Source organism: Micromonospora sp. NPDC006431, from assembly GCF_042870725.1.
In the GTDB taxonomy this organism is placed as follows: Bacteria; Actinomycetota; Actinomycetes; order Mycobacteriales; family Micromonosporaceae; genus Micromonospora.
This window is the reverse complement of sequence record NZ_JBIAHQ010000012.1, coordinates 101,702-210,093: the sequence shown is the minus strand read 5'-3', so window position 1 is coordinate 210,093 and position 108,392 is coordinate 101,702. Positions and strand designations below refer to the sequence as shown.

The following is a 108,392-nucleotide window of genomic DNA, read 5'->3' as shown; positions in this document are numbered from 1 at the left end:
CGCCAGCATGCTCGCGCCGATACGCGGCGACCCAATTTCCGAGCGTGCCTTCCCCGATGCCGAGCTCACGGGCGACAGCGGCGATCGGACGCGACAACGGTGTTGGAAGAAAGACTGGGTGATCGATCTTGACATTCGGAAGTTCTTCGACAGCGTCCGGTGGGACCTCATCGGTCCCTGACCCGGGTCGGCTTCCCTGGGCGTCCCGCGCCGCGGGACCATCCGGTCGGTATCGATCGGATACGATATGTCGACCGGTCGGTCATAAGGGGGAGTGACGTATGGGTCATCGACGGAGGATCACCTGGCGGTATCTCGCCGCCGCGCTGCTGGCGCTGACCATGGGAGCGGTCGTCCTGCCAGCGCCCGCGCAGGCGGTGGACTACCCCGGCGGGCGGCGCATCTACAGCGTCGCGCTCGGGGCCATCCCCGCCGCCGGCGCGCCCGCCACCGGTCCGGTCTGGGTCCGGCTGGCGACCTACTACTTCTTCGGCGACGGCACGGTGACCGAGAGCTTCTGGTACTGGAACCGGGCCACCGTCGTCGGGGCCGCCGGCACGGGCGTCCGGACGACCGGCTGCACCGGCCACGACTGCGAGGTGCGGACGGCCGCCGAATTCCAGCCCGGTGGCGTCGTGAAGTCCTTGAGCGGCACGTACACCAACTCCGGTGACAGCATCACCATCACCTGGAGCGGGGGCGTCCAGGAAACCTGGGCGGTCAGCCAGCCCGCCAGCGACCTGGCCCGGCTCGACTTCGTCAGCTCCAACTACGGGGTCACCGTCGGCTGGGGCTTCGGCAGTTCCGCCTCGAACGACGCGTACACGCCGGTCAGCAACATCCCGCTGGCCCAGTACACCGGCCGGCACGCCGGCTACAGCGGAAGCACCGGTGCCGCCGGCCCTAGCGGGATGGACCTCCGGTCGTTCGCCCGATGCAACGGGAACTGCCTGAGCTGGCTCAGCCCCCCGACCGCCACCTGTTCGTCCTGCCCGAACGGCGCGACCTCCGCCCCGATCCGCTACTATCTCGCGGGAGCGGGCCGGCGGAACTTCTACGAGCACTGGTGCACCTGCCTGACGTCGAGCACCTGCTACACCGGTGGTTCACACCGCAAGCCGCAGCTCCAGGTGATCGGCGACACTGGGACGTTCCACGGGTGGGTCGGCGTGGAGGCGTCCAACTCCACGGCGAACACCGGCTACTTCTCGGTGCACTTCCACGTGAACGTCTGACCGGCCGGGGGCACCGCCCGGCTCAGGTCAGGGTGGGGTCTACCAGGCGGTCACCGTACGCCCGCCGGTGGACCACGTCGCCCCGGCAAAACACCAGCCCCACCCCGCCGGCCACCGCCACGGTGCGCCGCAGGGTGAGGTCGTACAGCCGCAGGTGCGTGGCCACGCCGGCGATGTCCTCCAGATCGGTGTGCAGGTAGCCGTTCAGGCGTTGTCGCGCGCGAGCGACGAGGACAGGTCGCGGTGCGCGCCGGCCTGGTCGAGCAGGGTCTTCGCCTTCTGCTCCAGGGCAGCGAACGCGTCAGCGCCGGCCACCCAGCACACCGGCGGCTCAGCGGAGCCGACGAGCTGGACCAGCGCCGCCCCGAGCTTGGCGGGGTCGCCGCCCTGCACGCCGTTCCTTTACCTCAGGCGACGTGTACCCGGTCGGCGGCGAGGGCAAGACCAGGTGGACCTTCCGCGCCGACGGCTCGTCCGGGCAGGCCACCCCGGTGCGGCTGCTCAACGTGGCCGCCACCGCGGATCTCGACCGGCACAACCAGGCCCGCGCCGACCGGCCGTTGAACCTCAACGTCAGCGTCAGCGGCGCCTCGAGCAGCCTCCGTAACCTGCAGGCCTGGGTGACCGCCGACGGCGGCGCCACCTGGACCGAGGTCACGGTTCTGCCCGCCGGTCCCGGGAAGTACGGCTTCACCGCGCCGCGCACGCCACTGGTTGCCGACAGTTTCCTCGGGTTCCGGATCACCGCCGAGGACGCCGCCGGCACAGCGCCCCGCGGTCTATACGAGAGTTGCCGCAGACAAGACGCCCCGGCGCCTCGATGAGAGGATACGGTCGTGAAATCGGCCTTGCGGAAGATCCAGTCGATGCTGGACTCGGCCTTCAGCACCTTCGATGCTTGGCGCGACCGCGCTGAGGTCCAGCTCGACGCCGCGGCCGACGAGTCACTGCGTACCTGGTTGCGCCTGTTCGCCTTGGTGATGGTGGCCACCGTCGGCGTCGTCGCGTTGCTGCGGCTGGTGCTGACGGCGGCGGTCGGCGGCGGTCCGGTGGCGCGCTGGGTCGCGGCATCCGTCGCGGCGCTGCTGGCATCGGTACTGCTGATAGTCGTCGTCCGCAACGTCATCATCTCGCTGGTCGAGCCGGCTCACCGGCGCTCGTTGCTGCTGGCGTTCCTCACCGCCGCGGCGGCCGTCATGGTGAGCGTCGAGGCGTTTGCCGCCATCACGGCAGCGATGGCCGGCGGGGATGCCGACCTGTGGGCCATCGAGCGGCTGTACCTGTGGCACCTTGTCGATTCCGTTCCGCTGCTTGACATTGCGGGCCGGCTGGAGTGGACCGAGCCACCCGTACTCCCAGGCATCGACGGGCGGCTGCTCGTCCTCGGCTTCAAGCTGGTCGTGATTCCGCCCTTGGTGCGCGTCGCGGTCGCTGTGTACGCGCTCGTCGAAAGCCGAAGCAACGAACGGCGGTATTCGGCCGCGGTGGCGAGCAAGATCGGTGGCCGCCGCATCTTCCGCTTCGTCGAGATCCCGGTCTGGCTGCTTCTGCTGGCTACGGGCGCGGGCACAGTGTGGAGCGTGATAGAGCCGGGAGCGGATGTGGCGATGCGTTGGTTCTCGTGGACCAGCCTCGCGCTCGTCGGGACCGTCATTGCCATGATGGTCGCTGCCGCCTTTGGCATCTGGGCCTTTCAGCGGGTCCGCGCACTGCCGGCGGTGCTCACGCTGACGGCGGCCGTCGCCCTGGTGTGGTTCAACAGCCCAGTGCTTCCTGGGATCGGCGGGCGGGGACCGTGGAGCAAGATCGGCATCACGCTGCTCGTGTGGCTCGTGGCGACGGTGCTGTTGCTGGTGTTCCTTTGGGACGAGGAGGAGCTGCCGAACGACTTGGTGGCCGTGGCGTTCCTGCTCGGGTTCGTAGGAAGCGATGCACCGGCCCCGCGATGGCTCACCGAACACGTGACGTGGATGCCTTGGGATTTCCCCGTCGGTCGGGCGATCATCACCTCTTGCTGGGGGTTGTCTGCGGCCTTTTTTCTTTATCTGATGTGGAGGGTACTGCGGCGCCCCGCGGTTTTGGGCACCAGCGACTGGGCGTCACCATCGAGCGGGCTGCGGGAGGACCTACGCGGCTATGCGCTGATCGGTGTGCACATCGTCATCGCTGCGGCGGCGGTGCTGACCCTGCTGCGTGCCGTTGGCGCCGTTGATGTCCGGGCCGGCGCGACCGATGCCGGCTGGACGAGCGCGTCCGAGTCGCTCGCCGCGGTCACCTGGCACTTGGTCGGCTCGTTCCCCGGTCCGAACATCCCGCAGATCCTGGACTGGCAACTGGCGACCGACTTCGGCGGGCCGTGGGCGGGGCTCGTCATCGTCATCGCGCTGACATCCACCATCGTCTTTGTAGCCTTTCCAATGATCCGTACCATCGTGCTGTGGGCGCGGCTGACCGCGACCCGCCCGAGCACCGCCCAGCCACTGGTCGAGGTACCGGCGTCGATCCTTGGCAACCTCCGGGCGGTCCTGGCCTTCCTGGAGGCGTGGGAAAGGGACCGGGACGGGATGCCCGGCCCGTCCCACCTGCTCCTTTTCAGATGGTCCCCGCCGCCAACCATCCCCGGCCAGAGGAGGCCTACCGAGGGCGTGCACGACGCGGAGCGCCGGCTGGTTGAGTCCGAACTAGACCGTCCTCGGCTGCTGGACCTCCTCGGCGAGCGGTCACCCATCTACATCGCCGCCGACCACGCCATCCTCCGCACCGCAGACGCCTACCGGGCGGCGCTGCACACCCGGACCACCACGGAGCAAGCCCGCGAAGCCGTCGACGAGTTCGCCAGCCTAGTAGAGCGCTGGCAAGAAACCTTCAAGGCGTGACACCCGCGCCTGCCCCCCCCAGACCGGACAGTGGACGTTGATCTCGACGGCGCCCAGGTGCGCGTGGCCGGCCCCGACGTGGTCGGCCTCGACGTGGTCGGCGAGTCGGCCCTGCACTTGCCGAAAACCCCGTCCGCGCAGATCATGCGGCATGCTCGTACTCGTGGAGGATGCCGCCGAGCAGGACCCACCCCATCCGCCAGGCGGCAACGGCTTGACGCCCCCGGAAGCCCAGCCCGCGTCGCCGCCGGTCGGCCGTATCCCGGACGGCGCGCGGCGAGCCGGGCGGCCGAACTCCACGCTAAGGGTCCGGTTCCAGACAGCGGCATCCGCGTGGCGATGTTAGCGTCGCCGCCACCCCCGGATCCCCGCCAACCGTCACACCTCCTGTACGGCGGGGGCCGCTGCCTCGTCGGGAGCCGCAATGACCTCGATCAACGCCAGCGCCGACGTGGCTCGGGCCACCGAGCGGCTGCGCCCCGTGTTCGGTGACCGGCTACTGCTGCCCACACACGATGGGTTCGCGTCGGCTAGCCGGATCTGGAACTGTGCGGTCACGCACCGGACCGTCGCGATCGTCCGGTGCCTCGACAACGACGACGTACGCGCCGCCGTGCTGACCGCCCGCGAGTACGACGTGCCGCTCTCCGTACGCAGCGGGGGCCACGACTGGGCGGGGCGGGCGCTGCGCGACGGCGGGTTGGTGCTTGACCTTTCCGGCATGCGGCAGGTGGCGGTGGATACCGAGGTGGGTACGGCCACGGTCGGGGGCGGGGCGCACATCGGCGATGTTTCCGGCGCTGGGCAGCAGCACGGCTTGGCCACGCCGACGGGGACCGTACGGACGGTCGGGATGGCCGGATTGACCCTCGCCGGCGGTTACGGTCCACTCTGCGGCCGGTACGGGCTGGCGGTGGACAACCTGCTGCGCGCCGATGTCGTACTGGCCGACGGCCGCCTCGTGACCGCCAGCCCAGACGGCGACGCCGAACTGTTCTGGGCCTTGCGCGGCGGCGGCGGCAACTTCGGTGTGGTCACCAGCCTGATGTACCGGCTGCACGAACTGCCGACCGTGCTGGCCGGGATGATGCTGTTCCCGTTCACCCAGGCGGCCACCGTGCTGACGGGGTACCGCGAGATCGTGGCGACCACCCCCGACGAGGCGACGATCATGGCGGGCTTCCTGCCCAACCCAGAAGGGCCGCCCATGGTGTTCCTCTGTCCCATGTGGAGCGGAGCCGACCTCGCCGAGGGCGAGCGGCTCATCGCGGGGCTGGATCGGCTGGGCAACCCGCTCATGAGCCAGATCGCCGCAACGCCGTACCACGACGCGCTGAGCATGTTCGACGGCGCCATGCGGGAGGGCAACCACTACCGGCTGCGTACCCGCTGGCTGTCCCACCTGTCCGAGGCCGCCGCCGAGGAGCTGACTGACGCCGCCGCGCAGATCGCCTCACCGTACTCGGCCATCTCCATGCACCACTTCCACGGCGCCGCCGCCCGAGTGGGCCAGGCCGAGACCGCCTTCGGGCTGCGCACGGACCACCTGCTTGTCGAGATCGTCGGGGCGTGGGCGCCGGAGGACGCCGAAGCGGGGTACGGCGACTGGGCCGACCAAACGTCGCAACGGTTGGCGCCGCTGGCGTTGCCCGGCGGTTACCCGAACCTGCTCGGCGCGGATGAGCCCGAGCGGGTCCCGCCGAGTTACGGCCCCAACTACGAGCGGCTGGTCAGCGCCAAACGCCGCTACGACCCGGACAACGTCTTCGCCTCCGCCGTACCGTCCCTCGCGGTCTAGCCCTGTCGATCAGGCCGCCCCGCTGACTTTGCCGATGCGCTCTTGAGGCTGGGCGGCCGATGGCGGGGTAGGCGTGCCGATCACCAGGCGCAGGGCGCGTAGTCCTTCAGGAAGCAGCCGTACAGGTCTTCGCCCTGTTCGCCGCGGACGATCGGGTCGTAGACCCGGGCCGCGCCGTCGATCAAGTCCAGTGGGGCGTGGAAGCCGGCGTCCGCGAGCCGCATCTTCGTCGGGTGGGGCCGCTCATCGGTGATCCAGCCGGTGTCGACGCTGGTCATGAGGATGCCATCGGTCAGCATCTCCTGGGCGCTGGTGCGGGTCAGCATGTTCAGCGCAGCCTTGGCCATGTTGGTGTGCGGGTGCCCCGGCCCCTTGTAGCCGCGGGCGAACTGGCCCTCCATCGCCGACACGTTCACCACGTACTTGCGGCGGGCGGTCGCTGCGGCCATCGCCGATCGCAGCCGACTGACCAGCACGAACGGCGCGGTCACGTTGCACAGCTGCACTTCAAGCAGCTCGATCGGGTCCACGTCGTGCACCCGCTGCACCCAGCTGTTGACCGGGTCGAGGTCCGGGACCAGGCCGCCGGCGTCGATGGCGGTGGCTGCCGCGATCCGTTCCGGCGAGGCGGAGCCGCTGGTCAGCGCCAGCGCGGTGAGCGCGTGCGGGGGGATCGCAGCCGCCGGCGGCGAGGCGATCAGGCTGCCCGCCAAGTCGCCCCGGCCGGCTGGTTTGGCGAACGTGATCATCTCCGGCAGCGGGCCGTCCGGCAGGGCCGCCGCCTCCGCAGCGACGAGCTGCGCGTACGCCCCGGGTGTGCGGCGGACGGTCTGCGCCGCGTTGTTGATCAGGATGTCGAGTGATCCCTGGCCGCTGACCGAGTCAGCGAGGGCGGTCACCTGGGCGGGGTCGCGCAGGTCGATCCCGACGATCCGCAGGCGGTGCAACCAGTCCCCGCTGTCGGGCATCGCGGCGAATCGGCGGACCGCGTCGTGCGGAAACCGTGTGGTGACCGTGGTGTGCGCGCCGTCGCGCAGCAGCCGCAGCGCGATGTACATGCCGATCTTCGCTCGGCCGCCGGTAAGCAGCGCGCGCCGGCCGGTCAGGTCGGTGCGGGCGTTGCGGCGCTCCCGGTTGAGCGCGGCGCAGGGCGGGCAGAGCTGATGGTAGAAGGCGTCCACCTCGCGGTAGCGCTGCTTACAGACGTAGCAGCCGCGCGGATTGTGCAGGAAGCCGGCCGTGGCACCCACTGTGGGGGAGGCGAGCGGGATGCCCTGGGTCTCGTCGTCGATCCGGCCCGGGGCGCCGGTGGCGGTGGCCGCCGTCACCGCGCGGTCGGCCGCCGTGATGGCATCCCGCCGTTCCTCGCGTCGCCGCTGCTTGATCATCTTGTAGAGCCTCGCGGTGGCCCGTTGCACCCGCACGACGTCGGGGTGATCGGGAGGGAGATCCTCCAACGCCTCAAAGACGCTGAGACAGGTCTCCAGCCGGGTCGGGTCAATGCCGTATTGACCGGTTTCGGTAATGTTGTCCGCCGTCATGCCGTCGCTGTCTCGTCCCGTTCCCTGCGCCGGATCTACCCGGCCCGCCCCAAGTCCGACCCGGAACTGTACGCGCACCGGGGGTCGAAGCTGCTTCGAGGTGCAGCCCGGGTGCTGGTGATCCACGACGAGCAGAGAGCCCTCACGGCCGGCCGGCTGCGCCCCTCCAGCAGCTACTGGCCGACAGCGCCGGACTGTCGCCGGCCGGAAGGTCGCCGCTGGCCGGGCTGGTGATGGTCGACGCCCGGACGTACGTCCCGGCCGGCACCGGACGTGGCCGATCATCTACCCCCGCCGCGACATCGTGGACGCGATCCGCTATCTCGACCGCACCGGCTGGGCTCGGCTCCGGGTGGCGTCAGTTGATGCCGGGTGCCCGCCAGATGCGGCTCTGCAGATCCGTGCCACGGATGATCTGGACGCGCCACGGGGTCAATCGCAGTACGTGCAGCGTGGGGTCAGCGGGGCTGCGCCAGAAGTTGCCGAGGGGGTACCCGACCCCTGGCGGGCTGGTCTGCTCGTACAGCTGCCACACGTACTGCTTGGTCTCGAGGTCGCTCATCCATTCGGTGATCGTGTCGATCGCCACCGCGTTCTGTCGGTGACTCCAGTACGAGAACGTCGCGTGCGGGTTGTTGGCCAGGTGAGCCGCCTTGACCGGCGTCTTGTAGGTCGCCAGCCAGCCCAGCGGCCGTCCGTCGATCTGTTCCCACACCGCGATCAGCACCCGGGCCCTTGGGCGGCCCTTGGCGTCGACCGTGGTCATGGTGGCGTAGCCGATGTCCCGCAGGTAGGCGTTGAACTGGCCCTCGATCATCGAGAACGTGGGAACTCTGGTCGCCATCGCTGCTCCCTTTGGTCAGGCCGCCGTGTGGGCGGCTGTCGGCGTCGGCACCTGAGGCGTCGTGGCCTTGCGGCGTAGACCGAACGCCGTGATGAGGGCGGCGAGGACGGCTCCGGCTACCGGCGGCACCAGGCCAGCGCGGACCGCCTCCAGACTGATGCCCTCCCCGGCCTCAGCGGTGACGGTGGCCACGCTCACGGCGGTCACCACGGAGATGCCGAGGGCCATGCCGAACTGCATCGACGTGTAGAGCAGGCCGCCGGCCACGCCGTGCTCCTGTTCGTTGATCCCCTCGGTGGCCGCCATGGTCAGCGGACCGTAGGACAGCGAGAAGGCCAGGCCCAGCAGCAGCATGCTCGGCAGCATCGCGGCGTAGGTCCAGTCCGGCGCGACGGGCAGGAACAGCACGTAGGCCAGAGCGGCGCAGACGATGCCGCAGAAAAGCACTCGCACGTTGCCGAACCGGTTGACCAGCCGCGGCGTCAGGGCCGGGGAGAGGATGGTGTCGATACCGACCACCAGCATGGCCAGACCGGTCTGCAGCGGGCTCCAGCCCCGCAGTTCCTGCAGGTAGAGCGTCACCATGAACTGGAACCCGGCGAACGAGATCATGAACAGCAGCGCAGCCAGGTTGGTCCGCGCCAGCGCGGCGGACCGCAGGATTCCGAGCCGGACCAGCGGGCTTGCGGCACGCCGCTCGATCAGGACGAAGATCCCCAGGAGAACCACGCCCGCAGCGAAGACGGCCAGGGTCGTCCCAAGCCCCTCTCCGCCGTGCTCCAGCCGCACCACGCCATAAACGAGCAGCAGCATGGCGGCGGTGACGCTCACCGCGCCGGCGAGGTCGAAACCCCGCACCTGCGGGATCTCCTGCACGTCGTCCTTCAGCAGCGGTACCGCGGCCAGCAGGATCAGCGCGGCGAGGATGACCGGGGCGAAGAACACCCACCGCCAGCCGGCCGAGACCAGCAGGCCACCGGCGACCAGGCCGAGGGAGAAACCACCCGCGGCGGTGCCGGCGTACACGCCCAAGGCCTGGTTGCGCTGCGGGCCCTCCGGGAAGTTGCTGGTGATCAGGGCCAGCCCCGCAGGAGCCATGAACGCGGCTGCCACCCCGGTGACGAAACGCGCCACCAGCAGCATCCAGCCCTCGGTGGCGAAACCACCCAGCCCGGAGAAGATCAGGAAGACCATCAGCCACAGCAGGAACATCCGCCGCCGGCCGAGCAGGTCGGCAGCCCGCCCGCCCAACAGCATGAACCCGCCGTACCCGAGCACGTAGGCGCTCACCACCCCGCTGAGCGCCCCGGTCGACAATCCAAGATCCTCCCTGATGGCGGGTAGCGCCACGTTCAGCATCGCGATGTCGATCCCCTCCAGGAAGATCGCCCCGCACAACACGAACAACACGCCCCACGCCCGCCCATCCAGGCGGGTGCTCGACGTCGACATCTCGGCTCCTTTCGGAGGGCAGATCGTCCCCCGGTTCTCCCGGCGCATGCCGGTTCCTTCTTGTAACCGAGAGCATCGTTAGGCACCATCGGGAAGCATGGAAGACGGAACTTCGCGGTCCCTCGGTTACTGCCGGGATACCGACGCCGACTACGACGTGCTGCAGTGGGACACCCGCGAGGACTGCGAGGTCCGCCAGATCCTCGATCGGGTCGCCGACAAGTGGTCACTGCTCGTCATCGCGCTGCTGGACCGACGCAGCCTGCGCTTCACCGAGCTGCGGCGCATGATCGACGGCATCAGCCAACGAATGCTCGCCCGCACCCTCCGGCACCTCGAACGCGACGGGCTGGTGAGTCGGACGGTGCACCCCACCGTCCCGCCCCGCGTCGACTACGAACTCACCGCCCTCGGCGCCACCCTCCACGAGACGATCCGGACCCTGGTGACCTGGACGGAGACGCACCAGAACGAGATCGCCGCCGCGCGCGCGGCGTACGACAAGCGCGCCGCCGCGGAACAAGCCCAGGCCGAACGCGAGGCAGCCCAACGAGACGCCATCGCCCGGGAGGTTCTCGCCGGCCGCCGATAGGGACCCCGGTCACGCGGCCACGGCCCTCGCCCTGGCGTGTCACGCGTTGCAGCAGACCGACCCCTGGCACGCCTGTGGTGGCGCTCGTGTACGTGTGTGCTGGCGGTGCAGGGGTTCACCCTCTACGCGGGCAGTGGATGCTCACTGACCCGCAGCATCTGCTGCCCGTGCTCGGCTTGCCGGTCGAGCCCGGCGGGGTGATCGACCTGTTCGTCGTCATGGTCATGCTCTGGGCGACGCTGCGGGTTGCTGCCCTCATGCGCTGGTACGTAGCGATCGGCAACAGCGGCCGCGGGGTGAACGCGCTGGGCGCGGCGGTGCGGGCCGCGTCGTGCAGCAGGTCACCCCGATCGGGCCTGGCCTCGGTCGTGGGCTGAGGCGGTGGGTCGATGACTGATCAGGTCGATGGGAGCGCGGTGGGGCGGGCGCGGATGTGACGCCGACGCCCCCGACAAGGTGCTCTACCCGGGCGACCGGCAGCAAGCCCCGTTTTCCGGTCCAGGAGGATCGGCGGGTTGCTGGCGACGCGGCCTATCCCCGCTGGCGTACCCGCCGGCCGAGGGCGACGGTCAGGTCGTACGCGTGCTGGGTGGGTCCGAGGTGGGCGATCCTCTTGCCGACGATCTCGAATGCGGTGCCGTGTGATGGGGTCGCGATCGGTACCGGCAGGCCGCCCTGGACGGTGACGCCTCGGTCGAAGCCCATCAGCTTCATCGCGATCTGGCCCTGGTCGTGGTACATGGTGACCACGCCGTCGAAGCGGCCGTCCCGAGCCTTGATGAAGACCGTGTCGCAGGGGTACGGCCCGCTGGCGTCGATCCCTTCCGCCCGGGCGGCCTCGATGCCGGGCCCGATGTGGTCGATCTCCTCGCGGCCGAACTGGCCGTTCTCGCCGGCGTGCGGGTTGAGTGCGCAGACGGCAAGACGGGGTGCCTCGATCCCTGATCCTTTGATCACGTCGTCGAGCAGGCGGATGGCCGCGAGCACGGAGCCGGCGTTGATCCGTGCCGCCACGTCCTTCAGCGGGATGTGCGACGTCACGCGGGAGGTGACCAGCCCGGGTACGAAGTTCAGCTCTGAGGTGGTGCCGGTGTAGTCGAGGTTCTTGGCGAACCAGCGAAGTTCGTCCTCCTCGTGCATTCCGGCAAGGTGCAGGGAGGCCTTGTTCAAAGGGGTGAACATGATCGCGTCCACCGTGCCCGCCTGGTAGAGGCTCAGCGCCTTGCGCAGATCGCTCATCACCCGTTCACCGGCCTCCCGGCTGACCGTACGCCGCGCCACCGGCTGCCCGGACAGGTTGCTGCCGACGAGCACGGCGTGACCCGGAGTAGCCACGTCGGCCACCCGGACGTCCGCGCCGAACTCGCCGGCGACCGCCTTGAACTCGGCGGCGTCGCTGAGCACGTGCACCTCGGCCCGGTCGAGGTTGCCGGGCGTGGCCAGCAGTCGGACGGCAAGCTCCGGTCCGATCCCGGCCGGGTCGCCCAGCGTGAGGGCGATCCGGGGCCGGAGCTCCTCGGCGGTGGTCTGCGGCATGTGGTTCCTCTCCTGCATCCCGGTGCTCGTCGCGAGCACTACACACGGGCCTATCCATGTTTCCTATAGGATCGAGGTTGCTGTCCCGACGCGTCAAGCCCGGGTTCCGCGAGCGGTCAGCTCTCCGCCAACGAGCGGGCCCGTACCCCCAGCAGGTGGGCCCGCATGGCGTCCTCGGCCCGCTGGTCGTCGCCGGTGGCGATCGCCTCGAGGATCACTCCGTGCTCGGCCACCGCCTGGTCCACGTCGGTGAGCCCGTGGCCGAGCGACTGGCGCATCCGGTGCACCTGGGGGGAGAGGCCCTCGGCCAGCTGCAACAGGTACTGGTTGCCGCAGTGGTGCAGGATCACCCGGTGGAACGCCCAGTCGGCGGTGTAGTACCGGCGGATGACCGGCCAGCTCGTCTCGTCGCTGGTGGCCCGTACGCGCTTGACGTATTCGGCCGCCATCACGTGGTCGGAGTGTGCGGCCTTCAGCTCCAGCAGGGCGGCATCACTCATCGGAACGGCGCCGCGGACGGCGGCGACCTCCAGGATGGTGCGGGCGTCGACCAGCTCGGACATGCGGTCGGCCGACAAGGGTGACGCCACCCGGTAACCCTTCAGCGCGGCTCGGGTGACCAGGCCGGTGTGCTCGAGCTGCACCATCGCCTCGCGGACCGGCGTGGGCGATACGCCGAGCTGCCGGGCGAGGGCGTCAATGCTCAACGACGCGCCCGGCTTGACCCGCCCCTCCAGCAGCAGTTCCAGGATCGCGTCGTAGACGCCATCGCGCAGGGCGCGCCGCTCGACCGTGCGGCCCAGGTCGGGCTCCGGCCGGGCGGGATTCGGGGTCGTCGGGGTTGTCATGGTGGCTGAGATCCTACCGGTCCCACCTCTAGACACGGGGCGCATGGTCATGGATCCTACAGGATCTAGGCGCAACGAGGCGGCAATGCCATGGCAACGGGACGGCAATCACCCGGCGACTTCGATCGGAGACAGGAATGGTTTGGACGGCAGAGCAGTGGCCCATCGGCGCTGCCCTGATCCAGTTCCCCGGACAGACCCGAGCGGGGACGAGTGTCCAGGACGCCGGCCCCGCCGAATGGGCCCGGGTCTTCACCGAGGTCAGCGCCTGCGGGTTCGACCACGTCGACATCACCGACAGCTGGCTGCGTCCGGGGGACCTCGATGATCGCCAGCGGGCAGAGCTGGCCGGCACGCTCAAGGAGTGCAACCTCGGGGTCACCGCCATCTCCGTCGTCCGGCGCAGCATCCTCGACGCCCGCGACGGTGAGGCCAACCTCCGGTACGCGTTGCGCACGATCGAAGCGGCCGCAGCCATCGGCACCAGCGTGGTCTGCCTGGGTCTGCACCGTCCGCTGACCGACCGGCAGCAGGCGGCCCAGTGGTTCTGGACCGAGCCCGGCCCGCCCGACACGCAGCAGGACAAGGCGAGCTTCGCGCTCGCGGTCGACCGGTTCACGCAGATCGGCCAGCACGCCGCCACCTTCGGTGTCGCGCTCTCCCTCGAGATGTACGAGGACACCCTGCTCGGCACGGCGGAAGGCGCAGCTGCGCTGGTGGAGGCGATCAACCTGCCGAACGTCGGGCTGAACCCGGACATCGGCAATCTCGTCCGTCTGCACCGGCCCGTAGCGGACTGGGAGCAGCTGCACCTCAAGACGCTCCCGTACGCCAACTACTGGCACATCAAGAACTACTACCGCGACCACGATCCAGCCACCGGGGCGTACTTCACGGTCCCAGCTCCGGCCGAGTCGGGCCTGATCAGCTACCGGCGCGCTATCGAGATCGCCCTCGACGCCGGCTTCCAGGGCCCGATATGTGTCGAGCACTACGGCGGTGACGGATTGGGCGTGTCAGCCCGCAACCGCGACTACCTGCGCGGCCTTCTCCGCACGAAGCTGGGAGCCGTACGATGACGCGCCTGGTCAACGCCGCCGCAGAGTTCGCCAGGGAAGCGCTTGAAGGATTCGTTGCCGCCCATCAGGACTACGTCCTGGCGGTTCACGGCGGCGTCGTGCGCGCCGCGGCCACCCCGCCCGGTCAGGTCGCGGTCGTGCTAGGCGGCGGCTCCGGACACTACCCAGCCTTCGCCGGCTGGGTCGGCCCGGGGTTCGCGCACGGCGCCGCGTGCGGCAACACCTTCGCCTCGCCAGCGGCGAACCAGATCCACTCGGTCGCCCGCGCCGCCGAAGCCGGCGGCGGCGTCATCCTCGGCTTCGGCAACTACGCGGGAGACATCCTGCACTTCGGCCAGGCCGCCGAGCGGCTGCGCGCCGACGGCATCGACGTTCGCACCATCGCAGTGGTCGACGACATCGCCTCGGCCCCATCCGAACAGCGGCACCGCCGCCGCGGTGTCGCCGGTGACCTCATCGTCTTCAAGATTGTCTGCGCGGCGGCCGAGGCAGGCCTCGACCTTGCCGCCGTCACGGCGATCGGCCAGCGCGCCAACACCGCCACCCGGTCCTTCGGCATCGCCTTCGACGGCTGCACCCTGCCCGGCGCCGACCACCCCCTGTTCACCGTCGACGGCGGACAGATGGCCATCGGGCTCGGCATCCACGGGGAACCGGGGATCGGCGCGAAGCCGCTGCCCAGTGCCGACGAGGTGGCGGATCTGCTGGTCGACGAGATCCTCGACGAGGCCGGCGCCGATGGATCGGGCAGCCGGGTGGCGGTGCTGGTCAACGGGCTCGGGTCGATCAAGTACGAAGAGCTGTTCGTCATCTACCGCCGGGTCGCCCACCGGTTGCAGCGGGCCGGTCTGACCATCGTCCGCCCAGTGGTCGGCGAGCACGTCACCAGCCTGAACATGGCCGGGCTGTCGCTGAGCCTCACCTTCCTCGACGACGATCTGGAGGCGTACTGGATCGCTCCTGCCGACGCACCCGCCTTCCAGCGCCGTCCGGCGCCGCAACACCCGCCCCGCCCCGCGCTGCCGGCTGCCCCGATCCGGCCGCAGCCGCGGCCGGCACCGCCCGCAGCGCAGATGGGCGCCACCCGGGTCGCGCAGGCCCTGGCCGCGGTCCGAGACGTCGTGCTCGCTCACGAGACCCGGCTCGGCGAGATCGACGCGGTGGCCGGCGACGGAGACCACGGCATCGGCATGGCGCGGGGCAGCATGGCCGCCGCCGAGGCGGCCGCGGCGGCGGTAACCGAGCAGGCCGGGGTCCGGGGACTGATGGTCGCCGCCGCCGACGCTTGGGCCGAGCGGGCGGGCGGCACGTCAGGTGCGCTCTGGGGCGCTGCCCTCACCGCCGCCGGCGCCGCACTGGACGACGATCAGCTACCGGCACCCGGTGACGTCGTCCGCGCGGTCACGGCGGCCGTCGAGACGATCGTCCGGCTCGGCGGTGCGCAACCGGGCGACAAGACGATGGTCGATGCCGCCGTGCCGTTCCAACAGGTGCTCACAGCAGAGACGGCGGCGGGAGCATCGCTGGCCGCCGCCTGGTCGGTCGCCGCCGCCTCGGCGACCGCTGCCGCCGAGGCGACCGCTCGGATACCCGCCCGGTTGGGCCGGGCCCGCACCCACGGCGACCGCAGCATCGGTGCCCCCGACGCCGGGGCGATTTCCTTCGCCCTGATCGTCACCGCCCTCACCGACCACGTCGCCACCGATCAGCCTGGGGAGCAAGGATGACCCTACGAATCGTCGTCGGCGCGGACAGCGCCGGTTTCAGCTACAAGGAGACGCTCAAGGCCGACCTGGCCGCCAACCCCGCGGTGCGGGAGGTCATCGACGTCGGCGTCGCCTCCGGCGAGGACACCGACTACCCGCACATCGCCGTCGCCGCCGCCCGCCTCATCGTCGAGGGCTCCGCTGACCGTGCCCTGCTGGTGTGCGGGACCGGGTTGGGCGTCGCCATCGCCGCGAACAAGGTACCCGGCATCCGGGCGGTCACCGCCCACGACTCGTTCTCGGTCGAACGCGCGATCCTGTCGAACAACGCCCAGGTGCTGACCTTTGGCCAGCGCGTCATCGGGCTGGAGTTGGCCCGCCGGCTGGCCAGGGAGTGGCTGACCTACTCCTTCGACCCCACCTCCGCCTCCGCGGCCAAGGTCGCCGCGATCTGCTCGTACGAGGGGGACTGACGCCATGGTCCGGTGGATCGGCACCAGCTGGAAGATGACCAAGACCCGGGCCGACGCGGCAGCATACGCCGAGGCGCTGCGCGCGGCCATCCCGCCGGGCGGCTGGCCCGGTGTCCAGCCGTTCGTGATTCCCCCCGCCACCGCGATCTCCGTGGTCCGGGACGTGTTAGGACCGTCGTCGCCGATCATCGTCGGCGCACAGAACGCGCACTGGGCCGACGCCGGCGCCTGGACCGGGGAACTATCAGTGCCCCAGGTAGCCGACGCCGGGGCGACGCTGGTCGAGATCGGACACTCGGAGCGGCGCCAGCATTTCGGCGAGACCGACGATACGGTCAACCAGAAGGTCCAGGCCACGCTACGACACGGCCTCACGCCGCTGGTCTGCGTAGGGGAGCCGGTCCAGGTGCGGGCCACCGGCAGGGCCGCCGAGTACGTGCTCCGGCAGACCGCCACCGCCCTGAATCAGGCGACAGCGCCGTCGGCGGTGCTGCTGGCGTACGAGCCCGTCTGGGCGATCGGCGAGCAGGGCCGAGAGCCCACCGTCGCCGAGGTAGCCGAGGTCACCGAGGCACTCGCCGCCGAGTACGGCGACAGAATCTCCGGCGTGCTGTACGGCGGCTCAGTCAACCCCGCGAACGCCCGGCAACTGCTGCAGGCGCCCGGCGTACGCGGGCTGTTCATCGGGCGCAGTGCGTGGACCGCCGACGGCTACCTCCGGCTGCTGCGCATCGCGACCGACGTGGCACAGCAGCTCCACCCAGTACCAGCGCAGCGCTAGCCGCCTGCACCGACCGGGCCGGATTGCTCGAGCGGCGGCCCACAACCTTCATCAACGCAGCATCCGACCTAGCCTACCCACCACCACACCACGAAGGGTTCACCATGAAGCGCAGTACTTCGCTGTTGACCGCGGTCGTGGCCGCCTCGGTCCTCGCCACCACCGGTTGCAGCAGCGCCAACGGCCAGGGATCGGACGGCGGATCGTTCAAGCCGAGGGGCAACGTCACGATGGTTGTCCCCTTCGGTGCGGGCGGCGGCAGTGACGTGTCCGGTCGGTCGATCGCCGCGGGCCTGGAGGCGGTGGTTCCAGGCCTGCACGTCAACACGGAGAACCGGGACGGCGGCTCGGGCGCGGTCGGCTACTCCTACTTCCTCAGCAAGAAGGGCGACCCCAACTATTTGCTGCCCAGCGAGACCGCCCTGCTGGCCCTGCCACTGAACACCAAGGTGAACTTCGACTACACCTCCTTCACCGCGATCATGAAGATCGGCGACGACTTCACCCTGGCCGTCGTTCCCGCCAACTCCCCGTGGCAGACCTGCGCGGACGTGGTGAACGCCAGCAAGACCGGTCGGGTGCTCGCCGGTGTCTCCGGAGCGACCAGCCTCGACAACGTGGTCTTCACGCTGACCGAGCAGGCCACCGGCGCCAAGTTCGACCGGGTTCCGTTCGAATCCGGCGACGAACTGCTCGCGGCGCTGCTGGGCAACCAGATCCAGGTCGCCTCCCTCAACCCCGGCGAGGTCGTCGAGCAGCTCAAGGCCGGCAAGCTCAAGGCGCTGTGCGCCTTCTCAGAGAAGCGGTACGACTACCCCGAGCTCAAGGACATCCCGACCGCCAAGGAGCAGGGGGTCGACGTCGCGTACGCCCAGTTCCGGGGCATGATCGCACCCGGTGGGATCAGCCCGGAGGCACAGCAGTTCTGGGTCGACGCGAGCCGGAAGTTCGTCGAGTCCGACAAGGCCAAGCAGTACATCGCCGGCAACTACCTACAGCCGAACGCTTTGTTCGGTGCCGACTTCACCCAGTATCTGAAGGACAACAACGGCCTGCTCAAGAAGGCGCTGGGTAAGTAGGTGAGCGCGCTGACTCGGCTTCGCGGCAGCGGCGAGGCAAGGGCGTACGCCGTCCTCGCCCTGCTCGGCCTCGCCGCCGCGGCGGGAGGCCTCTCCTACGGCGTGTTCGTTGACGACGGCCGGGTCGGTCCCGGCTTCCTCCCGGTCGTCGCCGGCGGGCTGACCGCTCTGCTGTGCGGCTGGATCGCGGTCCGGCCAGGCGTCGAGCGTGCCGGGGTGACCGACGCGGCAGAGCCTGCTGAGGCACCGGACGCCGACGACGACATCGACATCACGGGGCGCAGCCGGCGGGAGCGAGTCCGCAACCTCTGGGCGGTGTTCGCGCTGACCTTCGGCGCGATCCTCCTGGTACAGGTCGTCGGATTCCTGGCGGCGTTCGCCGGACTGGTCTTCGTGATCTCCACCTGGATCGAACGACAGTCGCTGGTGCGATCCGCCCTCATCGCTGCGCTCACCGCCGCCGTGATCTACGGCGTCTTCGGACTGTTCCTCAGGGTGCCCCTGCCCGGCGGGCTATTCGGACTCGGTACGGAGGGCTGATCGGTGATCGACAACGTTCTGCTCGGCTTCCAGACCGCGCTCACCCCCGAGAACCTGCTCTGGTGCTTCGTCGGCGTCCTCGCCGGCACCGTGATCGGGCTGCTCCCCGGCCTCGGATCAACCACCGGCGTGGCCGTGCTCCTACCACTGACCCTCGACTTCGAGCCCGTCACCGCGCTCATCATGCTCGCCGGGATCTACTACGGCGCGCAGTACGGCGGAACCATCACCTCAGTACTGATCTCCACCCCGGGCGAGGCGTCGAGCGTCGTGACCACCCTCGACGGCTACCAGATGGCGCGTAACGGCCGGGCCGGCGCAGCGCTCGCCATCGCCGCGATCGGCTCCTTCGTGGCGGCGATCTTCTCACTCGTCCTGCTGATGGTGCTCGCACCGCCCTTCGCGGGCTTCGCGCTGAAGTTCGGCCCGGTGGAGAACCTCGCCATCATGATCCTCGGCCTGGCCACCATCGTCAGCTTCTCCGGCGACTCACGGATCCGCGGCTTCGCGATGGCCGCCGCCGGCCTGCTGCTGGCGACCGTCGGCCTAGACGCCGGCACCGGCACCTCCCGCTTCACCTTCGACAGCATCAACCTCCTCGGCGGGGTACCGTTCGTGGAGGTCATGATCGGACTGTTCGCCGTCGGCGAGGTCATGTACCAGATCCGCGTCGGTGCCGCCGCGCCGATCCGCACCCGCTTCCGGGACCTGCTGATCACCAGAACCGAACTGCGGCGCAGCATCGGCCCGATCGGACGCGGCAGCATCCTGGGCTTCCTCCTCGGCTGCCTCCCTGGATCCGGCTCAACGCTGGCCTCCTTCATCGCATACGGCGTGGAAAAGCGGGTCGGCAAGAACAAGGATCAACTGGGGCGCGGAGCGATCGAAGGGGTCGCCTCCCCGGAGAGCGCCAACAACGCAGCCGCAAACGCCAACTTCGTACCAACCCTCACCCTCGGCATCCCCGGCGGCGGCACGACCGCAGTCCTCCTCGGCGCCTTCACCATCTACGGACTGCAGCCCGGACCGCTGCTGTTCGAAAGCCAGCCGAAACTCGTCTGGGGCCTGCTGGTGTCGTTCTTCATCGGCAACGTGATGCTGCTGGTGCTCAACCTGCCGATGGCACCGATGTTCGCCCAGATGCTACGAATCCCGTACGCCTACCTGTATCCGATCATCCTGTTCACCAGCTTCGTCGGCGCGTACTCCATCGACAACAACATGTTCAGCGTCTGGGTCGTCTTCGCCGCCGGCATCGCCGGGTACTTCATGCGGCGCTACAACCTCCCAATGGCACCGCTGGTCCTCGGCCTGGTGATCGGCCCGCTCTTCGAGAAGGCGCTCACCCAGACGTCGGCCCTCGGCAACGGCAACCTGCTGATCGTTTTCACGCACCCGATCGCACTGGTGGTGCTGGCCATGGCCGTCCTGCTGGTGGCCGGCCCCTGGCTGATACGACTGCTCCCGCACGGCAGCAACGCCCCGCCCAAGGACCGCGAACCAGTGGGTGTCTGACAGACCGGCGGACGTTCGGTGGGCGGTCGGCAAGGCCAAGGTGTTCGTGTCCAGGAATGGCGCCTGTCCCGGTGACCCACGGGCCAGGCGCCATTCCTGTCCGAACTCAGCTTTTGCCTTGGCGCCGGTGGCTGGTTCGGTCGACGAGTTCCCGTACGGCCTCCTGGTACTGCGGTTGTGTGTGATAAGGCCAATGGCGCTCGACTGGTGGTGGGACGGTGTCCGCTGGGTCGATGGTCAGGGCGCGGGGATCGCGGAGGCGGACATCGACCTGGCTTGCTGCGGGGTTGCCGCACGTGGGCTCGGCGGCTCGGTGGTCGAAGATGGGTCCGCCGATGGGGTCGGTGTCTCGCCAGAGGTTGCGCCATCGCCAGTCGAGCCGTTCGCCGAGGTCGCACAGCACGTGCTGGCCGAGATAGGCGGGGTAGAGGCGGGCGTAGATGCGCCCGAGTGGGCTGCCGTGGGTCAGCAGCGCCACGTTGGGCAGGGCGGCCGGAGGCAGTCGGAGGACGGTGGCTGCGGCGAGGACGGAGCCGTGGCTGTGTCCGGAGATGGCCACGGGGCCTCGGGCGGCGAGGGCGGCGACCCGTTTGGTCAGTTCGGGCACTGCCCGGGCGGCGTAGCAGGGGGGTGCGAACGGGTGGACGGTGCGCGGCCAGAAGGTGCCCAGGTCCCACAAAACCGCGACGAGGCGTCGGGTCTCGGCCGATCGGTATGAGCGGTATCCGAGGATCATCAGGCCGATGACGAGCAGGCTGATGGCCCAGATTCCGACGTCGGTGAGGTAGGCGGCGAGCACCGCGGTTCCGTCGCGTTGCCCGCTGAGTTGGGTCGCGAGCTGGGTGGGGCCGACTCCGATGAGGTCGAGTGCGATGGTGGCCAGGCCGAGGGAGGAGATCAGGAAGAACGCGACGAGCATCGGACCCAGTTCCTCGGCCACGTGCGACTTGGCGACGATCTCGCGCACCAGGTGGAGCCGGCGCGCCGCGTGTGTGGGGGGACTTGGGAATAGTCGTGTGCGACGACCTTCTCGGCCAGGGCGCGTCGCCGCCGGCGGGTGAGCAGGAGAGTGGCGGTTGCTGCTGCGGCGACGATCAGCAGGGCGGAACCGCAGATACCTGCGCTCACGCGGGATCAAGGCCTGCATCCCCAGCAAGAAGGACCAGGAGGGAGACTCCCCAGCGCGGACGACCTTTGGTCCATGGAGCCCGTCAGCCATGCCCGCAGTATGCCGGCAACCGGCCGCTCGGTTGGTACCCCGACCTGCTGCCGACCGTAGACCCGGCGGCTTCTACGCCTTCCTTGACCGCTACCCGGCGATGACCAGGGCGGCGGTCGGTTTCAGCCGTCGGAGCCTTCGGCGGCGCCATCTGGCGTGAAAGCACCCTCTGCATCGCCGGCGTCTAGGTAGACGTGTTGGTGGCCCCGGCCGGCGTCGATATTGATCTGGTCAAGCTGGGCCGCGGCAATCGACCAGGTGACCGACGCGAGGTCCGCTTGCCGCGCCGCCAGCGCCAACTGGTTCTTGCGTACGGGGGCGGGGCTGGTGACGGCGAGGGAGACAGAGTCGACCGCGATGGTGCCCTGATCCACCGCGCTTCTGAGGCCACCACGGGCTACGTTGGTTGCGGTCGTGCCCGACGGTGGGTCGTCGAACTGTTCGGTTAGCTGGCGCATGGTCTGCTGCCATTGGTGGACCTGAGTCGCCTCGGGCGTCCGTCCGGCGTCCGAGTCCTGCTTGATGGCGAGAATGATCGGCGAGAGCTGGTCGGCTGTTTTGCGGGCCATCTCGGTGAGTTCGATGATCTGCTGGACGTCGCGTTTGGCGTTGGCTTCGCGCATCTGTGCGATGCCTGCTTCGGTCGGGCTTGGCTGGCCTACGGCGAACCCGATCAGTCCGCCGACCAGGCCCAGAGCCAACGCCGCCGCGGCAGCGCCCGCGCCCATCCTTGTCGTGGATCGCTGTTGCCGGGCAGGTGAGGCCAGGAGGTAGGACGGTCTTCCGGTTCGACGGGACATGGCATCCCCCGCATCGATGGTCGTTTGGCTCGGAGCGTAAGGCCTTTGACCACGCCCAGTCGATAGTTCGGCTCAGAGAACACGAAGTTTCATCCGTCGATACGAAAGATGTCCGGCAAGGATGCGGGCAGGAGGCACATCAGTTGGGCGATCAGGCGCGTTGGCCTGCTCTTCGGCCTGCCGCCACAGTGGCCGGTGACCGGGTGGGCGGGGCTCGTATGCCGACAGTTGATGCTCGGGCTCAGCCCCGACGGTCCGGCCGGCCCAGGGGCTCAACGGCCCACAGCGCTCATGGGTGTGCCGGTTCGGATGGAAAACCGGATCTGGAAGCGCTCGTGGGCTGGGCCGATGTCTGATGCCGATCACGTCCGGTTGGGCGGATCCGCCGGCGAGTTCGCCACGGCGGGCCCGGATGACGGCTGGGAAAGCGGCCGCTGAACCTGGCGAGTCTGCTCAAGTTGGCAACCGATTTCCTTTGGCGGATGCCGTGGGGTTGCGGCAGCGGCCGCGTGCTGCATCAGACCCAGAGTGGCCTGGTGCCTTGTCACAGACTGATCACGACCGGCGGAGACGTAGTGACAGTCGATTTCAATAGCCGGATGATGCTCCTCGTTCGCCCGCCGCTGGGTGGTTGTCGTCGGAGGAGTCCGTGCGTGAGTCAGTCATCCCCGCAGGCATGCGGACCCTCGCGGCGCAGGCCGACGCAAGGGGTGGTGGCCTTCGCCGCTACGGGCCCTGCCTCACGTTCTCACTCCAGCATGCCCTGCATTGGACATTGGAGAAGGTGATCGCCCTGAGCACGACCGATTCCGCGCCCCCTGCCGCGCCGCCCGGCGAGCAGCACCCGCACCCGTCATCGGGGACGGATTCGAAGCCCACGCCGCCGAAACGCGGTCGGGCGATCGGTTCTGTCGAAGTGCTGTGCGTGGTCCTCATCCTCGTCGGCGTCCTGTACCGGCAGATTGGCGGGTTGTTCGCTGATCCGCGGTTGCAGACGTGGTTGACGGTGTTCGTGTCGGTGATGGTGCAGGCGGTGCCGTTCCTTGTGTTCGGGGTGGTGCTGTCGGCAGTCATCGCGGTGTTCGTGCCGCGTTCGTTCTGGGCCCGGGCCCTGCCCCGGCATCCGGCGCTCGCCGTGCCGGTCGCCGGCGCGGCCGGGGTCGTGCTGCCCGGCTGTGAGTGCGGGTCGGTGCCGATCGCGGGGTCGTTGATCCGCCGCGGGGTCACTCCCGCCGCCGCGTTGGCGTTCCTGCTGGCCGCGCCGGCGATCAACCCGATTGTGCTGACCGCGACCGCCGTGGCGTTCCCGCGTAACCCGGAGATGGTCGCCGCCCGCGGCGGGGCGAGCCTTGTGGTGGCGGTGCTGATCGGATGGTTGTGGCTGCGGCTGGGCCGCACCGAGTGGATCCGCCTGCCGCATCGGGCGCACCTCGACGGCCTGCCGCGGATGGCGGCGTTCTGGGCGGCCTGCCGGCACGACATCATCCACGCCGGCGGGTTCCTCGTCTTCGGCGCGATGGCGGCGGCCACGATCAACGTGGCCGTCCCGCAGCAGTTCCTGCACGACCTGGCCGCCCGTCCGGTGCTGTCGGTGCTGGCGCTGGCGGCCCTGGCGGTGCTGTTGTCGATCTGCTCGGAGGCGGACGCGTTCGTCGCCGCGTCGTTGTCGCAGTTCTCCTTGACCGCGCGGCTGGCGTTCCTCGTGGTCGGTCCGATGGTTGACCTGAAGCTCGTGTCCATGCAGGCCGGGATGTTCGGGCGGCGGTTCGCCGTCCGGTTCGCGCCGGCGACCTTCGTCTTGGCCGTGCTGGTCGCGGCAGCAGTGGGGATGGTGATCTGGTGAACCGGGGCGCTCAGGCCGTGGTGATGGTGTTCTTCGGTGGTGCGATCCTGCGCGCCAGCGTCACCGACGTGTATCTACGCTACGTCAAACAGGGCCTACAGCCGTTCCTCATCGCCGCCGCGATCCTGCTGATCATCGCCGCCGTGGTGGCCTTAGTGCAGGAGTTCCGTGGCCCGCGTGAGGCGGATGCCCACTCCGCCGACGACGACGGGCACGGGCACGACCACTCCGGGCCGGCGGCGGGTTGGCTGCTACTGCTGCCGACTCTTGCGTTGCTCTTCGTCGCGCCGTCGGCTCTTGGCGCCGACACCGCCGCTCGCGCCGGCTCCGCCCTGACCAGCAGCCGGCAGGAGACCGAGGGAACGTCGGGCGAGTACAGCCCCTTCCCGCCCCTGCCGTCGGGCGACCCGGTCAAGCTCACCCTCCTCGACTACGGCTCCCGCGCCCTCTACGGCGAGGGCAAGACGCTGCGCGACCGGCAGGTCCAGCTGACCGGCTTCATCGCACCCGGCGCGGACGGCCAACCCATGCTCGCCCGCATCATCCTCAGCTGCTGTGCCGCCGACGGCATACCCGTCAAGATCGGCCTCAGCGGCGATGTGCCCCGTCTGCCCACCGATAGCTGGGTGCAGGCCACCGGCCGGTGGGTTCCGCAAACCGCCAAGGACCCGATCAACGGATCCGACATCCCGTACCTGGAGGTGGACACCTGGCAGAAGATCACGCCACCCAAGAACCCGTATGAGTAGGGCGCGCCGGAGGCCGGCGGGCGTTCGAGCCATAAATGTGCCCGTGGACGCCCCGCCGGGCCGAGTACTGCGACGCGACCCTTCATCCTCGTTGGGGAGCTATCGGCGTGGCAGCCGGCCAAGGGGCTGTCAGCCAAGTGGGACGGGTAGGCCGGCGCGGAACAGGCCCTGTTCGAGCCAGACGGCGGCGCGTACGCCGTCGGCGGCGGCCTGGCTGACGAGGGTGAGCCCGTCGGGTAGGGCGGGCAGGCGGGCGAGGTCGCCGGCGGCGGACACGCCGGGCACAGTGGTCTGGGCGAACTCGTCGACGCGCACGTAGCCGTCGGGCAGTAGTTCGGCGCCGAGCTGGGCGGCCAGGGGTGCGTGCTGGCGGGTGGGCGCCCGGTGGAAGACGACCTGCCGGTCCAGGGTGGTGCCGTCGGCGAGGTGCAGCTGCAGCGCGTCGAGGTCGCCGGTGAGCGTGGTGAGCGGCTGCTCGATGAGGGGAATGTTCAGCGCCTTGAGGTTGTCCAGGATCGGCTCGGGTAGCTGGTGCGGGCCGTGGGTGGCGACGACGACGTCGTCGGTGTACCGGTCGGCGAGGTAGGCGGCGAGCATGACCTGGGCGGGTTCGCGGCCGAGCACGGCGATGCTCTTGCCGCGGGCTTCCCAGCCATGGCAGAAGGGGCAATGGAAGACGCTGCGGCCGAAGCGTTCGGCGACGCCGTCGATGGGCCAGGGTTCGTCGACTTGGCCGGTGGCCAGTAGCAGGCGGCGGGCGTGGTGGATGGTGCCGTCGGTGAGGGTGACGGTGAAGTCGTCGATGCTGCCGTGGGCGGCCTCGACGCGGGTCTGACGGATCTCGACGCTGGGGTAGGCGGCCAGTTCGCGGTGGCCGGTGTCGAGTAGGCGCAGGGGTGGGAACCCGTCGCGGCTGAGGTACATGTGGATGCCGTCGGCGGGGTGGTTGCGCGGTGGGCCGCCGTCGATGAGCAGGGTGCGGCGCTGCTGGCGGCCGAGGACCTGGGCGGCGCTGAGCCCGGCGGAGCCAGCGCCGATGATGATGACGTCGTACACCTCGTTGGTGCTCCCTCTACTGGGTCGGGGTGGGGCGACCGGCGGCGGCGAGGCCGGCAACGGTGGGCGCGGCGAGGAAGTCCCGCACGGTGGCGCCCGCGAGGCCGTCGCGGGCGAGCCGGGCGAGGGCGCGCACGGCGAGCAGGGAGTCGCCGCCGAGGGTGAAGAAGTTGGTGGTGCGGTCGGTGACCGCGACGCCGAGCAGTTCGGCGAAGACGGCGGCGATCTGTTCCTCGACGCGATCGCGGGGCGGGCCGGGGTCGTCGTCGCCGGCCTGCGGTGCCTCGTCGAGCAGGCCGAGGCGTAGGCCACCGGCGAGGGGGTCGGGGTCCGGTGCGGCAGGCAGCGGCACCGACTCATGCCAGGCGTCGGCGTCGGCGAGGGCGGCAGCCTGGTCGACGAACTCGGCGAACGCCCCGTCGACCTGTTCGGCGGGCAGGATCTCGGCGACGGTGCTGAACACCAGTACGAGTTCGTGGTCAAGTTCGAACAGGCGCGCTTCGAGGGCCACCTGCGGGGTACGCAGCTGGTGGTGGTGGTCGGCGGCGTTCACGTCGCCGAGCGGGCCCGCGTGCCGGGGCGCCCGTTCGCCCATCGCCGCGTCCATGCCGATGGTGCTGAGGAACACCACCGGGGCGACCGGTCGATGGGTGCCCCGCAGGCGGGCGAGATCGCGGGCGATCTCGACACCCGAGACAAGGTTGTGGGCCGTGTGCTCGGCGAACCGGCGCTGGGTCTGCCCGGCCAGCTCGGCGAAGCTGGCACCCGGTGGCAGGTCGACCGGCAGCAGCATGGTGGAGGCGAACGCTCCGACGAGGCGGTGCACGTCGGGGTGCAGCGGAAGCCGGTTGAGCTGCAACGTGTTCAGTAGCAGCCGGTGGTGCCCGGCCCAGCGGGCCAGCACCGTGGCGTAGACGGTGAGCAGGGCTACGGACGGTGTGACGCCCTGCTCGGCGCACCGCTGCCGCAGCGCCGTCCAGACGGCTGCCGGCAGCCGGGCCTCCCGGTTCGCCATCACCTGAGGCGTCGCCTCGGCGGGGTCGCGGGCCAGCGGTAGCGCCGGCGCCGGAGGCCAGCTCGGCAGTTGCGCCCGCCACCAATCTCGGTCGGCTCGCCAGCCGGTGGTGGCGGGAAGTTGCTCGAGGGCGTTGACGTAGTCGCCGAAGTCGACGTCGAGGGCGGGCAGGGTGGCGTTGACGTCGGCGGCGAGGGTGAGCAGCTCGCGGGTGAGCACGTTGGACGACCAGCCGTCGACCAGCAGCAGACTCAGCGACAGGTGCAGTCGACCCCGGCCGGCGGGCAGCAGGCTCAGCCGCACGTCGACGCCGGGCCCGCGGGTGGGATCGGGGCCGCGGGTGCTCATCTCGCGGCGCAGCACCTCCAGCCGAGCGTCGGGGTCCGGATCGTCGCGCAGGTCGAGCACGTGCAGCGGCGGAACCGCGCCGGGATGCTCGAGGGGCAGCACGTGCTGGTGGCCTTCCGGCGTGACCCGGGCCCGTAGGGTGGGCTGGTGGGCAGCCAGGCGCTGCAGCGCGTCGCGCAGCGCCTCCGGTGCCTCGTCAGGGTCGACGTCGGTCAGGGCGAGGTCCAGGTAGTAGTGCGCGGAGTCGTAGGACAGCTCCCAGCCGTCCTGCTGGCCGACGAAGTAGCCCTGCTGCAGCGGCAGCAGCGGGAACGGCGCTGCCGGGTCGGCGCGGCGGCGCAGGTCTACGGGCAGAGGCCGGTCGCCGGTCGTGGTGCCGTTGGCGCGGCTGGCGACCAGGGCGGCCAGTTCGGTGAGCGTGGTGTCGACGCGTACGTCGGACAGGGCGAGCTGCACGCCGAGTCGCCGGCGCACCAGCGCGGACATCCGTACGGCCAGCACGGAGTCGCCGCCCAGGCGCAGGAAGCTGACGTCACGGGGCAGCGCGTCGGGGTCGATGCCGAGCAGTTCGGCCCAGATGCCGGCCAGCACGGTGGTCTGGTCGTGCTCGGTGGAGGCGGCGGTCGAGGTGAGGGTCATGGGCGTCGCAGCCTCCAGCGGTGATGGCCGGGATGTCACCATGGCAGCCTAGTCGAAAATGAGAACGGTTTCCACTAGCCTGGCGGCATGGAAGACGGATACGAAGCGTCGGGGGAGTTCATCGAGGTCCTGAGTGGACCGCCATGGCAGGTGCTCCGCGATCCGGTGCGGGCGGCGCTGCGCGGGGTCGATCCCGAGCACGGGCCGGTGCTCGACGTCGGCGCCGGCACCGGCCTCGGTACGCAAATACTTGCTGATGCCTGCCCCACCGCGGCGGTGCTGGCCGTGGAGCCGTCGCCGGTCCTGCGCGCGGTGCTGCTGTCCCGCGTCGTCGCCGACGCGGACCTGCGCGAGCGGGTTACCGTGCTGGCCGGCGACGCACTCGGCGCGCCACTACCCGAGCGGCTCGGCGCGGTGCTCGCGGCCAACATGATCGGACACCTGCCCCCGCAGGACCGGCGCGAATTCTGGCACCGGGTCGCCGCGCGCCTGGCGCCCGGCGCGCCCCTGGTGGTCAACCTGCAGCCGCCGGCCGAGCCGGCGGTAGTCGGGTTCACCGCCTTCGGCGCGGTGCGCATCGGCCGGCACACCTATGAGGGCGGCGGCAGCGCCGAGCCGGCCGGGCCCGACACGGTGACCTGGCGGATGCGCTACCGAGTGCTCGAAGGCGACGTTGTGCTGCGGGAACACACCGTCGATTACCCCTGGCACGTACTGTCGGAGCACGACCTGAGGGCCGAGTTGGCCGAGGCGGGGCTGCGCGCCGAGGTCGGCCCCAAGGATGTGGTGCGTGCCGTACGCGCCGGGTGAGGCAGCGGGACGGCGACGGCCGCTGGCCGCAGCGGCAGAGCCCCGGCGGCTCACCGGGCTGCCAGGAAGACGTGCTGGCCGAGGGCGCTCAGCGGATCGTCGGGATGCGGCAGGTCCAGCACGCCGGTGAACCCGGCGGCGGACAGTTGCGTCAGCCACTGGGTGCGGGTGAGGAAGATCCGATCAGTGCCAGCGCGTAGGTCGCCGCTGCCGGCCGCCGGGGTGCCCGGGCGGGCGGACATGAGGAACTGCATCGACGTGGCGATCTGGTAGTGCTCGCGGCAGGATTCGATGAGCAGCAGGTGGCCGCCGGGTGCCAGCAGCGTGCGCAGCCCCGCCAGCAGCCGGGTTATGTCGACCGCGTTGTGCGCGACGTTGGCGGCGACGATGGCATCCTGCGAGCCGGCGGGTAGCTGTTCCGTGGGGTGGCGGTTGATGTCGAACAGCCCGTAGGTGAGGAAGTCGTAGGCGGCGAATCGGTGCCGTGCGGTGTCGAGGAAGAACCGGGACACGTCGGTGAAGTGGTAGGTCACCGGCTGCCCGGCCAACGCGGGCAGCACGTCGGTGGTGGTGCCGCCGACGCCGGCGCCGAGTTCCAGGATTCGCAGCGGCCCCGGCCTACGGTGCCGGCCGGCCAACGCGGCGAGGGCGGCGGCGGTGACCGAGTTGAGGTAGCCGTTGATCACGTTGTCCTTGTAGGCGGCCTCGGCGGTGGCCAGGTCGTCGTCGGCGAACAGCAGCGCCTGCAGGGGCACCTCGTCGCGGAGCAGTTGCGGCAGGTGCACCGCAGTGGTGGTGAAGAACTGGGTCATCGCGGCCGGGTAGCCCAGGCCGGCGCGGGCGGCGTCGAGGTCGCGGGCGGTGGCGGCCAGGTCATCGTGGGTGGCCGGGCGTAGCCCGTGGTAGCGGCCGGGGCCGGCGTCGTGACGCAGCCAGCCCTCGGCGGTGAGTACGGCCAGCCAGCGGCGCAGGATCCACCGGTGCCGAGGGGCGACGCGCAGCAGGTCACCGACCTCGTCCGCGGTGCCCGCCACACCTGCCCGGAAAGCGCCGCCAGCGTGCAGCGTGGCCGCCATTGCCACCAGCGCCGCCTCGTCGAGCCGGCGCATGAATCCCGGCAACGCCGCCCGGTTCACCTCGGTCATGGCCTGCTCGCCGGCCTGCGCCGCCCGCTGCCGGATCAACTCGATGCTCATCCTGCGGCCCGGCCCAGGTCGACGCGGACCGGGATGCCGGCGGCTGCGGGCAGGCGGCGGCGCAGGGTGCGACGGGCCTCCTCGGTCAGGCGTCGGCGCACGAACGCGGGCAGCGGCTCGTGGGCCTGCCGGTCGCCGCCGGCGAAGGCAGCGGCGGGAACCGGAACGGCGCTGGCTGGTGCGACCAGCTCCAGCAGCTTGGGGTCGTGCGGGTCCAGCAGCACGGCACCGCGGTCGCCCGCCACGCCGTGCAGCGCGTGCGCGGTGACCGCGTCCGGGGCGCCCGGGTGTAGCAGTGCGTTGGGGATGCCTTGCACGTGGACGGGTCCGTCGACCAGCAGCTCCCGGACCGCGTCGAGGCGGTCGGGTGCTGGCAGGTCAGCCCACCGCACGGCGGGCGGACGCGACGCCGGGGCCGCGGTATCGACGTGCAGCACGGTGTCGAAGCGGTAGCGGGTCAGTTCGGTGTCGGCCCGCATCGTCTTGGCGTACACGCCGACCTGGACAGCCCGGCCGCTGCCGCCGGTGGCGACGGCGATGGTGGCCGGGTCGACGAGCAGCTCCTCCTCCCGGGCCGCGCGGGCCGTCGCCCGCGCGGCCACGGTGGCGCCGCCGGCGTCCGGGTCGGCGGCGCGTTCGGCCCACCGGCAGAAGTCCTCGTGCAGGCCGGCGTGGCGCACGTCGCCGACGACCACGGCGCCGCCCGGGGCGACGAGGTCGATGGCGGTGGCCACGACGTGGGTCAGGTAGGCGACGGTGGGGAAGCATTGCGTGACCGAGTTGAGCACGACGCAGTCCGGCCGCCCGCCCGGGAAGCCCAGCTCGTGCAGGGCCCGTCGTACGGGCGCGCCGGCCAGCTCGTGGGCGGCGGCGCGCAGCACCCGCACGGTGGGCGGCGCGGCCGCGGCCAGGGTGGCTACGGCGTGTTCGGCGACGTCGGTGCCGACGTAGCCGGTCAGGTGCGGGTGCAGGCGGTGCATCAGCAGCCCGGTGCCGCAGCCGAGTTCGAGCACGTGCCGGGCTCCGGTGCCACGGATGAGCGCGACGGTCCGATCGACCCATTCGGTCATGTGGTCGGTGGGCAGCGGCTGGCCGGTGTCGGTGGCCCGCCAGCCGGACAGGTCCAGGTCGTCGGCGTGGCGGCCGTGCGCGCCGGCGTACGTCGCCTCGTACAGCTCGCTCCAGTGGTCGAGGAACTCGACGACCAGCGCGCCGGGGTGGTCGCCGACAGCCAGCGCGGCGGGTTCGGGCGCGATCCGCAGGCCCGCCTCGTCGGGGTACGCGGCGGCGATCCACGGGTGCGCGGCCAGCACGGCGGCGGCCTGGCTGGTTGGGGTGGGCGAGTCAACGGGCATGGGCAGGGTCCTCCGAGGCGAGGTGGTTGTCGTGCAGGAGCAGGACGCGGTCGGTGCGGGCGGCGACCGCCGGGTCGTGGCTGGCGGTGAGCACCGCCAGGCCGTCGCCGCGTAGCTGGTCGAGCAGGTCCAGGACACCGGCCGCGGTGGCGGCGTCGAGCGCGGCGGTGACCTCGTCGGCCAGCAGCAGCCGCGGTCCGGCCGCCAGGGCGCGGGCGAGCGCGACGCGTTGCCGCTGCCCGCCGGACAGCTCGTGGGGGCGGCGTGCGGCGATGTCCGGGTCGAGACCGACCTGGGTCAGCAGCCGCGCGATGTGAGTGTCGGGGGCGTCGACGCCGGCCAGGGTGCGTAGCGGGCGGGCCAGTGTGGCGCCGACGCGGTGGGCGGGGTTGAGCGCGTCGGCCGGGTGCTGGCCGACCAGTTGGACGGCCCGCAGCAGCGGCCGGGTTCGGTGGCGGACCGGCCACGGCAGGTCCGTGTCGCTCAGCCGGGCGTGCCCGGCGTCAACCGGATGCAGCCCCGCCAGGGCCCGCAGCAGGGTGCTCTTTCCGCAGCCGGACGGTCCGCGCACCGCGACGAACTCGCCCGCCGCCACCTGGAAGTCGACCTCGCGCAGCAGGGCGGCCCCGCCGGGCGGCTGCGACACCGTCAGGCCGCGAACGTTCAGCAGCGGTGTGGCCCCAGGCGCCGGCCGCGACACCGATCCGGTCGCCGCGGCCGTCGCCGGTGCGCCGATCTGTACGACGCGGTCGGCGAGGGCGGCCACGACGGCGGCGTCGTGCGACACGAGCAGGGTGACGCAGCGGGGATCGCCACGCCGGACGCGGACCGCGGCGGCCATGAGCTGCATGGCCGCCTCGTCCAGAGCGCTGGTCGGCTCGTCGAGGACCAGCAGACCGGGTTGGGCGGCTACCGCCCGGGCGACGGCGACGCGCTGGGCCTGTCCGCCGGAGAGTTGGTGGGCGCGACGGTCGGCGTACCTGGCCGGGTCGAGGCCGACCGCGGCGAGCGCTGCCCGGCTGGATACGACATCGGCGCCGCTTTCGGCGACCAGCGCGGCGGCGCGCCGCAACGGGTGCAGCGCCTGGGCGGGATCCTGGCCGACCACCCCGACGCGGCGACGCCGCCACCGGCGGGCCGCCGCGCCGGGCGCGACGACTGTGCCCTGCCAGCGCACCTGACCTGCCGCGCGTCGCAGCGGCGGTGTCAGCGCGTCGAGCACGGCCGACAGCAGGACCGTCTTGCCCGCGCCGGACGGGCCGACCAGCGCCACGACCTCGCCCGGGCCGGCGTGCAGGTCGACCGGGCCGATCACGGTGCGTCCGGCGGTGTCCACGACGTGCAGGCCGGTGACGGACAGCCCGCCGGCCACCGCCGCGTCTGATGTAGCGCCGTTGCCGGTCATGCCGGCCGTCCGCGGGTGCGGCCGGCGAGCTGACCGGCGACCGTGACGAGCAGGGACACCACGGCCAGCGCGGCCGCGGGTGCGGCCAGCGCAGCGGGGTTGAGAGCCGCGCCGGTGAGGTTCTCCCGGATCATGGCGGCCCAGTCGGGCGCGGGTGGCGCCGGCCCCAGACCCAGCAGACTCAGCGCGGCAGCCAGTTGCAGGGCGACGACGAACCGGGCGGCCAGGTCCGCGCGGACCAGCCCGGCCAGCGCGGGCAGCACCTCCCGCGCCAGGATCACCGGGTCGGACTCGCCGCGGCCGAGGGCGGCCTCGACGTACCCGGTGTGCCGCACCGCGGTGACGGTGTCGGCGACCACCCGCAGGGTCAACGGGGTGCCCCCGCACACCGTGCCCGCGACCACCGCCGCCGGGCCCGGCAGCGCGACGGCGAGGACCATCGCGATCAGCAGCAGCGGCACCGCCAGCAGCAGGTCCATGCCGGCGGTCAGCAGCCGGGCAACCCGGCCGCGGTGCCAGCCGACGACCAGCCCGCCGGCCACCCCGACCGCGCTGGCGGTGACCGCCGCCGCAGCGGCGGTCACCGCCAGATACCGGCCGCCGGCGAGCACCCTCGACAGCACGTCGCGGCCGAGGGCGTCAGTGCCCCATACGGCGTCGGGGCCCGGCGGCGTCCAGGGGGCACCAACCGGGGCGGTGGGATCGTGGGGAGCCAGGATGCCGCCCGCCACCGCCAGCAGGCCGACGACCGTCACGGCCGCCGCCCCGGTCCAGGCGCCGTGCCGGACGCGGGAGAGCCAGGCAGCGGGGCTGGTCATGCGGGTGCGCTCCGCGCGTCGGTGGCGGCGGCGAGCAGGTCGGCGAGGAACAGACCGGCGAGCACGACCGCGGCGGCGAGCATCGCCACCGCCTGCACCACCGGCGTGTCCCGGTTGGCCACGGCCCCGGTGAGCAGCTCACCGAGCCCGGCGTAGCCGAACAGGGTCTCCACCACCGCGGTCGACGCGACCAGCCCACCGGCGACCACCGCGACGACCCGCGCGGCCGGGGCCAGCAGCATCGGGCCGACGTAGAGAACGGCGACGCGCCACCGGGGCAGCCCGCGCAGGTGCGCGTCCCGCACGTACGGCCGGGCGGCGGCGTCAGCGACGACGCCGCGCAGCAGGGCCGCCCCGTACGTCGCCGACGGCAGCGCCAGGCTGAGCACAGGCAGCGTCAGCGCCCGCGGGTCGGCGGGGGTGCCGCCGGGCGGCAGCAGCGACACCGGCGGCAGCCAGGCGAGCATCCCGGCGAACACGGCGGTCAGGCCGGCGGCGACCACCACTTGCGGCACCGCCGCCGCGGCGGTGACAGCGGCTGCGGCGATCCGGCCGGTCCGCGACGGCGCACCGGCGACCCAGGCCAGCGCCAGCATCGCCGGCACGGCCGCCGCCAGGGCGGCGGCAGCCAGGGCGGCGGTGGCCGGCAGCCGCTGGCCGATCAGGTCGGCCACCGGCCGGTCGGACAGCAGCGACACACCGGCATCGCCGCGCAGCAGGCCGCCGGCCCAGTCCAGGTACCGCTGCCAGGCCGGGGCGTCCAGGCCGGTGCGGGTACGGAGTTCGGCCAGCTGCGCGGCGGTGGCTCGCCCGGCGGTGCGGGCGTCCGCGGCGTCGCCGGGCAGGGCCTCGGTGGCGGCGTACACCAGCACCGAGACCCCGACCAGCAGCAGCGGCGCCCGCACCAGCCGGCGGATCATGCTTCGATCCGAACCTGGTCGATGAACAGCCGGGCGAACCCCGGACCGGTGGGCAGGCCCTGCACACCCTTGCGGGTCAGGTCCAGGCCGTCGCCGGTGCCCCACACGACGTAGCCGCCCTCGTCGCGGACCTGCCGCTGCAGCTCACCCAGGGCCCGGTTGCGGGCGGCCTCGTCGGGGTTGGCCAGGGCGGCGTTCAGGGCGGTGTCGAACGCCGGCCGCTTCCAGGCCGTCTCGTTGGTGGGGGAGGTGGACAGCAGCGCCACCCGGGCCACGTCGAAGAACGGGATGCCGCCGAAGTAGCCGGTGTAGAAGTCCTGCTTGGCCCACACGTTGGTGAAGTAGGTGTCCGGCGGGTTCAACTTCACCTGCGCCGTGATACCGGCCTCGGCCAGTTGACGGGCGAACAGGGTGGCGGCGGTGTCCATGCCCGGGTACGAAGTGGTGGTGTGCAGCGTGACCGTCAGGCCGTTGCCGTAGCCGGCGTCGGCCAGCAGCTGCTTGGCCCGGGCGACGTCGCGCTGGCGCGGGGCCATCCCGGTCGGGGCGGACGGGTCAGCCGGGGCGAGCACGTCGTCGCCGACCTGCCCGTAGCCGAGGAACGCCGCCTGCACCAGCGCCGGCCGGTCGGCGGCCAGCTTGACCGCCTCACGTACCCGCGCGTCGGTGAAGGGCTTGCGATCGGTGCGCATCACGAACGGGTACATGGTCACCGCCGGGCGGCGCACCAGCGTCAGGTCACCGCGACCTTCGGCCTGCTTCGCCGCCGTCGGGGCGATGCTGGCAGCCACGTCGGCCTGCCCGGACAGCACGGCCTGCGCGCGGGCCTGTGGGTCGGCCACGGCGCGAACCTCGACCCGCCGCAGCGGCGGGGTGGGACCCCACCACCGGTCGTGGCGTTCCAGCACCGCGGTCTGGGCGTCGCTGCTGATCAGCCGGAACGGCCCGGACCCGGGCACCGGGTTGGTGAAGTCGTCGCTGCCCTCGGGCACCACGAACGTCACCGACTCCAGGGCGCGGGGTACGTCGGCGAACGGCTGCCGGCTGACGACCTCGACGGTGTGCTCGTCGACGACCTGCGAGGCGGCCAGGTCGAACGCGGCAAGCCGGCCGTAGTTCTCGGCGGCCTTGCGTTCGATGCGCCGCAGCGAGTACAGCACGTCCGCAGCGCGCACCGGCCGGCCGTCGCTGAACACCGCGGTGCGGCGCAGGGTGAACCGCCATCTGGTCAGGGTCTTGTCGGGCTGCCAGGACTCGGCCAGCCGCGGCTGGGTGCGGCCGTCGGGCCCCTGGGCGGTGAGCACGTCGTAGGTCAGGGCGAAACGCAGCGCGTCGGACTCGTTGGCCAGCCCGCCGTGCGGGTCGTTGCTGGCCGTGGCGGACGAGCCGATCGACACGTAGCGCAGCGTGTCGCCGGAGCTGGTCGTGGCCGGCGCGGCGGTGCCGCCGCAGCCGGCCATGGTGGCCAGCAGCGCGAGGACGGTCAGGACGCCGGCACGCCGGCGCCGTAGGGGAGTTGCCATGATCACCTTCAGGATCGGATGTCGTTGTTCGTGGACAGGTGCGGGTGCAGTGCTTCGTTGATCGCGTGGGCGACGGCGGCGACCGCGGGTCGGCGCAGCACCGAGTAGTGGTGGGCGTCGACGCCGACGGTGCGCAGCGGACCGGTCAGATGCCGGGTCCAGCCCAGGTCGGCTTCGCCGTGTGGGGTGTCGTCGACGCCCATGCCGATGCCGGAGTTGCGCGGTGCCGGCTGCTCCGCGCGTACCAGCAGGGTGGCGGTGTCGGCGGCGTCGAGCCGGGCAGGCTCGTGGGCGGCCAGAGCCCGCAGGTGACGGTCGAGGACAGCCAGCCGGTCGCGGACCTGCTCGCCGCGGCCGAGCAGCCGGTAGGCACGCAGCTGCCGTTCGGCGTGGCCGAGGCGGTCGTCCTCGGCGGCGGCGGCCAGCCGCTCCCGCAGGCCAGGCCGGGTGCTGTCCAGGTCGATGCCGAGGTAGGCCTCCAGCGCGCCGAGGTGGCGGACGACCAAATCGGCCTGCACCTGCGGCGGCGTGCCGGAAATCGGGCAGATGTAGGTCGGGTCGTTGGAATCCACCATGACCAGCAGCGGCACCCGGATGCCGTCGGCATGGGCCTGGCGGGCCATCTCCTGGGCGACGCTGCCGCCCATCGACCAGCCGCCGATCAGGTACGGCCCGGCCGGCTGTACCCGCCGGACCACCGCCAGGTACAGCGCGGCGAGGTCGGCGATGGTGTCGGGCGCGGCCGCGCCGACCAGCGCCGGGTCGGTCAGCGCCACCACGTTCACCCGGTTGTGGAGCAGCCGGGCCAGCTCGGTGTAGCACAGGATGTCCCCGCCGGACGGGTGCATCAGGAACAGCGTGTGCGCGCCGGTGCCGGCGCGGATCGGCAGCGCGACGTCCGGCAGCTCGGCCGGTGCCGGCCGGTACGTGGCTGGCTGAGGTGGCGGCGTGCGTGAGCCGGCGGCCGGCTGGTCGGTCCAGGCGTCCGCGTCGTCGGCCAGGCGGGTCAGCGCGGTGGTGTAGGAGTCGAACGCCGCCTGGACCTGGTCGGGGTCGAGGACCGGTTCGAGGGCGTCCCACTGCAGCCACAGCTCGCCGCCCTGTTCGAGGACCTGATGGTCGAGCAGGGTCTGCGGGGTCTGGCTGACCCCGTACACCTGCCGGCCGGCCCACTGCAGGTCGTGGTCCTCGCCGATCATGTCGGCCACACCGAGGGCGCCGGTGAACACCACCGGCACCGACGCGAGCTGTCCTCCGGCGGCGGAGCGTTCGGCCAGGGCGTCCAGCGCGGAGAACTCGCGGTGGTCCAGGTCGGCGAACAGCCGCTGCTGCGCTGCGGCGGCCCGCTCCACGAACGGCGCCGGTTCGCGCCGGTCCACCTCGTGCACGATCAGGGAGGTGAAGTCACCGACGACCGCACCCGCGCCGGGCAGGTCGTCCGGCCGGTCGAACAGGGTGAGCATGAGGCTGAACCGGTCACTGCCGGACCACTCCTGCAGGGCATCGGCGTAGGCGGCCAGCAGCACCGCGTTCGGAGTGAGCCGGTGCCGCGCGGCGTGCCGTTGCAGCGCCCGCCACCGGGTCGGGGACAGCCGGGCGGTCCGGCGCACGAACCCGGCGGCGGTGTGCTCGGCCACGGGTAGGGACGGCGCCGGCGGCAGGTCGGGCAGCCGTTCGCGCCAGTACGCGGCAGCCTTCGCCGCGGCCGGGCCGGCGCGGCGGGCATCGAGCGCCGCCACACAGGCGGCGGGGTGCACCACCGGCGCCGGCAGCGGCGCGTGCGGGTCGGTGTAGAAGGCGCGCAGCTCCCGGTCGATCAGCCACCAGCTCGACGCGTCGCAGATCAGCACGTCGACGCCGATGAACAGCCGGACCGCCCCGTCGGGAAGACGGGCGGCCTGCACGCTGAACAGCGGCCACGCCTCCGGCGGGCCAGGCCGGGTGGAGATCCGCTCGCGCAGCGTGGCCAGCCGTCGCTGCCGGTGCTCATCGTCGGGGCCGGTCAGGTCGTGGACCCGGATGCGGTAGGCGGGCAGGTTGTCGAGGACCCGTATGCGGCCCTGGGTGGTGACGACGGCCCGCAGCATCGGGTGCCGGTCGATCACCTGCCGCCACGCCTGCTGGTAGCGGTCGAGGTCAAGGTTCGGGCAGTCGTACTCCAGGTAGAAGTGGCAGGGCCGGTCGCCCCACCGGTAGCCGCCGGCGCGGCCGACCCAGTAGGCGTGCTGCACTCGCGTGAGCGGGAACGTGCCGTCCGCATCGACGCCCGATGGACCAGCCGGGGACGGGGCCGGCGACGGGGCCGGCGACGGGGCCGGCGACGGCGGCGCCACCGCTGCGGGTTCGGCTGCCGCGTTCAGCAGCGTGGCCAGGCCAGCGACGGTCGGGTGGTCGAGCAGGTCACGCAGGCGCAGGTCGACACCGAACCGGTCGCGCAGCTCGGCGAGCATCCGCGTCGCCAGCAGCGAGTGGCCGCCGAGGGCGAAGAAGTCAGCCGTCGGGCTGTCGACCGGGCCGCCCGTCAACCGCGCCCACACATCGGCGACCGCGCGTTCGACCGCCGTCAGCGCAGATTCCGCGTCCAACGCGGCCGGTGCGGCCTGCGCTCCGGCCCGGGCCGCGTCGGCCATCGCCGTGACCAGGTCGCGGTGGGACACCGCCACCACCGGTGGTGCGGTGACCGCGCCGCGAAGCCGGTCGAGGGCGGCGAGGCCGCCAGCGGCGTCCAGAGTGTTCGTCAGCGTGACGGCGACGTCTTCGCCGTGGGTGCTGGTGCGCCAGCCGTCCCACGCCACCGCCAGCCACCGGGTCCGTCCGGTGGCGGCGGTGTGGGCGAACGCCTCCATGGCGGCGTTGGCCGCCGCGTACGGGCCGGTGCCGACGCCGCCGAGCATGGTGGCCGCAGAGGACATCAGCAGCACCAGACCGGGGCGCCGCTCGTCCGGCAGCACGGCTACGGCGTCGCGCAGGACGCCTGCGCCGGCCAGCTTGGGCGCGAGGTGCCGGGTGACGTCGGCGGGTGCGGTGTCGCGCAGCATCCCCCACCGGTCGTCGCCGACTGCTGCTGCGGCGTGCACCAGCAGCGCGAGCGGCTCTCGGTCGGACAGCTCTGCCAGCAGGGCGGCGGTGGCGGCAGCGTCGGTGACGTCGAGCCGGCGCACGGTGACGTCGGCGCCGTCGCGCAGCGCGGTCAGCGCCCGACCGCGGTCGCCGTCCGGCGGCGGTTCGCCGTGCCGGGAGGTGAGCACCACGCGGTGGCCGGCGCCGGCGAGGTGACCGGCGATGGTCAGGCCGACCTCGCCGAGCCCGCCGACGATCACCGCGGTCCCGGCGGCGGATTCGGAGAAATCCCCGGCTGCTGGGCGCCACGACACAACCGTGCGCCGCCAGCGTTGCTCGCCGCGGACAGCCACCTCGACGCCCGACCCGGTACCGGCGGCGAGATCCGCAACCTCGGCGACCACGTGGGCCGCGACAGTCTCGGAGCCGTCGTCGCCGCTGATGTCGATGGTGCGCCACCGCAGCCCGCGCCGCTCCTGGGCGATGACGCGGGGCAGCACGCGGGCCGCAGCGCCGGCGGGATCCGGCCGCTCTACCGGCAGGACCGCGACGGCGTTGCGGGTGACCTGGACGAGCAGCGGAACCGGGGCTGCGGCGAGCTGGCCGGCCAGCGTGGCGGCCCGGTCCACCTCAGCCGCCACGGAACCGATGACGGCGCCCGTACCGGCATCGGCATCGGCATCCACGACGTCCTCGGCGACCGGCGCGCCGGGTAGCACGATCAGTCCGGCCCACGCCGGCTCGTCCTGGCCCGCGAGGTCACTGTCGGCGTCGCAGATGCGGGCCGCGCCACCGGCGGCGCGGACAGCATCGACGACCGCCCGGGAGAGCCGCTGGTCGACGCCGGGCACGACGAGCCAGTTGCCGGGCAGCCGCGGCGCGGCTGGTGCCGGGGGCTGTTGGTGCCAGACCGGCACGAGCAGCGGCTCGTCGGTGTCGGTCTGGCCGGCGCCGGCGATGCTGCTGGTGTCCGCCGGGTCGATCCACAGGCGCCGGCGTTGGAAGGCGTACCCGGGCGCGGTGACCTTGCGACGGCCCGGCAGGTGCAGGGCGGCGAAGTCGACCGGCATGCCGTGGCACCACAGGCCGCCGACAGCCTCCCGCAGAGTGACCGCGTCGGCGCCCGGCTCGTCGGCGGGCAGCGCCGCGAGCGCGTCGCGAAGGGCGGCCAACCCATGCCGTCGGGCGAGGGCCACCAACGCGGCACCCGGCCCGGCCTGCACCAGCACGGCCGGTGCGTCTCCGACGGCGGCACGGAGCGCCTCGGAGAACCTCACCGGCTGGCGCAGCTGCCGCACCCAATAGCCGGAGTCGGTCAGCTCGGCGTCGGCGAGGGCACCGGTGACGGTCGACGCGTACTCGACGCGTGGCCGCCGCGGGCGGACCGTGTCGGCCGCCGCACGCAGCGCCGGCAGGGCCGGCTCGACCAGCCGGGAGTGCAACCCGGCGGACACCCGCAGCCGAGTCACCGCGACACCGTCGGCCTGCAGCGCCTCCTCCAGCGCCTGCAGTGGCGCCGCCGGGCCGGCAACGACGCACGCGTCCGGCGCGTTGACCACCGCCAGGTCGAGCGCCGGATGCCCGGCGAGCAGCCCGGTCACCTCCCGGGCGGGCAGCGGCACCGCCAGCATCGCCCCGCCACCAGCCGACCGGGCCACGTGCGTGCACCGCACAGCGACCAGGCGGGCGGCCTCAGGCAGGCTCAACACCCCCGCGGCGACGGCGGCCGCGTACTCGCCGACGCTGTGGCCCAGCACCACGTCCGGTCGCACACCCCAGCTATCGAGCAGTCGGGCGGTGGCCACCGAGACGGCGAACAGCGCCGGCAACCCGAACGCGGCGTCGGCCAGCCGCGCCGGATCGGTCTCCGGGCGCAGCGCCTCGCGTACGTCGGCGCCGAGCTCGCCGGCGAGCAGGTCGGCACACGTGTCAACGGCGGCGGCGAAGACGGGTTCCTGCTCGTAGAGCTGCCCACCCATGCCGGCGAACGCGCTGCCGGCGCCGGGGAAGGCGAACACCAGCCGGGGTGGCCGCGTCGCCGCGGCCACCGGCGCCGACATCCGTCGCCGTTGCCCCACGGCCGCTACGCCGGCCACCCGGTGCGGGCCGTGCGCGCGGCCCACCTGCAGCGTGTCCGCGACATCGGCCAGCCGCTCGTCGGCCGGCACCGCGGCCAGCGCGGCCCCTGCGGCGGCGGCCGCCTGCGGGGTGTGGCCGGATGCGACGAGCAGCTGCGGCCGCGCGTCCGGGGTAGACGGTGGCTGCTGCGGTGCCGGGCCGAGCACCAGATGGCAGTTGGTGCCGCCGATGCCGAACGAGCTGACTCCGGCGTACGGCGCGGCCGGCCAGGGCCGGGTCTCGGTGACGACGTCGAACGGGGAGCCGTCCAGGCCGAGCAGGTCGTTGACCGGCTTGGCGTGCAGCGACTCCGGCACGATCCCGTGGCGGCGGGCCAGCACCGTCTTGATGAACGACGCGATGCCGGCGGCGGAGTTGGCGTGGCCGATGTTGCCCTTCACCGAGCCGAGCCCGCACCAGGCCGGCCCGTCGGCGCCGAAAACCCGCCGTAGCGCCTCCACCTCGACGGGGTCGCCGAGCCGGGTGGCGGTGCCGTGCGCCTCCACGTAACCGACATGGCGCGGCTCGACACCGGCGACCGCGAGGGCCTCGGCCACGACGCGGGCCTGCCCGCGCACCGATGGGGCCGTGAAGCCGGCCTTGTCCGCGCCGTCGTTGTTGACCGCGCTGCCGTGCAGCACCGCGAGCACCGGGTCGCCGTCAGCGAGAGCGTCGGTCAGCCGCCGCAGCACCACCACACCGACCCCCTGGCTGTAGACGATGCCGGAGCCGCGGGCGGAGAACGGGCGGACCCGCCCGTCGGCGGAGAAGATCCCGTCCGGGACGTGCCGGTAGCCGCGGCCCTGCGGCACGATCAGCGACACCCCGCCGGCGAGCGCGGTGTCGCACTCCTCGGCCAGCAGCGACTGCGCGGCCAGGTGCACCGCGACCAGGGAGGTGGAGCAGGTGGTGTTGACCGCGATCGCCGGCCCGGTCAGGTTGAGCCGGTACGCGACCTGCAGCGGCAGGTAGTCGGTGTGGGTGCTGATCGCGGTCTGCAGGCTGCCCCCCGGGTCGGCGCCGCCGCCCGTGGGGTCCCATCGGCCGGCGAGGTTGCTGGTCAGGTACGCGCTGTGCGCCGCGCCGGCGAACACGGCGACCGCACCGGCGTCGCGGCCCCCGCCGTGCCCGGCCTGCTCCAGGGCCTGCCAGCAGCACTCCAGGAACAGCCGCTGCTGCGGGTCGAGCAGCGCGGCCTCGGCGTCGGTGAGCCCGAACGGCGCCGGGTCGAACAGCTCTTGCCCCTCGATCAGCCCACCGACCGGCACGTAACCCGGGTCACGGCGCAGGCGTCGCGGCACCCCGCGCTCGGCCAGCTCCTTGTCGGTGAACCGGGTCAGCCCCTCGCGGCCGTCGACGAGCAGCCGCCAGAAGGCGTCGACGTCGGCCGCGCCGGGAAACCGGCAGGACGCGGCGGTGACGGCGATCGGCCCGCCGGTCATCGGGCGGCCTCCGCCGCGACGGCCCGAGCCTGCCGCCGGCCTGCCGGCCGCGGCGCAACGACGGGCGGCTGCGGCGGTTCTCCGGCGGGGGAGTGGGTGCTGGCCTCCAGGGGGCCGGTGGCGGCGACCAACGCGGGAAGGTCCTGGCTCCCGGCGGCGGTGGGTGCGCCGCCGGACCGTCGGGCGGTGAGGTGACGTGCCAGGTCGCGCACCGTGGGATGGGTGAACAGGTCGACCACTGCCAGCTCGCCGTCGACCTCGGCGGCCAGCCTGCGGTGGGCGCGGACCAGGGTCAGCGAGGTGGCGCCGAGCCGGAAGAACGGGGTGGTGACGTCGACCGGCGTGCCCAACAGGTCGCTGAGAACGGCGGCGATGCCTCGCTCCAGCTCCGGGTCAGGCAGATCGGCAATCCCTGGGGCGACCGCGGACGCGGACGCCGCGAGCGACGGCTCCATCGCCGTGTTGTCGACGGCCGGCGGCTCCGAGCGGGCGGTGAGGGTGAGCTCGAGCAGCGCGTCGTCGGTCAGGCGGGGCGTCATCTCGCACCCGTCGGCGAGGGGCAGCGGGCCGGCGGCCGCCAGGGCGGCCGCCGCCGCCAGGGCTGCGGCGGGGTCGAGGCGTCCCGGGTGCACGGTGACGCGCAGCTGTAGACCCAGGCGCACGGCATGCTGCAGCAACGCCGGCAACCGGTCGGCGGCAGGCTGCGGCGCAAGTGGAGTCTCAGCGGCCCCGGCCGGGACGGTCGCGACGGCGGCAGCCGGGGACGAAGAAGTCTCGTACGGGTTCGGCAGGGCGGCATGGTCGACCTTGCCGTTCTCGGTCACCGGCAGCGCGGCCAGGCGGACGAACCGGCTCGGCACCATGTAGTCCGGCAGGCTGGCCCGCAGCCGGGCCACCAGATCCTCATCGCCGGGCGCGGCGGCCGGTTCGGCGGCCGCGACGTAGACGACCAGGCGGGGACGGCCATCCGGGCCGGGCACGGAGCGGGCCACGCACTGCCGCACGCCGGGTGCCCGGTCGAGCACGGATTCGATCTCGCCCAGCTCGATGCGGTGACCGCGGACCTTGACCTGCCGGTCGACCCGGCCGAGGAACTCGATGGTGCCGTCGGGCCGCCACCGGCCGAGGTCACCGGTGCGGTAGACGCGGCGGCACAGCACCGGGTGGATGGAGAAGCGGTGTGCGGTCTGTTCCGGGTCGCCGATGTAGCCGCGGGCCACCCCGTCACCGCCGATGTACAGCTCCCCGGCCTGCCCGACGGGGCATGGCCGGCCGCTGTCGTCGAGGATGTGGAACGACTGGCCGCGCAGCGCACGCCCGTACGGGATGCTCGGCCAGGACGGGTCGACCTGCCCGATCGGGTAGCAGAGCGACCAGATCGAGCCTTCGGTGGCGCCGCCCAGGCTGACCACCTGTGCCCCGGGGGCCAGGGCCCGCAGCCGGTCGGGCAGGGTGACCGGGATCCAGTCACCGGACAGCAGCACCAGCCGCAGCGTCGACAGCGCGGCCCTGGCCGCGTCCGGGTCGATCTCGGCGTACTCGACGAGCATCTCCAGCAGCGCCGGGGCGGTGTTCCACACGGTGACCCGGTGACGCTGCATCAGGTCCAGCCAGTGGCCCGGGTCGCGCTGCCGGGCCGGATCCGGCAACACCATCGCCGCGCCGGCACCGAGGATGGCGAACACGTCGTACACCGACAGGTCGAAGCTCATCGCCGACAGCGCCAGAACCCGATCGTCGGCGGTCAGCGGGAACCGGTCGGCCAGGTCGTCGAGGGTGGTGCGGGCCTGCCGGTGCTCCACCGCGACGCCCTTGGGTCGCCCGGTCGAGCCGGAGGTGAAGATGCTGTACGCCAGATCGTCCGGTGCCGCCCGGCGACGGTCGGACCCGTCGACCTGCGGTGCCGGCAGGGTGCCGTCTGGTTGCAGCTGGTGCACCCGCACCTCCTGCGGCCACGTCGGTGCCGGGTCGCCGACCACGAGGGCGTGCCGGATGCCGGCCTGGCTACATACCGAGGCGATGCGGGGCGCCGGCCAGGTCGGCTCCACGGGGACGTAGCCGGCGCCGCTGGCCGTGACACCGAGGATGGCGGCGATCTGGGCGGCCCCCTTGGGCGCCGCCACCGCCACCAGGTCGCCGGGCCCGATACCCAGGCTGGTCAGCGCTGCGGCGGTGCCCCTGGCGCGCGCCGCGAGATCGCCATGCGTAACCGGGCCACCGTCGCCGATCAGCGCGACCGCGCCCGGCGCCAGCGCGGCGGCTGCCCGCAGCGGATCGTCGATCAGCGGTCCCGCGTCGCCGAACGGTGCACAGTCCAGCGGCTCGTCCGGCAGGAACGACGGATCCCACCCGAGCGCCGGATCGGACCAGGCAGCCTCATCGTCGGCGAGACGCCCCAGTAGGCGCAGGTGCGCATCGCGCATCGCGGCGGCGAAGCCGTCGGGCAGGCAGCCGTCGACGGTGTCCCAGGCGATCCGCAGGCGGCCGCCCTCGTCCCACACGATGTGGTCGATGAGCACCTGCGGGGTCTGCGACACCCCGAACACCTCCCGCCCGAGCCAGGCGGTCGGTGCCTCGCCGTCGCCGCCCAGGCTGACACCGCTGGTGAACACCACCGGGTAGGCCGGGGTGAGGTCGCCGTCGCGGTGTTCGCGCAGCACCTCGACGGTGGAGACGGAGCGGTGGTCCAGGTCCGTCCAGAACCGGCGGTTCACCACGGCGGCGTACGAGCCGAACCCGTCCCATGCGGTGAGGTCGAGGGCCGGGGACTCGCTCAGCACCGTGGTGGTGAAGTCGCCCACGACGGCGTCGAGGTCGGCATCGTCGGGCCGGTCGAACAGCGTGGTGTTCAGGCAGAACGGCGCGGTGGCACCCCAGCGGTGCAGCACCAGCGCGCACGCGGCCAGCAGCACCGCCGTCGCGGACAGGCCACGGGCCGCAGCACGGCGCCGCAGGCCCGCCCACTGCTGGTCGGTCAGCTCTGCGGCGTACCGGGTGAAACGCGGCACGCCGAGGTCGGCGGCGGGCTTCGCCCATGGCAGGGCCGGCCCGGGCGGCAGGGCCGGCACTCGCTGCGACCAGTACTGGTGATCGGCGGCCCGCCGTGCCGCCTCAACGGGATCGCGGTCGCGGCGGGCCAGCACCGCCGCGAACGTGGTGGACGCCTCAGGCAGGTCGGCGTCGGGGTCAGCGGTGAGCTGCCCCCACTCGCCCATCAGCCGCATCCAGCTCGCCATGTCCAGCGCGATGATGTCCATCCCGACGAACAGACGCGTCCGCCCGCCCGGCAGCAGCGCCGCCCGCACATCGAACAGCGGCCACACCTCAACCGGCCGTAGCTGGTGGGAACACTGGTGCCGCAGCCGGGCGAGCTCACCGGCGACCTCATCGTCGCCGCTGGCGCGCAGGTCGACCACCGCGATGCGGTAGGGCGGCGCCACGGGCACGATGCGTTGCCGCGCGTCGGCGTCGACCACCATCCGCAGCATGGGATGACGGACGACCAGCCGGTTCCAGCCCGCCTCCAGCCGCAGCACGTCCAGTTCCGGATCGTCGACGGGCTGCCGGTCGTACTCGAAGTAGAAGAAGGTCGCCACCCCGCCCAATGGAAAGGACGGATCTCGGCCCACCAGATAGGCAGCCTGGACCGCTGTGAGGGAAAACGCCTCGCACTCGGGGGCGGCGGACGCGGTTTCCTGCGCCGGGACGCTTCGGATCGAGTCGGTGGCCTGCTGGCGCGCCGACTCCACTGCGGCCGCGACCGTGCGCGGTGTCGCCCCGTCCAGGAACACGGTTAGCGGCAGGTCGGCGTCGAGATCCTCGCGCAGCCGGCGCCGCAGCCGCACGGCCGTGAACGACTCCAAGCCCAGCTCGGTGAGCAGCACATCGGGCTGCACCTGTAGCGGGTCGAGATCGAGCACCTCCGCCAGGCAGGCGCTCACGGCCTCCAGGCACTCGGCTGGCCGGTACGGCTGGGTCATACGTCTCCCTCTCCGGGCGGCTTCGAGCAAGCATTAGAACACGAAAACGAAAACTATTTCCAGTAGGGATGCGAGCGAGACCACGAGGGACGGCGGGAGTGCCGGCGCGCATGCTCGTGAGCGGGCCTGAGGGCCTGGTAGCCCGATGGTGACCGAGCGGTGCCGAATGTTCGGTTAACGGTCGCGACCGGGGGTGGGGGGATCACGACGGCCGGGTCATGGTTGGTCGCTGCTGTCGCCCTTGGTGTGGTCGGTGGTCGTTGAAGTGGTTCAGGTACTCGCCGAATACGGCCAGTCCGTGCCGCTCGTTGTAGATGAGCAGGTGGTCGGTGCACTCCTCGCGTAGGCCGCGGCCCCAGCGTTCGATGAAGCAGTTCGCCCGCGGGGTACGGGGTGGCGTCTTGATCACCGTGATGCCTTCGGCGGCGAAGACGTGATCGAAGGCAGTGGTGTATTTGCGGTCGCGGTCGCGGATGAGGAACTGGAACCTGCTGGCACGCTGGCCCACTTCCATGAGAAGGTTGCGGGCCTGCTGGATCACCCATTGCCCGGTGGGGTGGGCGGTGACGTCGAGCAGGTGGACCCGCCGGGTGGCCACCTCCATGACCGCCAGCACGTACAGGCGCCGCAGCAGGATCGTGTCGAGGTGGAAGAAGTCGATGGCCAACAGGCCGGTGGCCTGGTTGCGCAGGAACATCTGTCAGTTGGTGTCCTGCTGGCGGGGCGGCGGGCCAACACGCCGGCGGGCCAAGATTCGTCGGATCGTGCCTGCCCCGATCCGGTGACCCTCGTTTCAGCCTTCTGCGCTGGACATCGGAGGGTGAACGATGCCGGGCAGGTGGATGCGTTCGCCGCTGCGGTTGAAGATCGACAGGACCTCCACCGGTTCCCCGCCGAGCGCGGCGACGCCGTGCGGGATGCGGGTGTCGAACTCCGCCGCCTGGCCCGCCTCGACGATCACCTCCCGGTCGCCGAGGACGACGCGCGCGCGGCCGCGGAGGACGTAGAACCATTCGTAGCCGTCGTGGCTGCGGGTCTGGATCGGCTCGGTGCTCGGGGCGAAGGTCATCTTGAACGTCTGCACCGGCGCGGACTCTGGCGAGAGGTACTCCACGGTCAGGTTCCCGAAGCGCCGCGTCCGGGAATGCACCCGCGGGTCCGGGGCCCTCCACATCAGCAGATCGTCGAGGCTGATCCGCAGCGCGCGCGTGACCGGGAGCAGCAGTTCGAGGTTGGGGGCGCGCTTGCCGGCCTCGAGCCGGGACAGGGTGGAGGCGGAGATCCCGGTCGCCTCCGACAGCGCCTCGAGGGTGAGGTCGCGTTTCATGCGGGCGGAGCGCAGCCGCGGCCCGACCTCACGCAGGACCGCCCGCGTGAGGTCGGGCATGCGTTGCTGTTCCGGCATGCTTCCTTGCTACCACGATCCTCCGGTGGTCCGGGTGTGGATCACGCCCCGGTCTTGCGCTGGTAGTGCAGCAGGTGGTCCTCACGGATGCCAGGTTCGCCGGTGGGCGAGGCGACCTCGATGGTGACGGTCTCTGCGCGTATCGTGTCCCATTCCCCGTCGACGAGGTGCAGTGCGGCGATGTTCTTCTCCGGGGTGGGCACGGTGAGGGTGAGCGGGTGCTCGGTGAGCCCCTCCGGCATGGCCGGGTGCCAGGCGGGCACGCTCTGGTGCGAGACCACGAGCAAGTGCCCGCCGGGCGCGACCGCCTCGGCCGCCCGCCGCAGGATCCGCCCCCGCTCACCGGGGCCGGCGATCGGCGAATGCAGGAACTGCGCCGAGACGAGGTCGAACCGGCCGGCCGGGAAGCTGACCGCGAGGTCATGCTGCTCGAACGTGATCCGGTCGGCAAGCTCAGCCTCGGCCGCGTTCTCACGTGCCCGCTCCAGAGCGACCTCGGACACGTCCACGGCGGTCACCTCCCAGCCGCGCCGGGCGAGCCAGAGCGCATCGGCGCCCTGCGCGCACCCGAGGTCCAGCGCTATCCCCGGCATGAGGTCCTCGGCTTCGCTGACCAGATACCGATTCGGGTTCCCCTCCCCGCCGACGACGAAACCGGCGTACAGCTTGTCCCAGAAGTCGCGGGTGACCTCCGTCTCATCCTTCATGGGCTGTTCTCCGTTCACTTGGTGGCGGTCTTCACGTCGGCGGCGATGGTCTCGAGCGATTCGATGATGCCGACGCCGCCGCCCTGCGGGCCGCTCTCGTTGGCGCCGTAGACGTGCCCGGCCTTCATCGCCTGAAGGTGCGGCAGAGCCTGCGCCAGCTCGTCGATAGCGGCCTGCTCGTCGCCGACGTAGTTGACGAACACGACGTCTGGCTTCATCGACAGGGCCTGCTCGGTGCTGAGCTCCGCGAACGGCGTGGGAAGGTCGGCGAACTGGTTCTTCAAGCCCAGGGCGCCGAGGATGGCCGACACCGGGTATCCGCCGATCGCGTACACCTTCCCGCCTGCGACCTTCAAGAACGCGACGGTGGCGCTGCTGCCGTCCAACGACTTCTTGGCTGCGGCGACCCGGTCCTTCAGCTTCTCGTTCAGCTGCAGCGCCTTCTGTGGTACGCCGAAGATCCTCCCGAGATTGGTGACGTCGGTGTAGACGGTGTCGATGCTGCGGTTGTCCGGGTTCTTGGCGCAGTAGGCGCCCATGACGTAGGCGTTCGCGCCGATCCCGCTCAGGTCGTCGTAGCTCACACTGCCCTGGGTGGTGAGCTGAGCCTCGTTGTACGACAGGAACAGATCCGGCTTCGCGGCGATGACCGGCTCCCGGGCCGGGATCGTGGTCGAGGACACCTCCACGAGGTTCTTCGGCAGGCCGGCGGGGGTCTTGCTGGCGTCGTCGGGTCCGAGCACGTACCCGTAGACCGCGTCGGAGACGCCGAGCGCGTCGATGGTCTTCAGGCTGTTCTCGTTGCCGATCACGACGCGGGTGGGTGCCTTGTCGTAGGTGTGGTCGCGGCCGCAGGAGCTGATCGTGACCGGGTAGCCGGCGCCAGCGCTCTCGGCCGGGGTCGAGGTGGACGGGGAGGCGGTGCCGGAGCAGCCGGCCAGGGCGAGACCGGCCGCCAGGACGGCGGCGGATGCCGCCAGGCGGGCGCGGAGGCGGTTGCGGGTTCGGGGTGCGGTCATGGTGTGCTTTCTAGGTCGGGCGCGAGCCGATGTGGACCGCGCGGGTTCCGGTGAGAGGGTTCGTGGTGATTGCGGCGGCCACGCCGAACACGCGGCCGATCAGCTCCGGGGTGAGCACCTGCTCGGGGGGCCCGGAGGCGACGAGGCGGCCGCGGTCGAGCAGGTGGAGCCGGTCGCAGTAGGCGGCGGCGAGGTTCAGGTCGTGCAGCGCGGCGATCACGGTGCCGCCGCGGCGACGGAACAGCTCCAGCAGCTCCAGCTGCGCGGCAAGGTCCAAATGGTTCGTCGGCTCGTCCAGCAGCACCACCGGGGTGTCCTGGGCGAGGGTGCGGGCGGCGAGGACCCGTTGCCGTTGCCCGCCGGAGAGCGTGTCGATCCGCCGGCCCGCGAACTCGACGACGCCGGCCTCCGCAAGGGCGGCGCCGACCGGATCGCCCGGGCTGTCGTCGGCGCCCAGCAGGGAGCGGTGCGGGAGCCGTCCGGTCTCCACGACCTCGCGGACGGTGTAGCGGGGATCGGTGCCGTCGTCCTGCATGAGCACCCCGATCCGGCGCGCCAGCTCCCGGGTCGACAGCCCCGCGACGTCGTCCCCGTCGACGAGCACCGCACCGGCGGAGGGCGCGAGCGCGTGCCAGAGGGTGCGCAGCAGGGTGCTCTTGCCGGAGCCGTTCGGCCCCAGCAGCCCGACCATCGCCCCCTCCGGCACCTCGAAGTTCAGATCGTGGAGGATCATCTGCCCGGCCAGACGCACCGAGACGTCCTGTGCCGTCACGCTCATGCTGGGGCCTTCCGGTCGGTGCGGGCGAGCTGGGCGATGAACAGCGGGGCGCCGACAGCGGCGGTGATGATCCCGATCGGCAGCTCCGTCGGCGCCAGCACGGTGCGGGCGAGGATGTCCGCGGCGGGCAGAAACGCCGCGCCGAGCAGCAGGCTCGCCGCGAGCACCCGCCGGTGCGCGGCACCCACCAGGAACCGGGCCGCGTGCGGAATGACCAGACCGACGAAGCCGACTCCCCCGACGACGGCGACCACGCACGCGGTCATCAACGCCGCGATCCCCATCAGCTCCGCCTGGAACCGGCCCACCGGCACGCCCTGCGAGCGAGCCAGCTCCGGTCCCGAGGCAAGGGCGTCCAGCCACCGGCCCCGCAGCAGCAGCCACGCCGACCCCGCCACGGTCACGACCGTCAGCAGGGGCAGGGCGGACCAGCCGACACCGGCCACCGAGCCGAGCGTCCAGTACAGCGCCCGCTGCAACTGCGCGGGGGTGGCCATCACCTGCAGGAAGTAGGTCGCCGCGGAGAGCAGGTAGCCGATCGCCACCCCGGAGAGGATCACGCGTCCCGGCGCCCACCCGCGTCCCCGTCGGGCCAGCGCGACGATCGCGGCGAACGCGACCAGCGCCCCCACGAACGCCGCGGCGGCGACACCGAACCAGCTCAGCCCCGCGCCGAGGACGATGGCCGCGACCGCGCCCAGGCTCGCACCCGGGGTGACGCCGATCACGTAGGGGTCCCCCAGCGGATTGCGCACCACGGCCTGGATCACCACTCCGGTGACCGCGAGCGCGGCGCCGACGAGCACACCGGCCAGCACGCGGGGCACGCGGACGTCCCAGACGATCTGGTTCTGCACGGCGTCCGCTGTCGTCGAGGATCCGAGCAGGTGCGAGCTCAGCACCTGCCAGATGCCGTCTAGGGGGATCACGACCGAACCGATCAGGATGCCGAGGACGGCGATCACGAGCACGGCAGCCGCGGCTGCCACCCACACCCAGCCCCGGCGAGGAGAGGTGGTCCGCTCCGTGCGCGTGCCGGACCGCGCGATCGTGTCGCTGTGTGCCACCCAACACCCCTAATCGAGAACCGTTATCGATAAGCCCGGGACGACGGTAGAGGGCGAGGCGCGCGACTGGAAAATTCTCATGCCGAAACAGCAAGGCGCCACCAGGGACAGCTCGGGTGGCTGCCTTGCCGATGCGGGGAAACTGCCGGGGTCCAGCCACCCTGCGGTAGAAGCGGCGGGGACCGCATCGACTGCGCGTGACTCGGAGTCATGGCGGCAGGCGAGTGCGACGGGGATCGAAGACGAGGTGGGCGTCGGTACAGCGCCGGGTGCAGGCCGGAGGAGATTGCCGCCGCGACCAGGTAGAGGCGCGCCGGAGCCAGCACCCGATGGCGTCGCTGAACCGGCTGGACAGGATCGCCGCCGATGGCGCCAGCGCGTCCGTTGTCCCGCAGCCCCCGACCGCGTTGTGGTGGATGGTCGGGGGCTGTGGGTGTGGTTACGGTGTCAGCCGACCTGGATGGTGTAGCTGACGGTGGGGCTGGCGACTCCGGAGCCGCTTTGCGTGGTGGCCTTGAACGTCAGGGTATAGGTGCCCAGTGCGGAGAACGCCCAGTTGCCGTGGGCGTGCGTGCCGGCGCTGATGCCCCCGGGCCAGGTGGAGATCGGGCAGCCGGTGGCGGTGTTGGAGTTGAGCCGGTAGGTGGGGGTGCCGAAGGCGTTGGTGGTGTAGAGGGTGAATCGGCCGCCGGCCGGGACGGATGAGACGCTGACCAGTTCCATCTTGATCGGGCCCTGGTCGGCGGGCACGTCCTCGGTGTTCCAGCCGGCCCACAGCAGGTTGGTGTTCTCGGCTTGCGGCGCGACGTAGACGGTGGAGCCGGCCGTGCCGAGGCAGTTCCAGGCGGATCCGCTGGGCACCGTGATGGCGGAGCTCGACGGCAGCCGCAGGGTCGTGCCTACCGGGGACAGGTCGTCGTTGGCGGGGCTGTTCGTCCTGATGTCGAGGGTAAGCGCGCCGTTGGCGTAGTCGACGTCGAGGACGTCGAGGTGGCCGGTCTCGATGGTGGCGGCGGATGCCGGTGCGGCGGCCAGGCCGAGGACGGTGGCGGTGACGGCAGCGGTGACCGCCAGCAGCCGCTTGGTGAGCTTCATGATCTATTTCTCCGTTCTACCGGCCGGAAGCTGGGCTGGGGTTGCGGGTCAGCACTGGACCTGGAAGGTGAGCCACGCCGGTTCTGAGGTCACGCGTTTGCCGGTGGCGGCGAGGATGCCGGTTGCTTCGACCTTGATGCGGTAGGTGCCGGCCTTCTCGAATGCCCAGTTGGCGTGCAGGTGGCTGCCGACCGGTCTGGTGATCGTGTCGGGCAGGCCGTCTTCGCTGTCGACGAGCACGTTCGGCGCGCCGACCGGGTCGGTGGTGAACAGGCTGAACCCGTCCGGACCGATGACTCTGGTGACCCTGATCTGGATGCTGTCGCTGGCGAATTCGCCCGCCTGCAGTTCTTCGGTGGCGAGGCCGGGCCACAGCAGGTTCTCGTCCTGGACCTCGGGCAGGATGTGGACGGTGGCGCCGGGAGTGCCGAGGAACGTGTACCTCGGGTCGTCCGGCACGGTCGCGGCCGCCTCAGGCTTGACGACGAACACCACGTCGGCCGGGTTGCGTTCCACGTCCGGGTCGACGGTCTCGTCGTGGACCGAGATCTTGAGTGCGCCGTCTTCGAAGGCGACGTCAACCGCGTCGACGTGCCCCTGGGACAGCACCACGAGACTGGCCTGGGCGGGTGCGGCCCAGGCCAGTACGCCGGCGGTCAGCGCCGCCGTGACGGCGGTCAGTGCCGACATCCTGACTCGCATGCAACTCCTCCTTACGCCCGCGACACCGCGTCGCGGACAATCGCAAACGATAACCGTTTCCATCTAGCTGTCAATAGCGTGGTCCGGGCCGCGGTGCGGGCGGGCGACGGGCTGGCCCGCGCAGGCCGATGTGGAATGCCCCCCCGGGTGCATCTCACCGGTCCGGCTATCTCGACATGGCGGTGGGGCCGTGCTAGCTTCCCCGCGAACCTGACATCGGTTTTCATTTTAGATTCTTGGAGGGAGGGGAATGAGGGCGAGAAGACTGAGGCGCCGTGCCACTGCCGCTGGCACGCTCATCGCACTCGTGGGCGGCCTGGTGGCATCCGTCTCCGGCCCCGCATCGGCGCAGGAGAGCGTGGTGCTGTCCGCAGGCCACGTCGATGCGGTCGATGTGCACTATGAGAACGGCCGCCTGGTGTTGAAGGTGCACGACGACACCGTGCAGCCATCGGTCAGCCGGGACCCCCGAGACGTGGCGTTCCAGGTCCTGCCGCAGGCTGCGGTCGAGGTGCCGGACCTGCCGGAGTACGCGTTTCTCGGGCCCGCGGGCTCGACGGTGTGGCTGCTGCCGATGACACAGGATCCGAACCTGTTGTGGCCGGGGTGGAACACCACCAGGCTGCCGTCCGGAGTGATCCGGGGGGAGAAGGTCAGCCTGAGCCTGGTGGACGTCTCCGGACCGGGCCGCGTTTCGGTGTTCATGACCGACCCGGTCGGGCAGCCGCTGATCAAGTTCCGCAGCGACGACGGGCTGCCGGATGCGATCGACGTGCCCGTCGGCACGCACGCCCACGCCAACTGGGTGTTCGGGGCGCTGGGAAGCTACACGTTGACGTTCCGCGCCGACGCCACGCTCACCGACGGGCGGCAGATCTCCACCGGTCCGGTGACGTACCGGTTCATGGTGGGTGACCTGCCGGATCCCGAACCGCAGGTGCAGCTGTCAATCCAGGGCCTGCAGCCGGCGTACGACCCCGGCGCGACGGTGACGCTGACCGCGGTCCAGACCCCGGCCAGCGACCTGGACCGGTACCGCTGGTTCAGCAGGTGCCCAGGTAGGGAGGAGTTCACCGCGGTACCGGGCGAGGCCTCGGCGGCGTACTCGTTCACCGCCACCGCCCAGCTGGACGACTGCCATTACCTGGTCCGGCTGTACCGCGACGGTGAGGTCGTGGTGGCGGAGAGCGCACCGGTGACGCTGAACGTCGACGACGCCGGCGCGCCGGTGCCGTCGCAGACGATCATGGTCACCATCGACGGGACGCAGGGGGCGTTGGTCGTCAGCGTGGACCCCGACAACCGGACGGTGACGCTGCCGGCGGCCGAGTTGTCCTCGGCTGGTGACCGGTGGCAGAGCAACGGTGACCTGCGTCCGGTCACGGTGACCGACACCCGACCGGGCGTGCCCGGCTGGAACGTCGCCGGCCGGTTGAGCGACTTCACCTCCGGGGCTGCCCGGGTGGGCGGCAAGTACCTCGGCTGGGCACCCGCCGTGCTGGCACAGGCGGACGGCCAGGGTGTGGTGGCGGGCCCGGTGGTCGAGCCCGGCTTCGCCTCCGGCAACGGTCTCGCCGCCAGCAGCATGCTCGGCTCCGCACCGGCCGGTGCCGGACGGGGCACGGCCCGGCTCGGTGCCGGACTGAGCCTGGAACTGCCCACCGAAACCGGCGCGGGGAAGTACACCGCCACGTTGACCCTGACCGCCATCTAGATCCATTTCGTCGTCTCGGCGGCTTGGCCGAAGGTCGCGGCCGCCGAGACGGCGAAATGCCGGCCTCCGAAAGCGAAGCCGAGAAGACCTGAGGCACCTCCACCATCGAGGCGAGGCGGATGAAAGCCGCGACGGCGGCGGCGTTCGACCGCGGCGCCGCGACCTATGACCGGGCCGGCGTGGCGTTCTACGGCCCGATGGGACGTGAGCTGGTACGCCGAGCTACCTGCGCCCCAGGCAGCACGTGCCCGACGTGGGCTGCTGACGCGGCGCCGACCTGCTCCCAGCGGCGGAGGCCGTCGGGCTGACAGGCAGGGTGATCGGCATCGACCTCACTCCGCGGATGGTCGAGTTCACCCGAGCCGAGGCCACAAATGCCGGCCTCATGCAGGTGCAGGTGGAGGTCGCTGACGCCGAGGCCAAGACCGCCTGGGACGCGGTGCTCGCGGGCACTGCTGCTCCTGCTTCCCGCGCCCCTCGAGGGCCGCCCACGGAAACCCACGAGAGTCTCGTCGAACGCCGGAATCAACCGTGCTGTTGGAAACCGTCGGCCACCGCCGGTCGAGGAGGCAACCTTCCGCAGCCAGTTCCGCGACATCGAGCAGTGGATGACGTGGGCCTGGTCGCATGGCGCCGTGCCCTGCGGGAACGGATTCCGACCGAGCGGCTTCCCGCCGCGCTCGTCGACGCCAGCCGGGTCCTGACCCGCGCCGGCGGAGACCTGGTCCTGGCCCCGACCGTCCGGATCGCCTTCGGCCCAAGCGCCACCCAGTGACTCGCTCCCGTCCTCCGCCCCCACGACACGGAACCCCGATCCATCCACGGAGCAGTCGTCACGGCGGCGCCTCACCACGTCACCGGGCGGCCGCCGTGGCCACCCAGGTGCTCGCCCTCCTCGCTGCCCTGACGGCGGCCGCCGGCCTCACCGCAAGTTCCACCGAGGCCAGCGCCGGCCGGAGCGTCGTGGGGACCTGGCCGGACTCGCCTACGGGACGCAGCCATGTTTGAGCAGCTCCACGCACGGACACCTGCTCTGCAACGCCAAATGGCGGGCTCGGCACCCCCAGCTCGGGGCCGGCTTGCATCTGGCGTTGCCGGATACTGCGCCCGGACGTACCACGCCGATCAGCGCATCGGCGAAATGTGCCCGGCCGCGACGGCCGAGCCGGTGGCGAGTTCTGCTTCGCCGGAAAGCTGCTGGACTCGCGTGCGTCGCCAGTGTTTGGCGAGCAGTCCATGTCGTGGGGCGAGCAGCCAGGCGGCGAGGAAAATGGCGGTGGCGACCAGGACGATGGTGCCGCCGACCGGTGTGTCGTAGCTCCACGATAGGTACAGCCCGACGAGCGCGGACGTGCCGCCGATCGTCGGGGCGAGCAGCATCATCACGCCGAGTCGGTCGGTGAGTAGCCGGGCGGCCGCGGCGGGGGTGATCAGCAGGGCCAGGACGAGGATGTTGCCGATGGTCTGCAGGGAGATCACCACGGCCAGGGTCACCAGGACGTAGAGGACGATGTCGAGCCAGAACACCGGCAGGCCCATCGAGCGGGCCATCTCGCGGTCCAGGCAGACCGCGACGAACTCCTTGTGCAGCGCGAGCACCAGGCCGAGGATGACCAGGCCGGCGCCTCCCACCAGGTACAGGTCGCGGTCCGGGATGCCGGTGATCGAGCCGAACAGGAACTGTTGCAGCGAGCCGGCATAGCCGGGCGCCTGCGAGATGATCACGATGCCGAGGGCGAACGTGGCGACCAGGAAGACGCCGATCAGGGAGTCTTCCTTGACCCGTCGGTTCTGGGAGAAGACCGCGATCAGCAGGGCGGTCGCCACGCCGGCGACGGCGCCGCCGAGCACCAGGCTGCCCTGTAGCACGAAGGCGATGGCGAGGCCGGGGAAGACGGCGTGTGCGACGGCGTCGCCGATGAAGGCCATCCCACGCAGGACGACGTAGCAGCCGACCACGCCGCAGACGATGCTGGACATGACCGCGATCGCCAGCGCCTTGGGCAGGAACGCGAGGTCCGGGTTGAGCAGGTCGGTGAGGAAATCGGTGATGGACACTAGCCGGCCTTTACGAGTTTGAGGAGCGGGGAGGTCTCACTGACCCCGAACGTGCGCATCCACACCTCGACGTCCTGGAGCTGGTCGGGCCGTCCGTCGGCGATGACCTGGCCGTTGAGCAGGACCAGCCGGGTGCAGGATTCCATCGCCGCGACCAGGTCGTGGGTCGTCATCAGCACCGCATGACCCTCCCGGGCGAGGCTGGCGAACAGGTCGCCCAGCAGTTCCTGGGTGGGCATGTCCAGTCCGGTGAACGGCTCGTCGAGCAGCAGGATGTTCGGCGCCAGCGCGAGGGCCCGCGCGACCAGGACGCGCTGACGTTGCCCCCCGGAGAGTTCCGCGACGGGCCGGCCGCGCAGCGCGGACAGGCGGACCCGCTCCAGCGCGTCGCCGACCGCCCGCCAATCGGCCACGCCAGGCCGGCGAAGCAGGCCGATCCGACCGGTCCGGCCGCTCAGCACGACCTGCTCCACCGATATCGGGAAGTCCCAGGTGAACTCGTGGCGCTGCGGGACGTACCCGATCGCCGAGCGTCCGGGCCGGGACGTTTTGCCCTCCACCAGCACCCGGCCGCCCCTGGTACGAACCAGCGCCAGGATGGCGCGCAGCAGGGTGGTCTTCCCGGCTCCGTTGGGGCCGAGCAGCCCTACCAGTTCCCCGCGGTCGAGGTGCAGCCGCACGTCGCGCAGCACCGGCCGTCCGCCGAGGTCCACGTCCAGGTGTTCGATGTCCAGCGCTCTCACGGCTGAACCCCCGACGGCGACGTGCTGCGCTCCCGTTCGGCTCGGCGCTTCGCGCCGCGCCCGCGCAGCAGGACCAGGACCAGGCCGGCGGTGAGCAGGAGCGCGGCACCCGCCAGCACGACGACCATCGGCAACGGCGAGGTGTCGTCTGGTGCGCCGGCGGCGTCGCGGGACCCACCGGCCGCCGCCTCGCTAACCGGCATGGGGCCGCGGTCCACAGCAGCCGCGAAGGCTTCATTGGTGCTGGTCGCGTCGCCGACCGCGAAGCGCAGCGTCCGGGTGGCGGAGACCTTCTCGCCGCTGATCAGGTCGGCCGACACCTGCACCGTGACCAGGTAGATGCCGGGAGTGGAGAAGACCCAGTTGGCGTGGGTGTGGGTGTTGACCTCGACCCAGAACGGCTGGGCCGCCCGCTGCGCGGAGCGCCACAACACCTGCGGTGCCGCGAAGTTACCCGACTGCAGGAATGTGGTCAGCGTGCCCGGCCCGCGTACGCCGAGCAGGCTCAGCGTGGCACCGCGGTCGATGGTCTGCATCACCTGGGGGTCCTGGGTGTTCCAGCCGATCCAGACCACGTCCTGGTTCTGCACCTGCGGCACCACGTGGACTCGCTTGCCCGCGTCGATGCCGAGAAAGGCGTATGCGGGATCGTCGGGAACGGCCTGCAGCGCGGCGTCGGAGACGCGTAGCACGGTCTCGTCAGGGCTGCGCCACACCGGCTGCTGCTGTGTGCCGTCGTGGATGAGCAGGGTCCACTGGCCGTCGACGTAGCGGGGGCCGATGTCCACGTGCCCGGCGTCGAGCACGGCCCGGCCGGTGGCGATGGGCTGGTCCGCCGCGATCGACTGACCCGGGCTCGGCGCCGGCTGCCCAGCCACCGCGGGCGTCGGCGTCGCCACCACCGCGACCAGGGTCGCGACCGCCCATCGGCTGATCGCCGTCGCCGCCCGCACCGCGCGCGAACGCGCCCGTCGTGCCGTCACTTGTGCCTCCCTCGATCCGCCCCGGTCAGGCAATCGCGCAGCGACTGGGCGTTGAACCGCATCATGTCCACGTAGTTGGTGACGTTTCCGTCGAAGGTGTCGCCGTAGATCGAGCAGATCCGCAGCCGCTCTTCCCGGGCCACCTCGCTCAAGGTGGTGGAACGGGCCGCCAGGTTCGGCTCCAGGAACACGGCGGGGATGTCGAGGTTGCGGATCGTCTCGGTGAGCCGGCGCCGGTCGGCGAGGCTGGGCTCGGTGGCCGGGTTCGGGGTGACAAAGCCGGAGATCTGGATCCCGTACGCCTGGCCGAGGTAGCCGAAGGCGTCGTGCGTGGTGACCAGGTGCCGCCGGGACGGGGGTACCTGAGCGATGGTGTCCCGGACGTAGCCGTCGAGCTTCTCGAGTTCCCGTATGTAGGCCGAGGCGTTGGCCCGGTACGTCGCCGCGCGCTGAGGGTCCACCCCGATCAACGTGTCTCGGATCAGCTCCACGTAGGAGATCGCGTTGCGCACGTTCTGCCACAGGTGCGGGTCGATCTCCCCGTGCACGTGCTTGCCGAGTACCGCCTGCGGCAACTGGTAGACCCGGGTGCCGGGCCGGCCGAGGAACCGGAACCTGCGGTCGCCGGGCACCTCCAGCAGCGCCTTGTTCGGCACCTCGATCACGGTACGAGCGGGGTCGTACACCCGCTGGTTCGCCTCGCCGCTTCCCTCCGGATCGGCGAACAGGTACAGCCGCCCCTCGTCGAGGTCCGCGGTGAGGTCGGCGTGCCCGGAGTTCAGCACCGCCGCGTCCGGCATGCCCGGTACCGAGTGCGGATCCACCCCGACGGCGAAGGTGAACGTCTGCTCGCCGAGCGGGACCGGTGCCGCCTGCGGGGTGACCGCGAGTTGCGCCCGCATGGTCAGTCGGTAGATGCCCGGCTTGGTGAACGCCCAGCTCATGTGGGTGTGCGCGTCCGGTGGCAGGCGGGCCGTGTCGTCCCGGTAGCCGTTGGCGGGGTCGAACCCGTCGGCGGAGTCGACGTAGAACGACGGGTTGCCGAACGACTCCGTCAGGTAGGCGACCAGGCCACCCGTCCCTTGCATGCCGGTGGCGCTGAGCAGCACGTCGGAGGAGCGGCTCGCCCCCAGCGCCACGCCGGTGCCGCGCACCCGCATGCCCAACCAGATGGTGTCCAACGACGCGTCCTCGACCAGCGGGATGATCTCCGCCGCGTACTTCACCGCCCCTTCGGCCAGGGAGATGTTCGGCACGCCGTCGCGCAGGTTCGCGTCCAGCGCCTTGATGACGGCCTGCTCCTCCAGCAGCAGGTAGTTGCTGAACGCGACATCGGCGTACACGACGTTGCGGACGTCCCGTAGCGACGGTTCGTAGCTGTGCGGATCGGCCCCGTCCGGCACCAGCGAACTAACCCGTACCCGATCGCCGCCGACACGGCTCGCCAGGTCCCGCAGGATCCCGGTGGTCGTGATGACCTGGACCCGCTCGTCGTGCGCGCTCAACGCCACCCCGGCGCGGCAACCGGCCAGCACCCCGATAAGCAGTGGCAACACCAGAAGCCGCGGCCACGGTCCGGTCAACCGCGGACGGGCGCGGGGGGTGGCGGAACCGACATGGGACACCTGCATCCTCCTCTCCATGCGCTAGAGGGTGGGTCCGGCGGGTGCCGCCGCCGCGCCGCGGCGACGACGACCGGCGAACCGCAGCAGCGCTCCGACCAGCACGAGCAGGAGACCTCCAGCGGTGACTGGAATGACCCAGGACTCGCCGGTACGGGGCAACCGGCCGGCGCCGCCGGAATCGCCGTCACCACCGGAGTCGCCGTCACCGCCGGTGCCGGATCCGCCGCCGAACCCGGAGTTCGGGTCGGTGTTGTCCCCCACCGCGATGGTCAGCGTCTTGCTGTCGGTGACCGTCCGGCCGGCGGTGGTCGTGGCGCTCATCTGCACGGAAAGGCGGTACACGCCGGGCTTGCTGAAGGCCCAGTTGCCGTGGGCGTGGGTGTTCGGTGGGATGGCCAGCCGCTGCGGCAGGCTCTTGCCGGAGTCGAACAGGACGTTGGCGTTGCCAAACGATCCGGTCAGAAAGAGCGTGAAGCGCCCTGGACCGTCGACGCCGGCGAGGGTCCAGGTCACGTTGCCCCGGGTGCCGGTGACGACCGACTCGTGCTGGGTGTTCCAGCCCGGCCACACGATCCCGGCCTGCTGCGCCTGGGGCAGCAACCAGATCGTCTCTCCCGGCTTGCCGAGGAAGTCCGCCCCGGCCGGCACCGCGGTCTTGGCGTTGTCCTTGACGTGCAGGACCACGTCGGCGAGTTCTCGCCAGACGGGGGGAGTGCCCGTGTCGTCTCGGACGCGGATCCGCAAGTCGCCACCGGACAGTTGTGGCCCCATGTCGACGTGCCCATCGGAGATTACTCGGCGCGAGCCGGTGGCCGCCGACCTAACCTCGGCTGCGGCAGCAGGTGGCGAGGTCGAGGGCGTCGCCGCCGGCGCGGCCTGAGGGGCGCCGGTGATCTTCTTGGCGAGCGCCTGCGGCGCGGAAGGCGCTTCGACCGGAGTGGCTGGGGCGGGTGGCGGCGCCGCCGGCCCCGGCTGGATGGGCGGGACTGTGATTCGGTAGGTCGCCTCGGTGGTGACGATCCGCCCCGTCGGCAACGTCGCCGACGCTTCCAGGGCCAGCTGATAGTCCCCGGCCGCGTCGAATGCCCACACCACGGGAGTGCGGGTCGCGGCTGGCAGCGCGACGTCCCGCGCGACCCCGCTGAGCAGTGGCTTTGGCACCCCCAGGCCGGACAGCGTGTAGGCGGTGAAGTTTCCGGGGCCCTCCACCGCCGTCAGCGACAGCGTCACCGCGTCCCCCCGGAGCACGCCGCGCTCCACACCCGTGGTGTCGAGCGTGGGTAGACCGGTGTCCCCGGGTGTGAGCGACCAGACGGCCTTGCCAGGGTTACCGAGGAACGAGAAGGCCTTGTTCTGCGGTATCCGTACGGCCACTCCGCCGTCCGGGCCGAGTGTCACGTCGGCCGGGTCATGCCCGACCGACTGCCGGGCGGCCTGTGCGGCGTCGCGGATGCGCAGCGTGAGCGCATTGTCCACGACCGACAGGGACACCAGATCTGCCCCGGCGGCGTCGACCGACACCGGGGCAGCGTCCGCCGGTACAGCACCGGCGGTCAGGGCCAGTACGGCCAGGGCGAACCCAGCCCCACCGGCACGCACACGTGCTGTGCTCATCCTTCTCCCTATCTGGATTTGTCGTCTGTGGACGTTGCTGCCAACTGGGCCGCGCGGGCCGGCGTGGTCACGCCTCGCCTGCGGGTGTGGCCGTTGGCGCTGGTGGTGCGCCGCCGGGACTCTGTCTGTTTCCGTGCGGCCCGGCGTCGGTGGTCGTGTCGCCTCGGGGTGGCGCGGTCGGTGAGGTTGTTGTCGTGGGCGCCTCGGCACGACCTTGCTCGCGGGCGGCGGCGAGGGCTCGCTCCAGGTCCCGGGCCGCCCGCCGACGTCGGCGGCGACGGATCGTCACGAAGGCGCAGATCGCACCGGCGACCAGGAGCAGTAGCAGCAGCTGGGACCACGGCACGGCCCAGACGGTCACCCGGTGGGACACGGTGTCCGGGGGCGGGTCGAGCGTCTGCCCGTCGACCGCGCTGGGTGTGACCGCAGTGGCGACGTTCAGCCGGAACAGCGGCGCGACCCGGGTGAGCCGTATGGTGGTCCGCACCGCGTCTCCGGGCAGGATCTCCGGCACCGCTGCGCCGGACGCGTCCACGGCATTCAGGCCGAACGGTCCGGCGGCTTCCACCGTCGGCCGGCCCGCGAGCCGGATGTTTCCGGTGTTGCGGACCGTGGCCGTGGCGGTGATCGCGCCGCCGGCGAACGGGTTGCCTGATCCTTGGTGGTGTACCCGCACGTCCTCGAGGGCCAGCGCCGGCCGGAGCTCGCCGGTGACCCGTAGGTAGATGCGGGTGCCGACCCGGTGGTCGACCGCCACCTGGTTGCCCTGGGCGTCGGTCGTGGATGCCGTGAGGGAGGCCACGATACCGCCGACGTGATCCCCGGGGGTGGCGTTGACCGGCACGGTCACGGTGAACGGCACGTCGACCCGGGAGCTAGGTGGGATGGTCAGCGTCCGGGCGGTGAGGCTGACCCAGGAACCCACGTCGACCGGTTGCTGCGCTGCGGGCAACAGGTCGAAGCCGCCTTGAGGGGTGGTGACGGCGTCGCTGGCGTAGACGCGCAGGGTGATGGGGCGCGCGGAGTGGTTCGTGACGGCGACGTAGTCGGTCAGCCCGGCACCGGGATCAAGCTTGTAGGTGAATACCGCACGCCCGTTGAACCCCTTCGGGCTCGACGGACTGACCCCCCACGTCGCGGCCGCTGGCGCCCCTTGGGCAGGAGAATCGCCAGCCGGTGGCGGTGTGGGCGACGGTCCTGGTGCGGCTGCCGGCGGGGCGATGCCGAGCAGGACGACGACGGGGACAGTAATGAGCGAACGCATAACGCAGTCAGCAGGTCCGTTTCAGGGTCGAGACGCGGCCGGGTGTGGGGGCGAGGGTCATGGCGGCGAATTCGTAGGGGTGGCCACCATGACGTCCATGTCCCCGGTCGTCACGGCGTAGCCGGCGGCGGCCAGTTCGTGCCGCAGTGTCTGTGCGGAAAGGACGTACCACGGGTACTCGGCCACAAGCTCCCGCTCAACGGCGCCGTCCTCGTCAATCACTCGGTAGCGCATGGTCCAGATCACCGAGTCGGGGCCGGCGGGGCGGGCGCCGCCGCTGCCCTCGTAGCTGCCCCGGCCGATCGGCACCGACCCGAAGCTGGTTTCCGGCACCGTCATCGGTTCTGATGGCGGCTGGAGGGTGACCACCAGCGGCGCGGACGGAACCAGGCGGGGGCGCAGGTCGGCCCACAGCTGCCGCCGCTGGTCCGGCGCCAGGTGCCCGATCATGTTCATGGCCAGTACGCCGCCCAGGCGCGCCGGCAGGGCCATGCCCTCGGCGTCGGTGGCTTGGACGGTGACCCGCCGTCGCAGGTCTTCGTCGACGACCACACGGGCGAGCAGCGCGGCGCGCAGGATCGGCGACGGCTCGACCGCGATCACCTCGGCGTCGGGTACGGCACGCGCGGCCACCAGGGTGCCGAGGCCGGTGCCAGCACCGATGTCCACGATCGGGCCCTGGTCGGGCCAGGTGTGGCGCAGTGCCTCGGTGACCGGGGTGCGTAGGGCTCGCCAAGCGTCTTGGCTGAGCACGTCGATGAACTCACCCGATTCCGCATACGAGTCCGCGCTCATCGGCCCACTCCCTTCTCGCATTCGGTAGGGCTTGTGTGGCAGGGCTGGTGGGTGCGCCCAGCACCGTGTCGACCCGGCCGTGTTCGGCCGTCCGTCTGCCATCGAGGACCAGCAGGTCGGCCGCCGAGCCGCCGCGGCACGGACAGGTCGTGGGTGACCACGAGCAGCGCCAGGTCGAGCGTGGTCCGGAGCTGGCGCCGCAGTCGGCCCATCGCGCGGAGCGAGCAATGAGCTCTCCTCCCGTCGGCTGTAGCATTCCAGCAAATGAAAACCGTTGTCAAGATGCAGGCCGGATGCAAATCGCCGGTCGGTTACCGGGAGGTCAACGCGTTCCTGGCCCGGCGGCGGCCGGACCATGGCCTATCCGCCGAGCCTGCCGCTGCGGTTGCGTGGCAGCCTCGTCGCGGCGGCCCTGGCCGCACAGGAAGCGTTGATGAGCGCCACGGGCGCCGTGCAGGCGCTTCCCGGGAGCTCCGACCCGCCATGGAAGGCTTAAACGAAAACCGTTACCGTTTGCAGGTCTGCCAGACCCGCTCGACAAGTGAAGGAGACCTGCTGTGGCCGTACCGAAGCGGAAGACGTCGAGATCGAACACCCGACACCGCCGGGCGCAGTGGAAGGCCCAGGTGCCGCAGCTCACCCCGTGTCCCTGCCCGCGCAAGGAGCTGGTGGTACCCCACCGGGCCTGTGCGCACTGCGGCCTCTACAAGGGGCGCCAGATGGTGGACCAGCCGTGACCGGCCGCCTGCCGGTGACCGTCCTGTCCGGCTTCCTCGGGGCCGGCAAGACCAGCTTGCTCAACCACGTCCTCGCCAACCGGGACGGGCTGCGCGTCGCGGTGATCGTCAACGACATGAGCGAGGTCAACATCGACGCCGCGCTGGTCCGCGACGGCGCCGCGCTGTCGCGCACCGAGGAGCGGCTGGTGGAGCTGACCAACGGCTGCATCTGCTGCACCCTGCGCGACGACCTGCTCGACGAGGTCGCCCGGCTCGCGCGGCAGGGTCGCTTCGACTACCTGCTGATCGAGTCCAGCGGAATCTCCGAGCCGATGCCGGTGGCGGCCACCTTCGCCTTCGGGGTGGAGGGCGGGCAGGTGCTCGACGACCTGGCTCGGCTGGACACGACCGTAACGGTGGTCGATGTGGCCGGACTGCTGGCACGCATCGAGGCGGGGGAGACCCTCGAACAGCGCGGGCTGTCGGCGTACGAGGGTGACGACCGGAGCATCGCCGACCTGCTGGTCGACCAGATCGAGTTCGCCGACGTGCTGGTGATCAACAAGACCGACCTGGTCGCGCCCGAGGACCTGGCCGTGGTGGAGGCGCTGCTGACCCGCCTCAACCCTGCGGCCCGGCAGGTCCGGGCGGCGCACGGGCGGGTGTCGCCGGTGGAGATCCTGAACACGGGCCGGTTCGACCTCGAACGCGCGGAGACCGCGCCCGGTTGGCTGGCCGAACTCAACGGCGAGCATGTGCCGGAGACCGAGGAGTACGGCATCTCCAGCATCGTGTTCCGCGACCACCGACCGTTCCACCCCCAGCGGCTGTGGGATCTGCTCACCGACGGGCTTGACCGCTTCGGCGTCGTGCGCTCCAAGGGCTTCCTCTGGCTGGCCGCCCGGCCGGATGTCCAGGCCCTGTGGTCGCAGGCCGGGCCGTCGGGCCGCTGCGATCCGGTCGGTGTGCCGGTCGCGGTATCCGGGGAATGGCCGGAGGATCCCGCCGAGCGGGCCGAGCTGGAAACCCGCTGGCATCCGGCCTTCGGCGACCGGCAGCAGGAACTCGTCCTCATCGGCGTCGGCCTGGACGCCGACGGCCTGCGCGCCGCGCTGGAGAGCTGCCTGCTTACCGACGCCGAAATCACTGCCGGGGCGGACGCGTGGCGGGCACTGCCCGACCCGTTCCCCGAATGGGATCTCGGCGACCTGCACGACCACGACCATGCCGAACCGACCACGGTGCCGGTCTGACGATGCGGACCGTCCTCGCCCCACAGGACCTCACCCGGTGGCGGCGCGACTGGGAAGCCATGATGCGCCACTACCAGCCGGGCCGGAAGGAACTCGGCACGGCTGGGCTGGACGCGGCCGACGCGCTGCTCGGCCGGCCGCCACAGCGGGTGCTTGATGTCGGCGGCGGACCCGGCACCACCGCCGACGCCATCCTTGCCCGCGGTCGTGGCCGGGTCCAGGCCGGCCCGTCGCAGTGCCTCACCCCACCAGTGCGGCATGGGGCGGCTCTGGGCTCCTGCCCTTCGATGGCATCCCGAACAACATCGGCGGTGCCGGAGATGCCGGTCCGCAGGACGTCGATGCGGATGCGCGGATCGGCCCACTCGTTCCGCATCCGCTCGCGTGCGGCGTGGAGGATCGCGGGTTCGGCGTCGACGGCGAGGATATGGCCGCAGCGCATGTGCCGGGCCAGGGCGAGGGTCATGCCGGCGCCGCCGCAACCGCCGTCGCCCGCGAGCCGGTCGCCGGGGGAGACCAGCTCGCGGGCGACGGCCTGGTACCAGGCCCGGTCGTCTGCGGCGGCGCCGACGAGGCGGTGCGCGTGCGCCGCCCAGCCGACGCGCGCCGTGCTCATCGTGGTTGCTGCCGTCCGCGGCGGGCGTACTTGGCGCGGAACTTCTCCACCCGGCCCTCGGTGTCGAGCAGGCGTTGCTTGCCGGTCCAGAAGGGGTGGCTGGCGGAGGAGATCTGCACGTCGATGACGGGGTAGGTGTTGCCGTCGGTCCAGTCGATCGTCTGGTCGCTGGTGGCGGTGGAGCGGGTGAGGAAGGCGAAGTCGGCGGCGCGGTCGCGGTAGACGACGGGCTTGTAGCTGGGGTGGATGTCGGGCTTCATGCGGTGTCTCCTTCGGTGTCGGTGTCGGTGTCGGTGTCGGTGTCGGTGTCGGTCGGGTCGAGATCGGCGAGCGGAAAGCAGCCGGTGAACGGGTCGTCATAGCCGCGCCAGGTGTCCTCGCCGTCGGCGAGTTCGGCGTCGGTGAGTAGGCAGCTGGTGAGGGTGCGGTGCAGGCCGGCGGGGTCGAGGTCGAGGCCGATGAAGACGAGGTGCTGATGCCGGTCGCCGTAGTAGGGGTCCCAGTCGAGGGCAGCGGCGAGCCGGCGATGCTCGGACACCTCGTCCCAATGCGGGTCGGGGAGGGCGGCCAGCCAGCGGCCGAGGGAGCCGAGGCTGAGGCCGCCGCCGGCGAAGTCCCAGGCGATGACCGTGTCCGGTTGGCTGGCCAGCCACAGGTGCCCCCGGGAACGGATCACGTCGGCGTTGATCTCCTCGAGGACGTCGTGCAGTCGTCGAGCGTGGAAGGGGCGGCGGGCGCGGAAAACCACCGACACCACTCCGCAGTCGGAGTGCGGATCGTGCAGGCCGAGCCTGTAGCCCTCCAACCCGCGGGTCAGAACGCCGGGGATCTCGGGGCGGTGCCGGCGGGTGCCGCGCAGCTGACGGGTCAGCGCGCCGGCGTCGATGACGTCACCGTCGACCTGCACCTGTGTTGCCCATGGCACCATGCGCTCCAGCAGCACCGACAACCGGCTGGTTTCGTAGGCGCCCTCCCGGGACTGTCCCCACAGCACGAGGGTGTCGGCGTACTCGATCTGGCGGACGATGACGTCGGCGAGCCCGCGGTCGTCGTTGTCGGCGGCGTGGATGCCGAGGGTCTTGAGGTCGTCGGTGCTGGCCAGCCCGTCGAGCAGGTGCTCGGCGTCGACGACGGTGACGTACGAGTCGACGTGCAACAGGTCAGTGATCGGCGTGCCGTCGACCAGGCAGTGCGCGCAGACGGCGGCGACGGCTTCCGGCTCGACCACCTCCGGCAGCATCAGCACCAGGTCGCGGTGCGGGTGGGCGCGCGCCAGCCGGGCGAGGGTGGGCAGCACGTCCTCGCGCAGGGTGCAGGAGACACAGCCGTGCGCGAGTGTGATGCGCTCGTCCTCGAGCATTCCCTCGCCGTCGCGCACGATCCGGTGGACGGTGCCGGTGCCGAGGCCGGCGAGGTCGTGCCGGATCAGCAGCAACGACGGGTCCGCCGCGAGCAGGCTGCGGGCTACGGCGTAGGTGGCGGACGGCCAGAAGCCACTGAGCACGGTCAACGACGGTCGGGCGTCGGACGCCGGAACTCCGGCGTCGGCCGGTGCGAGCGGGGACGTCGACATCACATTCCTCTCGACTTAGTTGAAAACGATTGTCATTATAGGCATGTGGTCGACGGCGAGTGGCAGGCGAGGTCTTCTCGCATGAAACGCCACGGCGGCCTGGCGGCGTCGGTGGCGCAAGGGTCCCGGTGCGGGTGTTACGTCCCGGCGTCTGGTCGGCATAGGCGTGACGCCCGCTTCGCTGCCGAGCCGGCACGCCTCCTCTTGGGCCCACGACTCTGCTGGCCGTCCCGCTCTCGGGCCATTGCCCTGGAGGTGCTGGCTCGGCTCGTCAGTGCCGGTCGAGGTCGTTGGGGACCCCGAGTGGAGACCGCCGATCAGCCACGATAAGAATGAAAACCATTATCGTTACAGCCAACCTTGAGGAGCACTTGTGTCCCGTCGCTGTGATGTCACCGGCGCAAAGCCGAGCTTCGGCAACGCCGTGTCCCACTCCCACCGGCGCACCCGCCGCCGCTGGAACCCCAACCTGCAGAACCACCGCTACTGGCTGCCCTCGGAGCGACGCTGGGTCCGCCTGACGCTGACCGCCAAGGCGCTGAAGACCGTGGACCGTAAGGGCATCGAAAAGGTCGTCGCGGAGCTGCGCGCCCAGGGGGTGACGGTCTGATGGCCCGGCAGACCGACGTCCGCCCGATCGTCCGGCTGCGCAGCACCGCCGGCACCGGCTACACGTACGTCACCCGCAAGAACCGCCGCAACGACCCCGACCGGATGGTGCTGCGCAAGTACGACCCGGTCGTCCGCCGGCACGTCGAGTTCCGAGAGGCGCGCTGACATGGCCCGCAAGAGTCTCGCCAACCGACAGGCCCGCCGAGCCGACCTGGTCACTCGCCACGCCCAGCGCCGCGCCGAGCTGAAGCGGACCATCGCCCACCCGGACACCGACCCGGCGGTGCGGGACGCCGCCGTCCGCCACCTGGCGCAGCTGCCCCGCGACTCCAGCCCGGTGCGGCTGCGCAACCGGGACGTCATCGACAGCCGGCCGCGAGGCATGCTGACCCGCTTCGGATTGTCGCGGGTGCGGTTCCGGGAGATGGCGCTGCGGGGCGAGCTGCCGGGGATCCGCAAGGCGTCCTGGTAACAACGCCAACCACCGCGCTGAGCGCCCGCGCCGCTGTCGGCGCGGGCGCTCGTCCTTCCCGACAGCGGAGGCAACTGGAGCGGATGCGTCAGCAGGGGGGACTGGTGAGTCCGGTTGGACAACCCGACGCGGCGTGGCTCCTCTCCGGGCCAGGCGAGGAGCCACGCTGCATCGACAGTTCGACCGGCGTCGGGCCCGTCGACGCCTGGCACGCTCACGTGCAGTGTTTGAGCACGTCCAGGACGAGAGAGACGGCGGGGACGCTGGTGAGCGCGTATTGCATCCGGCCCTGCTGGCGGTAGCGGCGTACGAGGCGGGCGTGGCGCAGGTGCCGAAGTTGGTGCGACACGTGCGAGGCGGGTAGCTGCAGTGCGCCCGAGAGTTCGGTGACGCACGCGTCGGCTCGCGTGAGCTGCTGCAGGATGCGGATGCGCGCCGGGTGGGCGATGGTGCGGAGCAGCTCGCTGATCTCCTCAATCGAGAGGGGCTCGCCGGTCACGGCGCGGTGAGGAAGGTCGTGCGGAACCCGTCGCGCAGGCGGTGTGCCGCCAGCGACACGAGCAGGACGGCGGCGGCGGTCAGGGAGATGCTGCCACCGGCAGCAACATCCCATAGCCGGGAGAACCACAGTCCCGCGGCGGCGCTGCCGGCACCGAGTGTGGCGGCGAGAGTGGTCATGGGGGCGAGACGGTCGGTCCAGGCGCGGGCAGCCGCGGCGGGAGCGACGATGAGCGCCAGGGCGAGGATGGTGCCGACGGCGGGCACGATCGCGACGACGACGAGGTCGACCAGCAGCAGGAGAGCGAGGTCGAGCAGCCGGACGCGGTATCCGGCGGCGCGGGCGCCGGCGGGATCAAAACCGGCATACAGCAGGTGCCGGCCGCCGACGGCGAGCGCGACCGCCGTGAGCGCCAGCAGGACGACGGTCACGACAAGGTTCTCGGTGGTGACGGTCAGGATCGAGCCCACGAGGAAGGCGGACAGGTCCCGGCTGAAACCGTTCTGCGTGGCGACCAGCGCGATGCCGAGCGCGAAGCCGGCGGAGAGGATCACTCCGGTTGCGGCGGTGGCCTCTTGGCCGCGGGTACGCGCCAGCGCGGCGACGGCGCCGGCGGTCAGCAGCCCGGCGACCACGCCGCCGAGGTAGATGTTGATGCCGAGGATGGACGCGGCGACCACGCCGGGGAACGTGGCGTGGGCCATGGTCATGGTGAAGAATGACAGCCGGCGCAGCACGACGTGCACGCCGACCAGTCCGGTGAGCACCCCGACGGTGACGGCTTCGACCAGGGCGCGGCCGAAGGTGTCCTGCAGTAGCCAGCTCATCGGGTCACCGTCGCGGCGGGCGGGTGCGGCCGGCGGCGGAGGTGGCCGGCGAGCAGGGCGAGCAGGTAGCAGGCCACGAGGGTGAGCACCACCGCGGCGGCGGAGGTGAGCCGGACGCCGTATCGGACGGAGGCGGTCCAGCTGGCCAGCAGGCCCAGGTAGGCGGCAAGGCCGGTGACGGTGGTGGCGATCACGGCCATGGCGGTGAGCCGGTCGGTCAGCAGGCGCGCGGTGGCGGCGGGCACGATGAGCAGGGCGATCACCAGAATGGTGCCGACGGCCTGCACGGCGGCGACGACGACCAACGCGACGGCCGTGTTGAGCCCGAGATCCAGCAGGGTGAGGCGGTACCCGGCGGTGGCGGCGCCGATGGGGTCGAAGGCCCGCAGGATCAGCGGCCGGGCGGTGACGGCGAGGCCGGTGAGCACGATCGCGGCCAGCACGGCGGTCTGCGCGAGCTGAGCGGGAGTGACGGTGAGCAGCCGGCCGAACAGGAACGCGGTCAGGTCGCTGGTGTAGGAGTGCTGACGGGACACGAGCACCACGCCGAGAGAGAACATGGCGGTCAGCAGCACAGCCACCGTGGTGTCGTCACTGAGCCGCCCCCAGCGGGTCAGCACGGTGAGCGCGACCGCGGTCAGCAGGGCGGCGACGAGTGCGCCGCCAGCGATGCCGGTCCAGCCGGCGACGAGGAATCCGATGACCACGCCGGGGAAGACGGTGTGGGTCAGCGCGTCGGCGACGAAGGCCAGCCGGCGCAGGAAGACCAGCACGCTGACCGGCCCGCACACCACGGCGAGCAGGAGCAGCTCGGCGAGGGCGCGGCCCATGAACGGCACGCTGAACGGGGCGACGAGTGCACTCATGCCGTTACCGTCCGGGCCGCGCGGCGTGCAGGTCGGCGGCCTGGCTGCCGTAGCCGTAGGTGCCGGGCAGCTCCGCGAGGATCTGTTCGGTGGGGCCGGTGACGGCGTGCCCGCCGTGGATGAGGCAGGCGGTGTCGGCGAGGTCGCGGGCCAGGCGCAGGTCGTGGGTGCTGAGCAGAACGGCGGTGCCGGCGGCGGCAAGGTCCCGCAGCTGCGCCGCGATGACGTCCTGGCTGGTGACGTCGAGCCCGTTGAAGGGCTCGTCCATCAGCATCAGTCGGGCCTGGGCGGCGATGGCGCGGGCGAGCAGGACCCGTTGGCGTTGGCCTCCAGACAGCAGCCCGAAGCGGGTGCGTGCGCGGTCGGCTAGCCCGACTTGCTCCAGTGCGTCCGCGGCGACGGCGCGGTCGGTCGCACGGATTTGCCGCAGCCAGCGGGTGGGACGGTAGCGGCCCATGAGCACGACGTCGGCGGCGGTGACGGGGAAGTCGGCGTCGAGGGTGTCGACCTGCGGCACGTAGGCGGCAGCGCCGCGCGCCTGCCGCGCCGGCTGTCCGGCGACGGTGATCGTGCCGGCAAGGACGTCGGCGAGCCCGACGACGGCCTTGATGAGGGTGGACTTGCCGGCGCCGTTGGCGCCGACGAGGGCGACGATCTGGCCGGGCTCCACCGTGAGGTTCACGTCGGTGAGGACGGCGCGGCGCCGGTAGCCGACGTCGGCCTGCGCGAGGTGCAGGGCGGAATCGGCTACCGGCACGCCGGTGGGCTCAGCCACCGAGGGCTGCCACGATGGTGTCGGTGTTGTGTTCCTCGGCGCCCAGGTAGGTGCCCTGGGGGGTGCCTTCGGGGCCGAGGCTGTCGCCGTAGAGGGCGTCCTCCCCGCCGACCACCTTGACGCCTGCCTGCCGGGCGATCGCCTCGGCGGCCTTGGGCGGCAGGGAACTCTCGCTGAAGATCGCCTTGGTGCCGGTGGCCTTGATCTTCGCCACCAGGTCGTTGATCTGGGTGGCGGACAGTTCGGCGCTGGTGTCCAGGCTGGGGATCACCGCGCCGATGAACTGCAGCTGGTAGCGGTCGATGTAGTAGCCGAACGCGTCGTGGTTGGTGACCAGCTTGCGGGCGTCCGCCGGCAGGGCGGCGAACTTGCGCTCGTTGTCCGCGTCGAGCTTGTCCAGCTTCGCCGCGTACGCCTGGAAGTTCGCCCGGTAGGCGTCGGCGTGGCCGGGGTCGGCGGTGACGAGGGCCTTCTCGATGTTCTCCGCCATGATCTTGGCGTTGCGGGGGTTGTGCCAGATGTGCGGGTCGCCATCCTTCGTCTCTTCGTCCCCGGGGTCGCCCTTGCGCAGCGCCACTCCCTGGGAGGTGTCGACGACAGTGCCCTTGAAACCGGCCGAGGAGATGGTGTCGTCGAGCCATTCCTCGAGTCCGACGCCGTTCTTGATGACGAGCTTGGCGGCCCCGATCGCCTGGATGTCGGCGGGGGTGGGCTCGTAGTCGTGGGGGTCGACGTTCGGCTTGATGATCTGAGTGACGCTGACGGCGTCGCCGCCGACGTTGCGCGTGAAATCGGCGACCTCGGGCGTCGTGGCGACCACGGCGATGGTGCCGTTATTCGTTGCGGTCGCGGTGCCGGTGTCGGCACCGCAGCCGGCGACGGTGCCGATCGTCGCTATCGCCAGGACGGTGCCGAGCGTACGGATGGATAGGGTCACAACCGCTCCTTGCTCATTGGATGAGCGGAACGGTAGTCATTTCCAATAATCGCGTCTAGCTGTCAGGTGCTCATATCAGCACCCGTGCAACCATCACCGGTCCTACTCGTACGGTTCGGCGGGTACCGGCATGTGCTGCCAGTCCTCCACCTGGAAATAGGGAACATCGGCGTCGTTGACGGGGTCCTTGGCAGTGTGCGGGATCCACCGGCCAGTGGCCCGTACCCAGGTGTTCGCCGGCGCCTGCGGAACCTGGCCACGCAGGCCGATCTTGATGGGGACGCCGTCGGCGGCGCAGCAGGACAGCACGATGCGGGCGAGCATGGGCTGCCGGTCCGGCCCGGGGGCGAGGAAGCCGGTCAGCTGGATGCGCCGGTCCTGCAGGGTCCGGCCGTGGTCATAGACGGCCCGGTAGCCGTAGTCGAGGAGGGTGAGCTCGGCCGGGTCGCCGGGCGGCAGGGGCGGGTAGGCGACGTCCCGGTTGTCGGTCAGGGCGGAGCCAGCGCGTGCGGCGGTGTCGGCGCCGAGTGCCGGCGGGACGACGAAGAGCAGGGCGAGCGCCGGCAGCAGCAGCAACCAACCGACGCCCGGTCCCGAGTGGTCGTGCCCGTGCCCGTCGTCGTCCGGCCCGGCCTCGGGCCGGTTGAGATGTCGCAGCTCCTGCAGGAGTGCCACGATCGCAGTGATGACCAGCAGCGCTCCGGCGGCGATGAGGAACGGTCGCAGTCCCTGTTTGACGTAGCGCAGGTACAGGTCGGTGACGCTGGCGCGCAGGATCGCGCCGCCGAGGAAGGCGAGCACCACCGCTTGGGTTCCGCGACTCACCAGATCACCGTCCCGAGCGCGGCCGCGACGAGCACGGCGAGGGCGAAAGTCGCCGGTGCGAACCGGGCCGCGAACCGCCGGCCGAAGATGCCGGCCTGCATGGACACGAGTTTCAGGTCGACCATCGGGCCGACCACGAGGAAGGCCAGCCGGGCGGTCAGGGAGAACTGCGACAGCGACGCGGCGACGAACGCGTCGGCCTCCGAGCAGATCGAGAGCAGCACGGCCAGGGCTGCCAGCGCGAGCACCGACAGCAGTGGTCGGGCGGCCAGGTCATGCAGGAGCTGCTGAGGCATGGCGACGTTGATGGTCGCCGCGGCCATAGCGCCCACGACGAGGAAGCCGCCAGCGTGGATGATGTCATGCCGGCAGGCGGTCCAGAACGCCGTCATCCGAGGCAGGCCGTCGAGGTGTGCGCGATGCGGCAGACGAATCCACTCGGTGCGGCCGAGCCGCAGCCACAACCATCCCATCAGCAGGGCAACCACCAGACTGGCGCCGCCTCGCGCGGCGACCATCTCCGGGTTGCGGGGGAACGCGACCGCGGTGGCGGTGAGCACGATCGGGTTGATCGCCGGCGCGGCGAGCAGGAACGCCAGCGCCGCGGCGGGAGTGACGCCGCGGCGGATCAGCGACCCGGCGATGGGCACCGAACCGCACTCGCAACCGGGGAGTACCACGCCCGCCATGCCAGCGACCGGCACGGCGAGCGCCGGGTGGCGGGGCAGGGCCCGGGCCCAGAACGAACGGGGTACGAACACCGCGATGACGGCTGACAGGACCACCCCGAACACAAGGAACGGCGCCGCCTGCACCATCACCGACACGAAGACGGTCAGCCAGGTCTGCAGGCGCGGGTCCGCCACCAGCGCGCCGATCGGTCGGTGCAGGATGCCGATGAGGATGAGCAGGAAGCACAGCACCTCGGTCGAGCCGACCGCCCCTTCTCTGTCGGGGGCGCCGGGCTGGAGGTCTGCGCCGGCCGGGACGGCCGGCGTGACGGGGGCTGCTGGGTCAGTCGTGCTCAGGCGGATCACCTCTCCGATCAACCACAGCATCCTACTGTGATCGACCCGTCACGGAGAGTCCGAAGCGGGTGATGCCCGCCCCCGGGGGAGCCGGGGACGGGCATCGCGAATGCGAGGTCAGTTCACGGCGCCGATGGACACCGCGCCGCGGCCCACGACCGCGCCTTCGTCAGTGACCAGGTTCAGCTCACCGAACAGCTGCCGGCCGGCAGCGGGCGCGGCGTTCACCGCGACCGCGCCGGTGACGGTGGCGCTGGCGCCGTTGGCCAGTGCGACCACCGTGCCCGGGGCGGTGACCGCGCCCAGGGCGGGGGAGTAGAACACATCCCGGTAGTCGAACTCGGTGGTGCCCGCCGGCACGGCGTAGCCGTCGACCTGCACCGTGTACGTGCCGGGCTCCGGGTTCGGAATGGACACCGCCTCCTCGGAGTCGCCGTCGGCGGACTGGCCGACCTGGACCCCGTCAAGCAGCACGGTCAGGTCCAGGTCCGCGCCGAGATCACTGGTGTCGCCGATCGCCACGTCCAGCCGGGTCGCACCAGCCGGCACCTCGACGGTGTAGGTCTTGCGCTGACCGTCGCCGATGGTCTCCCGCGAGGATGCGGAGCTGCCCAGCGGGCCGCCCTGGCCGGTGATCGCCACCGGACCGAAGGTGTTGGTGACCGTCCAGGTGACCGGGGTGGAGTCACCGGCGGTCACCTTCGGCAGGGTCACCACCGCCGGTTCCACGGTCACCCCCTGCACCCGGGCGGTGAGCTGGAACGGGTTGTTCAGCGTCGGCGAGGTGCGCCGGGCTTCCACCTCGATCTCCCACACACCGGGCAGCGGGTTGGCGTAGTCCCGCTCCTGCGGCTTGCACACCGCGGCGTCGGAGTAGTTGGTGTAGCAGGCGGTGCTGGCGGTGCTCTCCACGGGAACGCCGTAGGGGTTGATGGCGATGAAGCGGGTCTGCGAGCCGGTGGCGATGCCCGACAGGTTCACCTGCAGCGTCGACGCCCCCTCTGGAACGGAGACAAAGAAGCTGGTGGTCGAGTTGCGGTCCACGCTGCCCGAGGCCGAGAAGGCATAGGCGGGCTTTGTCGGGGTGGCCGCGGCGATGACGGTGTTGAGCACCTCGAAGTCGACCACCTTGGTCTTCGGGTCGTCGATGCGCAGGATGGCGCCGTGCGCGCCGACCTTCGGGGTGGCCGTCACCGCGACGGTCACGGTCTTGTTCAGCGGGAGGTCGACAGATTTCGCCGAGCGGAAGGTGCCGTCGTTGCCCCGCCACACCAGGTTGTGCCGGATAGCGCCGGCCGGCCCGCTGGTGCGGGTGATCTTCACCTGGTACGTGCGCGACTGTCCGGCCTTCTGGCCGCCCTGCCCGGGGGCGCAACGGTTGTAGATGCCGGTGCCCCGGCCGGGCGTGGCGAGGTAGTCCGAGATCGGCGTGCAGACCGGCGCGTCGACGGTGTAGTTGCGTGGGGTGCTCGGCTTGGCCAGCAGCTTCCAGGCCCCCGGCACGTTGAGCAGGCCGTTGCCCTGGCCGTAGGCCGGCTCACCCTTGATCCAGGTGGCGGAGCTGACGATCGCGCGGCGCAGCGCGGCCGGAGTGACGCCGGTGCCGGTGGCCTTGGCGGCGGACAGCAGCAGCGCCGCCCCGCCAGCGGCCTGCGGGGATGCCATCGACGTGCCCTGCAGCATCGCGTAGCCAGGCGGAAGGGAGTAGCCGGCCTCCGCCACCGGGGAACCGGCCTGCCACACCGGCACCGTGGAGATCGCGGAGCCGGGGGCGGTGATGGTCGGCTTGAACCCGCCGTCCTCCCGTGGGCCGCGGGAAGAGAAGGGGTGCAGCTGGTTCGGCCGGCGGGTGACCGAGCCGTAGTTGGCCAGCCAGCTGTCGCGGCTGATGCTGGAGGCGACGCTGACGACGTTGTCGGCCACCGACGGGTCGCCGACGGTGTTCACTCCCGGCCCGGAGTTGCCGGCGGAGATGAACATCTGCACGCCGTAGTCGTTGATCAGCCGGTCGTACAGCCGCGCGCGGGCGTTGTTGCCGTCGTTGAGCGCCGGTAGGCCGCCGATGGACATGTTCACCACGTCCACCTTGCGGTTGACCACCAGGTCGACCATGCCGGTGGTCAGGGCCGCAGCGGTGCAGCCGCCGCCCCAGGTGCAGGCCCGGGCGGAGACCAGCTTGGCGCCGGGTGCGGCGCCGTCGAAGTTGGCGTTGCCGAGCATGTCGTTGGCGGCGGTGATGCCGGCGACGTGTGAGCCGTGTGCGTCCTCGACCAGGCCGATGTTGACGAAGTCCGCCGTCTGGCCGGGCAGGCCCGCGGGGGTCAGGTCGACGTGCTCCCGGTACTCGACCACGAAGGGCATCTGGTCGCGCACCGGGGTGGCCGGGTTGTCGACGCCGAAGTGCCCGATGTCGAAGCGCTCCTTGTAGGGGCGCATCACCGGGTTGTTGGTGAAGTCGCCGTCCTGGTCGGAGTCCACGCGGATGTCGTGGCTGGCCGGGTCGTAGAGGATGCCGAAGCTGTCGCTGGTGTCGCCGTCGCGGTTGACGTCGCCGCCGGGCTCGCTGCCTGCGGTGATGTTCTCGTTGAAGGCGTTGAACCGCCACGTGCCGGCCGGGGCGGTCCACTGCCGGCCGGCGGCGGTGAAGGTGGGCCCGGTCACCTGCGTGCGCATGGCCCGCCAGGTCAGGTCGCCTTCCAGCAGCGGGTCGGTGGCGGTGACCCAGTCGACGATCTTCCGCTCGCCGGTGGAGGTGGTCTGCAGCGCGGGGTTGTCCAGGTCGACGCCGGTGTCCATGATGCCGATCGTCACGCCCCGGCCGTCCCAGGTCGGGTGGGCCTTCTTGAACGCCGCCGCCCCGGTTTCCCCGTTCGGCATGTAGGGGTTGTCTGCTGGGGTCGACGCGCCGGGCCCGGACGGCGCGGCCTGCGCCGCGACCTGCTTGCCGGGCAGTGATTCCGGGCGCGGGTCCGGCAGTTTGATCGACTCGTTGAGGTCGATCGCGGCGATTCCCGGCAGCTTGGCGGTCTTGACCACCTTGTCGGTCGGGACCTGCGCCAGCACGTAGCCGACCTGGTCGACCCGGTGGGTGACCGTGCCGCCGAGTTTGCGGATCTCGGCGGTGACCTCGTCGGACTTGCCCTTGTCGGTGGCGATGATGACCGTGACGGCCGGCTTGTGCTGCGCCTGCGCGTCGGCGAGCAGTTCGGCGTCGTGGTTGCCGAGGGTGTCGGCGGGCGACTCCTTGGGCGCCTCGGGCGCTGGGGCCGGCGTGGCCGCTGGTTCGGCGGTCGCCGCGCTCGCGCCGGTCAGTGCGACAGCGCCGGTCGCAACTGTGGACGCGAGCAGGGCGGCGAAACTCCGCCTGCCCCACGGGGTTGGATGTCTCACGGGCGGATTCCTCCCAGAGTGAGCGCCCGGTGACGGGCGCGGCTGAAGGGGATCATCCGCCCATTGAAAGCGGTTGTCACTAAGCGAACGAGCCGTTGTGACCTGCCCGTGATCAACGTGGCCTTCGGTGTTGCAGGTGCAGCCATCAGCGCTGGGCGGACGACCCGGCCTTGTCTGGCTCAGGACCTGCTCAGGCCGCTGGCCGGGTGGCTGCGGGGCCGAGCGAGGTCCAGCCGTCCAAGCGCCGCTCCTGCGTGGCGCCGCCTGGGCCGTTGGGCAGCGTGGATATGAACATATGCGCAATGCATAATGGGTTCGGATGTCACGTGACCACAAGCGTCACGGGAGGACAGGGAATAGGGCGTCGAGGCAGGCGCCGTGACGAGCGGAGACGGCGGACGGTGACCGAGGCAATGCCCAGTGCGACCCGCAACACCCGGCAGCGCGCCGAGGTGCTGGCGCTGCTGCGCGAGGTGGAGGGCTTCCACAGCGCGCAGCAGCTGCACCAGATGCTCATCGACCGCAAGGCGCGGGTCGGCCTGACCACCGTCTACCGGACGCTGCAGATGCTGGTCGACAGCGGCGAGATCGACTCGACGCGGCTGCCGGGCGGGGAATATCTGTACCGGCGGTGCAGCCAGAGCAAGCACCACCATCACCTGGTCTGCCGCGACTGTGGCCGCACGGTCGAGGTCGCCGGCCCCGCCGTGGAGCGGTGGGCCGACCAGGTCGCCAGCCAGCACGGCTTCACCGACGTCGGTCACACCCTGGAGATCTTCGGTACCTGCGGTAAGTGCGCCGCCTGACCGGCGGCTCTCCGGATCAGCGACCCACCACCGCGGGCTGGCTAACCGCCTGCGGTCCCATCCGGAACTCCGGATCGAGCTGATCGGTGAGATCCGCCCCGGCCCGCTCGTTGGCCCACGCGGCGGCGTTGCGCCGGTGGAACTCGTGCGACCACCGGGTGAAGGCCGCCCAGTCCTGCACGGTGTCGTCCACCGCCTCAACGAGCTGGGCGAGAGCTGCCTGGTTGGCGGGCTCCAGCTCGATCAGCGGGCCGACCATGCCCCGCTCCGCCCGCCGCACGTAGCCTGACCTGCCGAACCAGGTCAACAGGTCGCCGCCGATGTGCTCGCGGAGGAACTCCAGGTCGCCGGCGTCCTCGACCTTGTTCCCGACCACCGACAGGGCCACGCCGTAGTCGCGGGCGTAGCCGGCGTACTGCCGGTAGACCCCGACGCTGCGCACGGTCGGCTCGCACACCAGCACGGTGCGGTCGAAGCGGGTGAACAGCCCTGAGGCGAACGAGTCGGCGCCCGCGGTCATGTCCACCACGACGTACTCGCCCGGACCGTCGAGCATGTGGTTGAGCAGCAGCTCGACCGCTCCCACTTTCGAGTGGTAGCAGGCCACGCCGAGATCCTCGGCGGCGAACTCGCCAGTGACCGCAAGCCGCACCCCACCGACCTCCCGTACGCAGGCGGCGAAGATCGGGTTGTCCTCCGTTACTCGCAGCAGCCGCGAACCGCGCCCAGGCGGAGTCGTCTTGACCATTCGATCCGCACTGGTGATGCGGGGATTGTCGCCGCGAAGGTAGTCCTTGATCGCCGGCAGGTGCTCACCCAGCGGCTTCACCGGCGGCGGCGCGTCCGCATCCCCGCCGAGGGCGGCAGCGAGGTGCTGATTGATATCGGCGTCGATGGCCAGCACCGGCAGACCCTGGCCGGCGAGATGCCGGGCGAACAGCGCGGCGAGCGTTGTCTTGCCGCTGCCGCCCTTGCCCACGAACGCGACCTTCACCGCTGACACCCTCCCATTCTATTGGAAACCGTTTCCATGAGCGGGAGCGTACGTGATGGGTCGGGCCTGCCGAGCGGTATCCGGGCGACTCGCCGCAACGATTCGCCATCGGGCAGTCCACCCACTTCTCGTCACTAACTCCGGCGCAACACCTCGCCGCTGAACCGCCGTATGGTGCGCAGGGTCGTCGCGCGGTCCCCGGTCACCTCGACCAGAAACAGCAGATGCCGCACACCGGGAAGTGTCGCGGCCGCGTCCACGGCCGCCCGGCACCGCTGCGGCGACCCGACCGGGTGCATGGCGACCAGACGCCGGACGTACTCGTCGATGTCGGGCGGGCCGGCCGCGGCGCCGTCGAGACGGACATACTCCCTGGTGCCGGCCAGCAACTCCGGGAGCCGCTCTCGCACCGTCCGAGCTGCATCCGCGTCGGTGTCCTCGACGTGCGCCAGATGGGCGCTGGCGTGGGGCACCTGCGTGCTGTCGTGGCCGTGCGCGGCGGCGACCTGCGTGTACCGGTCGAGCAACGACCGCTTCTCCGCCAGGTCGGCGTGCAGGCCGAGCAACAGCGGGAGGCCGTGGCGGGCGGCGAGGTCCACGGTGGCGGGCGAGGTCGCCGCGATCCACATCGGCACCCGCCGGCGGGGCCGGGGCACCACCTGCACCGGCCGGAAGGGGAACCTCCCGTTGCCGGCGATCTGCGCCGCGCCGGACAACCACCGCAGCACGATCTCCACCGCGTCGGCGAAGCCGTGCGTGTAGCGATCCAGGCCCGTGCCGAAAACCTCGAGGTCGACCCACGGTCCGCCACGGGCGACCCCCAACCGAAACCGGCCGCCGGACAACTCGTCGAGCAGCACCGCCTCCTCCGCCACGTTTACCGGGTGTCGGACCGACAGCACGCAGGCGGCGGTGCCGACGGTGATGCGGTGAGTCGCCCCGAGCAGGTGCGCGGCGAAGGTGATGGCCGACGGGCACACGCCGTAGGAGATGAAATGGTGCTCGGCGATCCAGACGCCGGCGTAGCCGGTGGCCTCCGCGGCCAGGCCGTAGCGGTGCGCGTCCGCCAAGGCCTGCGCGTGCGTGCCGCCGGTGCGGTGCCCGGCAAGCAGGAACAGGTGCCATTGGACCTGCTCACCGGGCCGCGAGGTGCCGGGCGGTTCAGCAGTCACGCAGCTCTGGTGACTGGTTGAGCAGTTGTCCCCGGGTCGAGATGAAGCTGCGGTACGTGTCGGAGTCCACGGCGCCCAGCCGGAACGCCGCCACCCGGTGGCAGTTCTGGAATGCCAGCTTCACCCCGAAGTGCCGCTCCAGGCTCGCCCGGATGGCATCGCTGGCCAGCGCGCGCAGCAGCTGCCCGCGCTCCGCCTCGGTGGGCGGTGGTACGACGTTGTCGGCGAATTCGGTGTCAGACGATTCCAGGTCGGCGACCACACGACTGACGGTGTCCCAGGCGTACGGGAGGGAGTCCCGGACGCAGGCGACGAAGGCGTCGTCGTCCACGGGGCCGGTCTCGGCGGCTTCGAGCAGGGCAGGCGGCACGGTGAGAGACATGGTCCTCCTCAGGGCCTTAACGACCATGATTGCCGTTAGCGTTACGCTCCGAGCACATCACGTCACCGGGTCCACGTCAACACTCGACACCTGTTCCCGACCCGGGTGGTTGCCGCCCAGAGGGGTCACGGCGGTTGGTCATTTCAAAGCGGCACCACCGTTGATTTTTCTTCGCCAGGGGGCCACGCGCCGGGGCCGCGGACAAGATAGATTGTCATCGGTCTATCTATACCCCGGGACGTGGGAGCACGCATGCCCAACAAAAGCAGGATCGCTGGGAGATCATTGGTGGCGGCCGTGGCTGCTGCGGCGCTCGTGACGGTGGGGTTCGCGGTGCCCGCGCCGGCGAGCGCGGCGGTCACCAGGGCGCAGCTGGCGCTGCGCTGGGCGCCGATCCACTACCAGGACGTCGACGTCACGGGTAGCCACGCCCTCGGTGGCAGGTCCGACTACATCACGAAGATCGACTTCGACGGCGATCTCAACGGGCGCAACAACTGGGACCGCGCCGGCCAGGCGGGCGTCTCGTTCGCCGCGCATGCCTACTACTCCGTGCTGGAAACGAGCACGCACTGGTACATCACGTACCTGTTCTTCCACCCTCGGGACTGGACGGACAACTTCTTCGACACCGAACACGAAAACGACGGCGAGGGCGTGCTGCTCGCGATCCAGCGGGACGGATCCACATACGGGATGCTGCGCTCCGCGGTCACCGTGGCGCACACGAACTTCTTCTCGTACACCCCGGCCGGGAGCACCTGGACGAGCGGCCGGGAAAGCGTCGACGGCACCCTGCAACTCCAGGCGTCGCCGCACGACGCGTTCCTGCACCCGGTGACCGCGCAGGAGGCGAAGGGGCACGGCCTGAAGGCGTACCCGCAGTACAACATCGTCGGCGACGGCATCGTGTACTACCCGTCGACCGTGGCGGAGACGCCGAGCAGCGGCGACGACCGCGACGTGCAATACAAGCTTATCGACATCTTCGCCAGTGACGGCGTGTGGGCGCAGCGGGCCAACACCAGCTTGTTCGCGAACCTCGGTACCTTCGCCGGTGACGACTCCGGCGACTGTGGTGTGGACACGCTCGACTGCTCGATCAACTCGGCCAACGCGCCGTGGGGCTGGGACGACCGCGACGACCTGCCCGCCCGGGGCCAGATCGCCACCGACCCCGCGAAGCTGTCCGTCGAGTACTTCAGAATCCCGGGCAGCCTGTCTCGGACGTACACCTACAACCCGTACGCCAGCGCGGCGGCGGCCCTGGCGGCCGCGGCGAAGACAGCGCCACCCGTCGTAGACTGACACGTCGTGGACCGGCTGTGCCCGGCCCAGCGGCCGGGCACAGCACCGACAAAATGAGCCGGTCGGCACTCATCACCTCGCCCAGAAGGCCCGCGGTGAGTTGTTGGGCGAGCCACAGGCCGCGGCGGCCGGGTCGGGTGGGCTCGGGTAGGGCGGGCACCTCACCGCTCATGCCGGGACCGTGGTCGCTGACCTGGCAGCTGATCTGGCCGTCGTGTCGGCGCAGCGCACGAAGACCCGGGCACCGTTGCCGCACATCTCCGCGAACGAGCGGGCAGCATGGGCTGTAGCATTGAGGGGCGCCAGTGGATGAACGTTATCCACCTCCACTGGTGAAACATCACGGGTCGTGCCACCTTCGGCGGCCGGGGAGCCCCCTCCGCTCTCCCTCCTCCTGCTGCCTACGGCCTGTAGAAGGGCGTTGCGGGGCGGACCCCGCATCAGCGAAGCCCGCCCCGATCACACCCAACACCCGGCTAACCCTGCCGAAGCTCACCCGCGGTTTCCTGTGCCTGCCCCTGTACCTGTTGGGCAGCGGACTGGGCCTGGCCCCGCACGGCGGACGCGCCGTGTACAGCGGCGGACCCGACCGACTGGGCTGCGTGCTTCGCGGGCTCGCGCAGGTTGTCCCGCATCTGGTGGCCGACCTGGCTGGCCTGCGCGCGCAGCTCGTCCGAGTGCTGGCGGGCCATGCCCTTGGCCTGCCCGGCCCACTGCCGCTCGGAGCGGCTCGGCGGGATCAGCGCGGAGACCAGCAGCCCGGCGCCGAAGGCGATCAGACCCACCGCCAGCGGATTGCCCTGAGCCTGTTGCCGGGACTGCTGCCCGAGTTCGCGGGCCTGGTTGCGCATCGACCCGGCGGCGGCCGACATCTGCTGGCCGGGGCGGTGCCCGTCCGTCGGTGTGCCCATCACCTTTCCCTTGACCCGGGTGAGCGCGCCGCGCGCTTGGCCGACGCGGTCGCCGGCGATCCGCCGTGGGTCGACCCTATAGGTCAGTGCGTCGACGTCAATGACCAACTCGCTGCGGGTTTGCTCGATCTGCTGTCGGATCCGGTCCGGATCATTCGACATGGTCATGCTCCCTTCCGGCTCGTTCACCGGCCGCGCAGGGCGTCCGGCATCTGCCGTGCGGTCTGTTGCGTGCGGGGCAGCACCGCGCGCAGCTGCCGCAGCTTCGTCCGCCCGATGGCGAGGAGGACGGCAGCGATGACGGCCCACACCCCCGCCACGATGAGCGCGGCCCAGCTCTGGTCCATCACGTTGGACAGGCCCCACCAGGCCGCGTACGAGACGAACAGCACGGTCAGGAAACCGGCCAGGGCGGCACCACCGAACATGCCGCCGGCCTTGCCTGCCTGGCTCGCCTCCTCGCGCAGTTCCGCCTTGGCCAGTTCGACCTCCTGGCGGAACAGCGTCGACACGTCACGGGTCACGTCACCCAGCAGCTCGCCGACCGACTGGGTGCGCTCCTTCTCCGGGGCGCTCACGGTGCCATCCCACCGGGGATGTCCGGCTCGTCCCGCCGGCCTGCCGGCGGCCCGCTCTGCGCCCGCGTCGCCCCCGCGTAGGCGTCCTCGCCGTACGGCGCCTCGACTGCCCGCTCCTGCGGCTGGCCCGACTGCGAGGTCTGCCCCCTCTGTTCGCTCGAACGCTTCCCGTTCCCGGAGGTCAGGTTTCGGGTGAGCCGGCCGACCAGCACTCCGGCCACCGCCGCGCCGGCGAGGAACATGCCCGGGTGCTGGCGGGCGTACCCGCGCACGTCATCCAGCACCTCGCCGGGTTCACGCTCGTCCAGCCATCCAGCGGCCCGGTCCGCGACCGTCGCCGCCCGGCGGACAGCCTGGCCGGCCATCCCGCTGTCCCCGCCGCGGTCGACCATCGAGCCGAGCTCGCGGCCGAGACCGCGCAACCCCTCCGCGGCCCGATGCTGCTGCGTTCGGGCCTGGTCGTGCAGCTGCGAGGTGGCCTCCCCAGTCAGGTGCCGCGCCTCCTGCCGCGCCTGCGCGGCCACCTGCCGGCCCTGCTCGGCGGCAGCGTGACCGACCTGGCCACCCGCCTGCGCCGTCTGCTGGCCCACCTCGGACGCCGCCCGGCGGGCCTGCTCAGTGGTGCCGCCCGGCGGTCTGCTCTGGTTGATCGCCGTCATCGCGTGCTCCTCTCCTCGGCTCCGCGCCAGGTGCAGCCCGGAACACCAGCCGCCTACCCCTACCGCCTCACCACCATTCCCAGCCGGGCCACAACAACAGAGCCAGCGCTACATAAACCCAGCCACGAGACGACACGCAGCACATTCATGTGGCCCCTGGCTTTGCTTGCCCGGCTCGCATATGGCCAGGAATATCTCTGGCAGTAGGGGGAAGGCGTTTCTCTAGCGTCTGGCGGAGGCATCACCTCATTGTGGCTGCGCGACGAACTGCCTGAGGGCTGCCGTCGCGCGAAGCAGCGGAAGCCGTGGTGGCGTGTCGCCACAGCGTCACCGCACGCCCTCCCAGCTGAGGCGCGAGCACGGCCAGCAGCGCCACGCCAGCGGCGAGCGAAGCAACGCCGCCGTGCGTTTGGGCTCGCGGACGGCGGTTCCAATCCGTCGACGATGCACGGTAGCCCGAGAATGTATGTCGACCAGCGCACGTCGGTGTTGTGGCGGGTCAGCGACGCAATCACGACGGCGGCGACGAGCGCCGCGGCGCCGATGTCGACGATCGCCAGGACGATGCGGTGTCGTGGACGGCGACGACGAGGACAAGTCAGCGACAGGCTATAGGGCTAGCGTAGGTGCCGCGGATAGGAAGCAGCTTCCGTACTCCGACTTGCGCCCTATCCGATCGTGGTACGGTGTGTCCCGTTGCAGTTGTTTTCCGAATATTTGCCGGCGCATGGTGGGTGTCGGATCCCTCCGCGCTTGGTGTTCTCCGGTCATCTCCGGATGTGGGCGATCAACACCGCGACGTCGGGGCCTACACGGTGTGGGTCCCAATCCAGCCTTCCAAGGAGAAGACATGGCTGTCGGTACTGTGAAGTGGTTCAACGCGGACAAGGGTTTCGGGTTCATTACCCCCGACGGGGGCGGCGCGGACCTGTTCGCCCACTTCTCGGCGATCGCCTCGAACGGCTTCCGCAGCCTCGATGAGAACCAGCGGGTCGAGTTCGACATCACGCAGGGCGCCAAGGGCCCGCAGGCCGCGAACATCCGCGCCATCTGAGGCACCGCCGGCCGCGCGCCCCGGTGGTGGGCACGCGGCCGGCGTCGGCGTAGGACCCGCGCGAGGAGGTACCCATGTCCACAGCGTCGCCGCGAGCCGGCACCGGAAGCCCGTACGCGCATCTGCTGCGCCAGATCCGTGACGCCGGACTGCTGGAGCGCCGTACCGGGTACTACGTCTGGAAGATCGTCATCACCGGTCTGCTGTTCGCGGCCGGCTGGACGGCCTTTGGGTTCATCGGGGACTCGTGGTGGGTATTGATCGTCGCGGGCTTCCTCGCGTTCGTCTTCACTCAACTCGGGTTCCTCGGCCACGACGCCGGACACCAGCAGATCTTCGCGTCCCGGCGGGCGAACTACGTGCTCGGGCTGCTGCACGGCAACCTGGCCATCGGGCTGAGCTACGGCTGGTGGGTGGACAAACACAACCGGCACCACGCCCACCCGAACACCGACGACGCCGATCCGGACCTCAGGATCGCCGCGCTCGCGTTCACCTCCCGCCAAGCCGGCAACCGGGGGCGCATTGCCGCGTTTGCGTACCGCTACCAAGCATTCTTCTTCTTCCCGCTGCTTCTGCTGGAGGGCCTCAGCCTGCACGTGAACAGCGTGCGCGCCCTGCTGCGCCGCGGCGGACGCCCCCGCGCGTGGGAGTCGGTCCTGCTCGCCAGCCACGTCATCGGTTACCTCGGCGCGGTATTCCTGATACTTTCGCCGGTCCGTGCGGTCGTGTTCATCCTCGTCCAGCAGGGCCTGTTCGGGCTGTACCTCGGGTGCAGCTTCGCGCCGAACCACAAGGGCATGCTGATCCTCGCCGCCGGTGACCGCACCGACTTCCTGCGCCGCCAGGTGCTCACTTCGCGGAACGTGCGCAGCCACTGGCTGACCGACTTCGTGCTCGGCGGCCTGAACTACCAGATCGAGCACCACCTGTTCCCCAGCATGCCCCGGTCGAACCTGCGCCGCGCGCAGACGATCGTCGAGTCGTTCTGCCGCCGGCACGGCCTCACGTACTGTCAGACCGGCCTGTTCGAGTCGTACGCCCAAGTGCTGCGCCACCTGCACCGGGTCGGGCGTACTCCCTGCCCGGCGGGCGCCTGAAACCGGTCGCCCTGACAGGAGACCGTCCATGAACGGAGCATGAGCCTACGCCGACCGGTGTGCTGCTCGAGCCGTTCGCCGCGTTCCGCTCCGACGGGTTCGACGGACTGCGCCTGACGCATCTTCCGTTCGTACCGGAGATCCGCCTGCACCTGGCCGATGACGCGATCGTGTTGCGGGCCAGGTTGGAGGCGCAGGCCGGGCCGGGGCTCACGCCGTTCTGGGCGAACGCCTGGGCCGGTGGCCAGGCCCTCGCCCGGTGCGTCCTGGACCATCCGCAGGTGGTGGCCGGCCGGCGGGTGATCGACGTGGCGTCCGGCTCCGGTCTGGTCGCCATCGCCGCAGCCAAGGCCGGCGCCGCCGAGGTGACCGCCAACGACATCGACCCGTACGCGCTGGCGGCCGTCGCGATGAACGCCACGGCCAACGCGGTCAGCGTGGCGGTGAACGAGGGCGATCTGCTCGACGGCGACGGCGGCGCCGCCGACGTGATCCTCGCCGGCGACGCCTTCTACGACCCCGAACTGGCCGCGCGGATGCTGGGGTTCCTACGCCGCGCCGCCGACCGCGGCGCGTGCGTCCTCGTCGGTGATCCCGGCCGCAGGCACCTGCCCGAGGATTGGCTGAAGGTACTGACCAGCTACCGGGTACGCGGCCTGGGTGCCGCCGAGGACGCCGAACTCACCGAGGTCTCGGTGCTCGGCCTCGTCGGGTAGGGGTCAGCGCCTACCGCGGCGAGCGCCGGGCCGGGCCCGGGCGGAGAAGGCCGCCGCACCGGATCGCGCCGGTGCGGACCGTGTCGATGCGGCCGATGCTGGCTTGCCGCCGCGCCGGCCCCGGCCGCCGTGGGTGGGCTGCGCCTCGTGCCGAGAGCCGGCGGACTGCGGTACCGGCTGGGGGACCAGCGTCCGCTCCCCTGGGGCGAGCTGGCCCAGCAGCGCGTCACCCGGGCGCAGCCGGGTGGTGGTGGCCGCGATGCCCGCCTTGCGGGTCAGTTCCCGCACCTCGGGCACCTGCCCGTCGGTCATCAGCGTGACGACGGTCCCGGCCGCGCCCGCCCGGGCGGTACGGCCCGAGCGGTGCAGGTAGGCCTTGTGCTCAACCGGCGGGTCGGCGTGCACAACCAGCGCCACTTCGTCGATGTGGATGCCCCGGGCGGCGATGTCAGTGGCGACCAGCGTGTGCACCTCACCATCGGAGAACGCCCGCAGGTTCCTGGTGCGCGCGCCCTGGGCGAGGTTGCCATGCAGTTCGACAGCGGTCACACCGGCCGCGACCAGCCGGCGGGTGAGCCTCTTCGCGCCCTGCTTGGTACGCGTGAACACCACGGCCCGGCCCGGCGCGGCGGTCAGCTCGAGCAGCACGGCGAACCGGTCGTCGGCGTGGACGTGCAGGACGTGGTGCGTCATCGCGGCGACCGGCGACAGCGTCGAGTCAACGCTGTGCACGACCGGATCGGTGAGGAACCGCCGCACGAGGACGTCGACGCCGGCGTCCAGGGTGGCGGAGAACAGCAGCCGCTGCCCGTCGCGCGGAGTATGCTCCAGCAGCTTGCGTACGGTGGGCAGGAAGCCGAGGTCGGCCATGTGATCGGCCTCGTCGAGCACAGTGACCTCGACGGCGTCCAGGTGCGCGTTGCCGGCCTCGATGTGATCGGCGAGCCGGCCCGGGCAGGCCACCAGGACGTCGACCCCGGCGCGCAGCCCGGCGATCTGAGGTCGGGCGGCGACGCCACCGAAGATGGCCATCGTGCGCAGCGACAGTGCCTGCGCCAGCGGCGCCATCACGCTGTCGATCTGGGTGGCCAGTTCACGGGTGGGCGCGAGGATCAGCGCCCGGGGGCGCCCGGCCCGCCGGGGCGCGGAGGTGGCGGCCAAACGGGTCAGCACCGCCAGTACGAAGGCATAAGTCTTACCCGAACCGGTGCGGCCCCGGCCGAGCACGTCCCGCCCGGCGAGCGCGTCGGGCAGGGTCGCGGCCTGGATCGGGAACGGCCGTTCCACCCCGGCCGCGGCCAGCACGCGGTTGAGCGCGTCGGGCACGCCGAGGTCGGCGAAGGTCAGGCAGGTGGACGAGATGGTCTGGCGCGGGCGGCGTGCCGCCATGAAGGCTCCGAACGTCGAAGGGACGTCCCCGCCCGGCGCTGACCGTTTCGGTCGCGGCGCGTGGCGTGGGGCATCGAACCCGGCCTGCCATGAGGGCCGGCCGCGCTGTCAGTCTACTCGAACCCGCACCGGGTGCCGCCGGCTGTTGACAGGTCGTGAGCGGAGGATCGCCGCCGGCCGGTCAGGGTGCCATGAGCTGCCATCGGCTCTGTCCGTCCATCCATGCTCCGGCGAGGATCTCCGCCGACTTCTGGCCCGGGCATTGGTGGATCTTCGACCGGCCGGCGCCGCCGCCGGCTCGGGCCTCGACCTCCCACGACTCGCCGTCGGTGCGGATGTACACGTCGCGGCGCCCTCGCACAGTGCGGTCGCCGTTCCACCAGTGACGCTCGGTTCTCACCCTCCGACCGTATAGCACCGGGTCGGAGTGTGGAACGTTGACGATCTTGATGCGTTTGGCGGGCGTGTAGTTGCCGTGGGCTGGTGTCATCGCGGAGGCTCGCATGGGACTTGCCGGGGCCGAACTGTGGTGACGGCCGGACATCTGCCAACTACGCTCGGGCAGGTCCTGGGCGATGGTGTAGGCAGCGGTGTGTGACCACAACGTCTGGCTCGCTCTGGGCTTCGCGAATGTTTCCGGGCGGTGCCACCGAGCAGGGCTTGTCTGTGGTCTACGACTACAAGGTTCCGGGGAAGCACCGGGCCGTATATGAGCGACGTAGTTGAGCCAGCTGCCTGGCGTGGTCGAACCCGGCGGCGGTGCCGCAGCAGCAGCCCCGACACACCGTGACTGTGCAACCGGCCGATCCGATGTCGCGGGCGCCGCGACTCACGACGCCCCTTCGGCTTGGGCACGCCGCCAGGCGGAGGACGCGAGCAGGCGTAGGCCGTTGAGGCCGACGATGACGGTGGAGCCCTCGTGCCCGGCTACACCCAGGGGGAGGGGGAGGTGGCCGAACAGGTCCCAGCAGACCAGCACGGTGATGAAGGTGGCGGCGATGATCAGGTTCGCCTTGACGAGGCGGCGGGCGCGTCGGGACAGGGCGATGGCCGCAGGCAGGGTGGGCAGGTCGTCGCGGACGAGGACGGCGTCGGCGCTGTGCAGGGCGAGGTCGGAGCCGCCGCGGCCCATGGCGACGCCGAGGTTCGCGGCGGCGAGTGCGGGGGCGTCGTTGACGCCGTCGCCGACCAGCAGCACCCGACGGCCGTCGGCCTGTACGGCGCGTACCCGGTCGACCTTGTCCTGCGGCAGCAGCCCGGCGTGCACGTCGGTGATGCCGGCCTCCGCGGCGAGGTGCCCGGCGGCGCCGGGGTTGTCGCCGGTGAGCAGCATCGGCCTGGCTCCGGTGAGGCGGGTCAGGGCGGTGACGGTGGCGGGGGCGTCGGCGCGGATGCGGTCGGCGAGGGCGAGCACCCCGGCGGGCGTCCCGTCGACGAGCACTACCACGGCGGTCCGTCCGGCGGCCTGTGCGTCAGCGGCCACGGTCCGGGCCTGGGTGAGGGCCGTGTCATCGGCGGTGGGCGTGAGTTCGTCGAGCAGCGCGGGTGCGCCCACGGCCACGCGGCGGCCGTCGACCACGGTTCGCACGCCCCGTCCGGGTACGGAGGTGAAGTCATTCGCTGCCGGAATCGGCAGCCCGCGGTCCTGGGCGGCCGCGAGGACCGCGGCGCCGATTGGGTGTTCGCTGGCGTGTTCGGCCCCGGCGGCCAGCCGCAGGACCTCGTCGGTGTGCGCGTCGCCGATGGGATGGATGTCGACGACGCGGGGGTGGCCTTCGGTGAGGGTGCCGGTCTTGTCGAACGCCACCAGGTCGGTGTCGGCGAGTTGCTCCATGACCACGGCGGACTTGACCAGCACCCCGTGACGACCGGCGAGAGCGATCGCGGACAGCAGCGGCGGCATCGTCGCGAGGACCACCGCGCACGGCGAGGCCACGATCATGAACGTCATCGCCCGCAACAACGTCGACTGCAGGTCGGCGCCGAAGGCCAGGGGAATGGCGAACAGTGCCAGGGTGGCCGCCACCACCGCGATCGAGTACCGCTGCTCGACCTTTTCGATGAACAGCTGCGTTTTGGCCTTGGTTGCCGAGGCCTGCTCCACGAGGGCGACGATGCGGGCGATCACCGACTCGCCGGCTTCGCGGTGCACCCGCGCGACCAGCGTGCCGGTGCCGTTTAGCGTGCCGGCGAACACCTCGTCACCGGCCGACTTGGCCACTGGCAGCGGCTCGCCGGTGATGGTGGCCTGATCCACCTCGCTGGCGCCCTCGACGACGACCGCGTCGGCGCCGATCCGCTCACCCGGGCGCACCCGCACCAGGTCACCGACCCGCAGATCGACGGTGTTCACCACCGTCTCGCCGCTGTCGGCGTTCAGGCGGGTCGCCTGCTCCGGAGCCACGTCCAGCAGTGCCCGCACGGAGTCGGCGGTGCGGGCGGTGGCGAAGGCCTCCAACGCGCCGGAGGTCGCGAAGATGACGATCAGCAGTGCCCCGTCGAACACCTGCCCGATGCCCGCCGCGCCGAGCGCGGCCACGATCATCAGCAGGTCCACATCCAGGGTCCGCTCGCGCAGCGCCCGTAGCCCGGCCAGGGCCGGCTCCCAGCCGCCGGCGGCGTAGCAGGCCAGATACAGCGCCCACCACACCGGCGCCGGCGCGCCCAGCAGTTGCGCCATCCCGCCGGCGGCGAACAGCCCGGTGGCCACAGCCGCCCAGCGCACCTCGCTCAGTGCCCATGCCCGGGCAACCAACCGCCGGGGTGCCGGCATCGGCGCGGTGGCGGCCGGGCGGGGTGAAGTCGTCGTCGTGGTCACGACAAGCGACACTACCTGCATAGCCATGCAGGTAGCTGGTCAGGTAGGTAGCTGAGTGCGCAGCCTCCGCTACCATGAGCGGGTGCATACCTCGCTGCCGGACTTCCAGATGCCCAACGACGAGCAGGTCCACCTCGCCGCCGAAGGCTTCCGGCTGCTCGCCGACCCCACCCGCATCAAAATCCTTTGGGCCCTGCTGCAGGGCGAGTCATCCGTCGCCTGCCTCGCCGAGATCGTCGGCGCCGCCCCCACCGCCGTCAGCCAACACCTCGCCAAGCTCCGCCTCGCCGGCCTCGTCCGCGGGCGACGCGAGGGCACCTTCGTGCACTACTCCGCCGCCGACACCCACGTCCGGGCCCTGCTCGCCGAGGCCCTGTTCCACGCCGACCACACCGACCGCGACCTGCCCGACCACAGCGGCCCGCACAGCCACGCCATCACCCCGTAACGGGGGCTTGGGCCTGGAGATCCTCGGGACACCCGTTCCCGGTCGCACGCCTCGTCCAAGTCCGGGCGAACCGGTCCGTCGCCGGGGTGCTGCCGCACCTAATCGCCGAGATCGCGCGGCGAGCCGGACGGCCTCTCTGAGATCGTCGGCCCGGTCGCGGGTTCATGAAGCTCTTCGGCCTGCGGGTCGACCCGTGCGGCATCGAGGAACAGCTTCGGCGCGGACCGCGAGGTGGTGGTGGCCCCGACCGGCGGCCACCACCCCGAGCGGGTGCGGCGGCCGGCCGCCGACGCGGCCGGGCTGCCGACCCGCGTGGTCCGCGCCCACTTGCCGGCCGACCTGCCCCGGCTGGCCAACGGCAAAGCCCGACCTGGTGGCGGCACGCGCCGTCGCCGCGCCGCCACCGACCCGCCGGCACCGGCACTGACCAGCTCTGCCGGATCTACGCCGAACTGCTCGACCAGCCGGAGGGCGCAGTTCTGGTTCATCGAGACGCTGGTCCACCTCGTTCTGGTGGCCACCGCGCTGATCGCAGTGCCAGGCGTCGACGGTGGTCAGGCAGTTTGCCGGTTTCCCCCAGACGTGGTTCGGCATCTGCAGGGTGATTGGCATCCGCGCCGCGCGGGCTGCTCTTCGCTGTTCGTGTGAGTCCGCTCGGTTTGGCACGTACGGCTGTCGCGGCATGGCAGTGTGACCGGTTGACGGGCCGGCAAAGAGGCAGAGTGGGCTGGCGACAATGGCAGGCACGCCGCGAGGAGCAGTCATGGCCGCTGTTGAACCCCTCCCCGTTCCTTCCGTCTCATCGGCGGTGAAGCGGGACCGGGACGAGGTGTTCATTGAGTACACCAAGTCGATCTGCCCGGTGTGCAAGATCGTCGTCGATGGCCAGGTCAACCTCCGCGACGACAAGGTGTACCTGCGTAAGCGCTGCCCGGAGCACGGCCCGTTCGAGGCGTTGGTGTACGGCGACGCACAGATGTATCTCGACAGCGCCCGGTTCAACAAGCCCGGCACGATCCCGCTGACCTTCCAGACCGAGGTCCGCGACGGCTGCCCCTCGGACTGCGGCCTGTGTCCGGAGCACAAGCAGCACGCCTGCCTGGGCATCATCGAGGTCAACACCGGCTGCAACCTGGACTGCCCGATCTGCTTCGCCGACTCCGGCCACCAGCCCGACGGCTACTCGATCAATCTGCAGCAGTGCGAGCGGATGCTCGACGTCTTCGTGGAAAGCGAAGGCGAGGCCGAGGTGGTGATGTTCTCCGGCGGCGAGCCCACGATCCACAAGCAGATCCTCGACTTCATCGACGCCGCCCAGGCCCGCCCGATCAAGGCGGTCAACCTCAACACCAACGGCATCCGCCTCGCCTCCGACCGGAGATTTCTGGCCGCGCTGGGGGAACGCAACCGGCCCGGCCGGCCGGTCAACATCTATCTGCAGTTCGACGGGTTCGACGAGCGCACCCACCGAGAGATCCGCGGCCGGGACCTACGCGCCATCAAGCAGCAGGCCCTGGACAACTGTGCCGACGTCGGGCTCACCGTCACCCTCGTCGCTGCGGTCGAACGCGGCCTCAACGAACACGAACTCGGCGCCATCATCAGGTACGGCCTGGCCCACCCGGCGGTGCGCAGCGTCTCGTTCCAGCCGGTCACCCACTCCGGCCGGCACGTCACCTTCGACCCGCTGACCCGGCTGACCAACTCCGACATCATCCACCTCATCGCGCAGCAGTTGCCCGACTGGTTCCAGGCCAAGGACTTCTTCCCGGTGCCGTGCTGCTTCCCGACCTGCCGCTCCATCACCTACCTGCTCACCGAAGGCGCCCCCGGTACGCCGGACTTCGCCGTGGTACCGATCCCGAGGCTGCTCAACGTCGAGGACTACCTCGACTACGTATCCAACCGGGTCGTGCCGGACTACGGCATACGGGAGGCGCTGGCAAAGCTGTGGTCGGCGTCGGCGTTCATGGGCACCGACACCACGCGCGACCGCCTTGCTCAGACCGCCGCGGCTTTGGACTGCGCCGACGCTTGCGGCATCAACCTGCCCGAGGCGGTCGCGAACCTCACCGACCGCGCCTTCATGATCGTCATTCAGGATTTCCAGGATCCGTACACCCTCAACGTCAAGCAGTTGATGAAGTGCTGCGTCGAGGAGATCACCCCGGACGGCAGGTTGATACCCTTCTGCGCCTACAACTCCGTCGGCTACCGCGAACAGGTCCGCGAACAGATGTCCGGCGTAACGGTGGCCGACGTCGTGCCCAACGCCCGGCCGCTGCAGCCGATCCTCATCGACTCGCCATACGGTTCGAAGATCGCCGGGAGCGGAGCGGGGCGCCGCGCGGACGGCGAACACCGCATCGCGCCGGACCGCACCAACGTGGGCCGAGGGATCCGATGAGCGTCCCGATCCAGCCGCCCGCGGCCGCTGAGGCCAAGGCCTGCTGCGCCGCCACCTACGGCTCCGACGTGGTGGCCCTGCTACTCGGCGACTCCTACCACCCTGGTGGCCTCGCCCTCACCCGCCGGCTAGCCGACCGGCTGGACCTGCGTACCGGGGAGATCGTTCTCGATGTGGCCAGTGGCCGGGGGACCACCGCTCTGACGCTCGCTACCGAATACCAGGTCGACGTCACGGGCGTAGACCTGTCCGACGCCAACGTCGCCCTCGCCACCGACAAGGCGCAGGCCGCTGGCCTCGTCGACCGCATCCGGTTCGAGACCGGCGACGCCGAACGGCTACCCGTCGACGCGCAGTCGGTCGACGCGGTGGTGTGCGAGTGCGCCTTCTGCACCTTTCCCGACAAGCCCACCGCCGCCGCCGAGCTTGCCCGGGTGCTGCGCCCCGGTGGCCGGCTCGGCATCACCGACGTCACCGTCGCTTCCGAGCGACTCCCGTCTGAGTTGGTCGGGCTGGGGGCGTGGATCGCCTGTATCGCCGACGCCCGCCCCCTCGACGGGTACGCCGCCCTGCTGAGCGACGCAGGGCTGACAGTCACCCACACCGAACGCCGCGACGACGCGATGGCGGCCATGATCGATCAAATCGAGGCCCGCCTCACCCTCGTGCGGATGACCGCACGAGCACAGGCCGAGGCCCTCGGCGTGGACTTCCACCGCTCCCCGGCGGTGCTGGCCGCCGCCCGCGCCGCCGTCGCCGATCGCGTCCTCGGCTACGCCCTGCTGACAGCCGTGAAAGCGCAATGACAGCGAAACGGTGACTCCCGGCACCGGAAAGTAGATCGGAGGCGATCATGGGGGTACGGCTCGGCTGGACCATCGCGGCCATGACCGCGGCGGCGGCCACGGCCGGGTACCGTGCGCTGGTCTCCGGCCGGCTCACCATCGAACTGGGCATCGGCTGGCGGACACGCGCCCTCGGCCCGCAGGTACTCGACATCGCCGCGCCCCGTGAGCTCGTCTTCGACGTGATCGCCCAGCCCTACCTCGGCCGGGCCACGAGAGCCCAGCAGGAGAAGATCCAGGTGCTGGAACGCGGTGAGGGGATGGTCCTGGCCGCCCACCACACGCCGGTCGGCCGTGGCCAGGTCACCCAGACGGTCGAGACGGTTACCTTCACCCGCCCCGACACCGTCGACTTCCGCCTCGTGCGCGGCCCCGTGCCGCACGTTCGGGAACGCTTCTGCCTCACCGACGACGGCGGCCACACCCAACTGACGTACACCGGCGAGATGGGCACCGACGGCTGGGCGCTGGGCGCCAGGTGGGCAGAGGTTGTCGCGCGGCGATGGGAGGCAACGGTCGCCGCCTCGCTCGCCACGGTTAAGTCCGAGGCCGAACGCCGACACGAACTCGGGCTCAAGAGGTCCCCCGGGGACCGCTCCGGCAAAGCCACCCAAGCCCCCCGCCGCCAGTGAGACTGCATACCTGCGTGATGCCTCACCACCAGCGTGCACGCCACGGTGGGCGGTGCGACGGGCAACCGTGCACCACGGCCTCGGATCGAACCAGCTGACACCGCCGCGACACCGAAATGCGTCGTAATCGTGGGGCCCGGACATGCGCAGGCACGGGCCCGGGGCCGCGTTCAGCTGACCAGCCGGCGTTCCCAGGCCCAGGCGGCGATCTCCACCCGGTTCCGGGCGTCCAGTTTCGCCTGCACGCTGGCCAGGTGCGTCTTCACCGTGCCGACGGTGATGTACAGCTGGGCGGCGATCTCCGCGTTCGTGGCGCCCCGGGAGAGCAGTTGAGCCGCCCCTGCGGGCACTGCGACACTGCCACGGCGGCACCTCCGAGGTGCTCCCGGAAGACGGGCCGTACCCACTGCACAGCACGGTGCGGCACGCCAAGTGGAGATCCGGCATGGTCCTGGGGTACGAAAAGGACCGTATAACCGTGCTGTTCGACGACGTCGGCTACAAGACCCTGTCAGTCTCCGTCGTCCAAGCGCAAGGCCTGCTGGCACTCGACGCGGATCGCCGCTGACCGGTTAACCTCTTCGCCCGCCGCGCCGATGCCGCAGCCCATCAGTCTGGTGCGTCCTGTATCGGGGTGGACGCATGCGCGGGTCGAAATCGACTCCTCGGGTTTGCTCGCCACGCCCGGCCTCACACCGATTCCCATGATCGTTATCTCGCTGGAACTGGCGTACCACGTCCCGCTTACACGGCCGTCTACGGGCGGCCGGGCTTGACGGTCAGGGTGTTGAGTACGCCGGTGACATCGAGGATCCGGTGGACCTGGGGGCTGGCGTTGACCAGCGAAAGGTGTCGTCCAGTTGTCGCTGCCGCGTTTCGCGCGGTGATCAATGCGCCGATGACGCTTGAGTCGATGAACGTCACCGCGGCCGCGTCAACCTCAACGACATCAGCCTTATTGACTGCCGCCTGTAGGAGGTCCTGCAGGCGCGGGGCACCGTTCATGTCGATTTCGCCGGACAGCACAACCGTTCTCCGGTCGCCTTCGGCGTGGATCTGGTGCTGCCAGGTCAGCTCCGGATTCATTCCTGCTCACCCTCCATCGCGGACGCGTCAACCCTACCGTCCGCACCGGCGGCAGCGGACTGCTGCGCCGCGGCGGCGGCCGTCTGACGGGTCAGGCAGACGCTCACTGTGGCGGTGACGCCGTCGGGCCTGCGGGTCAGCATCAGCGCGCTGGTCAACTGATGGGCAAGCCAGAGCCCCCGGCCGCCCGGCACGTGCACCGGCGGCAGGTCCACGGGCAGCGCGTCGTTGCCCGCGCCGTGATCGGTGACCTCACACACCAGCACGTCGTCCACCTGCCGAAGGTCCAGGTGCCCTGACCCGCCGCCATGGCGCACCGCGTTGGTCACCAGTTCATGAACGGCCAGCACGAAGTCATCACCGTCGTCGCCGGACAGGCCGGCGGCCGTGACCCGCGCGGCGAGGAGGTGCCGCAGCGGGGTTACTGCCTCAGCGGTGAAGTGCTGCGACAGCAGCACGACCGGCCGGGCTGCGATGCGCCCGCTCACGTGAGCATCCGCATCCTCGCCGAGCTGCCCGTCGTTCATGAATGGCACGCTACCCATCCCCGACAGTTCTGCCACCGTTGCCGGAGGCAAGTATCTGCAGGTTACAAGCCATGGGTTCCCAAACATGAGGCGGACTCGGGTTAGCGGGCGGAACCGGCCGCGGTGGATGGGAGAGCTCGACGTGCCCGCCCGATGGCCGCACCTGACGTCGGTGCCCAGGTCCCCACCACAGTGATTAACCAGCCCGCGCTGACGGCCGCGCCGGTGATGATCGGGGCAGGGGCGGCCAGTAGGCCGTGCCAGGTATCGAACGGCGTGGTGAGCAGTAGCGGGCGGGGCTTGTCGTGTTCACCGAGGCCGCTGAACAGTCGCATGACCGCCCCGAGACCGACGGGCGCTGCGACGCCGTCATGGGGTTGCAGGTGGTCAACGACAGCAGGATCGCCAGGGCGGGTTAAGCCGAGCACCAGTGAGCCCGCCGGCTCATCTGCGGGATGCGGCTAGTGCGGTGTCCACTTACGCACCAAGTTGGCCGCTGCTGGAAATTGTCGTACCCGTCGGGTTGGGTGTGGCTCGTGCCTCGTCGTCGGGATCCCGCCGCGCCCAGGGCGGTGTACCGGACCGCGCGTGTTGCGGTGCGGGTGACTCCTGGGCAGCGGCGGCGGTGCTTCGGCCTGCTGCGCTCGGCCGGTGACGTATGGGCGTGCGTTCTTGAGATCAACGCGTGGCGACGCCGCCGCCACGACGCGCCGCTGGCCGGTTATCAGGCGTTGTGTCGGGAGCTGTCCGGGTCGGGGCCGGGCACGTTCGGTGAGCTGGATTCGGTGGGTGCCCGGTCGGTGTTGCGCCGGTTCTCCGATGCGTGGTTCGCGGCGGCGAAAGCCCGCAAGGACGGTGACCTGTCGGTGCGGTTTCCGCGTCGTCGGCGGGCGTTGATGCCGGTGCGTTGGCATCACGGCACGTTCACTCTGGATGGGTTGCGGGTGCGGATCCCGACCGCGCAAGGCGCGTCGCCGTTGTGGGTACGGTTGGCGCGGGAGGTGCCGTATCCGGTCGAGCAGGTCCGGTCGGTCACCCTGCTGTGTGAGGGCGGTCGGCTGTTCCTCGACGTGACCGCCGAGGTTCCGGTCGCGGTGTATCCGCCCGGTGAGGGGCCGGACCCGGGCCGGGTGGCCGGGGTCGACCTGGGCATCATTCACCCGGACGCGGTGGCTGGCCCGGACGGTGAGGGCCTGTTGGTGTCGGGGCGGGCGATCCGCGCCGAGCACCGCATGCACCTCGCCGACACGAAAACCCGCCGCCGCTCTGTTTCCCGGCGGGCGCCGAAGCCGGGCCAGATGGGGTCACGGCGGTGGCGTAAGTACCGGCGGCGTGCGCGGTTGGTGGAGGGTCGGCATCGGCGCCGGGTCCGGCAGGCCCAGCACGAAGCCGCCCGCACCGTGGTGTCGTGGGCGGTGGAGCAGCGGGTCGGTGTGCTCAGGGTGGGTAACCCGCGCGGGGTCCTCGATTTGGATGCGGGGCGGCGGCACAACCTGCGGCTGCGGCAGTGGCAGATCGGCCGCCTGATGCAGGCCCTCACCGACAAAGCTGTCCAGGCCGGCATCACCGTCGACCCCGTCAACGAACGCGGCACCTCCTCCACCTGCCCCGCCTGCCTGCGGCGGGTACCGAAACCCCGCGGCCGGACCCTGTCCTGCCCACACTGCCAGTTCACCGGGCACCGCGACCTGATCGCGGCCGCCATCATCGCCACCCGCACCCCGGGCGGCGGACCCACCACCCCCACAGCCGTTGTGCTGCCGAAGGTGGTCACGCACCGTCGAGCCGGCCGACACCTACCCGGTGCCGGCCAGTCCCGGCGTGACCCCCGCCGCCCACCCCGGGCGGCGAGAGGATCAGTTGGCCCGCGGAGGCCCGCCCCACCACCCGGTGACGGGGAGTCGCTCGCCCACACGGCGAGGATCCACAACAGTGCACCGGAAACCCGGTGAACGTTAGTGGACACCGCACTAGAAAGCGTCGCTCCGGAGCAGGGCCTCGGTGATTTTCTGGCATTCATCCATGCCGTACTCGTAGCCCATGTCGATCGGGTAACGGACCATCACGCCCATGGTCCAGGTGTCGCCGATGGCCAAGCAGCTGATGTGTATCTCCCGCTCATCGCTCCGGTCGATCCACCCGTTTTTGATGGCGATGCTCTTGCGCTCCGCGGCCGGGAACGCATTGCGGATGCCAAAGTCACCCTCGCCGCGGACCAGCCGCATCTCGTTGATCAGCCACCGGGTCCACTTCGGTCCGGCGGCCCGGCCGTCGGCGATGCACGCACCGAGCCGGGCGGTGTCCCGCGGAGACAGCCTGGTACTGCTCCAGCTGCCGTCGCGGGCGACGCTGCTGTCGGTCAGCTCGCACGTCGACAGCAGCCGCTTGATGGAGGTGGCCCCGCCCAGCGCGCTGTAGAACTGCTGGGCCAGGGTGTTGTCGCTGTCCCGGATGATCTGGGTGGCGTCGGCGAGCGTGGCGTCGCTCGGGGTCTGCCCGGCCCCGGCCGTACGGCGCAGATAGTCGGCGACGATCCAAGACTTGATCATCGAGGCGGTGGTGCTGGTCTCGGCCATGCTCTTCGAGCCGATGATCTCGCCGGTGCGGCGGTCCAGGACGCTCCAGCCGTACCAGCCTTCGACGTCCAGGTCCAGGTTCTTGGCCTCGAATGGTAGCGGCTCAAGCGAGACGGTCGGGCTCGGTGCGGCGGTGGGCCGCACACCGCGGTCGGTCGGCGTGGGAGTGGAAGGGTAGACAGAGGCACGCGAGGCGTCCCGCCGAACGGCGGCGCGCGAATGGAAGCCTGGCAGCAGGTGCAGCACGACCAGGATCAGGCCGACCAGGATGGCCGCGAAGGCGATCAGGCGGACCAGTGCCTTGTTCTGCCCTGGCCGGTCCGCTCGGCGGTCGCCGGCCATCAGAGCTCTTCCACCAGCTGTTGAGACGCCTTGACAGCGGCGCCCGACCGAGTGGCCAGCAGCTGGGCGAACACGCTTGATGAATGCGCATATCCCAGAATTCGCACCGTCACCTCCCGACGTTCCGTTCCTGGCGACTCTGTTCAGGCTATGCGGGTTAGGGCCTGTCGATGTGGGGTTGCCCATATCGGCAGGCGAGGTCGCTGGAGGCCAGCCACAGCTCAAGGCCGTTCATCCAACCGACGACATGGCCAAGCACGGATGGCTGAAGTCGTCGTCCGCAGCGTCCGACCCGCCCGCGAAAACGCCACCGCACTGGCGCTGTGGGTGGTGATCGAGCCTCGATAGTGACCGGACAATGATGATCGCCGACACATGTGCTCACGCTCGAGACGGGCCGCCCGGGAGCGCCGGATCTACAACTTCGGCAAAGGTCGTCCGGCCGCCAGGAGGGGCAGTTAGGGATTCGCCCGCGATCTGAACTCCGATCCGGACCTCTGAATCGGCATGCTCGCTCCAGCAGGACGCCGCGAGCGGGCCGGGACGACGCATACCGGCGGGGCTCGCGTCCGACCGGCCATCAGGTGTCGAGGCGCTCGATGATCGTCGCGTTGGCGGTGCCGCCGGCCTCGCACATGGTCTGCAGGCCGTACCGGCCGCCGGTGCGTTCGAGCACGTGCAGCAGGGTGGTGGCGAGGCGGAGGCGTAGGTCGCGGGCGACGAGGATGCGGTGGATGAGTTCGCCTTGCCCGTGTTAGATGCGTGAGTGGGCCCGCCCGAGGGGATAGGAGTGGGGCGAGGTTGTACAGCACGCCCGCTGGCGGGAGCCGCTCGGCCGCTGCTTACCTCGCGTCCCACCGCCCGGCCGACGCCTTGAGGCCGGGCGGTGGGACGCGTTGACGGAGCGGGGCCTACCGGCGATTGCTCAGTGGGTCATTGGCGCACGAGCAGCCGCAGCACCTCGCCCTGCCCGACCATGGTGCCCTTGTTGGAGATGTAGATGGTGCCGTTCCGGGCGACCGCTAGACCGGTGGGCGTGACCAGGCCGGCCCGGGCGAGTTCGGTGCGCGATCCGTCGCGCTCCACCCGGATCAGCGCGCCGGTCGGGTCGCCGCTGAGCAGGCCGTTGGCGGTGATCTCGAGGACGAGCAGCCTGCCCTTGTGGTCGAAGGCGATGTCGGCGATGTTGGTGAAGCCTTCGGCGTAGACGGTGGGCGCCTGGCCGGGCGCGACGCGCCATACCTTCGCCCCGCCGACGGGGAACGGGAATCCGGTCAGCTGGCCGACGTAGAGCGCGCCGCCCGGACCTGTTGTCACCGTGGTCGGCACGAACTGCATCGGGATGTCCGGTCCGCCGAACGGGCTCGGCGTCGGGCTGGTCGGGAACACGGCGAGCGGGGAGATGCGGCCCCTGGGGTCGAGGCGCAGCAGGGTGTTGCCGCCCGCGTCGGTCGCTACGGCTCCATCCTGGTACGACGCGAGGCCGTACGGGTTGCTGTCGGGCCCGGTGCCGGGCTGGTCGCTGTCCGGGTTGTTCGCCGCTTCCCAGCCGGCCAGGTCGGCGAAGGAGTTTGCGCCCGACGGCCCGAGCCGCACGGTCTGGCCGATGAGTGCCCCGGCGGTACCCAGCTGGGCCCGGCGCTGCGGGTCCGTGCCGAGGCCGATGGTGACCAGCGGCCCGGCTGGGGTCAGCGCGATGTCGTGCGGTCCGAGGACCTCGGACTGGGTCGGCGTGCCCAGTGATGGAAGCCCGGTGGCCACCCGCTTCTGCTGGTGTCCCCGGACCGCGGTGATCGCGCCCGTGGCGCCGAGGCAGAACTCCTCGCCGCCCGCGCCGGCGAGGCACGGTGCCTGGCCACCTCTGCCGGCTTCGGCGACGAGCACGACTCCCTCGGGCGTCACGGCAAGGCCCCGCGGATTGTCGAGCCCGGTGGCGATCACAGTCATGCCCTCGGCATGGGTCTTGCTGGTGGCCGCCGCCGCGTCGGGTGTCGACGCGACGACGAGACCGGCGACTGCGACGGCAACGCCGGCAGACCGGAGCTTGAGCCTCACCATTGGGTCTCCCTCCTCGTGTTCCCGAATCATGTCGTGTACATCGGTCACAACTTCCGCGACGCTAACCGGGTTCCGGACCCTGGTCGGCGACGTTGTCGGGTGTACGACCGCCGAGGCTGCCCGGACAAGATGTCAAGGGGTTTCCGCCGGGCGAGCGGGGTCGGGGCAGGCACACCGAGGTGGACAACTTGATCTCGTAACGCGCAGGTCGCCTGCATTCGTTGTGCCTGGTCTGCGCCCGAGGCCCGGTCCCGGTGCCTGACGAAGTCGCCGAGGTCGTTGGCGTAGGCCCGCCGGCGGCTGGTGGTCCAGTTGCGGGCACCGCTCGGGTGCCCACGAACTACGGAAGCCGGCTCCCCTGGGGGCGGTGATGCCCGGCCTAGGTCGGCTCGGCGCCTTCTAGCATTCCAGCGACGGCGGCTGCGCGGCCAGCACCTGCCGAGCAACCGACCAGTTGATGCATCCGGTTAGCGGATGGTAACGGCGCGTGTCAGGTGGGATGGTCGGGCGAGTGACCACGACGCGAGGGCAGCGATTGCCAGGATCGCCGGAGCAGCTTCTCTCCACCTCTTGGTGCGGGCCACGCTAACCGGAGTCCTACCAGTCGTGACGGCTTCGGCCTGCACGCAGCACTCCCCGGCCGAGAAGAGCGCACTGGATCGGGGCGGCACTGCCGAGGCAACGGTTAAGCAGGACGCAGTGTGCCCGAGCGAACCCGCGCACTTATAGCGGCAACGACCGCGGGGACACGGCGGCGAACCTCTCAGCGATCGCTGCGCCGGCCTCGCCCGATCGGCTGGCCAGGGCCCTGTGCCGGTGGCCTTCATCGACTCACAGTCTCGGCGTCCTTGTCGCCGCCTATCAGGACACGGCCACCGCCACCGGCGCCCTGACCCGGTCCTGCTTCATCCGCCCTCGTCCGCCTCGTTCGGCTCGTGCCAACGGGCCCGGTAGGCGGCCTCGTGCGCCTCGTGGGCCATCCGTTCCTCGAAGATCGGTTGGCGCAGCGCCCGCCGGCCCTCGTCGAAGATGACCACCTCGGCGGCCACCAGGCCCACGCAGATCATGGTCAGCAGCGCGAGGGCCCCCAGCGCCGGCAGCCGCTCGGCCAGCGGGATGCAGACTGCGAGCAGCCCCACTGTGCCGACTCGGGTCCAGCTCAGCGTGTGCAAGGTCCGCGCCTGGAACAGCATGTTGCCGCAGAGGTAGAGGATCACCCCGCCGAAGAGGAGGGAGTCGCCAGGGCCGCGCGTCGGCTCCCAGTTGGGGATGTGCGGGTTGGTGATCTGACTTACGACCTCCTCGGCGCCAAGCGCGAAGAGGATGATCCCGGCGATCATCGGCAGGTAGCAATACCAGTACGCATCCCGGGCCATCGCGACCCGGGGTCCGTCCTGTGCCGTCTGCAGGGCGATCCGGGCGGCCGGCCCGATCATGTCGTAGTGCGCCCACCAGAGCGCGGCGGTGAAGAAGATGCCGCACACCGCCGCAGCCACGGCCGCTGGGGTGGGTGGCTGCCCGATCAGGTTGCTTCCGACACCGACCGAGATGACCGACTCGCCGAGGGCGATGATCAGGATCAGGTCGTACCGTTCGGTCCAGTGTTCGGCCAAGCGACGCCCCAGCCCCAGGTGCCGGCGCGGAAGCCGATGGAGTACTCGATCAGCACGACCAGGGCCCACAGGCCGTCCCGGACGAGCGGCGCCGCAGCGGCGCCGTGCATGGCCGGCGGGATCAGTGCGGCGGCCAGCAGCAGCAGTGTGCTGCCCACCAGATCCGGGGCGACCGTATCAACTGCCGGCGCTCGTTCGGGCTGTTCCGTACGGCGTGCAGGTAGAGCAGCAGGTGCACCGCGCGGACCACGATGTAGCTGACCGCCGCGACGACCGGCCCGGCGGCGTTGCCTTGCACGTCGTGGAACGCTTGTGGCAGCGAGAGCGCGAAGGTGAACAGTGCCGCCATGCCGACCGTCATCAGCACTGGCACGAAGCCCTCGCCGAGCCGGACGCGGGTGGCGATCACACTGTGCACCATCCACGACCACCAGAGCACGGCGAGCACCAGCAGGGCGTGCAGCAGCGCCCCTGTGCTGACGTCCCGCGCGGTGGAGCGGGTGATGATGAAGAACGAGAAGACGAAGACTAGATCGAAGAAGATCTCGAACCGGTCCACCCGGGCCCCGGGGGCCACCGGCACGGCCGGCCCGAGGCGCCCCCGCCACCCGAAGGCGCTCACCGACCGAGTCTGCCAGCGGACCGCCGGCGGTGGGCCGGATTCCGGGCAGGCCTGCCCGTCTGCTGCCGCAGGACTGGGTCTGGCATCCGCCAGAGCGACATGGGCAACGACGGCTCCGGCCCGAACTTGCCCACACCCCCTGCTGTCCGTTGGGCGAAGCGGAGCACTCCGAATGCGCAACCTCGTGTCGTAGTCGTATACCTGGAAGCCGCCCCGATCCGATCAGCCCAGGCACCGCGTTGATGAGGCAAGACCTTGCCGACATGGTCGACGCGGCCGTGACCAGTGCGGACGCCAGTGCCGGCGCCCGCCGGATTGGGTGGCCGCTCAGCGGGCCTTCTTCGTCGCTCGCTTGCGGGGCGGAGTGAGTAGGTCGGCGATCGCTGCGATCGCGGACGGCACGAGCCGGTAGTACGCCCAGACGCCGCGTTTCTCGCGTTCGAGCAGGCCGGCCTCGGTGAGGATCCGGAGGTGATGACTCACGGTCGGCTGGGAGAGACCGAGCGGCGCGGTGAGGTCACTTACGGACGCCTCGCCCTCGGGGGCGGACTGGATCAGGCTGAGCAGCCGCAGTCGGGCCGGGTCGGCGAATGCCTTCAGCACTCCGGCGAGCCGCTCGGCATCGGCACGCTTGATCGGCTCGCCTGCAAGCGGTGAGATGGCAGGCGTTGTAGTTTTTGCAGCTCCCACGCCTTCCATCGTTACACCAACACCATCGATGCGCCGGTTGAACCAGTACCCGGTCACCGTCAGTTTGCGGGCATGGAGCCGTGTTGACCTGTCCCGGCCGTGTGAACGGCCGGATGAGCGAGTGTCGGCCCCCACCCAATGGGTGACCGGGCGGACGGGCAGCTCCGGCGGGTTGGTCAGGCGGTGGGATGCAGTTCGGTGAGGAGCTTCTCCACCCGGCTGCGGATCTCGTCCCGGATTGGGCGCACGGCCTCGACGCCCTTGCCGGCGGGGTCTTCGAGCTTCCCGTCCTCGTAGCGCTTTCCGGGGAAGGCGGGGCAGGCGTCGCCGCAGCCCATGGTGACGATGATGTTGGAGGATTCGGCGGTGGCGTATTCGAGGAGTTTGGGGGTTTGGTTGGTGATGTCGATGCCGACCTCGCGCATGGCCTCGACGGCGGCGGGGTTGATCTGGTCGGCGGGTGCGCTGCCGGCGGAGCGGACCTCGACGGTGTCGCCGGCGAGGTGGCGCAGCCAGCCGGCGGCCATCTGGGAGAGGCCGGCGTTGTGGACGCAGACGAACAGGACGCCGGGTTTGTCGCTCATCGAGCTTGGCCCTCCGGGGTGAGTTGAGGTACGACCACCGCGTCAGCGGCGACCCTGGCGTGGGGGTACCAGGCGGCGAGTGCGGCGACGGCGACCAGGCCCCCGACGAGTTGGGCCGCGATGAAGCCGGGCACGGATGCAGGGGCGATGCCGGCGAAGGTGTCGGTGAAGGCCCGGCCGATGGTGACGGCCGGGTTGGCGAACGAGGTCGAGGACGTGAACCAGTACACCGCGCCGATGTAGGCGCCTACCGCGGCCGGGGCTGCGGCGGTGCGGCCGCTTCGGGCAAGGGCGAAGACGAGGACGACCAGGCCGGCGGTGGCGAGCACCTCAGCAGCCACAGGTTCCCACCGGTGCGATCGGTGCGGGACCAGGCTACGGCGGGCAGCCCGAACATGAGGTCAGCCAGGGCCGCACCGGTGATCGCGCCGCCGATCTGGGCTGCGGTGTAGGCGGCCAGCTCGCGGACGGCCAGGCCGGCGCCTGCGCGGCGGCCGTGCCACCAGTCGACGGCGGAGACGATCGGGTTGAAGTGCGCGCCGGACACCGGCCCGAAGGTCAGGATCAGCGCGCCCAGCGCGAGGGCGGTGGCGATCGCGTTCTCCAGGAGCTGGAGGCCGACGTCGGTGGGGGAGAGCCGGGCGGCGGCGATCCCGGAGCCGACCACGGCGGCGACGAGCAGGGCGGTGCCGGCGAATTCCGCCGATGCCCGCCGGGTCAGGGTGAGGCTCACGCGCTGCCACCGGCGGCCGGGGCGGCGGAGATCTCCAGCAGCGCGCCAAGCTGACGGAACGCCTCCGCCTTCACCCGGTACCAGACCCAGGTGCCGCGACGCTCGGAGTCGACCAGGCCTGCTTCCCGTAGCAGCCTGAGGTGGTGGGAGATGGTCGGCCCGGACAGGTCGAACGCCGGGGTCAGGTCGCAGACGCAGATCTCGGGAACCGAGGCGATCATCGACATCAGCCGCAGCCGGACGGGGTCGCCCAAGGCTTTGAACCTCGGTGCGACCACCGCTGCCTGGTCGGCGTCCATGGGGCGGGCCGCGATCGGGGAGCAGCAGGCGACCGCGTTGAGGTCCACCACCGGCAGAGCTTGTTTCGACACGCCTCTAGGTTGACAGATTTCAAAACAGGGTGCAACGTGGGTCCTGCTTCGAAAAGCATCTAGGCAAGGATGAAGTGATGATCAAGCTGTTCCGCCGTCGTCCCCTCGACGTCCAAGCCGTGACGTTCTGCGAATCGTGCGGGCAGGTGTGCACCCCGGCTTGCCGCGCCGACGCCCGCTACGAGCATGCCCGCACCACCGCACTCACCAACCGTCACATCCGCTGAACCGCCAGGAGGAATGACCATGCCCCGTGTCCAGCTCGCCCTGCGCGTGTCCGACCTCGAAGGCTCCGTCGCCTTCTACGCCAAGCTGTTCGGTGTCGAGCCGGCCAAGCGCCGACCTGGCTACGCCAACTTCGCCATCGAGAACCCGCCCCTGAAGCTCGTCCTCCTCGAGGGCGAGGCCGACCAACCCACCGTCATGGACCACCTGGGCGTCGAGGTGTTCAGCACCGACGAGGTCAACGCCGCCACCCAGCGCCTCACCGACGCCGGCCTCATCACCCTGGAAGAGAACAACACCCAGTGCTGCTACGCCCTGCAGGACAAGGTCTGGGTACGCGGCCCTGGCAACGAACCCTGGGAGGTCTACACCGTCAAGGCCGACTCCCCGCAGTTGGAGAAGACCGCCGAGAGCGCCTGCTGCACCCCGGCTGCCGATACGGAACCCGCAACCAGCGGGACCGCGTCAAGCTGCTGCTGAAGGTGGTGTGGGGGGGGGGGGGGGGGGCGCGCCCGCCCCCCCCCCCCCCCCCCCCCCCCCCCCGCCCGGGGGGGGGGGGCCCCCCGGGCCCCCCCCCCCCCCCCCCCACCCCCC

103 protein-coding genes and 2 pseudogenes are annotated in these 108,392 nt (G+C 71.1%); 37 read left to right on the top strand and 68 right to left on the bottom strand.

Annotation, left to right across the window (positions count from 1 at the left end; genetic code table 11):
* Together ACFYM6_RS21890 and ACFYM6_RS21885 are read left to right on the top strand one after the other, a co-directional pair.
* A partial coding sequence (locus ACFYM6_RS21890) for a hypothetical protein (protein WP_387278119.1) occupies positions 1-181 on the top strand: 181 nt, incomplete at its 5' end.
* Between the two features lie 100 nt (positions 182-281).
* Complete coding sequence (locus ACFYM6_RS21885; RefSeq protein ID WP_387278117.1) at positions 282-1,235, top strand: hypothetical protein; 954 nt, start codon at positions 282-284, stop codon at positions 1,233-1,235.
* Positions 1,236-1,257: 22 nt separating this feature from the next.
* Here the strand turns inward: ACFYM6_RS21885 and ACFYM6_RS21880 are convergent, their stop codons facing one another.
* Together ACFYM6_RS21880 and ACFYM6_RS21875 are read right to left on the bottom strand one after the other, a co-directional pair.
* Positions 1,258-1,401, bottom strand: a complete 144-nt coding sequence (locus ACFYM6_RS21880; RefSeq protein ID WP_387278115.1) for a hypothetical protein — start codon at positions 1,399-1,401, stop codon at positions 1,258-1,260.
* Positions 1,402-1,439: 38 nt separating this feature from the next.
* Entirely contained in the window at positions 1,440-1,628 is a 189-nt protein-coding gene (locus tag ACFYM6_RS21875) for a hypothetical protein (RefSeq protein ID WP_387278113.1), read from the bottom strand.
* Positions 1,629-1,651: 23 nt separating this feature from the next.
* Between ACFYM6_RS21875 and ACFYM6_RS21870 the strand changes: the two genes are divergently transcribed.
* From ACFYM6_RS21870 to ACFYM6_RS21860, 3 genes are all read left to right on the top strand, one after another.
* A complete protein-coding gene (locus tag ACFYM6_RS21870; RefSeq protein WP_387278111.1) occupies positions 1,652-2,059 on the top strand; it encodes a hypothetical protein in 408 nt (135 codons plus the stop codon).
* A gap of 12 nt (positions 2,060-2,071) precedes the next feature.
* Positions 2,072-4,111 carry a hypothetical protein gene (locus ACFYM6_RS21865; RefSeq protein ID WP_387278109.1) on the top strand — a complete coding sequence of 680 codons (2,040 nt, stop codon included), beginning with the start codon at positions 2,072-2,074 and terminating at the stop codon, positions 4,109-4,111.
* Between the two features lie 424 nt (positions 4,112-4,535).
* A complete protein-coding gene (locus tag ACFYM6_RS21860; protein ID WP_387278107.1) occupies positions 4,536-5,909 on the top strand; it encodes an FAD-binding oxidoreductase in 1,374 nt (457 codons plus the stop codon).
* Between the two features lie 80 nt (positions 5,910-5,989).
* Here ACFYM6_RS21860 and ACFYM6_RS21855 read toward each other — a convergent pair whose 3' ends face one another.
* From ACFYM6_RS21855 to ACFYM6_RS21845, 3 genes are all read right to left on the bottom strand, one after another.
* Positions 5,990-7,450, bottom strand: a complete 1,461-nt coding sequence (locus tag ACFYM6_RS21855) for an SDR family NAD(P)-dependent oxidoreductase (protein WP_387278105.1) — start codon at positions 7,448-7,450, stop codon at positions 5,990-5,992.
* A 358-nt stretch (positions 7,451-7,808) separates the two neighbouring features.
* A complete protein-coding gene (locus tag ACFYM6_RS21850; protein ID WP_387278103.1) occupies positions 7,809-8,294 on the bottom strand; it encodes a pyridoxamine 5'-phosphate oxidase family protein in 486 nt (161 codons plus the stop codon).
* A 15-nt stretch (positions 8,295-8,309) separates the two neighbouring features.
* Positions 8,310-9,746 carry an MFS transporter gene (locus tag ACFYM6_RS21845; RefSeq protein WP_387278101.1) on the bottom strand — a complete coding sequence of 479 codons (1,437 nt, stop codon included), beginning with the start codon at positions 9,744-9,746 and terminating at the stop codon, positions 8,310-8,312.
* A gap of 97 nt (positions 9,747-9,843) precedes the next feature.
* On the opposite strand from ACFYM6_RS21845, the gene ACFYM6_RS21840 reads away from it, so the two are divergent.
* Both ACFYM6_RS21840 and ACFYM6_RS21835 read left to right on the top strand, forming a co-directional pair.
* Complete coding sequence (locus ACFYM6_RS21840) at positions 9,844-10,338, top strand: winged helix-turn-helix transcriptional regulator (protein ID WP_387278100.1); 495 nt, start codon at positions 9,844-9,846, stop codon at positions 10,336-10,338.
* Between the two features lie 137 nt (positions 10,339-10,475).
* Positions 10,476-10,715: a hypothetical protein gene (locus ACFYM6_RS21835; protein ID WP_387278098.1), complete on the top strand. Its 240-nt coding sequence runs from the start codon at positions 10,476-10,478 to the stop codon at positions 10,713-10,715.
* A gap of 154 nt (positions 10,716-10,869) precedes the next feature.
* On the opposite strand, the gene ACFYM6_RS21830 is transcribed toward ACFYM6_RS21835, so the two are convergent.
* Positions 10,870-11,874 carry a 4-hydroxythreonine-4-phosphate dehydrogenase PdxA gene (locus ACFYM6_RS21830; RefSeq protein WP_387278096.1) on the bottom strand — a complete coding sequence of 335 codons (1,005 nt, stop codon included), beginning with the start codon at positions 11,872-11,874 and terminating at the stop codon, positions 10,870-10,872.
* A gap of 116 nt (positions 11,875-11,990) precedes the next feature.
* Entirely contained in the window at positions 11,991-12,722 is a 732-nt protein-coding gene (locus tag ACFYM6_RS21825; protein WP_387278094.1) for a GntR family transcriptional regulator, read from the bottom strand.
* 137 nt (positions 12,723-12,859) lie between these two features.
* On the opposite strand from ACFYM6_RS21825, the gene ACFYM6_RS21820 reads away from it, so the two are divergent.
* From ACFYM6_RS21820 to ACFYM6_RS21790, 7 genes are all read left to right on the top strand, one after another.
* The gene (locus ACFYM6_RS21820; RefSeq protein WP_387278092.1) at positions 12,860-13,801 is read left to right on the top strand and encodes a sugar phosphate isomerase/epimerase family protein; all 942 of its coding nucleotides are present in this window, start codon (positions 12,860-12,862) and stop codon (positions 13,799-13,801) included.
* Entirely contained in the window at positions 13,798-15,528 is a 1,731-nt protein-coding gene (locus ACFYM6_RS21815; protein ID WP_387278090.1) for a dihydroxyacetone kinase family protein, read from the top strand. Before ACFYM6_RS21820 ends, ACFYM6_RS21815 begins: the two co-directional genes overlap by 4 nt.
* On the top strand, positions 15,525-15,980 hold the full coding sequence (locus ACFYM6_RS21810) for a ribose-5-phosphate isomerase (protein ID WP_387278088.1): 456 nt from the start codon (positions 15,525-15,527) through the stop codon (positions 15,978-15,980). Before ACFYM6_RS21815 ends, ACFYM6_RS21810 begins: the two co-directional genes overlap by 4 nt.
* A gap of 4 nt (positions 15,981-15,984) precedes the next feature.
* Complete coding sequence (locus ACFYM6_RS21805) at positions 15,985-16,761, top strand: triose-phosphate isomerase (protein WP_387278086.1); 777 nt, start codon at positions 15,985-15,987, stop codon at positions 16,759-16,761.
* 104 nt (positions 16,762-16,865) lie between these two features.
* Positions 16,866-17,840 (top strand): tripartite tricarboxylate transporter substrate binding protein, encoded by a 975-nt coding sequence (locus tag ACFYM6_RS21800; RefSeq protein ID WP_387278084.1) that lies wholly within the window; start codon positions 16,866-16,868, stop codon positions 17,838-17,840.
* Positions 17,841-18,380, top strand: coding sequence for a tripartite tricarboxylate transporter TctB family protein (locus ACFYM6_RS21795; protein WP_387278082.1), 540 nt, complete (start codon positions 17,841-17,843; stop codon positions 18,378-18,380).
* 3 nt (positions 18,381-18,383) lie between these two features.
* Positions 18,384-19,895 carry a tripartite tricarboxylate transporter permease gene (locus tag ACFYM6_RS21790; protein WP_387278080.1) on the top strand — a complete coding sequence of 504 codons (1,512 nt, stop codon included), beginning with the start codon at positions 18,384-18,386 and terminating at the stop codon, positions 19,893-19,895.
* A 106-nt stretch (positions 19,896-20,001) separates the two neighbouring features.
* Here the strand turns inward: ACFYM6_RS21790 and ACFYM6_RS21785 are convergent, their stop codons facing one another.
* Positions 20,002-20,862, bottom strand: coding sequence for a hypothetical protein (locus tag ACFYM6_RS21785; protein WP_387278078.1), 861 nt, complete (start codon positions 20,860-20,862; stop codon positions 20,002-20,004).
* A 374-nt stretch (positions 20,863-21,236) separates the two neighbouring features.
* Positions 21,237-21,842: a hypothetical protein gene (locus tag ACFYM6_RS21780; RefSeq protein WP_387278076.1), complete on the bottom strand. Its 606-nt coding sequence runs from the start codon at positions 21,840-21,842 to the stop codon at positions 21,237-21,239.
* Between the two features lie 865 nt (positions 21,843-22,707).
* Here ACFYM6_RS21780 and ACFYM6_RS21775 point away from each other — a divergent pair.
* Both ACFYM6_RS21775 and ACFYM6_RS21770 read left to right on the top strand, forming a co-directional pair.
* The gene (locus tag ACFYM6_RS21775; protein ID WP_387278137.1) at positions 22,708-23,757 is read left to right on the top strand and encodes a permease; all 1,050 of its coding nucleotides are present in this window, start codon (positions 22,708-22,710) and stop codon (positions 23,755-23,757) included.
* Positions 23,754-24,506 (top strand): TIGR03943 family putative permease subunit, encoded by a 753-nt coding sequence (locus ACFYM6_RS21770; protein WP_387278074.1) that lies wholly within the window; start codon positions 23,754-23,756, stop codon positions 24,504-24,506. Before ACFYM6_RS21775 ends, ACFYM6_RS21770 begins: the two co-directional genes overlap by 4 nt.
* Positions 24,507-24,635: 129 nt before the next feature.
* Here the strand turns inward: ACFYM6_RS21770 and ACFYM6_RS21765 are convergent, their stop codons facing one another.
* The gene (locus ACFYM6_RS21765) at positions 24,636-25,562 is read right to left on the bottom strand and encodes an NAD(P)/FAD-dependent oxidoreductase (protein ID WP_387278073.1); all 927 of its coding nucleotides are present in this window, start codon (positions 25,560-25,562) and stop codon (positions 24,636-24,638) included.
* Between the two features lie 16 nt (positions 25,563-25,578).
* Positions 25,579-27,564 (bottom strand): condensation domain-containing protein, encoded by a 1,986-nt coding sequence (locus ACFYM6_RS21760; RefSeq protein ID WP_387278071.1) that lies wholly within the window; start codon positions 27,562-27,564, stop codon positions 25,579-25,581.
* An 87-nt stretch (positions 27,565-27,651) separates the two neighbouring features.
* On the opposite strand from ACFYM6_RS21760, the gene ACFYM6_RS21755 reads away from it, so the two are divergent.
* Positions 27,652-28,374, top strand: coding sequence for a class I SAM-dependent methyltransferase (locus ACFYM6_RS21755; RefSeq protein ID WP_387278069.1), 723 nt, complete (start codon positions 27,652-27,654; stop codon positions 28,372-28,374).
* A 50-nt stretch (positions 28,375-28,424) separates the two neighbouring features.
* Here ACFYM6_RS21755 and ACFYM6_RS21750 read toward each other — a convergent pair whose 3' ends face one another.
* From ACFYM6_RS21750 to ACFYM6_RS21675, 16 genes are all read right to left on the bottom strand, one after another.
* A complete protein-coding gene (locus ACFYM6_RS21750; RefSeq protein ID WP_387278067.1) occupies positions 28,425-29,570 on the bottom strand; it encodes a class I SAM-dependent methyltransferase in 1,146 nt (381 codons plus the stop codon).
* A complete protein-coding gene (locus ACFYM6_RS21745) occupies positions 29,567-30,925 on the bottom strand; it encodes a class I SAM-dependent methyltransferase (RefSeq protein WP_387278065.1) in 1,359 nt (452 codons plus the stop codon). Before ACFYM6_RS21745 ends, ACFYM6_RS21750 begins: the two co-directional genes overlap by 4 nt.
* The gene (locus ACFYM6_RS21740) at positions 30,915-32,330 is read right to left on the bottom strand and encodes an ATP-binding cassette domain-containing protein (RefSeq protein ID WP_387278063.1); all 1,416 of its coding nucleotides are present in this window, start codon (positions 32,328-32,330) and stop codon (positions 30,915-30,917) included. The genes ACFYM6_RS21745 and ACFYM6_RS21740 overlap by 11 nt, the downstream gene beginning before the upstream one ends.
* The gene (locus ACFYM6_RS21735) at positions 32,327-33,148 is read right to left on the bottom strand and encodes an ABC transporter permease subunit (RefSeq protein WP_387278061.1); all 822 of its coding nucleotides are present in this window, start codon (positions 33,146-33,148) and stop codon (positions 32,327-32,329) included. Before ACFYM6_RS21735 ends, ACFYM6_RS21740 begins: the two co-directional genes overlap by 4 nt.
* Positions 33,145-34,068, bottom strand: a complete 924-nt coding sequence (locus ACFYM6_RS21730; protein WP_387278059.1) for an ABC transporter permease subunit — start codon at positions 34,066-34,068, stop codon at positions 33,145-33,147. The genes ACFYM6_RS21735 and ACFYM6_RS21730 overlap by 4 nt, the downstream gene beginning before the upstream one ends.
* Positions 34,065-35,591, bottom strand: a complete 1,527-nt coding sequence (locus ACFYM6_RS21725; protein WP_387278057.1) for an ABC transporter substrate-binding protein — start codon at positions 35,589-35,591, stop codon at positions 34,065-34,067. Before ACFYM6_RS21725 ends, ACFYM6_RS21730 begins: the two co-directional genes overlap by 4 nt.
* Positions 35,592-35,599: 8 nt before the next feature.
* On the bottom strand, positions 35,600-42,211 hold the full coding sequence (locus ACFYM6_RS21720; RefSeq protein WP_387278055.1) for an SDR family NAD(P)-dependent oxidoreductase: 6,612 nt from the start codon (positions 42,209-42,211) through the stop codon (positions 35,600-35,602).
* Positions 42,208-46,191: an amino acid adenylation domain-containing protein gene (locus ACFYM6_RS21715; RefSeq protein ID WP_387278053.1), complete on the bottom strand. Its 3,984-nt coding sequence runs from the start codon at positions 46,189-46,191 to the stop codon at positions 42,208-42,210. The genes ACFYM6_RS21720 and ACFYM6_RS21715 overlap by 4 nt, the downstream gene beginning before the upstream one ends.
* Positions 46,192-46,393: 202 nt before the next feature.
* Positions 46,394-46,888: an integrase core domain-containing protein gene (locus tag ACFYM6_RS21710; protein WP_387278051.1), complete on the bottom strand. Its 495-nt coding sequence runs from the start codon at positions 46,886-46,888 to the stop codon at positions 46,394-46,396.
* 96 nt (positions 46,889-46,984) lie between these two features.
* Entirely contained in the window at positions 46,985-47,596 is a 612-nt protein-coding gene (locus tag ACFYM6_RS21705) for a helix-turn-helix domain-containing protein (RefSeq protein WP_387278049.1), read from the bottom strand.
* Between the two features lie 41 nt (positions 47,597-47,637).
* The gene (locus tag ACFYM6_RS21700; RefSeq protein ID WP_387278047.1) at positions 47,638-48,303 is read right to left on the bottom strand and encodes a class I SAM-dependent methyltransferase; all 666 of its coding nucleotides are present in this window, start codon (positions 48,301-48,303) and stop codon (positions 47,638-47,640) included.
* Between the two features lie 14 nt (positions 48,304-48,317).
* The gene (locus ACFYM6_RS21695; RefSeq protein ID WP_387278045.1) at positions 48,318-49,322 is read right to left on the bottom strand and encodes an ABC transporter substrate-binding protein; all 1,005 of its coding nucleotides are present in this window, start codon (positions 49,320-49,322) and stop codon (positions 48,318-48,320) included.
* A gap of 10 nt (positions 49,323-49,332) precedes the next feature.
* Positions 49,333-50,100 (bottom strand): ABC transporter ATP-binding protein, encoded by a 768-nt coding sequence (locus ACFYM6_RS21690; protein WP_387278043.1) that lies wholly within the window; start codon positions 50,098-50,100, stop codon positions 49,333-49,335.
* Positions 50,097-51,167 (bottom strand): FecCD family ABC transporter permease, encoded by a 1,071-nt coding sequence (locus tag ACFYM6_RS21685; protein ID WP_387278041.1) that lies wholly within the window; start codon positions 51,165-51,167, stop codon positions 50,097-50,099. Before ACFYM6_RS21685 ends, ACFYM6_RS21690 begins: the two co-directional genes overlap by 4 nt.
* A 447-nt stretch (positions 51,168-51,614) precedes the next feature.
* Positions 51,615-52,262: a choice-of-anchor M domain-containing protein gene (locus tag ACFYM6_RS21680; protein WP_387278039.1), complete on the bottom strand. Its 648-nt coding sequence runs from the start codon at positions 52,260-52,262 to the stop codon at positions 51,615-51,617.
* Positions 52,263-52,310: 48 nt separating this feature from the next.
* Positions 52,311-52,964, bottom strand: a complete 654-nt coding sequence (locus tag ACFYM6_RS21675) for a choice-of-anchor M domain-containing protein (protein ID WP_387278037.1) — start codon at positions 52,962-52,964, stop codon at positions 52,311-52,313.
* A 250-nt stretch (positions 52,965-53,214) separates the two neighbouring features.
* On the opposite strand from ACFYM6_RS21675, the gene ACFYM6_RS21670 reads away from it, so the two are divergent.
* Both ACFYM6_RS21670 and ACFYM6_RS21665 read left to right on the top strand, forming a co-directional pair.
* Positions 53,215-54,678, top strand: a complete 1,464-nt coding sequence (locus ACFYM6_RS21670) for a choice-of-anchor M domain-containing protein (RefSeq protein ID WP_387278035.1) — start codon at positions 53,215-53,217, stop codon at positions 54,676-54,678.
* Between the two features lie 604 nt (positions 54,679-55,282).
* Positions 55,283-55,453, top strand: coding sequence for a hypothetical protein (locus ACFYM6_RS21665; RefSeq protein WP_387278033.1), 171 nt, complete (start codon positions 55,283-55,285; stop codon positions 55,451-55,453).
* 350 nt (positions 55,454-55,803) lie between these two features.
* Here the strand turns inward: ACFYM6_RS21665 and ACFYM6_RS21660 are convergent, their stop codons facing one another.
* From ACFYM6_RS21660 to ACFYM6_RS21630, 7 genes are all read right to left on the bottom strand, one after another.
* Complete coding sequence (locus ACFYM6_RS21660; protein ID WP_387278031.1) at positions 55,804-56,736, bottom strand: anchored repeat-type ABC transporter permease subunit; 933 nt, start codon at positions 56,734-56,736, stop codon at positions 55,804-55,806.
* Positions 56,736-57,449 carry an anchored repeat-type ABC transporter ATP-binding subunit gene (locus ACFYM6_RS21655; protein WP_387278135.1) on the bottom strand — a complete coding sequence of 238 codons (714 nt, stop codon included), beginning with the start codon at positions 57,447-57,449 and terminating at the stop codon, positions 56,736-56,738. The genes ACFYM6_RS21660 and ACFYM6_RS21655 overlap by 1 nt, the downstream gene beginning before the upstream one ends.
* Before the next feature lie 26 nt (positions 57,450-57,475).
* Positions 57,476-58,414, bottom strand: coding sequence for a choice-of-anchor M domain-containing protein (locus ACFYM6_RS21650; RefSeq protein ID WP_387278134.1), 939 nt, complete (start codon positions 58,412-58,414; stop codon positions 57,476-57,478).
* A 44-nt stretch (positions 58,415-58,458) separates the two neighbouring features.
* Positions 58,459-60,093, bottom strand: a complete 1,635-nt coding sequence (locus ACFYM6_RS21645) for an anchored repeat ABC transporter, substrate-binding protein (RefSeq protein WP_387278029.1) — start codon at positions 60,091-60,093, stop codon at positions 58,459-58,461.
* A 15-nt stretch (positions 60,094-60,108) separates the two neighbouring features.
* Positions 60,109-61,701, bottom strand: a complete 1,593-nt coding sequence (locus ACFYM6_RS21640; protein ID WP_387278027.1) for a TIGR03773 family transporter-associated surface protein — start codon at positions 61,699-61,701, stop codon at positions 60,109-60,111.
* Between the two features lie 67 nt (positions 61,702-61,768).
* The gene (locus ACFYM6_RS21635; protein WP_387278025.1) at positions 61,769-62,965 is read right to left on the bottom strand and encodes a WxL protein peptidoglycan domain-containing protein; all 1,197 of its coding nucleotides are present in this window, start codon (positions 62,963-62,965) and stop codon (positions 61,769-61,771) included.
* A gap of 57 nt (positions 62,966-63,022) precedes the next feature.
* On the bottom strand, positions 63,023-63,760 hold the full coding sequence (locus ACFYM6_RS21630) for a class I SAM-dependent methyltransferase (protein WP_387278023.1): 738 nt from the start codon (positions 63,758-63,760) through the stop codon (positions 63,023-63,025).
* 557 nt (positions 63,761-64,317) lie between these two features.
* Here ACFYM6_RS21630 and rpmF point away from each other — a divergent pair.
* Together rpmF and ACFYM6_RS21620 are read left to right on the top strand one after the other, a co-directional pair.
* Positions 64,318-64,497, top strand: a complete 180-nt coding sequence (gene rpmF / locus ACFYM6_RS21625; RefSeq protein ID WP_387278021.1) for a 50S ribosomal protein L32 — start codon at positions 64,318-64,320, stop codon at positions 64,495-64,497.
* On the top strand, positions 64,494-65,732 hold the full coding sequence (locus ACFYM6_RS21620; protein ID WP_387278019.1) for a GTP-binding protein: 1,239 nt from the start codon (positions 64,494-64,496) through the stop codon (positions 65,730-65,732). The genes rpmF and ACFYM6_RS21620 overlap by 4 nt, the downstream gene beginning before the upstream one ends.
* A gap of 70 nt (positions 65,733-65,802) precedes the next feature.
* Here the strand turns inward: ACFYM6_RS21620 and ACFYM6_RS21615 are convergent, their stop codons facing one another.
* From ACFYM6_RS21615 to ACFYM6_RS21605, 3 genes are read right to left on the bottom strand one after another with little or no spacing between them, the layout of a single operon-like run.
* Complete coding sequence (locus ACFYM6_RS21615; RefSeq protein ID WP_387278017.1) at positions 65,803-66,348, bottom strand: hypothetical protein; 546 nt, start codon at positions 66,346-66,348, stop codon at positions 65,803-65,805.
* A complete protein-coding gene (locus ACFYM6_RS21610; protein WP_387278015.1) occupies positions 66,345-66,608 on the bottom strand; it encodes a type B 50S ribosomal protein L31 in 264 nt (87 codons plus the stop codon). Before ACFYM6_RS21610 ends, ACFYM6_RS21615 begins: the two co-directional genes overlap by 4 nt.
* Positions 66,605-67,921: a CobW family GTP-binding protein gene (locus tag ACFYM6_RS21605; RefSeq protein ID WP_387278013.1), complete on the bottom strand. Its 1,317-nt coding sequence runs from the start codon at positions 67,919-67,921 to the stop codon at positions 66,605-66,607. Before ACFYM6_RS21605 ends, ACFYM6_RS21610 begins: the two co-directional genes overlap by 4 nt.
* Positions 67,922-68,294: 373 nt before the next feature.
* Between ACFYM6_RS21605 and rpmB the strand changes: the two genes are divergently transcribed.
* The 3 genes from rpmB to rpsN are packed head-to-tail and all read left to right on the top strand — an operon-like array spanning position 68,295 to position 69,005.
* Positions 68,295-68,531 carry a 50S ribosomal protein L28 gene (gene rpmB / locus ACFYM6_RS21600; protein ID WP_089006389.1) on the top strand — a complete coding sequence of 79 codons (237 nt, stop codon included), beginning with the start codon at positions 68,295-68,297 and terminating at the stop codon, positions 68,529-68,531.
* Positions 68,531-68,698, top strand: coding sequence for a 50S ribosomal protein L33 (rpmG, locus tag ACFYM6_RS21595; RefSeq protein ID WP_089006390.1), 168 nt, complete (start codon positions 68,531-68,533; stop codon positions 68,696-68,698). The genes rpmB and rpmG overlap by 1 nt, the downstream gene beginning before the upstream one ends.
* Position 68,699: 1 nt before the next feature.
* Positions 68,700-69,005 (top strand): 30S ribosomal protein S14, encoded by a 306-nt coding sequence (rpsN, locus tag ACFYM6_RS21590; RefSeq protein ID WP_387278010.1) that lies wholly within the window; start codon positions 68,700-68,702, stop codon positions 69,003-69,005.
* Between the two features lie 214 nt (positions 69,006-69,219).
* Here rpsN and ACFYM6_RS21585 read toward each other — a convergent pair whose 3' ends face one another.
* The 8 genes from ACFYM6_RS21585 to ACFYM6_RS21550 form a co-directional block, all read right to left on the bottom strand.
* Positions 69,220-69,504 carry an ArsR/SmtB family transcription factor gene (locus ACFYM6_RS21585; protein ID WP_387278008.1) on the bottom strand — a complete coding sequence of 95 codons (285 nt, stop codon included), beginning with the start codon at positions 69,502-69,504 and terminating at the stop codon, positions 69,220-69,222.
* Positions 69,501-70,331: a metal ABC transporter permease gene (locus ACFYM6_RS21580; RefSeq protein ID WP_387278006.1), complete on the bottom strand. Its 831-nt coding sequence runs from the start codon at positions 70,329-70,331 to the stop codon at positions 69,501-69,503. Before ACFYM6_RS21580 ends, ACFYM6_RS21585 begins: the two co-directional genes overlap by 4 nt.
* Positions 70,328-71,197, bottom strand: a complete 870-nt coding sequence (locus tag ACFYM6_RS21575; protein ID WP_387278004.1) for a metal ABC transporter permease — start codon at positions 71,195-71,197, stop codon at positions 70,328-70,330. Before ACFYM6_RS21575 ends, ACFYM6_RS21580 begins: the two co-directional genes overlap by 4 nt.
* Positions 71,198-71,201: 4 nt before the next feature.
* Positions 71,202-71,972: a metal ABC transporter ATP-binding protein gene (locus tag ACFYM6_RS21570; protein WP_387278002.1), complete on the bottom strand. Its 771-nt coding sequence runs from the start codon at positions 71,970-71,972 to the stop codon at positions 71,202-71,204.
* Complete coding sequence (locus ACFYM6_RS21565) at positions 71,965-72,909, bottom strand: metal ABC transporter substrate-binding protein (protein WP_387278000.1); 945 nt, start codon at positions 72,907-72,909, stop codon at positions 71,965-71,967. Before ACFYM6_RS21565 ends, ACFYM6_RS21570 begins: the two co-directional genes overlap by 8 nt.
* 102 nt (positions 72,910-73,011) lie before the next feature.
* Entirely contained in the window at positions 73,012-73,734 is a 723-nt protein-coding gene (locus ACFYM6_RS21560; protein WP_387277998.1) for a TIGR03943 family putative permease subunit, read from the bottom strand.
* Positions 73,731-74,657: a permease gene (locus ACFYM6_RS21555; protein ID WP_387278132.1), complete on the bottom strand. Its 927-nt coding sequence runs from the start codon at positions 74,655-74,657 to the stop codon at positions 73,731-73,733. The genes ACFYM6_RS21560 and ACFYM6_RS21555 overlap by 4 nt, the downstream gene beginning before the upstream one ends.
* Positions 74,658-74,879: 222 nt before the next feature.
* Positions 74,880-78,152, bottom strand: coding sequence for a S8 family serine peptidase (locus ACFYM6_RS21550; RefSeq protein WP_387277996.1), 3,273 nt, complete (start codon positions 78,150-78,152; stop codon positions 74,880-74,882).
* A 413-nt stretch (positions 78,153-78,565) separates the two neighbouring features.
* Between ACFYM6_RS21550 and ACFYM6_RS21545 the strand changes: the two genes are divergently transcribed.
* Positions 78,566-78,958, top strand: coding sequence for a Fur family transcriptional regulator (locus ACFYM6_RS21545; protein ID WP_387277994.1), 393 nt, complete (start codon positions 78,566-78,568; stop codon positions 78,956-78,958).
* A gap of 16 nt (positions 78,959-78,974) precedes the next feature.
* Here ACFYM6_RS21545 and ACFYM6_RS21540 read toward each other — a convergent pair whose 3' ends face one another.
* From ACFYM6_RS21540 to ACFYM6_RS21530, 3 genes are all read right to left on the bottom strand, one after another.
* Positions 78,975-79,961: an ATP-binding protein gene (locus ACFYM6_RS21540; RefSeq protein WP_387277991.1), complete on the bottom strand. Its 987-nt coding sequence runs from the start codon at positions 79,959-79,961 to the stop codon at positions 78,975-78,977.
* A 125-nt stretch (positions 79,962-80,086) separates the two neighbouring features.
* A complete protein-coding gene (locus tag ACFYM6_RS21535; RefSeq protein WP_387277989.1) occupies positions 80,087-81,124 on the bottom strand; it encodes an LLM class flavin-dependent oxidoreductase in 1,038 nt (345 codons plus the stop codon).
* Positions 81,114-81,506: an SCO5389 family protein gene (locus ACFYM6_RS21530; protein WP_387277987.1), complete on the bottom strand. Its 393-nt coding sequence runs from the start codon at positions 81,504-81,506 to the stop codon at positions 81,114-81,116. Before ACFYM6_RS21530 ends, ACFYM6_RS21535 begins: the two co-directional genes overlap by 11 nt.
* A gap of 297 nt (positions 81,507-81,803) precedes the next feature.
* Between ACFYM6_RS21530 and ACFYM6_RS21525 the strand changes: the two genes are divergently transcribed.
* Positions 81,804-82,814 carry a hypothetical protein gene (locus ACFYM6_RS21525; RefSeq protein ID WP_387277985.1) on the top strand — a complete coding sequence of 337 codons (1,011 nt, stop codon included), beginning with the start codon at positions 81,804-81,806 and terminating at the stop codon, positions 82,812-82,814.
* Between the two features lie 476 nt (positions 82,815-83,290).
* Here the strand turns inward: ACFYM6_RS21525 and ACFYM6_RS21520 are convergent, their stop codons facing one another.
* Genes ACFYM6_RS21520 through ACFYM6_RS21510 form a run of 3 tightly spaced genes read right to left on the bottom strand, consistent with a single transcriptional unit; the run spans position 83,291 to position 84,962 of the window.
* Positions 83,291-83,887 (bottom strand): DUF3618 domain-containing protein, encoded by a 597-nt coding sequence (locus tag ACFYM6_RS21520; protein ID WP_387277983.1) that lies wholly within the window; start codon positions 83,885-83,887, stop codon positions 83,291-83,293.
* A 23-nt stretch (positions 83,888-83,910) separates the two neighbouring features.
* The gene (locus ACFYM6_RS21515; protein ID WP_387277981.1) at positions 83,911-84,303 is read right to left on the bottom strand and encodes a phage holin family protein; all 393 of its coding nucleotides are present in this window, start codon (positions 84,301-84,303) and stop codon (positions 83,911-83,913) included.
* Positions 84,300-84,962 (bottom strand): hypothetical protein, encoded by a 663-nt coding sequence (locus tag ACFYM6_RS21510; protein ID WP_387277979.1) that lies wholly within the window; start codon positions 84,960-84,962, stop codon positions 84,300-84,302. Before ACFYM6_RS21510 ends, ACFYM6_RS21515 begins: the two co-directional genes overlap by 4 nt.
* Positions 84,963-85,812: 850 nt before the next feature.
* On the opposite strand from ACFYM6_RS21510, the gene ACFYM6_RS21505 reads away from it, so the two are divergent.
* From ACFYM6_RS21505 to ACFYM6_RS21495, 3 genes are all read left to right on the top strand, one after another.
* The gene (locus tag ACFYM6_RS21505; protein WP_073838824.1) at positions 85,813-86,016 is read left to right on the top strand and encodes a cold-shock protein; all 204 of its coding nucleotides are present in this window, start codon (positions 85,813-85,815) and stop codon (positions 86,014-86,016) included.
* Between the two features lie 74 nt (positions 86,017-86,090).
* Positions 86,091-87,116 (top strand): fatty acid desaturase family protein, encoded by a 1,026-nt coding sequence (locus ACFYM6_RS21500; protein WP_387277977.1) that lies wholly within the window; start codon positions 86,091-86,093, stop codon positions 87,114-87,116.
* A 59-nt stretch (positions 87,117-87,175) separates the two neighbouring features.
* Entirely contained in the window at positions 87,176-87,832 is a 657-nt protein-coding gene (locus tag ACFYM6_RS21495) for a class I SAM-dependent methyltransferase (protein ID WP_387277975.1), read from the top strand.
* 3 nt (positions 87,833-87,835) lie between these two features.
* Here ACFYM6_RS21495 and ACFYM6_RS21490 read toward each other — a convergent pair whose 3' ends face one another.
* The 3 genes from ACFYM6_RS21490 to ACFYM6_RS21480 all read right to left on the bottom strand — a co-directional run bounded on the left by ACFYM6_RS21490 (position 87,836) and on the right by ACFYM6_RS21480 (position 92,039).
* Complete coding sequence (locus ACFYM6_RS21490) at positions 87,836-89,221, bottom strand: DEAD/DEAH box helicase (protein ID WP_387277973.1); 1,386 nt, start codon at positions 89,219-89,221, stop codon at positions 87,836-87,838.
* Positions 89,222-89,402: 181 nt separating this feature from the next.
* On the bottom strand, positions 89,403-89,621 hold the full coding sequence (locus ACFYM6_RS21485; protein ID WP_387277971.1) for a hypothetical protein: 219 nt from the start codon (positions 89,619-89,621) through the stop codon (positions 89,403-89,405).
* 429 nt (positions 89,622-90,050) lie between these two features.
* A complete protein-coding gene (locus ACFYM6_RS21480; protein ID WP_387277969.1) occupies positions 90,051-92,039 on the bottom strand; it encodes a heavy metal translocating P-type ATPase in 1,989 nt (662 codons plus the stop codon).
* 109 nt (positions 92,040-92,148) lie between these two features.
* Between ACFYM6_RS21480 and ACFYM6_RS21475 the strand changes: the two genes are divergently transcribed.
* The 5 genes from ACFYM6_RS21475 to ACFYM6_RS21455 all read left to right on the top strand — a co-directional run bounded on the left by ACFYM6_RS21475 (position 92,149) and on the right by ACFYM6_RS21455 (position 96,371).
* Positions 92,149-92,487, top strand: coding sequence for an ArsR/SmtB family transcription factor (locus ACFYM6_RS21475; RefSeq protein WP_387278130.1), 339 nt, complete (start codon positions 92,149-92,151; stop codon positions 92,485-92,487).
* A gap of 231 nt (positions 92,488-92,718) precedes the next feature.
* Positions 92,719-93,135 (top strand): hypothetical protein, encoded by a 417-nt coding sequence (locus ACFYM6_RS21470; protein WP_387277967.1) that lies wholly within the window; start codon positions 92,719-92,721, stop codon positions 93,133-93,135.
* 160 nt (positions 93,136-93,295) lie between these two features.
* Positions 93,296-94,894 (top strand): radical SAM protein, encoded by a 1,599-nt coding sequence (locus tag ACFYM6_RS21465; RefSeq protein ID WP_387278128.1) that lies wholly within the window; start codon positions 93,296-93,298, stop codon positions 94,892-94,894.
* A complete protein-coding gene (locus tag ACFYM6_RS21460) occupies positions 94,891-95,700 on the top strand; it encodes an SAM-dependent methyltransferase (RefSeq protein WP_387277965.1) in 810 nt (269 codons plus the stop codon). The genes ACFYM6_RS21465 and ACFYM6_RS21460 overlap by 4 nt, the downstream gene beginning before the upstream one ends.
* Positions 95,701-95,747: 47 nt before the next feature.
* Positions 95,748-96,371 carry an SRPBCC family protein gene (locus tag ACFYM6_RS21455; RefSeq protein ID WP_387277963.1) on the top strand — a complete coding sequence of 208 codons (624 nt, stop codon included), beginning with the start codon at positions 95,748-95,750 and terminating at the stop codon, positions 96,369-96,371.
* A 170-nt stretch (positions 96,372-96,541) separates the two neighbouring features.
* On the opposite strand, the pseudogene ACFYM6_RS21450 reads toward ACFYM6_RS21455, so the two are convergent.
* The 3 genes and pseudogenes from ACFYM6_RS21450 to ACFYM6_RS21440 all read right to left on the bottom strand — a co-directional run.
* Positions 96,542-96,703, bottom strand: a pseudogene (locus ACFYM6_RS21450) (response regulator transcription factor); the annotation flags it as partial.
* Positions 96,704-97,127: 424 nt separating this feature from the next.
* Positions 97,128-97,457, bottom strand: a complete 330-nt coding sequence (locus ACFYM6_RS21445) for an STAS domain-containing protein (protein ID WP_387277961.1) — start codon at positions 97,455-97,457, stop codon at positions 97,128-97,130.
* Positions 97,454-97,984 (bottom strand): ATP-binding protein, encoded by a 531-nt coding sequence (locus ACFYM6_RS21440; protein WP_387277959.1) that lies wholly within the window; start codon positions 97,982-97,984, stop codon positions 97,454-97,456. The genes ACFYM6_RS21445 and ACFYM6_RS21440 overlap by 4 nt, the downstream gene beginning before the upstream one ends.
* A gap of 596 nt (positions 97,985-98,580) precedes the next feature.
* Here ACFYM6_RS21440 and ACFYM6_RS21435 point away from each other — a divergent pair.
* The gene (locus ACFYM6_RS21435) at positions 98,581-99,936 is read left to right on the top strand and encodes an RNA-guided endonuclease InsQ/TnpB family protein (protein ID WP_387277957.1); all 1,356 of its coding nucleotides are present in this window, start codon (positions 98,581-98,583) and stop codon (positions 99,934-99,936) included.
* Positions 99,937-99,954: 18 nt separating this feature from the next.
* Here ACFYM6_RS21435 and ACFYM6_RS21430 read toward each other — a convergent pair whose 3' ends face one another.
* From ACFYM6_RS21430 to ACFYM6_RS21380, 11 genes and pseudogenes are all read right to left on the bottom strand, one after another.
* Positions 99,955-100,902, bottom strand: coding sequence for a hypothetical protein (locus tag ACFYM6_RS21430; protein WP_387277956.1), 948 nt, complete (start codon positions 100,900-100,902; stop codon positions 99,955-99,957).
* A gap of 580 nt (positions 100,903-101,482) precedes the next feature.
* Positions 101,483-101,602, bottom strand: a pseudogene (locus ACFYM6_RS21425) (hypothetical protein); the annotation flags it as partial.
* Between the two features lie 233 nt (positions 101,603-101,835).
* On the bottom strand, positions 101,836-102,960 hold the full coding sequence (locus tag ACFYM6_RS21420; RefSeq protein WP_387277954.1) for a ScyD/ScyE family protein: 1,125 nt from the start codon (positions 102,958-102,960) through the stop codon (positions 101,836-101,838).
* A 905-nt stretch (positions 102,961-103,865) separates the two neighbouring features.
* Complete coding sequence (locus ACFYM6_RS21415; protein ID WP_387277952.1) at positions 103,866-104,573, bottom strand: low temperature requirement protein A; 708 nt, start codon at positions 104,571-104,573, stop codon at positions 103,866-103,868.
* Positions 104,540-104,731 (bottom strand): hypothetical protein, encoded by a 192-nt coding sequence (locus ACFYM6_RS21410; protein WP_387277950.1) that lies wholly within the window; start codon positions 104,729-104,731, stop codon positions 104,540-104,542. The genes ACFYM6_RS21415 and ACFYM6_RS21410 overlap by 34 nt, the downstream gene beginning before the upstream one ends.
* Entirely contained in the window at positions 104,695-105,195 is a 501-nt protein-coding gene (locus ACFYM6_RS21405; protein ID WP_387277948.1) for a low temperature requirement protein A, read from the bottom strand. Before ACFYM6_RS21405 ends, ACFYM6_RS21410 begins: the two co-directional genes overlap by 37 nt.
* Positions 105,196-105,522: 327 nt before the next feature.
* Positions 105,523-105,894: an ArsR/SmtB family transcription factor gene (locus ACFYM6_RS21400; RefSeq protein ID WP_387278126.1), complete on the bottom strand. Its 372-nt coding sequence runs from the start codon at positions 105,892-105,894 to the stop codon at positions 105,523-105,525.
* Between the two features lie 167 nt (positions 105,895-106,061).
* Positions 106,062-106,469 carry an arsenate reductase ArsC gene (locus ACFYM6_RS21395; protein WP_387277946.1) on the bottom strand — a complete coding sequence of 136 codons (408 nt, stop codon included), beginning with the start codon at positions 106,467-106,469 and terminating at the stop codon, positions 106,062-106,064.
* Positions 106,466-106,699 (bottom strand): aquaporin, encoded by a 234-nt coding sequence (locus ACFYM6_RS21390; RefSeq protein WP_387277944.1) that lies wholly within the window; start codon positions 106,697-106,699, stop codon positions 106,466-106,468. Before ACFYM6_RS21390 ends, ACFYM6_RS21395 begins: the two co-directional genes overlap by 4 nt.
* Before the next feature lie 17 nt (positions 106,700-106,716).
* On the bottom strand, positions 106,717-107,202 hold the full coding sequence (locus ACFYM6_RS21385) for an aquaporin (RefSeq protein WP_387277943.1): 486 nt from the start codon (positions 107,200-107,202) through the stop codon (positions 106,717-106,719).
* Positions 107,199-107,573, bottom strand: coding sequence for an ArsR/SmtB family transcription factor (locus ACFYM6_RS21380; RefSeq protein ID WP_387277941.1), 375 nt, complete (start codon positions 107,571-107,573; stop codon positions 107,199-107,201). Before ACFYM6_RS21380 ends, ACFYM6_RS21385 begins: the two co-directional genes overlap by 4 nt.
* A gap of 77 nt (positions 107,574-107,650) precedes the next feature.
* Here ACFYM6_RS21380 and ACFYM6_RS21375 point away from each other — a divergent pair, with 77 nt between their 5' ends.
* Together ACFYM6_RS21375 and ACFYM6_RS21370 are read left to right on the top strand one after the other, a co-directional pair.
* Positions 107,651-107,800 carry a hypothetical protein gene (locus ACFYM6_RS21375; RefSeq protein WP_387277938.1) on the top strand — a complete coding sequence of 50 codons (150 nt, stop codon included), beginning with the start codon at positions 107,651-107,653 and terminating at the stop codon, positions 107,798-107,800.
* Positions 107,801-107,819: 19 nt separating this feature from the next.
* Positions 107,820-108,278: an ArsI/CadI family heavy metal resistance metalloenzyme gene (locus ACFYM6_RS21370; protein WP_387277937.1), complete on the top strand. Its 459-nt coding sequence runs from the start codon at positions 107,820-107,822 to the stop codon at positions 108,276-108,278.
* The last annotated feature ends 114 nt before the right edge of the window (positions 108,279-108,392 follow it).

Excerpts from the sequence above, each read along its gene's own strand:
- ACFYM6_RS21745 (WP_387278065.1), bottom strand. The coding sequence starts at position 30,925 with ATGCCCGTTGACTCGCCCACCCCAACCAGCCAGGCCGCCGCCGTGCTG.
- ACFYM6_RS21885 (WP_387278117.1), top strand. The coding sequence starts at position 282 with ATGGGTCATCGACGGAGGATCACCTGGCGGTATCTCGCCGCCGCGCTG.
- ACFYM6_RS21490 (WP_387277973.1), bottom strand. The coding sequence starts at position 89,221 with ATGGCGGCACGCCGCCCGCGCCAGACCATCTCGTCCACCTGCCTGACC.
- ACFYM6_RS21530 (WP_387277987.1), bottom strand. The coding sequence starts at position 81,506 with ATGTCTCTCACCGTGCCGCCTGCCCTGCTCGAAGCCGCCGAGACCGGC.
- ACFYM6_RS21370 (WP_387277937.1), top strand. The coding sequence starts at position 107,820 with ATGCCCCGTGTCCAGCTCGCCCTGCGCGTGTCCGACCTCGAAGGCTCC.
- ACFYM6_RS21640 (WP_387278027.1), bottom strand. The coding sequence starts at position 61,701 with ATGAGCACAGCACGTGTGCGTGCCGGTGGGGCTGGGTTCGCCCTGGCC.
- ACFYM6_RS21460 (WP_387277965.1), top strand. The coding sequence starts at position 94,891 with ATGAGCGTCCCGATCCAGCCGCCCGCGGCCGCTGAGGCCAAGGCCTGC.
- ACFYM6_RS21455 (WP_387277963.1), top strand. The coding sequence starts at position 95,748 with ATGGGGGTACGGCTCGGCTGGACCATCGCGGCCATGACCGCGGCGGCG.
- ACFYM6_RS21725 (WP_387278057.1), bottom strand. The coding sequence starts at position 35,591 with ATGGCAACTCCCCTACGGCGCCGGCGTGCCGGCGTCCTGACCGTCCTC.
- ACFYM6_RS21500 (WP_387277977.1), top strand. The coding sequence starts at position 86,091 with ATGTCCACAGCGTCGCCGCGAGCCGGCACCGGAAGCCCGTACGCGCAT.
- ACFYM6_RS21680 (WP_387278039.1), bottom strand. The coding sequence starts at position 52,262 with ATGAAGCTCACCAAGCGGCTGCTGGCGGTCACCGCTGCCGTCACCGCC.
- ACFYM6_RS21715 (WP_387278053.1), bottom strand. The coding sequence starts at position 46,191 with ATGACCCAGCCGTACCGGCCAGCCGAGTGCCTGGAGGCCGTGAGCGCC.
- ACFYM6_RS21430 (WP_387277956.1), bottom strand. The coding sequence starts at position 100,902 with ATGGCCGGCGACCGCCGAGCGGACCGGCCAGGGCAGAACAAGGCACTG.
- ACFYM6_RS21475 (WP_387278130.1), top strand. The coding sequence starts at position 92,149 with ATGCCCAACGACGAGCAGGTCCACCTCGCCGCCGAAGGCTTCCGGCTG.
- ACFYM6_RS21695 (WP_387278045.1), bottom strand. The coding sequence starts at position 49,322 with ATGACCGCACCCCGAACCCGCAACCGCCTCCGCGCCCGCCTGGCGGCA.
- ACFYM6_RS21575 (WP_387278004.1), bottom strand. The coding sequence starts at position 71,197 with ATGAGTGCACTCGTCGCCCCGTTCAGCGTGCCGTTCATGGGCCGCGCC.
- ACFYM6_RS21710 (WP_387278051.1), bottom strand. The coding sequence starts at position 46,888 with ATGTTCCTGCGCAACCAGGCCACCGGCCTGTTGGCCATCGACTTCTTC.
- ACFYM6_RS21805 (WP_387278086.1), top strand. The coding sequence starts at position 15,985 with ATGGTCCGGTGGATCGGCACCAGCTGGAAGATGACCAAGACCCGGGCC.
- rpmG (WP_089006390.1), top strand. The coding sequence starts at position 68,531 with ATGGCCCGGCAGACCGACGTCCGCCCGATCGTCCGGCTGCGCAGCACC.
- ACFYM6_RS21730 (WP_387278059.1), bottom strand. The coding sequence starts at position 34,068 with ATGATCCGCCGGCTGGTGCGGGCGCCGCTGCTGCTGGTCGGGGTCTCG.
- ACFYM6_RS21445 (WP_387277961.1), bottom strand. The coding sequence starts at position 97,457 with ATGAATCCGGAGCTGACCTGGCAGCACCAGATCCACGCCGAAGGCGAC.
- ACFYM6_RS21740 (WP_387278063.1), bottom strand. The coding sequence starts at position 32,330 with ATGACCGGCAACGGCGCTACATCAGACGCGGCGGTGGCCGGCGGGCTG.
- ACFYM6_RS21545 (WP_387277994.1), top strand. The coding sequence starts at position 78,566 with ATGCCCAGTGCGACCCGCAACACCCGGCAGCGCGCCGAGGTGCTGGCG.
- ACFYM6_RS21610 (WP_387278015.1), bottom strand. The coding sequence starts at position 66,608 with ATGAAGCCCGACATCCACCCCAGCTACAAGCCCGTCGTCTACCGCGAC.
- ACFYM6_RS21720 (WP_387278055.1), bottom strand. The coding sequence starts at position 42,211 with ATGACCGGCGGGCCGATCGCCGTCACCGCCGCGTCCTGCCGGTTTCCC.
- ACFYM6_RS21750 (WP_387278067.1), bottom strand. The coding sequence starts at position 29,570 with ATGAGCATCGAGTTGATCCGGCAGCGGGCGGCGCAGGCCGGCGAGCAG.
- ACFYM6_RS21520 (WP_387277983.1), bottom strand. The coding sequence starts at position 83,887 with ATGTCGAATGATCCGGACCGGATCCGACAGCAGATCGAGCAAACCCGC.
- ACFYM6_RS21850 (WP_387278103.1), bottom strand. The coding sequence starts at position 8,294 with ATGGCGACCAGAGTTCCCACGTTCTCGATGATCGAGGGCCAGTTCAAC.
- ACFYM6_RS21690 (WP_387278043.1), bottom strand. The coding sequence starts at position 50,100 with ATGAGCGTGACGGCACAGGACGTCTCGGTGCGTCTGGCCGGGCAGATG.
- ACFYM6_RS21375 (WP_387277938.1), top strand. The coding sequence starts at position 107,651 with ATGATCAAGCTGTTCCGCCGTCGTCCCCTCGACGTCCAAGCCGTGACG.
- ACFYM6_RS21645 (WP_387278029.1), bottom strand. The coding sequence starts at position 60,093 with ATGCAGGTGTCCCATGTCGGTTCCGCCACCCCCCGCGCCCGTCCGCGG.
- ACFYM6_RS21675 (WP_387278037.1), bottom strand. The coding sequence starts at position 52,964 with ATGCGAGTCAGGATGTCGGCACTGACCGCCGTCACGGCGGCGCTGACC.
- ACFYM6_RS21825 (WP_387278094.1), bottom strand. The coding sequence starts at position 12,722 with ATGACAACCCCGACGACCCCGAATCCCGCCCGGCCGGAGCCCGACCTG.
- ACFYM6_RS21830 (WP_387278096.1), bottom strand. The coding sequence starts at position 11,874 with ATGCCGCAGACCACCGCCGAGGAGCTCCGGCCCCGGATCGCCCTCACG.
- ACFYM6_RS21580 (WP_387278006.1), bottom strand. The coding sequence starts at position 70,331 with ATGAGCTGGCTACTGCAGGACACCTTCGGCCGCGCCCTGGTCGAAGCC.
- ACFYM6_RS21840 (WP_387278100.1), top strand. The coding sequence starts at position 9,844 with ATGGAAGACGGAACTTCGCGGTCCCTCGGTTACTGCCGGGATACCGAC.
- ACFYM6_RS21615 (WP_387278017.1), bottom strand. The coding sequence starts at position 66,348 with ATGAGCACGGCGCGCGTCGGCTGGGCGGCGCACGCGCACCGCCTCGTC.
- ACFYM6_RS21845 (WP_387278101.1), bottom strand. The coding sequence starts at position 9,746 with ATGTCGACGTCGAGCACCCGCCTGGATGGGCGGGCGTGGGGCGTGTTG.
- ACFYM6_RS21820 (WP_387278092.1), top strand. The coding sequence starts at position 12,860 with ATGGTTTGGACGGCAGAGCAGTGGCCCATCGGCGCTGCCCTGATCCAG.
- rpsN (WP_387278010.1), top strand. The coding sequence starts at position 68,700 with ATGGCCCGCAAGAGTCTCGCCAACCGACAGGCCCGCCGAGCCGACCTG.
- ACFYM6_RS21835 (WP_387278098.1), top strand. The coding sequence starts at position 10,476 with ATGCTCACTGACCCGCAGCATCTGCTGCCCGTGCTCGGCTTGCCGGTC.
- ACFYM6_RS21635 (WP_387278025.1), bottom strand. The coding sequence starts at position 62,965 with ATGCGTTCGCTCATTACTGTCCCCGTCGTCGTCCTGCTCGGCATCGCC.
- ACFYM6_RS21670 (WP_387278035.1), top strand. The coding sequence starts at position 53,215 with ATGAGGGCGAGAAGACTGAGGCGCCGTGCCACTGCCGCTGGCACGCTC.
- ACFYM6_RS21800 (WP_387278084.1), top strand. The coding sequence starts at position 16,866 with ATGAAGCGCAGTACTTCGCTGTTGACCGCGGTCGTGGCCGCCTCGGTC.
- ACFYM6_RS21760 (WP_387278071.1), bottom strand. The coding sequence starts at position 27,564 with ATGACCCTCACCTCGACCGCCGCCTCCACCGAGCACGACCAGACCACC.
- ACFYM6_RS21860 (WP_387278107.1), top strand. The coding sequence starts at position 4,536 with ATGACCTCGATCAACGCCAGCGCCGACGTGGCTCGGGCCACCGAGCGG.
- ACFYM6_RS21700 (WP_387278047.1), bottom strand. The coding sequence starts at position 48,303 with ATGAAGGATGAGACGGAGGTCACCCGCGACTTCTGGGACAAGCTGTAC.
- ACFYM6_RS21605 (WP_387278013.1), bottom strand. The coding sequence starts at position 67,921 with ATGTCGACGTCCCCGCTCGCACCGGCCGACGCCGGAGTTCCGGCGTCC.
- ACFYM6_RS21510 (WP_387277979.1), bottom strand. The coding sequence starts at position 84,962 with ATGACGGCGATCAACCAGAGCAGACCGCCGGGCGGCACCACTGAGCAG.
- ACFYM6_RS21810 (WP_387278088.1), top strand. The coding sequence starts at position 15,525 with ATGACCCTACGAATCGTCGTCGGCGCGGACAGCGCCGGTTTCAGCTAC.
- ACFYM6_RS21815 (WP_387278090.1), top strand. The coding sequence starts at position 13,798 with ATGACGCGCCTGGTCAACGCCGCCGCAGAGTTCGCCAGGGAAGCGCTT.
- ACFYM6_RS21755 (WP_387278069.1), top strand. The coding sequence starts at position 27,652 with ATGGAAGACGGATACGAAGCGTCGGGGGAGTTCATCGAGGTCCTGAGT.
- ACFYM6_RS21420 (WP_387277954.1), bottom strand. The coding sequence starts at position 102,960 with ATGGTGAGGCTCAAGCTCCGGTCTGCCGGCGTTGCCGTCGCAGTCGCC.
- ACFYM6_RS21705 (WP_387278049.1), bottom strand. The coding sequence starts at position 47,596 with ATGCCGGAACAGCAACGCATGCCCGACCTCACGCGGGCGGTCCTGCGT.
- ACFYM6_RS21395 (WP_387277946.1), bottom strand. The coding sequence starts at position 106,469 with ATGAGCGACAAACCCGGCGTCCTGTTCGTCTGCGTCCACAACGCCGGC.
- ACFYM6_RS21855 (WP_387278105.1), bottom strand. The coding sequence starts at position 7,450 with ATGACGGCGGACAACATTACCGAAACCGGTCAATACGGCATTGACCCG.
- ACFYM6_RS21780 (WP_387278076.1), bottom strand. The coding sequence starts at position 21,842 with ATGGGCGCGGGCGCTGCCGCGGCGGCGTTGGCTCTGGGCCTGGTCGGC.
- ACFYM6_RS21630 (WP_387278023.1), bottom strand. The coding sequence starts at position 63,760 with ATGAGCGCGGACTCGTATGCGGAATCGGGTGAGTTCATCGACGTGCTC.
- ACFYM6_RS21505 (WP_073838824.1), top strand. The coding sequence starts at position 85,813 with ATGGCTGTCGGTACTGTGAAGTGGTTCAACGCGGACAAGGGTTTCGGG.
- ACFYM6_RS21440 (WP_387277959.1), bottom strand. The coding sequence starts at position 97,984 with ATGAACGACGGGCAGCTCGGCGAGGATGCGGATGCTCACGTGAGCGGG.
- ACFYM6_RS21400 (WP_387278126.1), bottom strand. The coding sequence starts at position 105,894 with ATGGAAGGCGTGGGAGCTGCAAAAACTACAACGCCTGCCATCTCACCG.
- ACFYM6_RS21735 (WP_387278061.1), bottom strand. The coding sequence starts at position 33,148 with ATGACCAGCCCCGCTGCCTGGCTCTCCCGCGTCCGGCACGGCGCCTGG.